This is a genomic window from Shivajiella indica, assembly GCF_042683085.1.
Classification (GTDB): domain Bacteria; phylum Bacteroidota; class Bacteroidia; order Cytophagales; family Cyclobacteriaceae; genus Shivajiella; species Shivajiella indica.
Genome location: NZ_JBHUIV010000020.1, coordinates 131580 through 246922 on the forward strand (window position 1 = coordinate 131580; position 115343 = coordinate 246922).

Annotated in this window: 95 protein-coding genes and 1 tRNA gene (1 of these 96 only partly in view); 54 read left to right on the forward strand and 42 right to left on the reverse strand. The window is 38.2% G+C overall.

Annotated features, from left to right (window positions below; translation table 11 throughout):
• Nucleotides 1-631: 631 nt before the first annotated feature.
• From ACFSKV_RS14695 to ACFSKV_RS14710, 4 genes are all read left to right on the forward strand, one after another.
• Entirely contained in the window at nucleotides 632-1585 is a 954-nt protein-coding gene (locus ACFSKV_RS14695; protein ID WP_380804306.1) for a polysaccharide deacetylase family protein, read from the forward strand.
• 117 nt (nucleotides 1586-1702) lie between these two features.
• Nucleotides 1703-2758 carry an LLM class flavin-dependent oxidoreductase gene (locus ACFSKV_RS14700; protein WP_380804309.1) on the forward strand — a complete coding sequence of 352 codons (1056 nt, stop codon included), beginning with the start codon at nucleotides 1703-1705 and terminating at the stop codon, nucleotides 2756-2758.
• Between the two features lie 78 nt (nucleotides 2759-2836).
• Entirely contained in the window at nucleotides 2837-3235 is a 399-nt protein-coding gene (locus ACFSKV_RS14705) for a transposase (RefSeq protein ID WP_380804312.1), read from the forward strand.
• Nucleotides 3232-4095: an IS3 family transposase gene (locus ACFSKV_RS14710; protein ID WP_380804315.1), complete on the forward strand. Its 864-nt coding sequence runs from the start codon at nucleotides 3232-3234 to the stop codon at nucleotides 4093-4095. Before ACFSKV_RS14705 ends, ACFSKV_RS14710 begins: the two co-directional genes overlap by 4 nt.
• Nucleotides 4096-4881: 786 nt before the next feature.
• Here ACFSKV_RS14710 and ACFSKV_RS14715 read toward each other — a convergent pair.
• Nucleotides 4882-5088, reverse strand: a complete 207-nt coding sequence (locus tag ACFSKV_RS14715; protein WP_380804318.1) for a hypothetical protein — start codon at nucleotides 5086-5088, stop codon at nucleotides 4882-4884.
• A 332-nt stretch (nucleotides 5089-5420) separates the two neighbouring features.
• Here ACFSKV_RS14715 and ACFSKV_RS14720 point away from each other — a divergent pair, with 332 nt between their 5' ends.
• Nucleotides 5421-5597, forward strand: a complete 177-nt coding sequence (locus ACFSKV_RS14720) for a hypothetical protein (RefSeq protein WP_380804320.1) — start codon at nucleotides 5421-5423, stop codon at nucleotides 5595-5597.
• A 177-nt stretch (nucleotides 5598-5774) separates the two neighbouring features.
• Here the strand turns inward: ACFSKV_RS14720 and ACFSKV_RS14725 are convergent, their stop codons facing one another.
• The 4 genes from ACFSKV_RS14725 to ACFSKV_RS14740 all read right to left on the reverse strand — a co-directional run bounded on the left by ACFSKV_RS14725 (nucleotide 5775) and on the right by ACFSKV_RS14740 (nucleotide 11731).
• Nucleotides 5775-6290 (reverse strand): hypothetical protein, encoded by a 516-nt coding sequence (locus ACFSKV_RS14725; RefSeq protein WP_380804322.1) that lies wholly within the window; start codon nucleotides 6288-6290, stop codon nucleotides 5775-5777.
• A 331-nt stretch (nucleotides 6291-6621) separates the two neighbouring features.
• A complete protein-coding gene (locus tag ACFSKV_RS14730) occupies nucleotides 6622-7269 on the reverse strand; it encodes an O-methyltransferase (protein WP_380804325.1) in 648 nt (215 codons plus the stop codon).
• A gap of 121 nt (nucleotides 7270-7390) precedes the next feature.
• Nucleotides 7391-8656, reverse strand: a complete 1266-nt coding sequence (locus ACFSKV_RS14735) for an FG-GAP repeat domain-containing protein (protein ID WP_380804327.1) — start codon at nucleotides 8654-8656, stop codon at nucleotides 7391-7393.
• Between the two features lie 6 nt (nucleotides 8657-8662).
• On the reverse strand, nucleotides 8663-11731 hold the full coding sequence (locus ACFSKV_RS14740) for a PVC-type heme-binding CxxCH protein (protein WP_380804329.1): 3069 nt from the start codon (nucleotides 11729-11731) through the stop codon (nucleotides 8663-8665).
• 204 nt (nucleotides 11732-11935) lie between these two features.
• On the opposite strand from ACFSKV_RS14740, the gene ACFSKV_RS14745 reads away from it, so the two are divergent.
• Complete coding sequence (locus ACFSKV_RS14745; protein WP_380804332.1) at nucleotides 11936-12988, forward strand: 3-keto-disaccharide hydrolase; 1053 nt, start codon at nucleotides 11936-11938, stop codon at nucleotides 12986-12988.
• Between the two features lie 133 nt (nucleotides 12989-13121).
• Nucleotides 13122-13313 (forward strand): hypothetical protein, encoded by a 192-nt coding sequence (locus ACFSKV_RS14750; protein WP_380804335.1) that lies wholly within the window; start codon nucleotides 13122-13124, stop codon nucleotides 13311-13313.
• 496 nt (nucleotides 13314-13809) lie between these two features.
• Here the strand turns inward: ACFSKV_RS14750 and ACFSKV_RS14755 are convergent, their stop codons facing one another.
• From ACFSKV_RS14755 to ACFSKV_RS14770, 4 genes are all read right to left on the reverse strand, one after another.
• Entirely contained in the window at nucleotides 13810-14070 is a 261-nt protein-coding gene (locus ACFSKV_RS14755) for a VF530 family protein (RefSeq protein WP_380804337.1), read from the reverse strand.
• A gap of 41 nt (nucleotides 14071-14111) precedes the next feature.
• A complete protein-coding gene (locus ACFSKV_RS14760) occupies nucleotides 14112-15968 on the reverse strand; it encodes a hypothetical protein (RefSeq protein ID WP_380804340.1) in 1857 nt (618 codons plus the stop codon).
• Nucleotides 15969-16087: 119 nt separating this feature from the next.
• On the reverse strand, nucleotides 16088-17071 hold the full coding sequence (locus ACFSKV_RS14765; protein ID WP_380804342.1) for an aldo/keto reductase: 984 nt from the start codon (nucleotides 17069-17071) through the stop codon (nucleotides 16088-16090).
• Nucleotides 17072-17090: 19 nt separating this feature from the next.
• Nucleotides 17091-17531, reverse strand: a complete 441-nt coding sequence (locus ACFSKV_RS14770; RefSeq protein WP_380804345.1) for a DUF6508 domain-containing protein — start codon at nucleotides 17529-17531, stop codon at nucleotides 17091-17093.
• Between the two features lie 424 nt (nucleotides 17532-17955).
• On the opposite strand from ACFSKV_RS14770, the gene ACFSKV_RS14775 reads away from it, so the two are divergent.
• Both ACFSKV_RS14775 and ACFSKV_RS14780 read left to right on the forward strand, forming a co-directional pair.
• Complete coding sequence (locus tag ACFSKV_RS14775) at nucleotides 17956-21174, forward strand: UvrD-helicase domain-containing protein (RefSeq protein ID WP_380804348.1); 3219 nt, start codon at nucleotides 17956-17958, stop codon at nucleotides 21172-21174.
• Between the two features lie 23 nt (nucleotides 21175-21197).
• Nucleotides 21198-24056 carry a PD-(D/E)XK nuclease family protein gene (locus ACFSKV_RS14780; protein WP_380804350.1) on the forward strand — a complete coding sequence of 953 codons (2859 nt, stop codon included), beginning with the start codon at nucleotides 21198-21200 and terminating at the stop codon, nucleotides 24054-24056.
• Between the two features lie 98 nt (nucleotides 24057-24154).
• On the opposite strand, the gene ACFSKV_RS14785 is transcribed toward ACFSKV_RS14780, so the two are convergent.
• From ACFSKV_RS14785 to ACFSKV_RS14795, 3 genes are all read right to left on the reverse strand, one after another.
• On the reverse strand, nucleotides 24155-24562 hold the full coding sequence (locus tag ACFSKV_RS14785; protein WP_380804353.1) for a four helix bundle protein: 408 nt from the start codon (nucleotides 24560-24562) through the stop codon (nucleotides 24155-24157).
• Between the two features lie 164 nt (nucleotides 24563-24726).
• Nucleotides 24727-25185 carry a YciI family protein gene (locus ACFSKV_RS14790; RefSeq protein WP_380804356.1) on the reverse strand — a complete coding sequence of 153 codons (459 nt, stop codon included), beginning with the start codon at nucleotides 25183-25185 and terminating at the stop codon, nucleotides 24727-24729.
• 115 nt (nucleotides 25186-25300) lie between these two features.
• Entirely contained in the window at nucleotides 25301-26875 is a 1575-nt protein-coding gene (locus tag ACFSKV_RS14795) for a WG repeat-containing protein (protein ID WP_380804358.1), read from the reverse strand.
• Between the two features lie 119 nt (nucleotides 26876-26994).
• Between ACFSKV_RS14795 and ACFSKV_RS14800 the strand changes: the two genes are divergently transcribed.
• The 6 genes from ACFSKV_RS14800 (at nucleotide 26995) to ACFSKV_RS14825 (ending at nucleotide 32393) form a co-directional block, all read left to right on the forward strand.
• Complete coding sequence (locus ACFSKV_RS14800) at nucleotides 26995-28347, forward strand: MptA/MptB family glycosyltransferase (protein WP_380804360.1); 1353 nt, start codon at nucleotides 26995-26997, stop codon at nucleotides 28345-28347.
• The gene (locus ACFSKV_RS14805; protein WP_380804362.1) at nucleotides 28344-29081 is read left to right on the forward strand and encodes a DUF6503 family protein; all 738 of its coding nucleotides are present in this window, start codon (nucleotides 28344-28346) and stop codon (nucleotides 29079-29081) included. Before ACFSKV_RS14800 ends, ACFSKV_RS14805 begins: the two co-directional genes overlap by 4 nt.
• Before the next feature lie 89 nt (nucleotides 29082-29170).
• Nucleotides 29171-29911, forward strand: coding sequence for a DUF6503 family protein (locus tag ACFSKV_RS14810; protein ID WP_380804365.1), 741 nt, complete (start codon nucleotides 29171-29173; stop codon nucleotides 29909-29911).
• Between the two features lie 135 nt (nucleotides 29912-30046).
• A complete protein-coding gene (locus tag ACFSKV_RS14815) occupies nucleotides 30047-30520 on the forward strand; it encodes a DUF2062 domain-containing protein (RefSeq protein WP_380804367.1) in 474 nt (157 codons plus the stop codon).
• 112 nt (nucleotides 30521-30632) lie between these two features.
• Nucleotides 30633-30842, forward strand: coding sequence for a YgaP family membrane protein (locus tag ACFSKV_RS14820; protein WP_380804370.1), 210 nt, complete (start codon nucleotides 30633-30635; stop codon nucleotides 30840-30842).
• A gap of 141 nt (nucleotides 30843-30983) precedes the next feature.
• Nucleotides 30984-32393: a Gfo/Idh/MocA family protein gene (locus ACFSKV_RS14825; RefSeq protein WP_380804373.1), complete on the forward strand. Its 1410-nt coding sequence runs from the start codon at nucleotides 30984-30986 to the stop codon at nucleotides 32391-32393.
• 104 nt (nucleotides 32394-32497) lie between these two features.
• Here ACFSKV_RS14825 and ACFSKV_RS14830 read toward each other — a convergent pair whose 3' ends face one another.
• Genes ACFSKV_RS14830 through ACFSKV_RS14850 form a run of 5 tightly spaced genes read right to left on the reverse strand, consistent with a single transcriptional unit; the run spans nucleotide 32498 to nucleotide 36043 of the window.
• Nucleotides 32498-32956 (reverse strand): DUF4268 domain-containing protein, encoded by a 459-nt coding sequence (locus ACFSKV_RS14830; RefSeq protein ID WP_380804375.1) that lies wholly within the window; start codon nucleotides 32954-32956, stop codon nucleotides 32498-32500.
• A 3-nt stretch (nucleotides 32957-32959) separates the two neighbouring features.
• Nucleotides 32960-33820 carry a ChaN family lipoprotein gene (locus ACFSKV_RS14835; RefSeq protein WP_380804378.1) on the reverse strand — a complete coding sequence of 287 codons (861 nt, stop codon included), beginning with the start codon at nucleotides 33818-33820 and terminating at the stop codon, nucleotides 32960-32962.
• Nucleotides 33813-34178 (reverse strand): dihydroneopterin aldolase, encoded by a 366-nt coding sequence (folB, locus tag ACFSKV_RS14840; RefSeq protein WP_380804381.1) that lies wholly within the window; start codon nucleotides 34176-34178, stop codon nucleotides 33813-33815. Before folB ends, ACFSKV_RS14835 begins: the two co-directional genes overlap by 8 nt.
• On the reverse strand, nucleotides 34178-35128 hold the full coding sequence (locus tag ACFSKV_RS14845; protein ID WP_380804385.1) for a DivIVA domain-containing protein: 951 nt from the start codon (nucleotides 35126-35128) through the stop codon (nucleotides 34178-34180). The genes folB and ACFSKV_RS14845 overlap by 1 nt, the downstream gene beginning before the upstream one ends.
• Nucleotides 35129-35134: 6 nt before the next feature.
• Nucleotides 35135-36043: a WD40 repeat domain-containing protein gene (locus ACFSKV_RS14850; RefSeq protein ID WP_380804388.1), complete on the reverse strand. Its 909-nt coding sequence runs from the start codon at nucleotides 36041-36043 to the stop codon at nucleotides 35135-35137.
• Between the two features lie 36 nt (nucleotides 36044-36079).
• Between ACFSKV_RS14850 and ACFSKV_RS14855 the strand changes: the two genes are divergently transcribed.
• Both ACFSKV_RS14855 and ACFSKV_RS14860 read left to right on the forward strand, forming a co-directional pair.
• Complete coding sequence (locus ACFSKV_RS14855) at nucleotides 36080-36709, forward strand: 4'-phosphopantetheinyl transferase family protein (protein ID WP_380804390.1); 630 nt, start codon at nucleotides 36080-36082, stop codon at nucleotides 36707-36709.
• Nucleotides 36710-36754: 45 nt separating this feature from the next.
• Nucleotides 36755-37342 carry a redoxin domain-containing protein gene (locus ACFSKV_RS14860; protein WP_380804392.1) on the forward strand — a complete coding sequence of 196 codons (588 nt, stop codon included), beginning with the start codon at nucleotides 36755-36757 and terminating at the stop codon, nucleotides 37340-37342.
• Between the two features lies 1 nt (nucleotide 37343).
• Here the strand turns inward: ACFSKV_RS14860 and ACFSKV_RS14865 are convergent, their stop codons facing one another.
• The 3 genes from ACFSKV_RS14865 to ACFSKV_RS14875 form a co-directional block, all read right to left on the reverse strand.
• Nucleotides 37344-38186, reverse strand: coding sequence for a transglutaminase-like domain-containing protein (locus tag ACFSKV_RS14865; RefSeq protein WP_380804395.1), 843 nt, complete (start codon nucleotides 38184-38186; stop codon nucleotides 37344-37346).
• Between the two features lie 633 nt (nucleotides 38187-38819).
• A complete protein-coding gene (locus ACFSKV_RS14870) occupies nucleotides 38820-40448 on the reverse strand; it encodes an acyl-CoA carboxylase subunit beta (protein ID WP_380804397.1) in 1629 nt (542 codons plus the stop codon).
• A 285-nt stretch (nucleotides 40449-40733) separates the two neighbouring features.
• On the reverse strand, nucleotides 40734-41534 hold the full coding sequence (locus tag ACFSKV_RS14875; protein ID WP_380804400.1) for an N-acetylmuramoyl-L-alanine amidase family protein: 801 nt from the start codon (nucleotides 41532-41534) through the stop codon (nucleotides 40734-40736).
• Between the two features lie 67 nt (nucleotides 41535-41601).
• On the opposite strand from ACFSKV_RS14875, the gene ACFSKV_RS14880 reads away from it, so the two are divergent.
• Nucleotides 41602-44370: a putative LPS assembly protein LptD gene (locus tag ACFSKV_RS14880; protein ID WP_380804402.1), complete on the forward strand. Its 2769-nt coding sequence runs from the start codon at nucleotides 41602-41604 to the stop codon at nucleotides 44368-44370.
• Between the two features lie 5 nt (nucleotides 44371-44375).
• Here ACFSKV_RS14880 and ACFSKV_RS14885 read toward each other — a convergent pair whose 3' ends face one another.
• Entirely contained in the window at nucleotides 44376-45524 is a 1149-nt protein-coding gene (locus tag ACFSKV_RS14885) for an acyltransferase family protein (RefSeq protein ID WP_380804405.1), read from the reverse strand.
• A 265-nt stretch (nucleotides 45525-45789) separates the two neighbouring features.
• Between ACFSKV_RS14885 and ACFSKV_RS14890 the strand changes: the two genes are divergently transcribed.
• A complete protein-coding gene (locus ACFSKV_RS14890) occupies nucleotides 45790-47196 on the forward strand; it encodes a S8 family peptidase (protein WP_380804408.1) in 1407 nt (468 codons plus the stop codon).
• Between the two features lie 6 nt (nucleotides 47197-47202).
• Here ACFSKV_RS14890 and ACFSKV_RS14895 read toward each other — a convergent pair whose 3' ends face one another.
• A complete protein-coding gene (locus ACFSKV_RS14895) occupies nucleotides 47203-49389 on the reverse strand; it encodes an adenylate/guanylate cyclase domain-containing protein (protein WP_380804411.1) in 2187 nt (728 codons plus the stop codon).
• 216 nt (nucleotides 49390-49605) lie between these two features.
• Here ACFSKV_RS14895 and ACFSKV_RS14900 point away from each other — a divergent pair, with 216 nt between their 5' ends.
• The 7 genes from ACFSKV_RS14900 to ACFSKV_RS14930 all read left to right on the forward strand — a co-directional run bounded on the left by ACFSKV_RS14900 (nucleotide 49606) and on the right by ACFSKV_RS14930 (nucleotide 59148).
• Nucleotides 49606-52164: a family 20 glycosylhydrolase gene (locus tag ACFSKV_RS14900; RefSeq protein WP_380804414.1), complete on the forward strand. Its 2559-nt coding sequence runs from the start codon at nucleotides 49606-49608 to the stop codon at nucleotides 52162-52164.
• Nucleotides 52165-52347: 183 nt separating this feature from the next.
• A complete protein-coding gene (locus tag ACFSKV_RS14905; protein WP_380804417.1) occupies nucleotides 52348-53439 on the forward strand; it encodes an efflux RND transporter periplasmic adaptor subunit in 1092 nt (363 codons plus the stop codon).
• Nucleotides 53436-54695, forward strand: a complete 1260-nt coding sequence (locus tag ACFSKV_RS14910; RefSeq protein ID WP_380804420.1) for an ABC transporter permease — start codon at nucleotides 53436-53438, stop codon at nucleotides 54693-54695. Before ACFSKV_RS14905 ends, ACFSKV_RS14910 begins: the two co-directional genes overlap by 4 nt.
• A gap of 1 nt (nucleotide 54696) precedes the next feature.
• The gene (locus ACFSKV_RS14915) at nucleotides 54697-55380 is read left to right on the forward strand and encodes an ABC transporter ATP-binding protein (protein WP_380804423.1); all 684 of its coding nucleotides are present in this window, start codon (nucleotides 54697-54699) and stop codon (nucleotides 55378-55380) included.
• A gap of 89 nt (nucleotides 55381-55469) precedes the next feature.
• Nucleotides 55470-56462 (forward strand): fasciclin domain-containing protein, encoded by a 993-nt coding sequence (locus ACFSKV_RS14920; protein WP_380804426.1) that lies wholly within the window; start codon nucleotides 55470-55472, stop codon nucleotides 56460-56462.
• A 119-nt stretch (nucleotides 56463-56581) separates the two neighbouring features.
• Nucleotides 56582-57676: a serine hydrolase domain-containing protein gene (locus tag ACFSKV_RS14925; RefSeq protein ID WP_380804429.1), complete on the forward strand. Its 1095-nt coding sequence runs from the start codon at nucleotides 56582-56584 to the stop codon at nucleotides 57674-57676.
• A 53-nt stretch (nucleotides 57677-57729) separates the two neighbouring features.
• Nucleotides 57730-59148 carry a Glu/Leu/Phe/Val family dehydrogenase gene (locus tag ACFSKV_RS14930; RefSeq protein ID WP_380804432.1) on the forward strand — a complete coding sequence of 473 codons (1419 nt, stop codon included), beginning with the start codon at nucleotides 57730-57732 and terminating at the stop codon, nucleotides 59146-59148.
• A 26-nt stretch (nucleotides 59149-59174) separates the two neighbouring features.
• On the opposite strand, the gene ACFSKV_RS14935 is transcribed toward ACFSKV_RS14930, so the two are convergent.
• Nucleotides 59175-59996: an alpha/beta fold hydrolase gene (locus ACFSKV_RS14935; RefSeq protein ID WP_380804434.1), complete on the reverse strand. Its 822-nt coding sequence runs from the start codon at nucleotides 59994-59996 to the stop codon at nucleotides 59175-59177.
• 226 nt (nucleotides 59997-60222) lie between these two features.
• Here ACFSKV_RS14935 and ACFSKV_RS14940 point away from each other — a divergent pair, with 226 nt between their 5' ends.
• The 5 genes from ACFSKV_RS14940 to ACFSKV_RS14960 all read left to right on the forward strand — a co-directional run bounded on the left by ACFSKV_RS14940 (nucleotide 60223) and on the right by ACFSKV_RS14960 (nucleotide 67412).
• Nucleotides 60223-60831 carry a TetR/AcrR family transcriptional regulator gene (locus tag ACFSKV_RS14940; protein WP_380804437.1) on the forward strand — a complete coding sequence of 203 codons (609 nt, stop codon included), beginning with the start codon at nucleotides 60223-60225 and terminating at the stop codon, nucleotides 60829-60831.
• Complete coding sequence (locus ACFSKV_RS14945) at nucleotides 60828-62186, forward strand: TolC family protein (protein ID WP_380804439.1); 1359 nt, start codon at nucleotides 60828-60830, stop codon at nucleotides 62184-62186. The genes ACFSKV_RS14940 and ACFSKV_RS14945 overlap by 4 nt, the downstream gene beginning before the upstream one ends.
• A gap of 31 nt (nucleotides 62187-62217) precedes the next feature.
• The gene (locus tag ACFSKV_RS14950; RefSeq protein ID WP_380804442.1) at nucleotides 62218-63345 is read left to right on the forward strand and encodes an efflux RND transporter periplasmic adaptor subunit; all 1128 of its coding nucleotides are present in this window, start codon (nucleotides 62218-62220) and stop codon (nucleotides 63343-63345) included.
• A gap of 7 nt (nucleotides 63346-63352) precedes the next feature.
• The gene (locus tag ACFSKV_RS14955; protein WP_380804445.1) at nucleotides 63353-66760 is read left to right on the forward strand and encodes an efflux RND transporter permease subunit; all 3408 of its coding nucleotides are present in this window, start codon (nucleotides 63353-63355) and stop codon (nucleotides 66758-66760) included.
• A gap of 151 nt (nucleotides 66761-66911) precedes the next feature.
• Nucleotides 66912-67412, forward strand: a complete 501-nt coding sequence (locus ACFSKV_RS14960) for a UpxY family transcription antiterminator (protein ID WP_380804447.1) — start codon at nucleotides 66912-66914, stop codon at nucleotides 67410-67412.
• A gap of 26 nt (nucleotides 67413-67438) precedes the next feature.
• Here ACFSKV_RS14960 and ACFSKV_RS14965 read toward each other — a convergent pair whose 3' ends face one another.
• From ACFSKV_RS14965 to ligA, 6 genes are all read right to left on the reverse strand, one after another.
• Nucleotides 67439-68155: a hypothetical protein gene (locus ACFSKV_RS14965; protein WP_380804449.1), complete on the reverse strand. Its 717-nt coding sequence runs from the start codon at nucleotides 68153-68155 to the stop codon at nucleotides 67439-67441.
• Nucleotides 68156-68322: 167 nt separating this feature from the next.
• Complete coding sequence (xseB, locus tag ACFSKV_RS14970) at nucleotides 68323-68520, reverse strand: exodeoxyribonuclease VII small subunit (RefSeq protein ID WP_380804452.1); 198 nt, start codon at nucleotides 68518-68520, stop codon at nucleotides 68323-68325.
• Nucleotides 68510-69820 carry an exodeoxyribonuclease VII large subunit gene (xseA, locus tag ACFSKV_RS14975; RefSeq protein WP_380804455.1) on the reverse strand — a complete coding sequence of 437 codons (1311 nt, stop codon included), beginning with the start codon at nucleotides 69818-69820 and terminating at the stop codon, nucleotides 68510-68512. Before xseA ends, xseB begins: the two co-directional genes overlap by 11 nt.
• A gap of 94 nt (nucleotides 69821-69914) precedes the next feature.
• A complete protein-coding gene (gene dapA / locus ACFSKV_RS14980) occupies nucleotides 69915-70772 on the reverse strand; it encodes a 4-hydroxy-tetrahydrodipicolinate synthase (protein ID WP_380804458.1) in 858 nt (285 codons plus the stop codon).
• Nucleotides 70766-71269, reverse strand: coding sequence for a DUF6913 domain-containing protein (locus ACFSKV_RS14985; RefSeq protein ID WP_380804461.1), 504 nt, complete (start codon nucleotides 71267-71269; stop codon nucleotides 70766-70768). The genes dapA and ACFSKV_RS14985 overlap by 7 nt, the downstream gene beginning before the upstream one ends.
• 3 nt (nucleotides 71270-71272) lie before the next feature.
• The gene (gene ligA, locus ACFSKV_RS14990; protein WP_380804464.1) at nucleotides 71273-73729 is read right to left on the reverse strand and encodes an NAD-dependent DNA ligase LigA; all 2457 of its coding nucleotides are present in this window, start codon (nucleotides 73727-73729) and stop codon (nucleotides 71273-71275) included.
• A gap of 144 nt (nucleotides 73730-73873) precedes the next feature.
• Between ligA and ACFSKV_RS14995 the strand changes: the two genes are divergently transcribed.
• From ACFSKV_RS14995 to ACFSKV_RS15035, 9 genes are all read left to right on the forward strand, one after another.
• Nucleotides 73874-74506, forward strand: coding sequence for a TetR/AcrR family transcriptional regulator (locus ACFSKV_RS14995; protein WP_380804467.1), 633 nt, complete (start codon nucleotides 73874-73876; stop codon nucleotides 74504-74506).
• A 199-nt stretch (nucleotides 74507-74705) separates the two neighbouring features.
• Nucleotides 74706-76766, forward strand: a complete 2061-nt coding sequence (gene metG / locus ACFSKV_RS15000; protein WP_380804470.1) for a methionine--tRNA ligase — start codon at nucleotides 74706-74708, stop codon at nucleotides 76764-76766.
• Between the two features lie 99 nt (nucleotides 76767-76865).
• Entirely contained in the window at nucleotides 76866-78293 is a 1428-nt protein-coding gene (locus ACFSKV_RS15005) for a circularly permuted type 2 ATP-grasp protein (protein ID WP_380804472.1), read from the forward strand.
• Between the two features lie 25 nt (nucleotides 78294-78318).
• Nucleotides 78319-79299: an alpha-E domain-containing protein gene (locus ACFSKV_RS15010; RefSeq protein ID WP_380804474.1), complete on the forward strand. Its 981-nt coding sequence runs from the start codon at nucleotides 78319-78321 to the stop codon at nucleotides 79297-79299.
• Nucleotides 79296-80033: a proteasome-type protease gene (locus tag ACFSKV_RS15015; protein ID WP_380804476.1), complete on the forward strand. Its 738-nt coding sequence runs from the start codon at nucleotides 79296-79298 to the stop codon at nucleotides 80031-80033. The genes ACFSKV_RS15010 and ACFSKV_RS15015 overlap by 4 nt, the downstream gene beginning before the upstream one ends.
• Nucleotides 80033-80875, forward strand: a complete 843-nt coding sequence (locus ACFSKV_RS15020) for a transglutaminase family protein (RefSeq protein ID WP_380804478.1) — start codon at nucleotides 80033-80035, stop codon at nucleotides 80873-80875. The genes ACFSKV_RS15015 and ACFSKV_RS15020 overlap by 1 nt, the downstream gene beginning before the upstream one ends.
• Before the next feature lie 79 nt (nucleotides 80876-80954).
• The gene (locus ACFSKV_RS15025; RefSeq protein ID WP_380804481.1) at nucleotides 80955-82208 is read left to right on the forward strand and encodes a metallophosphoesterase; all 1254 of its coding nucleotides are present in this window, start codon (nucleotides 80955-80957) and stop codon (nucleotides 82206-82208) included.
• A gap of 49 nt (nucleotides 82209-82257) precedes the next feature.
• Complete coding sequence (locus ACFSKV_RS15030; RefSeq protein ID WP_380804483.1) at nucleotides 82258-82668, forward strand: DUF4174 domain-containing protein; 411 nt, start codon at nucleotides 82258-82260, stop codon at nucleotides 82666-82668.
• 112 nt (nucleotides 82669-82780) lie between these two features.
• A complete protein-coding gene (locus tag ACFSKV_RS15035; RefSeq protein ID WP_380804486.1) occupies nucleotides 82781-83020 on the forward strand; it encodes a hypothetical protein in 240 nt (79 codons plus the stop codon).
• A 6-nt stretch (nucleotides 83021-83026) separates the two neighbouring features.
• On the opposite strand, the gene ACFSKV_RS15040 is transcribed toward ACFSKV_RS15035, so the two are convergent.
• Nucleotides 83027-83443, reverse strand: a complete 417-nt coding sequence (locus ACFSKV_RS15040; protein ID WP_380804489.1) for a CBS domain-containing protein — start codon at nucleotides 83441-83443, stop codon at nucleotides 83027-83029.
• A 177-nt stretch (nucleotides 83444-83620) separates the two neighbouring features.
• Between ACFSKV_RS15040 and ACFSKV_RS15045 the strand changes: the two genes are divergently transcribed.
• The 4 genes from ACFSKV_RS15045 (at nucleotide 83621) to ACFSKV_RS15060 (ending at nucleotide 86914) form a co-directional block, all read left to right on the forward strand.
• The gene (locus ACFSKV_RS15045; RefSeq protein ID WP_380804491.1) at nucleotides 83621-83779 is read left to right on the forward strand and encodes a GIY-YIG nuclease family protein; all 159 of its coding nucleotides are present in this window, start codon (nucleotides 83621-83623) and stop codon (nucleotides 83777-83779) included.
• Nucleotides 83780-84061: 282 nt separating this feature from the next.
• Nucleotides 84062-84135, forward strand: a tRNA-Pro gene (locus ACFSKV_RS15050).
• A gap of 194 nt (nucleotides 84136-84329) precedes the next feature.
• Nucleotides 84330-85847, forward strand: coding sequence for a hypothetical protein (locus ACFSKV_RS15055; protein ID WP_380804494.1), 1518 nt, complete (start codon nucleotides 84330-84332; stop codon nucleotides 85845-85847).
• A complete protein-coding gene (locus ACFSKV_RS15060) occupies nucleotides 85844-86914 on the forward strand; it encodes a serine hydrolase domain-containing protein (RefSeq protein ID WP_380804496.1) in 1071 nt (356 codons plus the stop codon). The genes ACFSKV_RS15055 and ACFSKV_RS15060 overlap by 4 nt, the downstream gene beginning before the upstream one ends.
• 123 nt (nucleotides 86915-87037) lie before the next feature.
• Here ACFSKV_RS15060 and ACFSKV_RS15065 read toward each other — a convergent pair whose 3' ends face one another.
• The 5 genes from ACFSKV_RS15065 to ACFSKV_RS15085 form a co-directional block, all read right to left on the reverse strand.
• Nucleotides 87038-87265, reverse strand: coding sequence for an acyl carrier protein (locus ACFSKV_RS15065; RefSeq protein WP_380804499.1), 228 nt, complete (start codon nucleotides 87263-87265; stop codon nucleotides 87038-87040).
• Nucleotides 87266-87433: 168 nt separating this feature from the next.
• On the reverse strand, nucleotides 87434-88042 hold the full coding sequence (locus ACFSKV_RS15070) for a TIGR04282 family arsenosugar biosynthesis glycosyltransferase (protein ID WP_380804501.1): 609 nt from the start codon (nucleotides 88040-88042) through the stop codon (nucleotides 87434-87436).
• 151 nt (nucleotides 88043-88193) lie between these two features.
• Nucleotides 88194-91343, reverse strand: coding sequence for a PVC-type heme-binding CxxCH protein (locus ACFSKV_RS15075; RefSeq protein ID WP_380804504.1), 3150 nt, complete (start codon nucleotides 91341-91343; stop codon nucleotides 88194-88196).
• Between the two features lie 44 nt (nucleotides 91344-91387).
• On the reverse strand, nucleotides 91388-92062 hold the full coding sequence (locus tag ACFSKV_RS15080) for a 3-keto-disaccharide hydrolase (protein ID WP_380804507.1): 675 nt from the start codon (nucleotides 92060-92062) through the stop codon (nucleotides 91388-91390).
• A gap of 106 nt (nucleotides 92063-92168) precedes the next feature.
• Nucleotides 92169-93083 (reverse strand): cation diffusion facilitator family transporter, encoded by a 915-nt coding sequence (locus ACFSKV_RS15085; RefSeq protein WP_380804509.1) that lies wholly within the window; start codon nucleotides 93081-93083, stop codon nucleotides 92169-92171.
• Nucleotides 93084-93226: 143 nt separating this feature from the next.
• Here ACFSKV_RS15085 and ACFSKV_RS15090 point away from each other — a divergent pair, with 143 nt between their 5' ends.
• The 9 genes from ACFSKV_RS15090 (at nucleotide 93227) to ACFSKV_RS15130 (ending at nucleotide 104154) form a co-directional block, all read left to right on the forward strand.
• A complete protein-coding gene (locus ACFSKV_RS15090) occupies nucleotides 93227-95578 on the forward strand; it encodes a patatin-like phospholipase family protein (RefSeq protein WP_380804512.1) in 2352 nt (783 codons plus the stop codon).
• A 147-nt stretch (nucleotides 95579-95725) separates the two neighbouring features.
• Nucleotides 95726-97117, forward strand: coding sequence for an MATE family efflux transporter (locus tag ACFSKV_RS15095; RefSeq protein ID WP_380804514.1), 1392 nt, complete (start codon nucleotides 95726-95728; stop codon nucleotides 97115-97117).
• A gap of 69 nt (nucleotides 97118-97186) precedes the next feature.
• The gene (locus ACFSKV_RS15100) at nucleotides 97187-97771 is read left to right on the forward strand and encodes a Crp/Fnr family transcriptional regulator (protein WP_380804517.1); all 585 of its coding nucleotides are present in this window, start codon (nucleotides 97187-97189) and stop codon (nucleotides 97769-97771) included.
• Nucleotides 97772-97879: 108 nt separating this feature from the next.
• Nucleotides 97880-98857, forward strand: a complete 978-nt coding sequence (locus tag ACFSKV_RS15105; RefSeq protein ID WP_380804519.1) for a VOC family protein — start codon at nucleotides 97880-97882, stop codon at nucleotides 98855-98857.
• A 75-nt stretch (nucleotides 98858-98932) separates the two neighbouring features.
• Nucleotides 98933-99739, forward strand: a complete 807-nt coding sequence (locus ACFSKV_RS15110; RefSeq protein ID WP_380804521.1) for a CoA transferase subunit A — start codon at nucleotides 98933-98935, stop codon at nucleotides 99737-99739.
• Between the two features lie 83 nt (nucleotides 99740-99822).
• Complete coding sequence (locus tag ACFSKV_RS15115) at nucleotides 99823-100596, forward strand: CoA-transferase subunit beta (protein ID WP_380804524.1); 774 nt, start codon at nucleotides 99823-99825, stop codon at nucleotides 100594-100596.
• Nucleotides 100593-101798 (forward strand): 3-oxoadipyl-CoA thiolase, encoded by a 1206-nt coding sequence (gene pcaF / locus ACFSKV_RS15120; protein WP_380804526.1) that lies wholly within the window; start codon nucleotides 100593-100595, stop codon nucleotides 101796-101798. Before ACFSKV_RS15115 ends, pcaF begins: the two co-directional genes overlap by 4 nt.
• A gap of 167 nt (nucleotides 101799-101965) precedes the next feature.
• Nucleotides 101966-103015 (forward strand): iron-containing alcohol dehydrogenase, encoded by a 1050-nt coding sequence (locus ACFSKV_RS15125; protein ID WP_380804529.1) that lies wholly within the window; start codon nucleotides 101966-101968, stop codon nucleotides 103013-103015.
• Between the two features lie 113 nt (nucleotides 103016-103128).
• Nucleotides 103129-104154 (forward strand): DUF21 domain-containing protein, encoded by a 1026-nt coding sequence (locus ACFSKV_RS15130; RefSeq protein ID WP_380804531.1) that lies wholly within the window; start codon nucleotides 103129-103131, stop codon nucleotides 104152-104154.
• A gap of 38 nt (nucleotides 104155-104192) precedes the next feature.
• Here ACFSKV_RS15130 and fucP read toward each other — a convergent pair whose 3' ends face one another.
• The 7 genes from fucP to ACFSKV_RS15165 all read right to left on the reverse strand — a co-directional run bounded on the left by fucP (nucleotide 104193) and on the right by ACFSKV_RS15165 (nucleotide 114495).
• A complete protein-coding gene (gene fucP, locus ACFSKV_RS15135) occupies nucleotides 104193-105494 on the reverse strand; it encodes an L-fucose:H+ symporter permease (RefSeq protein WP_380804534.1) in 1302 nt (433 codons plus the stop codon).
• 45 nt (nucleotides 105495-105539) lie between these two features.
• The gene (locus tag ACFSKV_RS15140; protein WP_380804536.1) at nucleotides 105540-106328 is read right to left on the reverse strand and encodes an L-fucose dehydrogenase; all 789 of its coding nucleotides are present in this window, start codon (nucleotides 106326-106328) and stop codon (nucleotides 105540-105542) included.
• A 25-nt stretch (nucleotides 106329-106353) separates the two neighbouring features.
• Entirely contained in the window at nucleotides 106354-107184 is an 831-nt protein-coding gene (locus tag ACFSKV_RS15145; protein ID WP_380804538.1) for an amidohydrolase family protein, read from the reverse strand.
• Between the two features lie 44 nt (nucleotides 107185-107228).
• Nucleotides 107229-108086 (reverse strand): fumarylacetoacetate hydrolase family protein, encoded by an 858-nt coding sequence (locus ACFSKV_RS15150; RefSeq protein ID WP_380804541.1) that lies wholly within the window; start codon nucleotides 108084-108086, stop codon nucleotides 107229-107231.
• A 174-nt stretch (nucleotides 108087-108260) separates the two neighbouring features.
• Nucleotides 108261-109028: an SDR family NAD(P)-dependent oxidoreductase gene (locus ACFSKV_RS15155; RefSeq protein ID WP_380804543.1), complete on the reverse strand. Its 768-nt coding sequence runs from the start codon at nucleotides 109026-109028 to the stop codon at nucleotides 108261-108263.
• Nucleotides 109029-109511: 483 nt separating this feature from the next.
• The gene (locus ACFSKV_RS15160; RefSeq protein ID WP_380804546.1) at nucleotides 109512-110552 is read right to left on the reverse strand and encodes a PorP/SprF family type IX secretion system membrane protein; all 1041 of its coding nucleotides are present in this window, start codon (nucleotides 110550-110552) and stop codon (nucleotides 109512-109514) included.
• 4 nt (nucleotides 110553-110556) lie between these two features.
• Entirely contained in the window at nucleotides 110557-114495 is a 3939-nt protein-coding gene (locus tag ACFSKV_RS15165; RefSeq protein WP_380804548.1) for a thrombospondin type 3 repeat-containing protein, read from the reverse strand.
• A gap of 491 nt (nucleotides 114496-114986) precedes the next feature.
• Between ACFSKV_RS15165 and ACFSKV_RS15170 the strand changes: the two genes are divergently transcribed.
• On the forward strand, nucleotides 114987-115343 hold the 5' end (the start) of the coding sequence (locus ACFSKV_RS15170) for a hypothetical protein (RefSeq protein ID WP_380804551.1). The gene runs 426 nt beyond the window's last position; only the first 357 of its 783 coding nucleotides appear in the window; its start codon is at nucleotides 114987-114989; the stop codon falls past the right edge of the window.

The following is a 115343-nucleotide window of genomic DNA, read 5'->3' on the forward strand; positions in this document are numbered from 1 at the left end:
TATTACAGTAGGACGACTTTCCAAGTCGTTCAATTTTCATATCTAAATAGAATCCCATTCATTTCCAGTTTGGAAGTAAGGATGCGATTTAGGAAAATCGCATTACAGTAGGACGACTTTCCAAGTCGTTCAATATCCACATCTAAATAGAATCCCATTCATTTCCAGTTTGGTAGTAAGGATGCGATTTGGGAAAATCGTATTACAGTAGGACGACTTTCCAAGTCTTTCAATTTTCATATCTAAATAGGATCCCATTCATTTCCAGTTTGGTAGTAAGGATGCGATTTGGGAAAATCGCATTACAGTAGGACGACTTTCCAAGTCGTTCAATTTTCATATCTAAATAGAATCCCATTCATTTCCAGTTTGGAAGTAAGGATGCGATTTAGGAAAATCGCATTACAGTAGGACGACTTTCCAAGTCGTTCAATATCCATATCTAAATAGAATTCAATTTATTTTCAGTTTGATAATATGAATGCGATTTGGGAAAATCGCACTACTGGCTTTGGGAAAATCGAACTACATTGAAATTGAACTTTTGTCATTTGTTATTTATATTTTTGTAACCTTGTTTAACCATGGTTCCTGACCATAGCTGCGAAATTCCGCAAATATTCAATCAAATATGCCATTTATCATCTCTCTATTCCTTTTTTTAGCAAGCTTTTGGTCGGAAGTTCTCAAAGAAAATAATTCTGTTCAAAAGGTTTCTGATCCCAATGAAAAAAAGAAAAGGGTGGCGATTTCTTTTGACGATGGGAGTACCAGAGACATGCCGGGATATTCATGGGAGGAATGGAACGGAATGATTTTGGAGCATTTGCATGAGCATGAAGTACGGGCCATTTTATTTGCAACAGGTGGGCCGCTCAATAGTTCAAAAGGACGGAGTTTGTTGGAAAGTTGGAAAGAAGCAGAACATTGGCTTGGAAACCATACGTATTCGCATCCCAGTTTCAATGATTCTACTGTGAGTTTGGGAGATTATAAGAGGGATTTTCTCAAGAATAAGCAATTCCTTTCTCAATTCTCCAATTTTGTTCCCTACTTCCGTTTTCCTTACCTAAGGGAAGGGGAGACGGTGGAGAAAAGGGATGGTTTCCGGGAATTTTTGTCTGAACAGGAATTTAATAACGGGCATGTGACCATAGATGGGGAGGACTGGTATATTTCCAATAGATTTGTAAATAAGTTGAAATTTGCTCCCAAAATGGATCTAGAACCCTATCGGGAATTCTATGTGCAGCATCATGTGGATCGGGCGAGGTTCAATGACAGCTTAGCAGTGGTGCTTACTGGAAGACAGATTGACCATGTGCTTCTGTTGCACCACAACCTTGCGGCAGGCTTATTTTTAGGAAATTTGCTGGATGCATTGGAGAAGGATGGATGGGAAATCATTGATGTGTTGGAAGCGTATAAGGATCCCATCTACAATAACGCTCCCAAAACCTTGCCTGCAGGTGGGAATTTTTTAAGAGCCTTGTCAAAGGAAGCAGGTATTTATGGGGGACTTTTTAAGTTTGATGCTGAGAATGATGGGTACCTCAAGAAAAAAATGGATGCCTTAGGCTTATGATATTGCCTCAATAAATTTTCTGATCGTAAAATATTTCCTTAAAAAAAAACCTATTTTCTTTTCAATTCTTGATTTTCACCAAATTTGAACCCGTTTCATGCATGGATTTGTTAATTTATGTATATACATTTAATGAGGTGGCTTATGGAAATTGGAATAGATAGTTTTGCAGCTGCGGCGATCGGAGAGGGGAAGGATAAAAACAGAAAAAGTGCCCGGGCGCTTGAGGAATTATTGGACCGTATTGTATGGGCTGAGGAAGTTGGTCTTGACGTCTTTGGAATAGGAGAACATCATAGAAGAGAATTTTTGGATTCTGCTCCTTCCATTATCTTGGCAGCTGCTGCTGCCAGGACCAAACGCATTAGATTGACTTCGGCAGTGACTGTTTTAAGTGCTATTGATCCGGTAAGGGCTTTTCAGAGTTTTGCCACTCTTGACCTAATTTCCAAAGGAAGGGCAGAGATGGTGGTAGGGAGGGGGTCCTTTACCGAGGCCTTTCCATTATTTGGTCTGGACTTGAGAAATTATGATGCGCTTTTTTCCGAAAACCTGGATTTGTTGCTTGAGATCCAACAAAATGAATTTGTCACTTGGTCAGGGAAATTCAGGGCTCCACTTCAAAATCAGGCCATCTACCCCAGACCTTTGCAGGAGCCAATGCCTATATGGCTTGGAGTAGGGGGTACGCCAGGATCCTTTGCCAGAGCGGGGGCTTTGGGCCTGCCATTGATGGTGGCAGTGATTGGAGGGGAAACCCATAGGTTCAGACCTTTAGTGGATTTATATCGGGAAGCAGGCCTGAGGGCTGGGCATACTCTTGATAAGTTGAAAGTGGGACTGCATTCTTTGGGCTACGTGGCCACTACCGAGAAAAAAGCAGTGGAGGACTATTATCCGGGATATGCAGAAAACTTTACCCGAATAGGGAAAGAGCGGGGTTGGCCTCCTGTCACCAAAGGTCATTTTGATGCCCAAAGAGGCGCGAGGGGAGCCTATTTGATCGGAACCCCAGAACAGGTGGCCGAAAAAATATTAAGGCATTCTGAATCTTTGGGAGGTATATCAAGACTGACTTTTCAATTGGATAACGCCAATCTTACCCATGAGCAATTGAAAGAAACCATGGAATTGATCGGGAAGGAAGTGAGGCCTTTGGTGAATGGGGGATAGTGCTGAGTGAGGAATTAAGAATTAAGAATTAATGTATGTCCCTGATATAGGTTGACCGTTTTTACTCAACTCTATATCATGAAAGCAAACTTAAAATCGATCAACAAAACCAGGAGATTCAGTGATGATTTCAAGAAATCCATAGTCTCTGAATTTGAAAAAGGTAATTTCAGTGTACTCCAGCTGAGCCGTCTTCATTCGATACATTTCCAGACTATTTATAAATGGATTTATAAATTTTCTACCTTTAATGAAAAGGGCTACAGGATCGTTGAAATGGAAGAGAGTACAAGCAAAAAACTTAAGGATCAGGAAGCAAGGATCAGGGAACTGGAACGTGCTTTAGGTCAAAAGCAGCTAAAAATTGATTATTTGGAGAAGCTTATAGAGGTAGCCGGGAAGGACCTTGGTTTGGATTTAAAAAAAAATTCCGGTACCCAACACTCGAGTGGTGCACGCAAAACAGGGGGAAAATGAAATTTTCTTTGAATAAGCTATATACTGTTGCCGAGGTGACCAAACAGGGTTTTAGGCAATATAGGGAAAGGCAGTTGTTGTTTGATGCCAACATTCAAGTCCTCCTATCAGAGGTTGACCTGCTCAGGGAAGAGCACCCTGGCTGTGGGTTGGAGAAAATGTATGATACGCTCAAGCCTGGTTTCATTGGACGTGACAGGTTTATTGAACTGTTTATGGATCTGGGATACCGGGTAAGGCGGTACAAAAACTACCACCGGACTACCTATTCGACCAACAGGTACTATCCCAATCTGATAAAAGGTTATACGGTTAATGCTCCTTCAACCATCTGGCAGTCAGACATTACTTATATCAGGCTTGGGGAAAAGTTCTACTATGCTGTGTTTATTCTTGATGTTTATACAAGGAAGATTGTAGGCCACAAGGTTTCAGGTCATATGCGTGCAACGGCCAATGTAGCGGCTTTAAAAATGGCATTCAAGGAAAATGAGCCACCTCTTATTCACCACTCGGACAGAGGCAGCCAGTATGTGTATGAAGAATACCTGAGTATGTTGACAGAACAAAAATGTCAGATAAGTATGGGGTTGACCGCTCAGGACAATGCCTATGCGGAAAGGATCAACCAGACAATAAAGGATGAATATCTCAGGCACTGGAAACCATCAACCTTTGAACAACTTACAAGTGATGTGAACAGAGCAGTCAATCATTACAATACAAAAAGAATACATAAAAATCTAAATAAAATGACCCCTTTAAAGTTTGAAGAAAAGTGGTCAACTTACAACATCGAAAACAGACCAGTTTTGAGAATATTTAATAATATAATTCAATCACAAAACGGTCAACACTAATCAGGGATGCACATAAGAATGAAAAATGTGCTTCCCTAAATAGCATTGACCGTTTGGTTCAACAAGTTTAATGCAAGTATGGAATGAGAGATGATTAGTTGCCGGAAGACAGAATAAAAAAGTGGAATAACAAAATGTAAGCAAGCCCCTAAAGGGGGCAAATTCAATTAGCCATGGGTGAAACCCATGGAATTAAGGATAAATTGAAGTAGTACCCAACCCTTAAGGGGTTGAATTCACGAAATTCAGGAAGTAGGTGACAACAAAATGCTGATGTCCTATCAACGATGACCTTTTCTGTCATGTTTGATGGAAAATGACACTTTTTAATACAGTATAATCCTTTTTGTTCAATTGATTTAAAAGATTTCCTTCACGGATTTATCTCACTTTTTCATATCAGCCTATATCGTCCGTACCTACGGCACTAAAGGTTCCATACAATTTCCCTATTCCAGGCTATAATCTGCCGGGTTATTAAATCAGTCATACCTACGGCATTCACTTTCTCAGTGGACAATTGCTTAATGGAAACCTTCATGCCTTAACTTCCAAATGGTTCTCAAATCCGAAATCCGACTTCCGATTTTGAATTTTGGACTTTTGTAATTGGTCATTGATAATTAAAAATGCCCGACAGCAGGACCATCGGGCATTCCAAACCAATTGCAAAACTTTAACCATCACGAAAAAAACTCTCTGTTCTAACCTCCTATTAAAAAATAAAACCTTTATTCTCTTCTTAATTTTAATCAATAGGGCTTAATCATCCAGGAAGAGGATTTATCAAGCCATTGCTTTCTTGCTCTCTTCGCTGGTGGATCTTAAATAAAAATAAATAAATCCCAGCTGCGGTAATAGAAATAATAATGCCTTGGTGGCGCCTGAAGAATTGGCCAAATCCAATCCGAAAAGCTTACTTCCCATAAGAATCAAGACAACCGCCAGCATTGCAAACAGATTTGCCAGAATTAATTTGTGCTTGTTTTTCATAATTTTTAAAAGGGTTGATTTAAAATAATTAACAAACTTCAAAGGGGTAAAAAGTACTCCCTTTTATTAAAAACTCTCTAAATTTTACCCTAAGATTGCATTAAAATTTTTATTTCCAAACAATTGAAAATCAACCAAAAAGCCTTAAAACGCTGTGAATTGAAGGATTTTTAGGTACATGAACTGTTAATTGTAAGTCACCAAAAAGAAACTGTATTTCACCCTAAAACAGGAAGCGAAAAAAAAATTAAAAAAAAATTAAAAATTTTTTGAAATGGATATAATCAAGCGATTTTAAGTAAAATTTATATAAGCTTTTCCCATGATGAAAATTGGAAAAGATCAATGGGAAGAAATACGGCTTGGTGAAAGCGGATTGTAAAGGCATCCCTTGTGCCCTGGAATTGATTTATTATGAATTTGGCGCCTATAGGGAATTAATCAATCCCGGACAAGCTATCTCTACCTTTCAATTGGATAAGAGTTTATCCTTTGACTCTTGTTTTTAATCTTTTTAAAAAAACAAAGTCCGGGTAAAAAGCCGGACTTTATTTGTTCATGTTTCAGTTTTTAGAAAATCCATCCTTCCATCAAGGATTAATGCAGAATGCACCGATTAATTTGGCAAATTGATTGTTCAAACTTGAGTATCCATTGCCAACGGCCTCAAACTTATCGAAAGGAAATTACCTACAATAAGGACAATTCTCTTTAGGAGTAGAAATATCGTTCATCTGCCTGTAGAGGTCGCAGTAACTTTTTACCTCTTTGGAATTGGGTGAATAGCCGTTTTTGCATAGGTAAAGCCAGGCAGCTTCACAAAAACTATCTCTTTGAGGTTCACCTTGAGGCCCTTGATAGGTGCTTGTACAATATCCCGGCGCACTGGAAGAATTATTTCCTCCTCCACCTGAATCAGCATTTGGACCGGCAGCCAATACCCCACTGGTTCTCCAGGTTTCCAATACGGCACTCATATCCTTTGAACAATCCGACCAGGATGCATAAGTGCCTAAAGAACCTCCATCACAACCACCGTATTTATTGGAACTACAATTAACCGATAAAATATTACCGGAGATTGAATAACACATGGTTGCGCTCTCATCTTCTTCTTCGCCGAATAAATCAAGTAATTCACAGGAAGAAAAAACCATAGAAACTAAAAAGATGATAAATAGATTTTTAAATAATGTAGACATAAGAATAAATAATTAGTTTAAAATAAGAAATTGACTATTGAGATTTTTTGATCAAAAATTAATGATGAAAATTACGGTAAAAGGACCATTAGAGTGAATTTGACTCCGTATCCATATTTCTTTAAAAAGCCTGATTAAATAGAAAATTTTATTGTGAATAATAGTTTGAAACAGTGTTCAAAATTAGTTCGGTGTTTTAAAAATAAAAATACCTATTTCTTGGTATTTTTTGTCGTTTGCAGAAAGGAATTTTGTTTAAGGAATTTCGCGGAATTAAAGTCTTTTTTAGCTTAAAAAGTGAAGGTAAAAGGTTAAAACCGATTCAAAACGACTATTTTTTCAAACTAATGGATATACCTGAACTACTCGACCGGGCTATACTAGTATTATATTCAGGGTGATTTTTGATGTACTCCATAAACTCCCTGATCCCACTGGAAGACATCAGGACATTGTGGGCTGTAAACCTCCCACCTCTTTTTAATTTGGGATGGATATCTTTGAAATACTGCACATACCAATCCTTATCTGCATCTGAAAAAACAAAATCAAAGGGACCCTTTACCTCCTTGACCATTTGGTGGGCATCACCCAGCCTAAATTCCACATATTCAGATAATCCCAGTTTTACAATATTGGCTTTGGCTTCTTTTTGTCTGTTATCATCAATTTCCATGGTGATCAACTTTCCTCCTGTTTTACTCAAAGCCCAGGCAATCCAAATAGTAGAATGGCCAGTAGAGGTACCTATTTCCAATGCGGACTTGTAATTATTGTTTACGATTAGGTCAAATAGGACCTGTCCATCTTCATAAGGAACATTAAGACTCCTCCATTGCCTTTTGTTCTCATCTAAAAATTTTTGAACCCTTTCATCTAATTCCTTGTCTTTGGAGGAGGTTTGGGAGAAACAGCTCGTCGAAATTCCAAATACCATGAAAAAAAGTAATAAATAGGGGAGTGGGCTTAAATTTTTCATCGTAGCTGGGATTATTTAGGTCTGGAATCAGAAATGAAATTACGAATTTTCTGAGGAGATTCCGATAGAATGATATTATATCAGATAAATTCGTCATCCTGAGATTTTAAAATTTGACATTTCAAAAGATGCCACTGTCCTTCCTTTCCTGTTCAAATACAAACACCCCCTTTTTATTGGCAACGATGATGTCGATCAAACCGTCACCGGTAACGTCTTTTGTGACCAAATGAACCCCAACTCCGGAGTTGTCATCAATCCTATGCGGTATCCAATTAGGATTTTCCCCAGGGATATATTCATACCAATAGAGATAGGGAGGATCGAATTCACCCGGATCTGAGCCCATATGGGCAAAGAATCTCTTTCCGGTAACGAAATCCGGCAAGCCGTTGGAATTGATATCCACCATAGATAGCCCATGGGTCTGTGTATAAGATTCATCAATATGGTGGGTTTTCCAGCTAACATTGCCCTTTTCATCCCTCATTTGTTGGTGCCACCAAACCCCCAATTCATGGGCGGATGAGGATAACACATCCATCAATCCATCTCCATTGAAGTCATAGACAAACATTTGTGCGGCTGCTTCGCCTAGGTCTGCTGAATGGAATTTCCAATTTCCCTGTTTGGGATCCTCAGGCGCTTCCCACCATCCTTCCCTGATTACTATATCCATTCTGCCGTCCTGATTCATATCGCCTACTCCTAATCCATGAGAAAATGGAGCTGCTCCCGGACTTTCTTTGCTACTGATGGTAAATTGCTTCCATTCTTTGCCATCATTTGGACCCGGGGCTTTCAGCCAGATAATCTCACCTGTGGACGCATTTCCACCGATAATTTCAAGAAGGCCATCCCCATCAATATCATAAAAACCTGCAGACTCATTTCCCAAGGTTGGATAGATGGCATGGGCCATCCAATGACCGCCCTGATTTTTTGGGTTTTCATACCACATCACCTCTTTTCCCGGAAAACCTATCCTCACAAAATCAATCCAACCATCATGGTTCACATCTATGGCATGGCAGACAAATGCATTGCTATATCCCTTATCATATTCATATTTCGTTGGCCGGGTCATTTCATGCCTTGTCCAATGGGGCGCTTCAAACCAATAGGCTCCGGCCATCACATCGATCAGCCCATCTTGATTGACATCTCCTACTGCTACTCCTTCCGCTAGAAATTCATTGGTCAACACATTTTTCTTAAAAGTAATCCTATTTCCATTAATTTTTTCATTAACATTCTGACTGTGAGTAATTTGTGCAATAAACATTAAAGTGGAAAATAGGATTAATTTCTTTGCCAAAAATGTATATTTCAGTTGATTTTTATAGCAACTTTTCAGGCTTTCCTGTTTCGGTTTAAATATTATCATTTCAAGTTATTTTAGGTTCAGCAAATAAATCATCAGTCCATCAAATTCTTCTTTGGATAATACCGAATGGAAATTATCAGGCATCAGGGTGAATTTTGAAGCAGTCATTTCTAAGATATCTGTCCGGGACACCTTGAATTCTTCCCCTGTCTGATTGGCCAATACAATCATTTGCCCTTCCTCCCTTCGGTACAAACCTGTAAGGGATTGGCCATTTTTTAAGCTCAGGTTATAATTTCTGAAGTTTTCGGAAATATTCCTGTTGGGATCCAGGATTTTGGTCGCCAAAGCGGTTTTACCCCAATTGCCCACACCATCCAGTTGTGGACCAATCAGTCCCCCTTTCCCATCCACCTGATGGCATATACTGCAGTTCTTTTCATAAACCTTTCCGCCAATAGTGGCTGTACTTTTACCTGGATCAAACTCAGCAAGCCGTAATTGGATAAGGTTTTCTCTTTCCTCAGATACGGGAATTAAGTTTGCTGTAAGTTCTTCAAATGCTATACGCTGATCGGGTTTGATATTGGCCATGAAGGATTCTTCCACAGTTCTTGCCTTTAATATCCTGGCCGGGGCATCACCTTTTTTTATTGATTCTATCAATTGAGACTTACCTTCAGGACTTTTTGCCAGAACAGTTGCTATACTTTCCTGTAATTCTGTAGGTGCATTTTTCAATCCCTCTACCAAAAGTTTTCTAGCTGTTCCAGAGTCCCAGATACCCAGGGCGGTTGTGAACTTTCTTCTCATGGAAGACTCTTCACTTGAATCATAAATTCTATCAGCAATCAGGGAGCCATAGTTTTGGGGATCAATTTGCATTAGAGCCCTTGCCGCTGAAGCTCTCACATCCTCATCCATATCGGTTTTTATTACTATAGAGGACAGAGGGGTAGCTAGCTTTGCCAATCTATATTTTCCGGATACTTCTGTGGCATACAATAACCTGGTCTTTTCCCCATCGCTCAGGACTGTAGATTTTGGTTGGTCATCCATAATGCCAGTAGCTAGACTAGCGTACCATTTTTTGAAATTTTCAGGAGTGCTAAGCCCTCTTTGGTTGAAGCCCTGCTCTATGGCATTTGCCCAAAGATGGGCTTCTGCAGGATTTGCTCCGGAAATTTCTTTTGTCCAGACGTCAAGTTGATCCAGTTTTGTAAGTGGGATGTTCCTGGCCACTGATTCCGAATACGCTATACTTTTTTCTTTTTGTATATGGGTGGAATTCAAATAGGCCAAAAGAAAATCTCCGACTTCCGGAGCTTGAAGGTCTGAAAGTACAAGAGCAATTAATTCTTTTTCACCTGCATTCCAGTTATCATTTAGGGCCAATTGGATGATTTCTTTTTTCTTGAGGTGATTGGAAAGGGCCATGAGAACTGTATAGGCCAGGTGGGTATCATGATCTGGAATTTTGGTGTGCAATTCCACCAATTTTCGATAGCTGTTTTGATTGGGGTGTCGGCTTAACAATTCTGTGGCAGCCCTTTGCACATGGGGATTGGAGTCTTCCAGGTCATGAATGACCACAGCATACTGATCATCTGTCAATTGGGGGTAATTGGAGAGAAGTTTGTAGGAATGAACCCGTACCCTGGTGTCGGATTGCTTCAGTCCTTTTTTTAGATTATCCCATGGAAGGGCATTCATTCGGAATAATGCCCATTGGACTTGGATCAATTGTTCTGGACTTGTATTTGCATTTTGTAAGACATTCAGCAGTTCAGGAATTGCTTTTTCCCCAAAACGATCTACGATTTCGTCGGTTGCTGTCATCCTGATATGTAGTACCCCATCGCCCATTCCCTGAATTAGTTCCTTTTCGCTGGCTTTTGACCAATCTGTAATCGGCCTCTGCTGGCCTTTATAGGTAATTTTCCAGATTCTTCCGCTTATCCTATCCCTGCCGGGGTGATCTAAGGGTACCTCGTAATGGCCGATGATACGGTTATAGAAATCAGCGACATACATCGCTCCATCTGGACCGATTTTGATATCAACCGGTCTGAACCATGGGTCTTTGCTTACCAAAAAGTCTTCCTGCCTTTTTGCTTTTGGTGTGCTGCCATGGAATTCCATGGTATTTCTACTGATCCTGCAGGTCACCACATCTCCTGAATAAAAACTGTTTTGATATTCTTCTGGATATTGATTGTCCGTATAATAGACCAAACCTGATAGCGCAGTTGAATTCAGCCCATAATCCATCATGGTCGGCGCAAAGCCCATATTGGGTTCTTTCTTTCCCCATTGGGAATAATTTCCTCCCCAAATTAGCTGGTAGATCGGTAAAGTGTGGCAATCGGCGGAGTAGTGATATCCCATGTCATCATAATCAGATCCAAAGGGATTGATTCTTCCGTCAGTTGTTTTTTCAGCCCTGCTGCCATCCATTCTAAACCGGAATGTATTTCCTGATACCATGGTGATGGAATCTTTATCTGAGCCAGATACTTTGGAGATATTTGAAAAACCATGGGAAGCATGAATCCATCCATCAAATCCTCTGAAAAGATTATTCACCATTCCATGGGTATCTTTGTGTTCAAAAGGCCCAAATAGTATTTCTCTGTAGTCAGCCACATCATCCCCATCCTTATCCAAAAATTTATAAACGTGGGGGATGGAGTAGGCGATAGCACCGCCTTTGATTGGGATTATGCCAATAGGAATGTTGAGGTCATTGGCAAAATCCTGGATTTTGTCTGCTTTTCCATCACCATTGGTATCTTCCAGTATGGTGATCCTGTCTTTTCCTTCCCCTTGACCGGCAGCTATTGGATATTCTGAGGATTGCGTCACCCAAAGCCGTCCTTTTTCATCGAAAGCCATGTTGATGGGTTTGGTGATATCCGGCTCAGAAGCAAACAGGGTAACTTCAAAGCCGGGAGGTAGGATAAAACCGAGCCTTTCCTCTTCCGGGGACTTCCATGTAGAAGTTCTTACATGTTCTGCATAAATATCCGCCAAGGCTTCCCCTTCATTGGAAATCTCCTTTGACGGTTTTTGGCAACTTAGGTTAATCAATAATAATAAAAGGGGATAGAGAAGGGCTTTATAATTGATCTTCATAGGTAAGGTGGCCGGGAAATTTGTTAGAAAGCAAAGCTTATTAAACTTAATTTTATTTTATCAAAGAAACAATATATAGGATCCATTATTCCAACAACTTCATGCATAGGAATTATAACTTTGATTGGTCATTTAAGTAATTCAGGTTGCCTTTTGGCGTAAAATTCTTAATTTATCGTTCCAAATAACCAAAGCTTAACAGTTATGAAAATATCGCTTATAAAATCTCCCAAAGGCAGGGTAATCTGGTTTTTATTGTTTGTATTTATCGGATTTGGAAATGTACATGCCCAAATGGAACCAAGTATTTTTTCAGATTCAAGCAGTGAAAATGGACTCTATTCCCATCCTTCCGAATTGAACTTTGCGAATGAAAGTAATTTATTACCTGAACCCAATGATATCATCGGGAGATGGGACCTTACATTGACTATGAACGGGAAAGAAGCATCTTCCTGGTTGGAGGTAAAACTTTCAGGGATCAGCACCTTGGTTGGATATTTTGTGGGCGACGATGGAAGTGCCAGGCCTGTTTCAAGAGTGAACTATTCAAACGGTAAGTATACCTTCAGTATTCCCCCACAATGGCAGAACAGCGATAAAGACCTGATTTTTGAAGGCAGTTTGGAAGCAGGAAGACTTATGGGTACAATCCAACACCCTTCTGGAAACAGTTATGCATTTGTCGGGGAAAGAGCCCCTTCATTGGTTAGGGAAAAGCAACCTTCTTGGGGTCCTACCGTCCAACTTTTTAACGGCAAGGATTTAAGCGGATGGCATGCGGATAAATCCGTAAACCAATGGAAGGTCAAAGATGGAATCCTGATCAGTGAAAAGTCAGGTGCAAATCTGATTACGGATGACAAATTTGAGGATTTCAAATTAAGGGTGATATTCCGCTACCCTGAAGGGAGCAATAGCGGTATTTATTTGAGGGGAAGGTATGAGGTACAAATCCAGGATGATTTTGGAAAAGAACCTTCCAATGTGTTATTCGGCGGGATTTATGGATTTTTAACTCCCAATGAAATGGCTGCTGGAAAAGCAGGGGAATGGCAGGATTACGAAATCACCCTCATTGGCAGGAGATTGACTATAGTGGCCAACGGCAAAACTATTATTTGTGATCAGATCATTCCGGGCATAACAGGTGGTGCTTTGGATAGCAAAGAGGGTTTGCCAGGTCCCCTAATGCTTCAAGGTGACCATGGACCGGTGGAGTTCAAATTGATTGAATTGATACCGGCAGTTTATTGATTTCAACGTTCAAACATGTACGATGAAATGTACGGTAGCGTACATTTTAGTCAACTGAAATGCCCTTATATTCTATAAAGGGCATTTTTTTTCTGGCATTTGAATTGAGAATCTTCTTAAAAAAAATAATCGAATGGTAAGTTTTCTTCTTTGGTTGATCCTGATGGTTTTGTGCTGGCCTCTGGCATTATTGGCACTGATCCTATATCCAATAGTTTGGTTGATTCTTTTACCCTTTAGGTTATTGGGTTTTGCCGTTGATCTATCATTTTCTTTAGTCAGGAATCTTGTGATGTTGCCCTTCAATTTGGTGAAAAAAGTTTAGGAAGGGTGGTGGACCGATGTCGGAAGTTGGATGGCGGAAGTTTGAAGTCGGATGTCGGATGTCGGATGTCGGATGTCGGAAGTGTGAAGTCGGATGTCGGAGATGAGAAGTAGGATGTAAGTATGTCGGAAGTCGGATGTCGAATGTCGACCCTTCGTCATGTTGAGAATTTAACATTTTAGGTAAAAGTACAGAAAGGGTAATGACAATATTGCTCGTCTTGCTGAACGAAGTGAAGCATCTCTTCTATTTTGAGAGACTCTTCCTTCGTCAGAGTGACGGTTTCTCCAATCTGTCATTGGTAGCATAGCGAAACATCTCTTGGTTTAAAAAAAAAACCATTAAAAAGTTAAGGAATTAAGGTTTTCATTATGGGCATTAGATCTGAGCCCGAAGTCGCAAGTAGGATGGCCTAAGTCGGAAGTCGGATGTCTGAAGTCGGAAGTTTGGAATTTGAAGCTTGGATTCTTGGAATTTGGTAATTTGTAATTGCTAATTAATTATTTCTCCTCCGACCTTGCTGTATAGACCTGATATAAAATTCTTCCACTTTGGTTCTTGCCCATTCGGTCTTTCTCAAAAATTTTAGGCTTGAATTAATGGAAGGATCATGGGTAAAACAGCGGATGGTGATTTTTTCACCAAGTTTTTTCCACCCGTATTTTTCTACCAAATAATCCAGGATATCCACTAGACGCACGCCATGTAAAGGGTTGTTGGGTTGGGATTCCTGTTCAGGTTTTTTAGGTTTTTCCATTGACCTCAATGTTTAATAACAAACTTTTCAGTACTGGATTTTCAAATGGACACCTTAGACTTGTATTTTCCAAAGCTCAATACCAGAATTTGTTTGGTACCTTTGAAATCTGTTGCCTCTAGGTTGACATTTTTTTCTTCGTCTACTGTTCCTAAATAAACCATCTCATGGGCTGCAAGTAGCTTCCTTACCGATTTTACATCCGTTAAAAGCCCAGAAGGAATATGTTTGTCGACTTCCAATAGATTAAACTCAGAACCTTCTGTAAAAGCAAGTTCCTGAAATAATCTATCAAGGTTCTTTTGAAAGGATAATTGGGCGATATACCGTGCCGAAAGTTTATGGGAAAGTACCGTATTGCTTTTCAAAACATTGTTACTCAATAATCTCTCTGTCACTGGATCTCCAAGGATTGTCATGATTTTGGAAAGAAATATCGGGTTGTCTTTATTGGCCGATATTAGCAACATGGTCAGCCTGAAACCGAGCTCATCCTCCAGGTTGATGATAATATTGTCAAAATTCCCCTCATGTAAATATTGTAAGAAACTGTTGGAGAAATATTCAGCAGGATTACTGAAAACCTTTTGTGATTCGTGAAGAGAAATCAAGCTATTCAGATCAATAAAATCATCAATGTTTTCAAGAGTCCAGGCAGAACCGATTACACAAATCTTTTTACTTGCCTCTTCATTTGGAGAAATTATGGAAGAATTGGTTGAAATTTCCTGAGGGTTGTAATCCTGAGGTACATATTTGATTTCCCGGACATTGGGAGTAAGGAAGAGAAACCAATCATTTGAGGAGAATTCTACCTTAAATGGGCAAAGATTAATTTGAAAATAGCCTTCATTGTTGGACCGGGAAAATCCCATCAGCGTTCCTCCTGAAAAACTGAACAACAGTTGTTCAAAGGACATTCCAACGAAATTTTGCTTTGAACCGAACTGTTTTGGATCCACAAAATGAATGGTGGAACCATCAAAAGCCAAAACCTCAAAAAATACTTTATAATAAACAATGTCCACCTTTGAGCGGGCCAGAATACTTCCAATCACATCTCCCGGTGTAATGACAGTAAAGAGGGAACCTGATTTATTTGAGGTCAATTCAAGCGCAATCTTTCTGGCATCGGAATGATTTGACAGTTCTATGGAACATTTAATGGGTTTTCTGGATGCCTGTTTTTCGTTTAAATGATTGAAAAAAGCTTGGTTATTTGTTAGGGTAGTAAGGATTTTCAAGTTGAAATTGTCCGCAATAAATTCATTTTCCTTGTTATCCGGTAATAAAATTACCAATGCTTTTGCATGGAAAATGGAAAGCCTTTCAAAAGAATGAAAAGACATGACTTCTCCCTGTCTGATAAATATCTCGAGGTTTTCCCAACGGTCTTTGTTGTATTTGGATCGGAAAAAACCAACAGTTTTTGCTTCGGCAAAAAGTAAGACTACATCTTCTATTATGCCTTTGTCTTTTGCCCGGATATTAAACTGGTCCAGGATCAATGGGAGTTTGATATTGTAATTTACAAAAAGTATATGTCCTCTTTTTCGGTATGGGAGTGACCCACTTTTAATGTTTTCTATCAGATTTACCAGTGCAGCCGAGAGCACTGAAATGATAAAAGAAAATAGAATCATTCCCACCATTACCTGGATTAAACCCACAGTCAATTCTATTGGGCCCTTGGCATCTGCATAATAAGCAGGGTCAGCAAATATTTTGTAACTGTTGGCCAAGCTCCCAAGAAACGGTGAAAGTCCGATAATGAGTGTTGCGCTGACGATGAATATTGCGATCAACTGTACCCAAATCGGTGCCAAAGCAAACCTTTCCTGGGTCAGGACGCGACGGATATTCTGCCAAAAAAAATTGAATTTATCTATGCTTGACAAGGAGTTTGGTATTTTTGATTTTAAATTTTTCTTTTGGCTAAAGTGATTTTTTTTGAAGATAAGGAATTACTCTTTAATTCAGATTTGTTTTCCCTATTTGGGAAAGAATTTAATACAAATCATTTCATTTTCATGAGTATTTCCCTGAATTTGGGCTGGTACAATGCTTTGATCAGTAGCATATCCTCTTCTTTCAATTGGACTATCCCTTTTGCATTCAGCTCCGCCTGTTCAGGAGTTTTGATTCCCGGAATGACTGTAGATATACCCTCAAAACTCAGGATAAAACTCATGGCCAATTGGCTTTTACTAATACCGTATTTTTTTGTCAAAAGCCATACCTGTTCAAGAATAGGGGTTATCTCTGCCAGGATATCCGGCGGCAGTCTAAAATTTCTATGGTCGTCTTTGGGGAAGGTGGTGTCCTTGGTGAATTTACCGGTAAGCAATCCAAACTGCAAAGGCATTCTTGCAATCACTCCATAACCTTCATGATGGGCTTTTTCTACTATACCTAAAGCTTCTTGGTTAATGATGTTCATAACAAGTTGGAATCCATCTCCAATATGCTGCTCCATCATAAAATCTGCCTCAGGCTTTGGATAAAAGGTGTTCAATGAAATGCCCCAATATCTGATTTTTCCTTCTTTTTTGAGCTGCTCCATTGCCTCAACACATTCCTGATTTTCCAAATCTGCTATTCTAGCCGTATGCAGTTGATAATAATCAATACTATCCCTTTTGAGTCTTTTCAGGCTACCTTCACAGGAACGGATGATGTGGGTTTTTGAATAATCTGTAAATATGCTGCCGTCTTTATTTAACCTATGGCCTACTTTGGTAGCTATAATCACTTTTGTGTTATTGCCCAAAACCTCACCTATCAATTCTTCTGAATGTCCCAAACCATAAAAATCAGCAGTATCAAAAAAATTGATACCAAGTTCTAGGGAATGGTGAAGCGCTTTTTTTGAAGTTTGGTCATCTACATCACCCCAGCCAATAGGGATTTCTCCTGCCATAGCAGGGCCTCCAATTGCCCATGCCCCAAATCCCACTTCGCTGACCAACAGTTCTGTTTTTCCAAACTTTCTGTAATTCATGAATTCATTGGTTTAATTTTTATGTCTCTGTATTTTCGGAAAGATTTTTCAGTAACTTCAAAATAGTCCCTTTCCTTAACTGATATCCAAAGTATTCAAAATCAAATGTGTCTCTTTTAACTATAAGCGTCAACATTTTACAGATTTTGAGATTGCTGGTTTTAGATAAAGGTCTGATTCCTTCCAATATTTCTTTTCCTTCCAACCAATTTTCCCAATCGAAATCAACCAGCAGACCAGATTCCAGGATATATTTTTTTAAATCGGAATTAATGTTTTCAAGATCTATATACTTCTGTTTGGCCTCATCGGTCAGTTCAAAAGGTAAAGCTTTTTTCACCCTTTCAAACTCCTTTTCCATATCAGGGATAAAGTGGGCCAGGCCTTTTATTGCTTTTTTGCCCATCTCATCTTTAAGCAATGAATCTATTTTTTCTAAAGGAGTGAATATTGGTTTCATTCAAAATAAATAATAAGCCAAATCAAACAAATCTACTATTTTTTTGCATTGAAAGTTGATTTTTCTGTTCATTTTCAAAGCATTTAAAAAATCAAAATCCAGGCTCAAAACCCAAGCTCCAAAGCTCCAAGTTCCAAACTCTAAGCTCCAAGTTCTAAACTCTAAGCTTCAAGCTCCAAAGTCCAAAGTCCAAACTCCAAAACCGACCTCCAAAATCCAACATCCAAGATCCTACATCTGACCTCCAACCTCCTACATGTGACCTCCAACATCCTACATCCCACCTCCCCCTTCCGACTTCTCCCTTCCCACCTCATGATTTTACTTGGCATTTTTCCCATTCAAGAAAAACTCCGACATCCTGCGTCAATTGTTTTTTATTCCCGTCAAAAAATGATTGATTTGTTTAAATTCTTTTTTGCCCATGGAGCATAAACCTTTTATTATCTATAAATCCTCTGCCGGTTCCGGGAAAACCTACACGCTGACCATGGAGTACCTCAAGTTGGCATTAAAGCATCCAGGTGCATTTCGAAGTATTTTGGCTGTGACTTTTACCAATAAGGCCACCCAGGAAATGAAGGAAAGGATTCTCAGGGAACTGAACCGATTGAGGACTACTGTCAGTCATGATGAAAAAATGGACAGTGAAATCATGAAGGCTTTGGGAATAGAAGAGGAAGAATTGAAACTCAGAGCAGCCCGATCACTTACTGCTATCCTTCATGATTATAGTCGTTTTTCGGTCAGTACCATAGATAGTTTTTTTCAGAAAGTAGTCAGGGCCTTTGCCCGTGAGATTGATCTGAATGCCAAATTCGATGTGGAGCTGGACCAGGATGGCGTGTTGGACCGGGTTGTGGACCGGGTTGTAGCTAAGGTGATAGATGATGAATTTTTGCATAAATGGTTGGTGGATTATGCCATAGAACAGATTCAAAATGGTAAATCCTGGGATATCAGAAGAAATATCAAAGAATTGGGAAGGCAGATTTTTCAGGAGGACTTTAAAAAATATGCCAAGGAGATCAAAGAATTTTTAAAGGAAGAGGAGCATATCAAAGAGCTGCAGAATTTTTCCAGAGAGCGGAAAGCAGAAATCATCCGAATTACCAGGCAAATGAAAGAAGAAGCCAATAGGATCCGGATTGTAAATGGCCTGGAGTGGACGGATTTTTCAGGGAGTGGTAATTCATTTGCTAAGAAATTCGACAAACTGGGAGAAAGGTTGTCTCCTGTTCCCGAATTAACAGAAAAGCAGGGATTGTTACCGGAATCAGAGGAAGGATGGTTTGCAAAAACCAGTAAAAACAAAGACGCTATCATAGCATCTTATCATCAGGGCTTGGGGCAGATTCTTTCACAATTTGAACCCCTGATGATCAAATGGAACACCTTGGAAGCCATTGCTAAAAATATCTTTGTCTTTGGTATTTTTAGGAATTTATTGGAGGAACTCACCCACCTAAAGGATGAAGAAAATATCCTATTGATTTCAGATGCGAATGAATTTTTAAAAGAAATTACCAAAGAAAATGACGCGCCTTTTATCTATGAAAAGGTAGGCAACCAATATCAGCATTACCTCATTGATGAATTCCAGGATACCTCTGGTTTTCAGTGGGTCAGTTTTAAACCGCTCTTGGAGAATTCATTGGCGCAGGGTAAGAACAATCTCCTAGTGGGGGATGTCAAACAATCCATCTACCGTTGGCGCGGAGGGGAAATGCGGTTATTGTTGGAAGAAGTGGAGGAACAAATTGGAAGCCGGTCTATACGGATAGAAAAGTTGGAAACCAATTATAGAAGTTTATCCAATATTATTGCTTTCAACAATGCACTATTTAAAAAATTGCCAGCTTCATTTGAGGAGGTGGTGACCAGGGATTATTTGGCAGAGGATGCGGGAATTATTTCAAAAGCATATGAGGATGTAAGCCAACATGTCTCCATGAGAAAGGCCACCTCTCCATTCCAAGGAAAAGTAAAAATTGACTTTTTGGAAGAATTAAAGGATGAAGACGAGGGCAAGATTGACGAACAGGTTTTGGCCAGGATTCCCCAAATGGCGATGTTGCTTCAGGATAAAGGCTATGATCTGAAAGATATTGCATTTTTGGTCAGGACAAAAAAAGAGGGTGAATCAATTGCAGACACCCTGATGGCTTTTAGTTCCGAAAACCCTGACTTGCCCTATCGATTTGATGTCCTCTCAGATGAATCCATGTACCTGCATAAATCAGCTACTGTAAAGGCCTTGTTGGCAGGATTGAAATACCTGCACAGTCCAGAAGATAAAGTTCAATTCAAAACCATGTGGTATTATAGATCTTTATTAAAAAAAGATCCCATCAACCATAATCTTTTTGCTGTTGACCAAATCCCTGAGCATTTAAAGGAAATTACCAAAACTTTTCAAGATAGGGAGAGTTTATTGCTCCAATTGCCCCTGATGGAGATGTTGGAAGAGTTGATTGCTGAATTGGGATTTGAAGAAGTGGGGCTTGAAAAAGCCTATATTTCAGGTTTCAAAGAAGCGGTTTACGATTTCACCACCAACAACCGGGCTGATCTGGCTGGATTTTTAGATTGGTGGGAGGAACACCAAAACAAGAGGACTGTGAAAATTCCGGAAGGCCATAATGCCATGCGTATTTTGACTATCCATAAATCTAAAGGACTACAATTCAAGGTAGTTTTAATGCCCTTTTTGAAATGGACCATTTTCGATACTACCAAAGGCAATGTCGTATGGTCTCCTTTTGAAGACAGGGAAAAGGGGCTTTCTGCAATTATCCCTTTGAGTTTAAACGGTAAACTGGCAAAATCTGAATTTAACAGAACTTATGCTGAAGAAGCCATAATGGCTTATTTGGATTCATTGAACATGATTTATGTTGCTCTGACGAGAGCAGAGGAGGTTTTTTGGGGACTGGTTCCCTACCGGAAAGAGATCAAAAGTATGAATAGCCTTCAAGTTCATTTACAGTTGCTTCTCAGCAGTAGCACAGATTCAATGGATGAACTTAGCCTTTCAGATTTTTTTGATAGTGAAAACAGGATATTTGAATTGGGAGAATGGCCTGATTATCCACAAATCCATGCAAAGGAAAGAAAAGCCCCTCATCTACGATGGGCCTATCAAAATTGGACAAATCTGTTACAGGTTAAAAAATATGCTGTTGATTTTTCCTCAGAAGGTCTGGCACAACGAAAAAAAAGGAACTTTGGCTTGATGGTCCATGAAATCCTGGAAAAATCAGCTAGCCTTGAGGAAGCAAAACTGCAATTGAAAAACATGTATTTTGAAGGAAGGCTTTCTGCTGAGGAAAGGATTTTAGTTGACAAACAGATGGAAGACCTCTTTAAAGATACTCTTTTTGCTTCATGGTTTGATGCAAAAGACATTTTGTTGGCTGAGCAGGGAATTTTATTACCTGGAGGTAAACAGAAGAGACCGGATAAAATTATCCTTAAGGAAAATGAGGCTATCGTTGTAGATTTCAAAACAGGGGAGGAGTACCCCACATATGAAAATCAGGTAAAGGAATACATGGCTTTGGTCCATGGTCTTAGCGGTAAATCCACCAAGGGTTTTTTATGTTATCTTGAAAGTGGGAAGATCATTGAAATTTTAAATTGACCCATTCTTAATTTTCAATTCGCATGCATAGTTTTTTAAGAAATACAGCCGCACAGATTCTCAGGGAATTTCCGGATTTGCAAAAATTAACTATTGTTTTGCCCAACCGTCGGGCAGGTCTTTTTTTTACCAAGCATTTGGGGGAGTTGATAGAAAACCCCACCTGGATGCCAGAAGTAATGTCTATTGAGGATGTATTTTACAAACATGCCGGGCAGCGTCCTGCTGATGATTTGAGTTTAATTTTTGAATTGTACAATGTGTACCGGTTGCTACAGCCTGAACCAGAGAATTTTGACAGATTTTATTTTTGGGGTGAAATGATCCTCAAAGATTTCAATGATGTGGATCAATTTATGGCAGATGCCTCCAAGCTATATCATCACCTTTCTGAAATCAAAGATTTGGAGTCAGATCTGGGTTATTTGAGTGAAAGCCAAATTGCCCTGATCCGTGAATTTTGGAGATCTTTTCAGAATCAGGATAGGGGGCACCAAGAAAAATTCCTGAAATTCTGGCAATTGCTCCAGCCTTTGTATGTAGGTTTCAAGTCCGCTTTACAAGTGTCTGATATGGCATATTCGGGGATGTTGTACCGACAGGTAGCGGAGTCTTTGGATCAGATCAGGCAACCTGAAAAGCAATTTATATTTATAGGATTCAACGCTTTTACAGCTACTGAAGAAAAACTCATCAAACATTACATCACCAAGTTTGGGGCCCGTATTTTTTGGGATATTGACGCTTATTATCTGGAAGATAAAAACCAGGAAGCAGGCCTGTTTTTCAGAGAATATAGCCAGGATAAGGTTTTCGGTCCTACTTTTCCGGATGAATTACCACAACAGATTCAGGGCAAAGAATCCAAAATTCAGGTGTATGCCACCCCTTTGAAAAGCAATCAGGCTAATCTGGTGGGAGCTATACTGGAAAATGTAAATCAAGGGGAGAATTGGGAAGAAACAGTCCTGATTCTTCCGGATGAGCAGATGCTCTTTCCCATACTCCATGCTTTGCCTCCTCAAATTGACAAAGTCAATGTCACTATGGGTTATCCTGTAAAAAACGCACCGGTTTATTCCTTTTTGGAAGCAGTGCTCGAAATGCAGCGTTATGTGAAAATGGAAGAAGGAAAGGTGGTTATTTATCATCTGCCAGTAAAAAATTTGCTCGCTTCAATTTATCTTAAATCTGTCGATAAGGTATTTGTTCAAAAGCTGCTTGCAGAAATTCAAGAACATAATATGATTTATATCCCTCAGGATAAATTGCATGCTGGGGGAAAGTTTTTTGAATTGGTATTCCAACAACTTACTTCCGACCGGCTGTTTCCATATTTGTCTGCCTTGATAGAAGAATTGGCAGAGAGATTGGATGAAGAACCTTTACAGCGATCCTATCTATTTCAATGCTTCAAACAGCTCAACAGGTTAAGGGAAGTTTTTGAAAAACAGAATCAAATTGCCGTTGACAGAGAGTTTTTTATCCGGTTATTTAGGCAGGTCTTCAGAGAAGTCAAGTTACCTTTTGAAGGAGAGCCGCTTGAGGGCTTACAGATCATGGGGGTTTTGGAATCCCGAAATCTCGATTTTAGAAGGGTGGTGATCTGTAACATGAATGAGGACAGTTTCCCTCCAGGGGGAGGGTTAAACTCCATGATTCCATTCAATATCAGGAGAGCCTTTGGATTACCTGTACAGGAACAAAATGATGCCATATATGCCTATACTTTTTACCGTTTATTGCATAGTGCAGAAGAGGTACACATGATTTATACCACTTCTTCAGATCAGGGAAAATCAGGTGAAAAAAGCCGTTATATCCAACAGATGATGGTGGAAATGGGGATCAGCAAGAAGGAAGAGGTGGTATTTGTTCCCATAGATTTAAAAAGTCATGGGGAAATAACCGTTGAAAAAGAACCAGAGGTGATGAAGTTGCTGGACCGGTATGTGATACAGCCTGACGGCAGTTCCCAAACTGCTTTTTCCCCTTCTGCCTTAAGTATGTTTCTGGATTGCAGGTTGAAATTTTATCTTCGTTATTTAGCAGGAATTGAGGAAAAAGAAGAAGTCAAAGAAGAAATCGATGCTTCTGTATTCGGGAATATTGCCCATTACAGTATGGAGTTTTTGTATCAGGGTTTTCAGGCAAGGAAAAATAGAGATTGGCTGGACAAACATGATTTTGAGGATTTGAGGAAAAATTGGGTTTCCCCAGCCATCGAAAAGGGGGTGAGGAAGTTTTATCATTTGGAGGAGGATGCCGATACCAAGATCAGTGGACAAATGGCTATCGTAAGGGATGTCCTGAAAAAGTATATTGTCCGGCTATTGGAGATTGATGAAGAGGCGGCTCCCTTCAGAATTCTTTCCATGGAGCAAGCCCATAAGGCCAAATTTCAGATACTTACTTCTCAAGGAGAGGTCAGGGTTGGACTCAGAGGTTATATTGATCGGGTAGACGAACAAAACGGTACCATCCGATTGATAGATTACAAGTCAGGCGGCGATAAAAAGACTTTTCCCCATTTAGAGAGTTTATTTGACCGCGAGAATAAGCAAAGGAATAAAGCAGTCATGCAGACCATGTATTATGGTTTGTTGTATCAATCAATGCATCCTGAAAACACCCTTCCACTGAAACCTGCCCTTTTCAATTTCAAAGAGATTTTTCAGGAAGATTTCAATCCCTATTTGTTGGAAAAATCAGGAAAATCCCTTGCGATTGAGGTCAATGATTACCGAGACTATCAGGATGGGTATGAAAAGGGATTAAAAAGTATGCTGGAAGAAATGTTTGATCCCGATGTTCCTTTTGACCAGACTTCAGATCTGGAAAAGTGTAAGTACTGTGCGTATAAGGAGATTTGTGGCAGGTAGAAATTACCAATTACCAATTACCAATTACCAATTACCAATTATCAATTATCAATTACCAATTATCAAATAACAAAAAAACAATACGAAAAAGGGCTAGTTTAATTTTTTGGATTATTTCCCCTATTATTTCTTGTTTTAACAATAATTGAAGCAAAAATTCGGGTTAGTTCGATTGATTCTTGAAGTAACTCTAATCTTAAATTTTCATCCCCATATTTAACCTCATGTAGAACCTTAAGACAATTTTTAGATTCCCTTAATTCCTTTAAACAAATCCCCATTTTATGGATAAAATCATTTTTTGATTCTGCTCCTTGGGCCTCACCATAATTCAATGCAGGGCTAGTTCCTGATTTAATAAGTTGACCTTTAAGATGTAATCCTGCAAAATTATTTGGGATTGAGTTGCAAAAAGTGATGATTTTTCCAGCAAATTTTATTGTCCTTGGATCCAAGTCGTAATTTCTGTCCATAATATTGAAGTTAATGATTAAAATTAAATTCAATAAAAATGAGATTCAATCACTGGACTAATGTTATCCGTTTATTTATCCGAATAAATTTTGGTCATTTTTTATAAAAATGTATTCCTAAGCAAGAAATTAAAAGTATCCTTCCAATTGATGGTAGATACTTGGTAATTTGTGATTTATTATTGGTAATTGGAAATTTAAAAATTTTTTTTCTGCACTTTTCCATGCAGCTCCGGAATCATCATCAAAGCAGCAGAACCATACCATTCTACCAGTTCCATTTTGAGTACGCCGGCCTGAACGGCAGGGTCTGTATTGGTGAGTTCCTCTGCTTCCGCTTTTGTAGACACATCAAAAATAAAAATGCCTCTTTTTTCACCTCCATTGATAAAGGGGCCGGCTAGGATCAGTTTGCCCATTTCGGCCAACCTATTGATATTAGCCATATGGCCTTTTTGTATTTCTGCCCTCTCTTCCTGTGTGTATTCGCTTGCCCGGTCGCCTGTCAATAAAAAAGCCATGACATATGTTTTCATGCCATAATCATCGGCTCCTAATTTTTGGGCAAGCTCCGCATCATAATCAGCAGCGCTCTGAGCAAAAACAAAATTGATGGATATTACCATCCATAATATTATTGAAAATCCCTGTTTCATTGTTTTGGATTTAAAACCGTAGAGAAAGAAATAGTAAATTATCAATTACCAATGATCAATAACCAATTACAAATTTTCAATTGGTAATTGGTCATTGGAAATTTATAATAGCCTGCTATTTACCTTGTTTTTTCTTTTTCCCCCCTGATTTTGCTTCTTCCGGTTCAATAGTAAACTGGTAAATATCTTCAGCAAGGATCTGCTTTGTTCCTTGGTCAAATACAATGTTTTTGTAATAAAGAGGCAGAAGATAATCTCCTTTTTCGTCTATGATTCCAAATTTGTCGCCAATTCGGACCAAAATCCTGTTAAGATCTTCTCTTCTCAGTTCTTCAAACTTGGGTTCAATAATCTCTTTTCCATCAGGTGCAATTAGGCCAAGGAGATTGTTATTTTCAGAAATAAAATAATTATCTGCCCCAAGTGAGATTCTGTCATAGCCTTGACTCAATAGAAGATTGCCATTTCTATCAATAAGATTTTGTTTACCCCCTTGTTTGATTGTTGCAATTCCTCTTCTGAAATCTGAAACTTGATCGAATTGAGCCGGTGTGATTTTATTGCCTGACCTATCCACATATCCCCATAGCCCATTCATTTTGTAAGCTGCCAAACCATCATTGAATTTTTTAACCTCATCAAATTGAGGTGAAATAAGCCATTCCCCTGAATTATTGATAAATCCAAAACTTCCATTCTTCATGGCCCCAAAATAGCCCTCATTGCCAGGTAAAATTTTCTCCACATCGGCAACAGGTTGGATCTCCCATCCCTTTGGGCCCAATAAACCTAAAGTTTTATCGAGCATGTAGATGTTGTAGTGTTTTTCTCCCACCATCACCACTTTTTCCATTCCTGTTTGATCTAATAATATCCCGTCATAATCCATGACCCTCCTTAATTTGCCATGGATATATTCCAGCATCATTCCGTCCTCTAAGGTGATTTTGTGGTAAGAAGAATAACTTATAAAAGCTTTTCCTTCACGTCCTTTGATCAACATATACTGATTTCCATCAAAGGCATAAAAATAATCTCCTTCCAAATGGACCAGATTATCAATGACCGGCTGCAGTACATAATTGCCTTCCCTATTGATCAGACCGTACCCGGTAGCTTCTTTGCATCCCAGGTAATTTTCATTTACCTGCCAAATATCATCGTAACGTTTATCAGGATTCTCCGATAAAGGTAAAAAATAACCTTGTGCAGTTTTACCGATTACCTGTCCGTTGGTTGCCAGGATAGCTTCATCAAATGTTCCTACGTATTGGGTTTCTCTACTTGAATGATCATATACCCAATATTGATTTCCTTTTTGGGCCAAAAGCCTGGTGAAAAATGTCTGTATGTCCTCATATTCCGGGGCAAAAATTTCTTCTCCATACTCATGGAATGCCCCAAGACCATCAGGGCCACTTACAATTAGCCAGGGCTGATCATAGCTGACAACTTTTTCAGCATTTAAATAAATATAAGGCCTATACTCTTTACTCAATAATTTAAGCTCATTATTGGCAGTACTGATCCTGACGGATTCACTTAAAATGCTGATCCTATCGTATTCTAATCTTGATTTGAGATTAAGGCTCTGATCATATACCTCGTAAGTCTGTGCCTGGCTGTTTTTGAAAAGAAATACTGTGGATAATAGTAATAGATATGTCCCCCTGAGTAACTGTTCCTTCATATGAATCCGTAATTATGAAGGTAAAATAAATGGATTGTGGCTGGATTTCAAGAATGGATGGCTATTTTATTTTATTATTGTTGTGATATTAAAAATCATAGGAAACCCAAAATCAAAAAATGATAGGACAGGTTGCACAGAAGAAAATTTATCTTTTTGTTACCCTTTTGCTTTATGCGGTCTCGATTATTGTCATGGGTTATTTTTTACCCAGGACTGAATCCTTATTACAATTGGTTTTTTATGCATTAGCTTTTACCTCTTATTTAATTATTTGCCATTTTTCAAAATCCGGATTGCTTTCTATAAAGTCAGGAATAGCATGGAGTATGATTTTGAGAATGCTCTTGCTATTTGCTGTTCCAGTCCTTTCTGATGATTTTTATCGCTTTATTTTTGATGGGCATTTGATAAAAATGGGACTCAGTCCTTATATGCTCTTACCTGATGAAGCCGTGCAAGAGGCGAATTTAATAAAGGAAGGATATTGGGAAACCTTAATACAAGGAATGAATTCCAGAAATTATTACTCTATTTATCCTCCTCTCCATCAGGTGTTTTTCTGGATGGCTGCCTGGGGAGGTTCAAATTTATTCGCCAATATTCTGATTTTGAGATTGGTCATTTTGATTTTTGAAGTACTTAACTTTTTTTTTCTTTATAAGATCATCAAAGCATGGGGGCTTTCAGCTTACAGATTATGGCTGTACACCTTCAACCCTTTGGTAATTTTGGAACTTACGGGTAATCTTCATTTTGAAGGCCTGGTATTGACCGGTTTATTGTCAGTTTTATATTTTTTTGGGCAAAAGAGGTTAATACATTCAGCAATGGGTTGGATTTGGGGGGTAGGGGTGAAGTTGACCCCATTGATGTTGGGACCCTTAATGGTATTTTCCTGGGGTAAAGAAGATCGACAGAAGTTTCTTTGGGTGGCAGTCATTTTGATTTTTATCGCTTTTTGGCCCCTTTTGCTACAAGAAAATTTATTACATTTTTGGCAAAGTTTCAGGCTTTACCAATCAAAATTTGAATTCAACGCCTCTATTTATTACCTCATCAGGTGGTTGTCAGGTTTTTTTGTGGATTATAACCCGATTGCATACGTTGGACCGATTTTGAATGGATTGGCTTTTGCAATCATTTTGTCCATAGGTCTTTTCCGAAAACCTGAAAACGGCAAGGAAATGGCTGATGCCATGGGGTGGATCTACCTTTGCTTTCTTTTACTGCAGACTGTTGTCCATCCCTGGTATATCATTCCTGCTTTTGGCGTATCCGTGTTGACCCAAAACAGGATTTTTTTATGGTGGACTGGACTGGTGTTTTTATCTTATAGTGCCTATTCGGATGAATTTAGGGTGAATGAAAACCAAATCGTAATATTGCTGGAATATGGAGCCTTGGCCGGTTTCTTTTTTTGGAATTATTTAAAGAGATTTAAATCCCGAAATTTAGAATTCAAAATATGATAAAAAATTCCTTCTTCATTTTCACCTCTTTTTGTCTTCTTCTATTTTCCTGCTCCACCCGTGACAAGCAGGCTGTTTCGATCATTGAAAAGTCCATCGAAGCACATGGGGGGATGAAGGCATGGGAACAAATTCAATCTATCTCAATGGTCCGGGATTTTTGGATGTTCGATGAAAATGGTCAGACGGAATCCCATACCCTTCAGGAGAATGAATTTCGGCTTAAGCCCTATTTCGAAGCCCAAATGAGCTGGGAGAAGGATAGTATCCGTCATAGGGTGGTCTTTGATGGTCTGAAAACCCAATATTGGATGGGAACCAACGAAATCCAAAATGAAGGTTTTTTGGCAGCAAAGAAAAAAGATATTGATGCGGCTTTCTATGTCCTGACCAAGCCTTTTGATCTATTGGACGAAAGCAAGCACCTGACCTATGAAGGTATAAAAGAGCTTCCTGGAGGGGTAATGATGGAAACTGTCAGGGTAATCGATGGGGACCCAAAAGATCCAAATGTTGACGTATGGTGGTATTACTTTGAGCCGAAGACATTTGAAATATTTGCTTACAAAGTGAAAACCAGTGATCATTTTAGCCTTGTCTACAATCAGGGATGGGATAGAAGTACAGGTATTCTGCTTCCGGCCAAGCGGGAAAGTTACAGGGTGGACTCATTAGGGAACCATTTGTACAGAAGAGCACTTTATGGATATGGAATGTATGTAATTAACAATTGAAAATTACCAATGATCAATTACCAATTGTAAATTTTATTACCTAGACCAATAGTGAAAATCAATTGCAAAGCTTAATTAATCTAAAAGATATGCGTAGCACCATATACCTCTTACTAGCATTTTTCTTGTTATTCTCCTGTAAATCCACCGACAAGGAAGCCCAAAGAATTGTGGACAGGTCTATTCAGGCGCATGGAGGAAAGCTTTTTGAGAAAGCTAAAATAAGTTTTGATTTCAGGGAGAGGTATTATGAGATTTTCAAATCTCCAAAGCGTTATGAATATATCAGAGAATTTACGGATTCTACCGGTATGGTCCGGGATGTATTGAATAATGATGGTTTTCAAAGGACTATCAATGGAAAACTGGCAGCGTTAACAGATGAAAGGACAGGGGCTTTCACAAGGTCGGTGAATTCAGTTGCCTATTTTGCATATTTGCCTTATGGATTGAATGACCCCGCCGTCTTTAAAACTTACCTGGGTGAGGATGAAATTGATGGAAAGAAATATTTTTTGGTACAGGTGACTTTTTCTGAAGAAGGGGGAGGAGAGGATTTTGATGATGTTTTTTTATACTGGTTCAACCAGGATAATTATTTAATTGATTATCTGGCTTATTCATATCATACTGATGGTGGGGGAGTGCGTTTTAGAAAAGCAATTCAACAACATGAGGTAGGCGGTTTGATATTGCAGGATTATGAAAATTATAAGCCTGAAGATAAAAATACACCGGTTTTTGAAATGGGGAAATTGTATAAATCAGATAAATTGGAATTGCTTTCTGAAATTCTTTTGGAGAATATCAGGGTGGATTTTGTTGAGTAAATCCCACTTCTTCTGATGGGGCTAGTGGGTTGATTAATGTTGATTAATTGTTGAATTATCCATTTAAACTGTGGTAATTTAAGGGGCTCTCTATCATGAAATCCTCTTTTATTTTATTTTTTTGCTGAAATTGTGATGGTAAGGAATATACTTCAAAAAGTTAAGGTTTTTTTTAAGCAAGGACTAAATCCCAAAGAACTGGCAATGAGCATTACCTTTGCCATCATGATAGGGATTTTTCCAATTTATGGAATTACTACAGCAATTCTGACAATCCTGGCCCTTAGGTTGAAATTGAATCTGCCTTTAATGTTGGCAGTAAGTTATATTCTCACTCCGGTACAAATTTTCGGTATTGTTGTTTTTCTTAGAACGGGGGAGTTTTTTTTGGGACTTGAACCTTTGGGCCTCGACTTACAAAGCATCAAAGAAATTTTATCTGCCGGTTTCATTCGAACTTTGCAAGTGCTGTCTGGTTCTTTCATGACTGCAATTTTCGGATGGGTTCTGATTGCTCTTCCTTTTTCATTATTTCTTTATATTTTTTTATTCCAGATTTTTAAAAAATTCAAAATTTGGAGGCTTAGAAAAGAAAGTGAGCAGAATTGATTATATTTAAAATGATATGAAAACTGTAATGAAATTGGCTTTGGTATGCATCATTTGCTTAGCCATAATTATAGTTTTGGTTTATGTATTCACCCTTTAATCCCTCAACATTATGAAAAAGAACATGGGTACTGCGGACAGAATTATCCGTACCATAATTGCAGTTATTGCGGCTTATTTGTATTTCACAGGAACTGTTGCAGGAACCTGGGGAATCGTGCTTTTGGTAGTAGCTATAATTTTTCTTTTGACCAGTTTGGTCAGTTTTTGCCCACTTTATACCCTTGTTGGTCTGAATACCTGTTCCAGCAATAAGCAATGAGCAATCTTGACCTTCCAAAAGCAAGGCAAACTATCTGTAGTTTGCCTTATTTATTTATAAGAGGTTTGTGTTGGGAAAATAATAAATATTAAATTCAAGCAATTCAATTATTTATTATCTCATATTCAAATCAATAAACCCATGAGCAATAATCGCAGAGATTTTCTCAAATTGGCAGGCTTGGGCCTAGTGGGCACAACGCTGCCCAATTTCGCTCAAGCAGAGAGCCATAATCAGGTATTCCAACTCAGCCAAAAGTCACATATCCAACAATTCAATATGAGTGGCTATGCTGCCCCAAAATTGGGAACAGTAAGAATTGGTATTATTGGTTTAGGGCAAAGAGGCCCTGGAGCTGTGGACCGATTGAGTAAAATTGAAGGAGTGGAGATCAAAGCGCTCTGTGATCTTATTCCAGAAAGGGTGGATAAAATGAAGGCTAAATTGGAAAATACCAGGCACAAACCCGAAGGTTATTCAGGAAATGTATATGCATGGAAGAAGTTAGTGGACAGAAATGATTTGGACCTCATTTATATTACCACACCCTGGGATTGGCATACTCCAATGGCTGTATACGCCATGGAAGCGGGAAAGCATGCAGCTGTTGAAGTACCTGCTGCCAAAACATTGGAGGAATGTTGGCAATTGGTAGAAACTTCCGAAAGGACTAAGAAACATTGCATGATGCTGGAAAACTGCTGTTATGATTTTTTTGAATTGATGACCTTGAGCATGAAGAGGGATGGATTCTTTGGGGAAATTGTCCATACAGAGGGGGCTTATATTCATGATCTCCTCTGGTTGAATTTTAAAAAAGATACAGAAGGTGGATATCAGGATATGTGGAGGCTTAAGGAGAATTTCAGGAATGGCAACCTTTACGCTACCCATGGGCTTGGACCGATTTGCCAAATAATGGACATCAATAGGGGGGATCAGATGGATTACTTAACCTCACTTTCTTCCAATGATTTCCATATGGCAAGAACAGCACGTGAATTGGCTGAAACGGATAATTTCTTTGCCCCTTTTGCAGAGAAAAAATATGGTGGAAATATGAATACCACCATTGTAAAGACTAAAAAAGGCCGCTCTATCATGATTCAACATGATGTGACCTCACCAAGGCCTTATTCCAGGCTACATGTTATCAGTGGAACAGAAGGATTTGCACAGAAATATCCTGATCCAAAAGTATCAAAAGGCCATAGCTGGATGAAAGATGAAGAAATGAAAGCCTTGGAAGAAAAATATACCCCGGAAATAGTAAAAAAAGTTGGGGAACTTGCAAAACAGATTGGCGGTCATGGGGGGATGGATTTCATGATGGACTGGAGGTTGATTGATTGTTTGAGAAACGGTCTGCCATTGGATCAGGATGTGTATGATGCTGCGCTTTGGTCAGCTATTTCACCATTGAGCGAGTGGTCTGTAGCCAATAGATCCAATTCCATAGATGTACCTGATTTTACCGGGGGGTCCTGGAAATCCAACAAGCCTGTGGAAATCACCCTGAAGGGTGGGGGAACCACGAAGGTGATTGTATGATATCCCAAACCCTTGAGGTTTTCCCAACCTCAAGGGTTTAAGTATAAACCCTCAAACTGCCTGTATAAGAGCCAAATCTTCGAGGTCTCTAAGACCTCAAAGGTTTACAATTCTTCAAAAGCAGGCTTCATATTATTCCAAAAAGTATCTAATGCAATGATTCTTGGCTTTAAAAATGAAATGATAGCAGGCCAATCATTTTGATCCATTACATTAAGTCCATGGGCCACTTTTTGCACTCTTGAAATTATTCTGTTATGGTCATCATGGACATGCATTTCCCATTTCCAAATTTCATTTGTTTCGCTTTCAAGAATTTTCTTGAATTCCAATAATTGTTCGTAGTAAAGCTGCTGCAATTCAGCATCATTGTGGGTGATTTCTATGCCTATGGAAGCAAAGTTCCGTTCAGCCCTCATTCTAAAATAAATATCTTTGACTCCTGTTTTATAATTCTGCCACTGGGTTTTTCTGCCCTCTGCATTGGGAACAGGCTTCATATACAAGCCAAAAGCAGTCCAGAAATCTTTTCGGATTTTTGAAGTTTCAGCTTTACTGTACATGTTCTAATAGCTTTTTGGACCATCATTGGGAATGACAATGATAAAATCGGCTGTATTTTTTGATTTTTCTTCAAGGACTTGAATATCCTCTTGTTCAACGGTATTGATTGTCATGATCGAGGTCTCCGGATAATCCTTTTGGATATACCAAACTATTCCTTCATAATTATTTGAGTGATAAGAGCCGTTGATGTGCAAAACAGTATTGCCCTTGAGGTGACCATGGAGGGAATAGGCCATGGTAGCATCTTTTACAGCCTGTGCTTCCACCATATAATCCACATTCATTCCTGAACCATGCATCATATCTTTCATACCTACATAACCCGGTAAGCTTTTATCCACTTCAATCGGTAATGGAGGAAAGTAATTTTTGGCATCAGGACCTAAGGATTCTAAAGATCCTAACCCCTCGCGACTGACCAAGGAGGCATATTTTCTTGGAATGTTTGTAGCAAAAAACGGGATACTGTTGTTTTTGGCATAAAGCATTAAGGGCTTATAATCCGTTAAATAATTATTCCAGAGTTTGGACTCGGATTCAAAAGTTTTATCGGTCATTTTTCCCGAAAACCATTCTACTATATTTATTTGGTCATCCCTCTCAAAAAATTCACCTGCCAGGATTACCGGTCTGTTTTGACGGTGAAGTTCTTTCAGCAGCCTCAGTTGAAGCCAGTGGACGATACTGTTGTTGTGTAGTTCCCCAAAAAAGACCAATTCATGTTGGCCTGCACTTTCTGCCATCATTTCAAAACTGACTTCATTGCCTTCTTTATCGAAAATTTTGAAAGCCTGGGTCTGTGAATAGGAATAAAAAATGGATGAACAGCATATGAGAACTGCCAGTAAATATTTAATCATAATCTTCGGGGTAATTTACAGTGACTACAGAATAGTTGACAACACCTCCTAGAGATGGATTGTGTTTTTTGATGGTGATACTCACCGCCTTCAAAAAGGGAAATGCGATTAAAATATCTTTAATGATCAAATGTGCCAAATGCTCCAGTAATTTGACTGGCTCCTGCATGTGGGACTGGGCAATTTTGTACAAACCCACATAGTCAACCGTATGGTCAAGATTATCTTCCAGCATGGCTCTCCGAAAATCTGTATCTACGTGGATATCAACGGTAAAACGGTTGCCTAATTTATTCTCTTCAGAAAACACACCATGATAGGCATGGAATTCTATACCTTCCAATGAAACTTTTCCCATTATCCAATTTGGTCAAAAAAGGAACCCTCTTTATTCGGGTTTTCTAATTTTTCTTTCTGTTCCGTTGATTCTTTGGCTTTTGCCTCTTCTTTTACTTCCTCTTTTGCTCTATTTTCTATGGCTTTTGGAAGTTCTTTTTCTTGGCTTGGGGAAGGGGTTTCAGCTTTTGGCTCTACTGCCTCTACTTTTACTTCCTGTGATTCCGTTGCCTCTTTTTTGATTTCGGCTTTGACTTGCTCGGGTTCATTTCCCTTTTCGGGAAGTGTTGCGGCTTTGGGTTCAACCTTTGCAGTTTCTTTTGTTTTTTTGGGTAAATCCAAAGTTTTGTCAATTTCTTTTACCTCCCTGATTTCGGTGACTTTTTCGAAGACAAAACTTCTTCCTTTACCTGTTTCCTCAGCGATTTCCTGATATGATTTCAGTTTTGATTTTTCTGCACTTTTGATAGCTGAAGAGACACTCTCTTCTATGTCAGCCGAAATCTTTTTGAGGTTTTTGAGGATCAGATCTCTTTGAAGCATTAAAGATTCATACTCTTTAAGAGTTCCGTCAACTTTATGCTGTAACTCTTCGAGAATACTTTTCGCATGGGCTTCAGCAGTTTCCTTGAGGTTTTCAGATTGGTCCTTTGCAGTTCTGACCATTTCATCTGAATTTTTATGGGCCTCTGATAAGATTTCTTCTGCCGTCCGGTTAGCTTCTTCGATTATGGAAGCCCCAGTATCTTCTGCTGTTTTTAAAGTTCTAAATAGGGATTCCTCTACATCTTTCAGTTTTTTGGCTTCTTTTTCACTGATTTCCAGTTTTTTTTCCAATTCGGTTTTTTGCTGAATGATTTTGTCCCATTCATCGGCCAGTTTTTTCAAGAATGAATCTACTTCATCTTTGTCATATCCCCTGAAATTTTTTTCAAAAGACTTTTCTCTAAGTTTTGCTGCTGTGATATCCATGGTCTATTAAATTTCAACATGCCAAATTGATACATTTCTATCGTCACTTACCGATATGATTTGCTGGTTATAACTGCTCCAAAGTACTTTGTTGATGGACGTGGCATGACCTGCATGTCTTGCTTTATCTATTACTTTGAGGAGCTTGAAATTATTGCTGTCCCACACTTTCAGTGATTTGTCCATACTGCAAGTAACAAAATAGTTCCCATCCTCCCTAAAAGATAGGTAATTGATGGCAAACATGTGAGCTACGATGGATTCCTGCAGTGAATAATTTTTTGTTTCCCAAATATTCAGATGTGCATCTCTGCCCCCACTGATCAAAACCGATTTTGTAGGAGAATACCCCAATGCAAAAACAGAATTATTATGGGCTTCAAGGTTGTGAATCGGGGTATGGTCTGCCAAATTAAATATCTTGATAGAATGATCGCTCAAACCTGCAGCAAGCTGCCTTTTCGTAGGATCCACAGCAAACACACGGACACTTTTCTTACTGATTTTAATATGTTTTTTTACTGCCCTTTGTTCAATGTCTATTATGGTAATGATTCCGTCACCTGTACCTACATAAAGTTCATTTCCCACCACCTTAATATCGAAAATAGACTGATCGGTCATTTTAAGAGACCATACTTCTTCTGATTTTTCCAGATCAATTACATGGATTCCTTCAAAATTATGGCCAATGAACAAAAGATTCCTTTCTTTGTCCACCTCTAAGGCATATACAGAATGTGGCACTTTAGCGATTAATTTACCGTCTTTTGGCTTATCAAGATCCCATTCTATCACCATACCATCACCTGATGCAGTATAAAAAAATCTTGGGTCCGGACCTTCTACAATACCATAGATGCAATCATTATGGCCTGTTAGCGTATGTAATTTATTAACTTGGATTTTTAACATAAATTGCATTGATTACCAATCTATCCCAACCGGGCTATGCAAACAAAAATAGAAAAAATAAGTCCTTTATCTGCCTTGGCAGTAAATAATATTGAAGAAGTTTCACAAAACGGTATTGAATTTTTGAGTTTTAGGGAAAAATTATCCTTTGCGAATATTTCAAAAAGCGATAAAAGAAGGGAATGGAAAGGGGCACGGGTGGCCATAAAGTCTGCTATGGACTGCATTTCACTTCCATATCCTGGATTTTTCAAGGATGAACATGGAAAATCCCATCCAATGGACGGATATGGATTTGTTTCCCTTACCCATACGAAAGGAATAGCTGCAGCTATTTTCCATAAAGACATGCCAGTAGGGATTGACCTGGATTTTGTCAGGGAAAAAGTAGTGCGGCTTGGGCCTAAGTTTCTTGATCCCAGTGAGATGGAATTCTTGAATGGAAATCCTGTCCTGTATACAATCGCCTGGTCTGCAAAGGAGTCAATTTTTAAATGTCAGGGGAAAAGAGGTATTAGCCTTAAAAGGAATATTCTATTGGAACCATTTGAAATCCATGATTCTGTTATTAATGGAAAAGTTTACCAGTCTGAATTTTCGGACCATTTTTATAAAGTGAAGGTTGAAATGGATAAAGATATTGTATTGACCTACACCATTTGGTAAAATCTTTGTGGTTATATTTGTTAGATGTTTTAAAAAAGCTGGAAAATGAAAAATTTGATTGCAGTTTTGATTTTGTCTGCCCTTTATTTTTCCACTGCTTTCGGACAGAAGGTGGAGGATTTTAAATTAGTGGATGCGCTATCTGGAAAGGATTTTTTCTTAAGTGACCATAATCAATCAAAAGGGATTGTGCTCATTTTCACGAGTCTTAACTGCCCATTTTCTAAATTATATGAGGAAAGGATTGTCCAATTGCATGATAGCTTTTCAGGCCAAGGATTTGTTTTTGCAATGATCAATCCCCATGTAGCAGTAGAAGAGGAGGAACAGGCTGCACATATAAAAGAAAGAGCAGCTGAAAGAAATATTGCCTTTGCTTTTTTAATGGATGATAAGCAAGTGGTAGCTAAACAGCTTGGGATAACTAAATTACCGGAGGTTGTCTTAATTACCCCGAGTCCAACCGGTCATTCCATAGCCTATCGGGGCGCTATAGATAACAATCCCCAGGTAGCGGCCAATGCAAACATCAAATATTTGGAAAATGCCCTCAATGCTGTTCAGAACAGGAGGAATCCAAGTCCCTCCTCGAGCAGGCCTGTTGGATGCAATTTACGCTCCATAGACCTATAATTTATTTATCAGCGATAGCTAGGAGTTCTTTGATTTCTTCTACTTTATCGACTTCACCAAGTTTTTCAAAGGAAACAATGAGGTTTCTCAAGGTGCGTATGATGATGTCCAGATTGGAACAGGGTTCAAAAAAATCTTCTCTCGGTTCAATTTTCAAGTGCTCCAGATAATTGATGACATCCTGCTTACTGAAAACCAATCCCTTATTGAAGGCATTAATGTAGAATGTAATATCCTTGGTTTTATAAATAAGCACAAATAAATTGGGAAGATTTACCCCATAAATGGGTAAACCCAATTTTTTGGCAACAAGTAAATAAATGGCACAAAGGCTTATCGGATTTCCCTTTTTGGTTTCCAGGACGTTGCTCAACATACTGTTTCCCGGTGAATGAAAATTTTTGGTGTTGGCAGAAAATCGGAGAATGTTGAAAATTACCCCATTAATGATTTTAATTTGTTCGTAAGGAAGTAAATCATTATTAAAAGCCGTCCATACATCAAAATAAATCTGGTGCATGTCTGCATTGAGCTTGTCGAATTCAAGGTCAGGATATTGGTAGGTGTTAATAATCCATAAACCCGTAAGAAGATCCTGATCGGGTGACTTTTTCCATGATTTCAGTCTATCCTTCAATTGGTTGAACTGAAGCCCATGGACCAATTCCTCTATTTCTTTTTGAATTTCCGGATTAAAACTGTTCTCCCATTTTTTTTCCAAAAAAGGAATGATATCGCTGCCCAATGAAATGATTTTGTCACGGACATGGGTTTTTACTTCCATATCGGTGTCATCCAATAAAGAAATCAGTGCTTGTAACTCCTTTTCTGTCAGTTTATCCATTATAACTTTCTAAACCTTAATATACTAAAAATGTGTTTTCAGACATGAAGGTTTGATGTAATTTTCAATTAACTGATTACTAATTGCCAATTTTAAAATTGCCAATAATCCAGTAACAAAATCCTAAACCCAATTCATGGATTTCAAAAGACCGCTTATTTCGAAAAGTTAAACTTTTCTCAAATGTCTTTTCTGATGCATTGGGGTTTGTAAAAAAACTTAATGAAAACCTTAATTCCTTACCTTATTCATTTTTTTCCAATACCAAGAGATGTTTCGCTATGCTCAACATGACGAATGGTCGACATCCAACACCCGACATCCAACATCCACATCCTCCTTCGGACTCAGGTCTAAAGCCCTTAATGAAAACCTTAATTCCTTATCTTATTCATTTTTTTTTTTTCAATACCAAGAGATGTTTCGCTATGCTCAACATGACGAATGGTCGACATCCAACACCCGACATCCAACATCCGACATCCTCCTTCGGACTCAGGTCTAAAGCCCTTAATGAAAACCTTAATTCCTTATCTTATTCATTTTTTTTTTTTTTTTCAATACCAAGAGATGTTTCGCTATGCTCAACATGACGAATGGTCGACATCCAACACCCGACATCCAACATCCCCCTTAAGTCTGAATTACCCCTACATTGAATTTTTCTGTGATGGGGGCATGATTGGCAGCTTCAATTCCCATACTGATGACTTTTCTTGTTTCCAAAGGATCAATAACTCCATCCACCCATAGTCTTGCAGCCGCATAATAAGGACTCAATTCCTCATTGTATTTATCCATGATTTCCTGAAGCAATTGGTTTTCTTCTTCGGAACTGATTTCCTTACCGGATTTTTTAAGGGCAGCCATTTTTATCTGAAGTAGGGTTTTTGCTGCTGAAGCCCCGCTCATCACCGCCATTTGGGAAGTAGGCCAGCTGTATATCCCACGAGGGTCATAGGCTTTGCCACACATGGCATAATTTCCTGCCCCATATGAATTTCCTAAGATAATGGTGAATTTGGGTACAACCGAATTGGCCATGGCATTGACCATTTTTGCACCGTCCTTTATGATGCCCCCGTGTTCAGCTTTGCTCCCAACCATAAAACCTGAAACGTCCTGCAAAAAGACCAAAGGGATTTTTCGCTGATTACAGTTCATGATAAACCGGGCAGCTTTATCCGCAGAATCGGAATAAATTACCCCGCCCATCTGCATTTCTCCCTTTTTTGTTTTTACAATCTTCCTTTGGTTAGCGATAATGCCAACAGCCCATCCATCAATCCGGGCGGTAGCGCAGATCAGGGTTTTCCCATAGTCCTTTTTATATTCATCAATGACTGAGTCATCAACCAACCGATAAATGACCTCATGCATGTCATAAGGCTTTGCCCTGTCCACCGGAAAGATTCCATAGAGCTCAGTTTCCTTTTTTAATGGTTTTTTGGGTTCAGACCTGTTAAATCCGGCATGTTCAGGATCCCCGATTTTTTCGAATATCTTTCTGATGGCATCAAGGCAATCTTTGTCATTGGGAAATTTGTTGTCTGTCACTCCGGAAATTTCACAATGGGTGGTGGCACCTCCTAAGGTTTCATTATCGATGGATTCTCCTATGGCTGCTTTCACCAGATAGGACCCGGCTAAAAAAATTGTACCGGTTTTGTCCACGATCATGGCTTCATCAGACATGATGGGCAGGTAAGCCCCGCCTGCCACACAACTTCCCATTATGGCGGCAACTTGGACTATCCCCATGGAGGACATCTTGGCATTATTTCTGAATTGCCTCCCAAAATGCTCTTTATCAGGAAAAATCTTGTTCTGCATGGGAAGGTATACCCCCGCACTGTCTACCAAATAAATGATGGGAAGTCTGTTTTCCATCGCCACTTCCTGGGCCCTTAAATTTTTTTTAGCAGTCATGGGAAACCAGGCTCCTGCTTTTACGGTGGCATCATTGGCCACAATGACACACATCCTCCCCGACACATAACCAATGCCTGTAATTACTCCTGCAGATGGGCATCCACCTTCTTCCGAATACATGCCATCAGCAGCAAAAGCTCCAATTTCAAGGAATTCCGAATTCCCATCAATGAGATAAGCTATTCTTTCCCTAGCAGTAAGCTTGCCTTTTTCATGTTCTTTGGCTATTCGGGATTTTCCCCCTCCCAGTTTTATGGTCTCCAGTTTTTTTTGAAGGTGAAAAAGTAAATGTTTGATTTGGTCTTCGTTTTTGTTGAACTCTATGTCCATAAAGTTATTTGGGTTTAGTTTTCTCTCATGCTAAAATAAGGTATTCTCCCAAACGTAAAAAATAAATAAACTCTATCATGGAATAATTAGGGTGACATAATCCCTTCAATTACCAAAATAACCTTAAGAGAAGGACTTTATTTCTTTTGGCAATTTTGATCCAGTGTGGATATGATATGCAATTTGGAAAATTGTATTACAATTGAGGAAGTGTTCGATTTGGAAAATCGAATTACATCTTGGCATTCAACCCTATTTGAGCTTGATTATTGACAATTAGTAATTTTAAATCTCCTCAATTTCCTCTTTGTAGGCTTTGATGGAGCGGTAAATGGCTGATGCCAGGTAAGCCTGGCCATCTTTGCTGTTCAAAAATTTTTCCTCGTTGGTATTGGAAATAAATCCCAATTCCACCAGAACAGAAGGCATACTGGTAGTCCATAAAACATAGAATGGTGCCTGCTTTACTCCTCTACTAGAGCGATTGACCCTGCTGGTGAAGTCATTTTCGATTTTTGATGCCAAGGAAATACTATTTGATAAAAAGGCTTTCTGCATCAGATTGAACATCATATAAGATTCAGGGGAAGATGGGTCAAAACCCTCATAATTTTCTTCATAATTATCTTCTAGGAGGATTACCGCATTTTCTCTTTTTACCACATCAAAATTGGATTCAAAGTTTTTGGTACCCATAACAAAAGTTTCAGTTCCATAAACACCTCTATTTCCTGCTGCATTGCAATGAATGGAAATGAACAAATCTGCCCGGTTTCTGTTAGCGATATTAGGTCTTTCCTTTAAATCCAAAAAAACATCTGTTTTTCGCGTGTAGATGACTTCTACCCCAGGAAGATTCTGTTCCACATACTTTCCCACTTGCAAAGCCACAGATAAGGTTATGTCCTTTTCTTTGGAGTAGGAACCAAGAGCGCCGGGATCTTTGCCGCCGTGCCCTGCATCGATAACAACCCGTTTTAGTCTGAATTCCGGGGCTTTAGGTGCGTTTGCAGAAAATCCTGTAAAAAGGAAAAAGGAGGTCAGGAGTGAAATTATGAGAATATTTTTAACTTTAAAGCGTTTCATGCGTGTGAATACTATTAACTTTGCCCGCGTAAAATTTATAAATTTTTAAACAAATAGAAATTATTAAGTGCGTAATACTTGTATCTGTTTGCTTTTATTATCCCTCAATCTTTTGGCTTTGCCAGAAGTTTGTTTTTCCCAACAGAGAAACCAAAGTATTCCTGAGCGAAGAGTTACGGCACCTGATACCATCCTCAACCCCAATGCCCTGACATTTCCCCAATTGGATTCTCTTCAAATTATCAAACAGGATACAGTACCCAAATCAGACACCACAAATGTAGTACCTAAATCTGAAATACAGACTACAATCAATTATTATGCTGAAGATAGTATCATTACGGATTTTACCCAAAACAGGGTTTATTTGTACAGGGAGGCTTGGTTTGAATATGGGAATATCCGATTGGATGCCGACCTGATTGTCATTGATTGGGAAAAAAGTGAACTGTTTGCATCAGGAATTACGGATAGTTTAGGGAATATAACCGGAAACCCCATTTTTAAAGAAGGTTCTACTTCCTATGAAATCCGGAAAGAAATGCGGTATAATTTTAAAACCCAAAAAGCGATCATCAAAGATGTGGTAACCGAACAACAGGATGGTCTATTGAGGGGTCAGACCATCAAGAAGGACAGAGATGGCAGTATTTACCTGGATCATGGGTTTTACACCACTTGTAATCTTGCAGAACCGCATTGGCATATCAACGCGGCGAAAATCAAATCTATTCGTGGGAATCAGGTCGTGACAGGCCCATTTAATTTGTATTTCAATGATATTCCCACACCCTTGGGACTTCCTTTTGGAATCATTCCTGATACCCCTGAAGAAAAAGCATCGGGAATTGTTTTTCCTTCTTATGGTCAGGAAAGGGTAAGGGGATTTTTCCTCAGGAACTTTGGGTATTATTTTGCTTTCAATGATTATGTACATACCAGGCTGACCGGAGATGTCTATTCGCAAGGAGGTTATGGTGCCAAAGCAGCTACCATTTACAAGAAAAGGTATAGGTTTGGCGGCTCATTAAACCTAGATTATCAAAGATTTAAAAGTCCGGAAACAGAGTTGAATCCAGTGGATTACAACACAATTTGGGTGACATGGACACATACACCTGAAACCCGCGGAAATTCCAGATTTTCTGCCTCCGTAAACGCAGGTACCACCAATTATAACAACGTGGTGATCAATCCTACCAGTTTTGTCAATAACGTCAGGTCAGAATTCGCCTCCAATATTTCTTACAGTAAAACTTTCCAAGGTACACCTTTCAGTATGTCTGCCAATCTGAGGCATTCCCAAAATATCCAGACGGATGAGGTAAACCTGATATTGCCGGATATTGCCATCAACATGAACAGGAGGAATCCCTTTCAGAATGTAAAATTTGAACCGCTGAAAACTTTCAATATTGCATGGAACTTCAATCTCCAAAACTCCATCAACAACAGGGTTACCACACCTTTTGGGGTGACCAATCAAGTATTGCAACAAACCCAAGGAGAGACAACCATTCCACAGCCCAATGTCATTCCCTTTAATTTAACCAACCTGCCTTTATTGCTGTCCCAGGCAGATAATGGTGCTAGAAACACCATACCCATCACCTCCAATTTTACTTTATTCAAATATTTTACCGGTACTGCATCTATGAACCTGACGGAATTGTGGTATTTGGAAAAAATCAATTATTTCTATAATCCAGTAGAGGAAAGGGTGGATGGGATCCTTCAAAGTGGTTTTAACCGGGTTAATTTCTATACCACCTCGTTTGCTGTCAATACCAATGTGTATGGATTTTATAATTTTAAGGGAAGTAAGAAAATTGAGGCAATCAGGCATCATATGCAGCCTTCATTTGGTTTAAATTTCACCCCTAATTTTTCCAATCCAAGTTTTGGCTATTACCAGGAAGTTCAGGTGGATAATACCGGCAGAACCCAATTATATTCCAGGCATCAAGGATTTATTTTTGGCGGAGCTCCATTGGGAGAATCCAGGTCCTTAAGTATGAATTTACGTAATGTCGTGGAAGCAAAAATAAAAACCAATAAGGAAGGAGAAGATGCCAGCACCAAGAAAATACCGCTGCTTCAATCCTTGAACCTTTCTACCAATTATAATTTTGCAGCGGATTCATTCAATCTTGCCCCATTAAATTTCAATACCCGTACCTCTTTTTTTGAAGACAAACTTTCTTTGAACATTTCGGGAAATATTGATCCTTATGCCACTTTGACTACTACAAATCCCGAAACAGGTAAAAGTACCACCAGAAGGGTCAATAACTTTGCATGGAAGGCCGGACAGGGTATCGGTACTCTGAGATCTGTTCAAATGAATATCAATGGAAACATCAACCCGAGTAAATCGGGAAGGTCTCCCGGTGAGGTTAGGGAGGACCTGACAAATAACTTCCTTGAGCAAGGGGGAATCATGAATGAATTCGTGGAGAATGAAATCACCCGTGTTGTCAATGACCCATCCCAATATATTGATTGGAATATTCCCTGGAATCTGGGCTTCGGGTATAATATTGCCTACAGCAAATCCCAGTCAGGACAGACCAACATTACCTCCGCCATTAATGTCAATGGGGATGTGAGTATTTCCGAAAAATGGAAAATAAATTTCAGCGGAGGTTTTGATTTTAGGACTGCCCAGATCACCCAAACCATGATCGGTATTGCAAGAGATCTGCATTGCTGGCAGATGAATGTCAATTGGATACCATTTGGACGTTTTACCTCCTATAACTTGGATATCAGGGTCAAGTCCTCTCTGTTGCAGGATTTGAAACTTTCCAGAAGAAGGTCATTCTTTGACCTTTAGTTACCTTACACTTTGATGTAAATTTTCTTTTTGTCCATCCATAGTCCAATAAGCCAGATCAATAGCATATAAGCTATTGAAAAAAGTAGAGAAGCGTCCTTTGGACCCAACCAACTTGTGAAAGCATTTTCATAAATAAAGCCTTTCAATGACTGATTGCCGATATTGATCGAATAGAAAATGGTAATTACTACGCCGGAAAGGACATATAAGATCAAGGGGTTTCTTCCAAAAACCTCAAAAGGATATGTCCAACTTTTCATGTTCCATACCTCAATCAACATAATCAATACAGCCAAAAGAACCAGGTCAAGTCCAACTGTGAGCAATACATAGGAACTGGTCCAAAGTTTCTTGTTGATGGGAAAAGCCATATCCCATACCAAACAAACTATGATCAGCCCAACAGCCCAAAGGATCAGATTTTTTACGGTCTTTGAATTGTTCCCCAATTGTTGGATAAATTTTCCCGCAAAGAATCCGGCAATCACGTTGACAACAGAAGGGAAGGTGCTTAGAATTCCTTCTGGTTCAAAAGGCATACCTTCGCCCATGTATAGGTTTTTAGCTCCAATTAACCATAAATCCAATTTTAAAACTGCATTTCCTTCCAAAGAATAAGGGGCAGAAGCGTCTCCAAAGAAATACATGACACCCCAAAAACCAAGAAGAGCTACTATGCTGTATACGATAGCCCCCCTTTTTCCAAAATAATACAAAATCAAAGATGCTAACATATAGCATAATGCAATTCTTTGTAATACCCCCAAAAGCCTGACATCGGCCCAGTTGATCATGGCATATCCTGTTTCAGGACTGTAATCATAAAAAGGGAATGCATTCAGGCCCCATCCAATCAGGAAAATTAAAGCAGTACGCTTAAATACTTTTTTTAGAAATACCCCCTGACTCATTTTCTCCATTTTTTTCATGCTGAAACTCATGGCATTTCCTACTACAAATAAAAAAGTTGGGAATACCAAATCGGTAATGGTAAACCCATGCCAGGGAGCATGCATAAAGGGGCCATACATGCTGGACCAACTTCCAGGGGTATTGACTACGATCATCAATGCAATGGTAAGACCCCGTAATACATCAAGGGCTAAATATCTTTCCTGAATCGGAACTCCTAAGGTGGATGAGGATGTCATGGGTTGTTTGGGTTGGATTAAATATTCTGTTAAAGAAAGAAACTTTTTTGAAAAATTAAATAATGTTTTGATTAAAAGTTAAGAATTTATCCTAAAGGTTGATTAGAAGTTGAAATTTTATCAGGCCATTTCCTGCATTTTCAGGTTTTTTGATTAAAATACTGTTAATCAATTAATTGTGCGCAGTTTACTTTTAAATGTTTAAAAAATACCTTACATTCATTCTAGTGAATTTTTAATTTCATTTTGATAAAACCTAGTTTTTATGAAAAATAAAAAGGAAAAGGAAACCAAATCTTCAAAAAAAAGGAGTGATCCGAAAAAGCCTGAAAAAGAAATGGGGCAAAAAGCAAAGTTGAAGAAAATCAAGTCACTTTTTGAGTTTAAAAAGAATACACATATTGTTTTTATGGATGATTCTTTTGGAAGGCCAATTGTAGAAGAATTTAATCTCAATAGTAAAGAAGCGATAGCAGGGGATAAGGGTTGGCTGATACAAAGGATAAGGTCAAGAAATGAACTGAACAAAAAGCTGAAGGATTTTACCAAAAAGCAAAGGATCAATAAAAATGTCTTGGATTACTTTGTTGACCTTTCAATTGGATTTGTGGCTGAACTCAATAAATCTGAAATTAAAAAACTTGAAAAAACAGGCTTGATTGCCAAAGATGGCATAGTAGAGAATACTTTGGTCGAGATCAATGGTAGGCCCATCCAACAGGGACGGCCCATCCAACAGGGCAGACCTATACAACAGGGCGATCAGATTATCACTTCTGCTCCCGAATTTCCTTCCTGGTTTTTTGACGAAAATGGAAGAAGCACATGTGGAATCAATCATGTGAGTTCGGGAAACCTTACTGCAAAAACTGGTAGAAAAGCATGGATTTTGGATTCAGGGGTAAATGCACAACATCCCGACCTTCAGACTTGCATTGATTTGAATTTAAGCCGAAGCTTTATCAATGGAAATGACGAAGAAGATAATCCTTTAGTAGACCTGAATGGGCATGGATCACACTTGACCGGATTAGTGGCAGGAAAGGCCTTAAGTGAACAAAGTGTAATGGGTGTAAACGGGGTGGTGCCCGGGGCCCCAGTAGTTTCCCTCAAAGTGATAGATAATGCCGGAAGTAGCAATTGGGGTTTTATAACCATTGCATTGAATTATGTAGTACAGCATGGTAGTTCGGGAGATGTCCTTTTGATGTCTTTCGGGGATTATAACCCTAAAAGAAAATGTGTAAATTTCAATCAAAATATCAGGAACCTATTCTCCACTTTGAGCCAAAACAATTTGAAAGTTGTCATGTCTGCAGGAAATTGTGAATTGGATAACGGTATTTGCAAAACAGGAAGAGAAGCATCCTATAATTTCCCCGGATGCCAAGTAAACGGTAACCTTTTTACGATTGGGGCATTGGATTTTGATTGCCAAACTGTTCAAGGTATCGCAAAGTACTCTTTTAAAGGGGCTCCTGTTAAATACATGGTCCCAGGATCAAATATTTTATCCACTTCAACAGAATCCTTGGAATACGAAATTTATTCAGGTACATCTATGTCAGCAGCGATTTTTGCAGGATTATTGATGGCTGTAGATAGTCCGGCTGATTTTCGTTTGGAGAGCATTATTGAAGGTAATGACGAATATTTTAAACCATTTTTCTGATTTCCCTTATTCTTTGACATTCAGCCGCATGATTTCAACCTCCTTAATGATTTTTTCAGTCAGCATTTTGAATTCAGGGTTATTGTTCATTGGTTGAAAGATCGGGTTATGGGTAGCCATCACCAAATCAAGCCAATGCTTTTCTTTGCTGATTTTCAAATATTTCATGCTGTTATGATAATCCCCTCTAATGGCATAAATTGAGGCCAGATTGAAAGCATGCTCTTCATCCTGCGTACCTGAAATTTCTTCATTGAGATGTTTGGTATAAGCGCCTTCAAGCCAAACTTCGGCTTCAAGGAAGTTTCCTTCCTTGTAAAGTATATATCCAAGATAAATGGGGCTGTTTGCAAAAATATCTGTACCAATATCAGGGTTTATATCCACTGATTTTTTCAAATAATATTTTGCATCTTTTTCTTTTCCACAAAAGAGGGAGATGATTCCTGCGATTTCATAAATTTTTTCATCCTCACCCAGTTCTAAAAGAGGTGAAATCAAAGAAAGTGCTTCTTCGCATTCACCCATGCTGATGTAAGAATAAGCCATTTGTTCATAAGTATCCTTAAAAGTCCTAATTTCAAGGGATCTTTTCAACCATTTTAGTGCCTGGTCATTTTCTCCTAATAGTCTGTAATTCCAACCTACTATCTGGTATGGAATAAAACTTTTGGGATTAAGGCCGGCAGCCTTTTTTTCCCAAATCAATGCTTGGTCTAATCTGCCCATTACCATCAAAACAGAGCCAAGGTTACCCATGGCCTGTGCATTGTTGGGGTTGATGGAAAGGGCTATTCTATTGTATTCCTGGGATTTTTCATAATCCCCGATATAATTATAAGCAACTGCCAATGCTTTGTAAGCTTCAGAAAGATTACTGTCCAGATCCAGCGCTTTTTTACTTGCCATCAAACTGGAATCTATCCAGAACCTTTCCATCCCGAATCGCCCATAATTTTGGCTGTAGGCATCTCCCAATCCTGCCCAAGCCAAGGCAAATTCAGGGTCAATTTCCAGAGATTTTTTGAATTCAATAATGGCTCTTTTATTGAAATCGGCCTCATATTTTTGATAAAAATCCCTTCCCTTGAGGTAAATATCATAAGCGGAAAAGTTTTCAGTAGGTTTTTTATCCAGCTGTAAAATTTCATCCTCTGTCAGGACAATACTCATTTTTTCTGCAATAACCTGGGCAATTTCGCTTTGAACCTGAAAAATATCCATTAAATATTTATCATAAGATTCAGCCCATAAGTTCTTGTTCCTTTCCACATCAATAAGCTGGGTCCTAATTTTAATCCGGTTTTCTATTTTTTGAATACTACCTATGAGGATAAATTGGACTCCCAGGCTTTTTGCAATAGATTTTATAGGCTCTGAACTTTTCTTGTATTCATTGGTGGAGGTTTTGGAAATAACTTTCAATTCGGAAATTTTGGATAATTGGGTAATGATATCCTCGGTTAATCCTTCAATAAAATAATCCTCATTTTCATACTGATTGAGATTTTTAAAAGGAAGTACGGCAATTGATTTTTCATTCCCTCCCAACAATTGATTGACGTAGGTGTCGTAATATGCCCATAATCCCCCCAGAAAAATGCTTAAAAAGATCAAACCCGCAATCATGAGTTTTTTTAGCCTACTTTCCAGAAGTTTCAGGATTTCCCCTCTTTTTGGGACATTTAATCCCCTATTGCAGAGGGCAAAAACCTCCATGGGTTCTTTGATGTTTTTTAGCTTAAACTTGCCTAATGACACCTTATGTAAATTAACTTCCGGATGAATACGGGAGGCAACAGTACCAGAAAACAAGATAGAACCCGGATTGCCAAGTGCCTGTATCCTTGAAGCAATATTTACGGCATCACCAAAAACATCATGTTCTTCCACAATAACTTCTCCACAATGGATGCCTATCCTTAGACTTAACTCCTTAGATTCTAGATAATATTCTTGTAAATCCAAAGCTGCCAAAACCGCATCCCGGCTGTTTTCAAATGAACAAAGTACACCGTCTCCCAGCTCTTTGACAATTATGCCATGGTATTTTTCAATAATTTTTTCATGAAGCTTGGTGTTTTTCTTTACCAATTGAAACGCAATATCCTCATTGGAACCCATTAGGGAGCTGTACCCAACAATATCAGAAAACATGATGGCTGAAAAATTCCGCTTTACCCCATTTTCCATTACCTTAAAATTTGCCCTAACCGGATGCCTTAAACAAATAGGAAAATTATTATTGCTTAAAACCTAAATTATTAATTTTCAATCTCTTAAATCAAGATTGCCAAAATGCTTAACAGTGGGATTTCCCCATTAATTTACAAAAAATCTGGGGATTATTGATTTGTTTTTGTAGTTTATTCGATGATCTCTGCTTTCAAAAATTAATGCAAAAAGGAAATGGTTAAATACGCATGCTATCTGATCTTACTATCACTGGTTTGGGGCTGCTCTTCTCCTATAAAATCGGTTGATATTGATGAAATTTACTTGAATTGGGAGCTTATTACCAATGAGGTAATTCCTGGTCAAAATCATGAGGCAAGATTTACTTTAACCAATAAGAGTAATGCTGAGTTGACACCTGATTGGGAGATTTATTTTAATACCATTTTCCTATCCTTGACTCCCAAAATTACTTCAGGCGATATTTTAATTGAACATTTATCGGGGGATTTTTTTAGAATTAAACCCGGCCCGGAATTCCCTGGTATTGGACCTGGTGAAAGCTTTTCTTTTTCCTATGCTTCTGATAATTTTTTGGTTAAAAACAGTCATGCTCCGCAAGGTTTATATATCGTAAGAAAGGAAAAAAATGAACCTGAAATTATCCGAAATTACCAAGCTAAGACTTTTGCATTACCTGATCTAAAAACATGGGCTGATGATACTTCATTGCCTATACCCACCATTGACTTTTTGTTTGAGGAGAATAAAAACCTGAAATTGTTGTCACAAAATGAATATAGTCCCATTATTCCTACCCCAAAATCTTTGCAGTGGGGCAATAGCCATCAAATTTATTCAGGTGATATAACCATTAACCAATCAGTTTTTGAAAAATCCGGATCTTTTTTAAAAGATCGCTTGCAGGAGCATTACAATGGGAAAGTATCCATAGAAACAAAAAGCGAAGCTACAATTCACATTGAAAAGGCACCTAATGTGCTGGCAAAAGAAGGATATGAATTGGAAATAGGTAATCGAATCATAATTAAGGCAAGCGATGAAAAAGGCGCTTTTTATGGGGTACAATCCTTGCTTGCCCTGATGCCATTGGAATTTTATGCAAGTAAGGTGTCAGAATTTTTATTACCTGAGATCTATATTCAGGATGAACCAAGGTTTGGGTATAGGGGATTGTTTTTGGATGTGGCCAGGAATTTCCAATCCAAGCAGTCCGTGTTGAAACTTTTAGACCTGATGGCTTTTTATAAGCTCAATGTTTTTCATTTCAACCTGGCCAATGATGAAGGTTGGAGAATTGAAATTCCCGGATTACCTGAATTAACCGAAATAGGAAGTAAAAGAGGACATTCCAAAGATGAGGTTGATTTTTTATGGCCATATTACAGTTCAGGTCCTGATAAAGATAATTCTCCAAATGGCTCGGGATTTTATTCTTCAGAAGATTTCATGGAAATTCTACAATATGCCCATGAAAGAAATATCGAAGTGATTCCAGAAATAGGAGTACCTGCACATTCCAGGGCCGCCATTATTTCCATGCGAAAGAGGTTTCACAATAAAATGAAATCCGGGGATGAACAGGGTGCTATGGAATACCTATTGGAGGATTTTGAAGATAAGTCAGAATATTTGTCTGCACAGAATTTTAGAGGGAATGCAATTTGTATTTGCCAGGAATCCGCCTTTAATTTTTATGAAAAAGTAATTGATGAAATTTTGTTGATGTACAAAAAAGCAAATGTTCCTATTAAAACTTTTCATACCGGAGGAGATGAGGTCCCCAAAGGTTCTTGGACGAAATCGCCGGTCTGTGAAAAGTTTATTGCTGAAACAGATGGATTGAATTCCGTACATGATCTTACTGATTATTTTTATTCCAGAATATTTAATATGTTCAATGAAAAAGGACTCCAGACAGCAGGTTGGGAAGAAATTGGCCAAATGGAGGGAAGTGAAAATGGAAAAATGGTTGCCAGGCCTAATCCTGAATTTGCAAACAAAGGTTTTAGAGTTTATGCCTGGAATTCTGTGGCGGGTTGGGGAGGAGAAGATATGGCCTACCAATTGGCCAATGCAGGGTATGAAGTTGTGGTCTGCAACTCTTCAAATATATATTTTGATCTGGCATACAATATGGATCCCGATGAACCTGGCCATCAGTGGTCAGGATATGTAGATTTGAAGACTGCATGGAGGACGGTTCCCATGAACCATTTTGTTTCCAATGAAAGGGACATGTATGGAAGAAAAATTGATATTGATGCTTTATCCATTGGAAAGGAAAAATTAACAGAAAATGGAAAGAAAAATATAAAAGGAATCCAGGGACAATTGTGGACCGAAACCGTAAAAGGACAGGATATGATGGAATATTATCTATTGCCTAAAATGCTTGGATTGGTTGAAAGGGCCTGGGCGGTAGATCCAAATTGGACCTCGATCAGCAATTATGAGGAGAGAATCAAGGCAAGGGAATCAGATTGGAATGCTTTTGCCAATGCGGTGGGACAAAGGGAATTACCAAGGCTTGATTATCTTTTTGGAGGCTTCAATACAAGAATTCCCAAACCAGGTGTAAAAGTGGAGGATGGATTACTCTATGCCAATGTGGAAACTCCGGGACTTTTGATCAGATATACCAAAAATGGGGAAGACCCAGATGAAAAATCCCCAATAATCACCGCTGGATTAGCGATTGAAGGTAAAATAAACCTAAAAGTTTTTACCCCTTCAGGAAGAAGTGGAAACCTAATTGTGGTTAATAAATGAGGTAATTAAATACCATGAAAAAAGGTTTTTGCTTTTACCTGGGAAAAAAGTACGGCATTCATTTTTCTTTTAAATAGGTTTCTAAAGAATGTCTGAATAGGAGGATTCTTTCAATGATTTTTCAACTTATTTTTAAATAAATAAAGAATATCCCATAAATTGAATGCATAAATCATAGCAACTATGAATTCAAGGATATCACTTTTATTTATCCTCATTTTAATTGTCCTTCAATTTTCCTGTAAAAAAACTGAAGAAGGAATCCTGCCGACAAGAGAAGATATTTCAGAGTCAGTTTATGCTTCAGGAATTATCAAGGCTAGATTCCAATATCAGGCCTATACCAATGCAACAGGGACAGTAGAACAGATTTTTTTGGAGGAGGGGGATAGTGTAGATATAGGAACTCCGATTTTGTCCATTCACAATGAAGCAACCCGGCTTAATCGGGAAAGTGCTGAGCTTTCAAGGGCATTTGCTGATAGACAGCTCAATCAGACAAAACTTAAAGATCTGGAACTTAACATTGCCTATGCCAAAACAAAATATGAAAATGATTCCCTGCTTTGGGAGAGGCAAAAAAGATTGAAGAACCAGGGAATTGGAACAAACGTGGAATACGAACAACGGCAACTGGCCTTTGAAAATTCCAAGACTGCTTATCAAGCGGCCAAATTGAGATATCAGGATCTCAAACGGGAAATTGACTTTAATGAGAGGAATGCAGGAAAAAACCTGGCCATTTCAAAGGCCCTGGAAAGTGATCTGGTATTGAAAAGTGAGGTTAAAGGCCGGGTTTATGCTTTGTTGAAAGAAAAAGGAGAAATGGTCAATGCCCAAACAGCATTAGCTGTTTTGGGAAGTTCGGATGATTTTATTTTGGAAATGCAGGTAGATGAATATGACATTGTCAAAGTAAGAAGAGGCCAGAGGATTTTAGTGACCATGGACAGCTATCGGGGAGAAGTATTTGAAGCAGCGGTAAGTAAGGTCAATCCCCTAATGGATGAAAAAAGTAAAAGTTTCACAGTAGAAGGGGTTTTTGTAAAAGAACCTCCAATGCTTTATCCCAACTTAACCTTGGAAGCCAATATCATCATACAATCCAAAGAAAATACACTTACCCTTCCCCGGATTTATATTTTAGATGAAAATAAGGTAATCAATAAAAAAGGGGACACCCTTCCGGTTAAAATAGGTATAAAGGATTTTCAAAAGGTCGAAATATTGGAAGGATTGGATGAAAATATGGAGGTAATTAACCCTGTGAAATGAAATTCAAGCTGATTTTTGAAATAGCCATGGCTCTGATGACAGCCAGGTTAAAACAAACGGTGGTGGCAGCAACCGGGGTTGTATTCAGTATAACCATGTTTGTTGCTTTATTGGGTTTCATGAACGGATTAAATCAATTATTGGACGGTTTGATTCTGAACCGAACCCCCCATGTACGTTTTTACAATGAAGTAAAACCGAACCCGGACCAACCTGTCCAAATTTCAAAGGAATTTCAAAATTTTTACAACATCATCAGGTCGGTGAAACCTGCGGCAAGTAGAACCAGCATATATAATAATGAGGCCGTCTTCAGGACCTTGAAAAATGATCCCAGGGTTTTGGGAGTTGCACCCAAAATATCCACTCAGGTATTCTATAATGTAGGAAATACGGATATTTCAGGGGTGATTGATGGTATTGATGTGGAGGAAGAAAACAGGCTTTTTGCGTTTAGTGATTATGTAATTGAAGGAAACTTCATGGATTTGAAAAATACTTCCAATAGTATAATCCTTGGTAAAGGCGCTGCAGATAGGATGATGGCCTCCATTGGGGATGTAATCCAGGCTACCACCTCCCAGGGAAACAGGGTTCAACTTAAAGTCGTAGGCTACTATCAGTCCGGATTGGGAGATTTGGATAATGTACAAAGTTATGCCTCTATCAATACGACTCAAAAAATGCTGGGGGAGTCCTCCTCCTATGTGACGGATATCAATGTCAAACTTAAAGATTTCAATCAGGCCCCAACCTTGGCCGGGGAATTTCGAGAGATTTTCAAAATTGATGCCGATGACATACAAACTGTCAATGCACAGTTTGAAACCGGTACCCAGGTAAGGAACTTAATCAGTTATGTGGTGGGGGTTACTTTATTGATTGTCTCCGGATTTGGGATATATAATATCCTAAATATGATGATTTATGAAAAGATGGACACCATAGCCATTTTGAAGGCGATAGGTTTTTCAGGAACTGATGTAAAAAATATTTTCATCACCATTGCCATCACCATCGGTGTTGTGGGAGGAGGGATTGGTTTGATTTTTGGATTTTTTGCAGGTCTGGGTATTGAAAAAATTCCATTTGAAACAGAGGCACTGCCTACGATAAAAACATACCCAGTAGATTTTAATCCAAAGTATTACATCATTGGAGGGGCGTTCAGTCTGATTACCACCTATTTCGCAGGTTTTTTACCGGCCAGGAAAGCAAGTGGCGTTGACCCTGTTGATATTATTAGAGGAAAATAGCATGAAAGAGAAGGTCGTCATAGAAGCCAAAGGGATCAATAAATATTTTTATAGTCCTGTGAAAACGCAGGTGCTAAATGAAGTGACCTTTCAGATCAAAAGAGGTGAATTTGTTTCTGTTATGGGAAAATCAGGTTGTGGTAAATCCACACTTTTATACATATTATCCACCATGGATACCGATTATGATGGGCAATTGTTTCTGGATGAGGAATTGGTAACAGGGAAAAATCAAAATTTCCTTTCTCAAATCAGGAATAGGAAGATTGGCTTTGTTTTTCAGTTTCATTATCTCCTAAATGAATTTTCAGTTCTTGAAAATGTGATGATACCTGGTTTAAAGCTCAATCAAAGATCAAGGGATGAACTAGAACACATTGCCATGGAAAAATTAAAAATTTTTGATATGCAAAATCATGCCATGAAAAAACCCAACCAATTATCAGGAGGCCAAAAGCAGCGCGTTTCTATTGCCCGATCTTTAATGAATGACCCGCTTATTATCATGGGAGATGAACCCACTGGGAACCTGGATAAGAAAAACTCTGATATTGTTTTTAATATTTTTAAGGAGCTGGCCGAGGAATTCCATCAGACAATGTTGATTGTAACCCATGATGCTGAATTTGCAAAGGGAACTGACAGAATAATTGAAATGGAGGATGGGAGAGTATTGAATAATTAAAAAAAATATAAAATTTTTTAAACCATTCTTAATTTTTTGGGTTTCAATTCTATTCAATAAAAAAACCCTAGTAAATAACCCAAATCATCATGCAAAAATTTAAAAATCTCAGCTGGTCAGGACTACTATCAGTAGGACTGCTATTTGTGTGGAGTTGTTCCAATTTGGAAGACAGTGCTCCTAATGTAAATATGGTAAATAACTTAGATGCTATTCCCGAAGTATTAAAAAGTATTGAAAATGGTCTTGAAGAAGATGGGGATATCAATGCGAGAAAAAGTGCCGGTGCAACCTATGCGACATTTAATGCTGCTTTGGGTAGTTCAGGTCTGGCTTCTGTGTTTGCCAGGAATGAATTAACTGTTTTTGCTCCAACTGATGCTGCCTTTGCCAAGTTAGGTCTGAATCCGGGCAACATCAGAAGATTGGACAACTTAACCAATATCCTGCTTTACCATGTTGTAGCCGGGACAGTATTATCAACGGACTTAAGTGAAGGCTTTGTGCCTACTGTCAATGGAGCTGCGGTTGAAATCAGTCTTTCAGGAGGGGCAAAGGTAAATGATGCCAATATAGTGATGGTAGATAAAAGGGCTAGAAATGGTGTAATTCATGGTATTGATGAGGTATTGCTTCCACCTACTAAGAATATTGTTGAAATCGCAGATGGAAATCCTGACTTTTCAATTCTGGTAGAGGCTGTAACTGCAGCGGGATTGGGAGATTTATTGGCTACAACAAATAACATCACTGTTTTTGCACCTAACAATCAGGCCTTCTTGGATTTATTAGAAGAGCAGGAGGTTGATAGTCTGGAAGAGTTGGTAACAAAAATCGGAGGTATTCCTGCCTTACAAAGGGTATTAGCCTACCATGTTTTTGGAGGAGGAAGAGTTTATTCAAGTGATTTGACGAATACAAGTATTAGAATGTTATCAGAAGATGACGTGACCATCAATGTTGCAGGTCCTAATTTAATTGATGAAAATGGCAGAACCTCCGGTATTATTGGCACAGATATTCAGGCAACAAATGGGGTGATTCATGTGATAAATAAAGTGATTTTACCAGTTGTTCCTTAAAGAAATTTCTGAAAATTGCTAAGTAAGGCTATCTAAACAGATAGCCTTTTTTCGTTTATCTTTTTAGGTATAGAATTTGTTAATAAAGACCTTATCCTAAACCTCCTTTTATTTTAAATATGAGACTCCTTTTCTTTTTATTGACTTCATTTTTATTATTATCATGTAAAGAGGAAGAAAATCCTGATAATAAACCAGTTGAGCTTTATTTTCCACCTATTTCCGGAACGAATTGGGAAACACTGGATCCAGTTGATTTGAACTGGAATATGGATGAGCTTGAAAAGCTTAAACGCTTACTGGAAGAGAATGGGACTAGAGGCTTTATCCTTTTAAAAGGAGGTAGGATTGTGGTGGAGGAATATTATGGCAAACGATTGACCGGAAATTTAGATTTTGACCAAAATTCCCTTTGGTATTGGGCTTCGGCGGGAAAAACATTGACTGCCACTCTGATAGGTATGGCACAAAATGAAGGTTATTTGGATTTATCCGAACCCTCTTCGGATTATTTGGGGCAAGGCTGGACTTCAATGTCAGGGGAACAAGAGAAAAATATAAGCATTTGGCATCATCTCACGATGACTTCAGGCCTAGATGATGGGGTAGGAGATAAAGACGACTTTAGTCCCTCCAATCTTCAATATTTGGCAGAACCAGGTAACAGGTGGGCTTACCATAATGCGCCATATACGTTATTGGACAGGGTAATTGAAACTTCTACCGGTAGGGATTTTTCAGATTATTTTGACCAAAAATTAGCTACCAAAATCGGTATGACAGGTTCTTGGCAAAGGTTGGGATATAACCATGTTTTTTTTAGCAATGCCAGGTCTATGGCAAGGTTTGGATTGCTGATCTTGGCCAATGGAGACTGGGCGGGCGAACCTGTAATCAAGGACAAAACCTTTTTGAACCACATGATCAATACTTCCCAAAATCTGAATGAAAGCTATGGGTATCTTTGGTGGTTAAATGGGAAAAGTTCATTTATGGTCCCTTCCCTACAAATAAGGTTTCCAGGTTCCTTTGCCCCAAACGCCCCAATGGATATGGTTTGTGGATTGGGAAAAGATGGACAGTATGTATGCGTAGTTCCTTCCATGGATTTGGTATTGGTAAGAATGGGTTTAAGTCCTGACCAGTCTTTGGTGCCCTTTATGTTTTTGGATGATATCTGGAAGATTTTGAAAAATATCATTCCCTCTCCCTGAGCTTATTTTAAAATGATTTGTAACTTAGGAGATATACCAAAATATCCATTTTTATGAACAAAAAGAAAGAGTACAGCCTTTTTGATGACGTGTGTAGTTTTGTGGATGAAGCAGCGAAATACTTGAATATTCATCCTGGATTGCTTGATCAAATCAAGGCCTGCAACAGTATCTATAAGTTTAATTTTCCACTCCGCAATGAGGACGGTACTTATGAAGTGATCACAGGATACAGGATTCAACATTCCCAGCATAAGTTGCCCGCAAAAGGAGGTATCCGTTACAGCAGTTTTGTGGATGAAGAGGAGGTCAAGGGTCTAGCCGCCTTGATGACTTACAAATGTGCATTGGTCAATGTTCCATTTGGCGGAGCAAAAGGTGGGGTAAGTATTGATCCTTTAAAATACAATGTCAATCAACTGGAAAAAATTACCAGGAGATATACCGCCGAATTGATCAAAAAGAAATTTATCGGACCAGCTATTGATGTGCCGGCACCTGATTATGGTACCGGAGCAAGGGAAATGGCCTGGATTGTGGATACTTTTGAGGCGTTTAATCCGGAAGTGATCAATGCTAAAGGCTGTGTGACAGGTAAGCCATTGTCACAGCACGGTATAGATGGAAGGACGGAGGCTACAGGTCAGGGTGTGTTTTTCGGAATAAGGGAAGCCGTGGGCGTCGAAGAGGATATGGATGCTTTAGGATTGAAACCAGGTTTAAAAGGTAAAACAGTAATTGTACAGGGATTGGGTAATGTGGGTTATTATTCTGCCAAATATATCAGTGAGGCAGGGGCAAAAGTAATCGGTGTAGCAGAATGGAATGGTGGAATTTGGGATGAAAAAGGAATCGATATTGAGGCATTGAAGAAATACCAAAATGAGAACAAGGGATTTAAAGGTTATCCAAAGGGTGAATTTGTGAAAAATAGCATGGAATTACTTACCTATCCTTGTGACATTTTAATTCCTGCTGCTTTAGAAAACCAGATTACCCTAGATAATGCGGACAAAATACAGGCAAAAATAATAGGAGAAGCTGCTAATGGTCCTGTAACCCAAGAGGCAGAAAAAGTCCTTCTGGAAAAGGGAGTTATGATCATTCCTGATATGTACCTGAATGCAGGGGGTGTCACGGTATCCTATTTTGAATGGCTAAAGAATCTATCCAGGGTTTCATTCGGAAAGTTGGAAAAGAGGTATGATATGGAGAAATACAGAAAACTGTTGGGAACCATAGAAAATGCCACCGGTGAAGAGTTTACCGATATGGAAAAAGATGAATTGATCAAAGGTGCATCAGAAAGGGACCTTGTATTATCCGGACTGGAAGAAACTATGGTTACTGCCTATCATGACATGAACCGGGTAAGAAAAGAAAAAAATATCTTTAGCCTTAGGACTGCTGGATTTATTTTGGCCTTGGATAGAATAGCGATCAGTTATATGGACCTGGGTGTCTTTCCTTAATTGATATTTCTTTTAGAATTATGATTTCAAGAGGTGGCTATGTTCACCTCTTTTTTGTTTTTCTGAAGATAAAGGGAGGTTTCCTTAATCAAATTATTGTGACCACATGGTAATTCTATGGATTGAATATGAGGTATTTTGGAACTGAATCTAAAAAGGTTTTTTGTAGTGATCATCATGTCATAGGTGCCTGTGAAAAGGAAAACAGGTACTTGATTCAAGCGAAGCATGGTGATGATTAAGCCCAGTTCCGGTTTTAATGGTTTGAAAACATTCCAGGTAAAATAAACCTGTGCTCTCATGGTTCTGCTTTGCATCTGGGATTTGACAAATTTGATGAAACTGCTTTGGAGGAGACCTAAATGGTGTAAAAAGTCCATCGTCCTAAAAAACCTTTTGGGATGAAATATCACATGTTTGAACAATTTATTCAATATCCCGGGAAAAGTAGCCATATTGTACCAAAAACCGGTCTTGATTCCGTCTGGAGCCATTAAGATCATGGATTTTACATAGCAGGGGAACAATTCAAAAGTTACCAGAGAGAATTTACCTCCCATACTATAGCCAATCAGGTGAAAATTTTCGAATCCTTCTTTTTTCTTCAGTTCCAAAATAATTTCTCTCCAGATCTCTTTGGTAAGTTTTTGGTTTACCGATTTCCAGCTACTTTGACCATGATAAAAAATGTCAAAGACGAGAAAAGTGTCATTTTCTGTTAGAAGAGGTAAAAAATCCTTATATGCTTTCATGTTTTGTCCAAATCCGTGAAAAAGGAGGTGAACATTTTTACCGTCCCCATATTTTTGGTAGGCAAGATGGCCAAAACTTGATTCTAAAAACTCCATTTTTTTAATTTAAAATAATCATAAAACAAAGTTAGTTTTTATATTTTTTATATTTCATCAAAAACACGAATGTAAAATAAAATTTTTAATTACGTGTTAAATTCAAAATTTAATTTATTTTTAATTTCCTAATTTACTTTAAGTTAAAATTAAATTTTATAAAAAACTAAAGAAACTTTGAACTTTCGTATAGTTTCCTGAGTTTTGTATCCAAATTAAAAAGTATTTGGAAACAAGAGAAAAAATTATCGAAGTCGCAAAAGAGCAGTTTATGCGGTTTGGTGTCAGGTCAGTGACAATGGATGATATTGCCCGTCAAGCTGGTATTTCGAAAAAGACAATCTATCAGGAATTTGCAGACAAGAACCAGTTGGTATATGACACCTTTTCCTCTGCCTTGGAGCAGGACATTGCCAGAATGGAAGATTTACCCAAAATCAAAGATGGCATCATTGAACACCTTGTGGGACTGACTTATTTCATCCGTAAGAGGTTTTCGGAAATGAACCCCTTGGTCATGAATGAAATTCAAAGGTATTTCCCACAATGCTGGAGATTATTTGAAGAATTCAAGCATGGGCATATCTTAAAAGAGATCACAGAGCTTTTAGAAAAGGGAAAAGAAGAAGGTTTTTTTAGGCCTGAAATCAATACCGAAATTCTTGCATTGATTCGCTTGGAACAGATGATGATTATTTTTGACCCCATCAAGTTTCCTCCTTCCAAATACAGTCAAGTAGAATTACAATTACAAATTTTCGAGCACTTCCTGTACGGGATTTTTACGGAGAAAGGAAGAGAAGCTTATTTAAACCAAAAAGAAAAAGCAGTATGAAAACCACAATTAAAAGCCTTTTTGGAATAGGGATATTCCTGTCAGTGCTCTTGGCAAACTCTCCGGCACTTTCTCAAGAAGTCCTAAGGCTCACTTTGGAAGAAAGTTTGGAATACGCATTGACAAACAATGTGGACGCCAAAAATGCCCAGCTGGAGATACTACGGGCAAAAGCAAGCATCACCGAAAGGACCTCGGCCGGATTACCCCAGATCAATGGTACATTTGATGTTACTCATAATGCTGCCATCCCTGTTGTGTTCCTGCCCAATGAAGGTCCTTTGGCAAATCCAGATGTTGACTCTGATGTATTGCCTGTCAGATTTGGAGTAAACTATACCTCAGGATTAGTATTCCAGTTGAACCAAATGATCTTCGACGGTTCCTATTTTGTAGGGCTTAAAGCTGCCAAAACTTACAAGCTACTTTCTGAGTTTGACAATCAAAAGACCCAGGTCGATGTCAAGGAAAGTGTGAAGAAAGCCTATTTCTCTGTTTTGGTCAACGATGTCCGGCAAAATCTGGTCAGCGCCAACTTGGGTAGGTTAGACACGTTATTGAAAGAAACACAGGCATTGTATGAGGCAGGTTTCGCAGAGAAAATAGATGTTTCCAGGATCAAGGTGCAAAGGAACAACCTACAGACTGAGATTGAAAAGATCAAAGCCGCTCATGATATCAGTATGGAACTTCTCAAACTTCAGATGGGGCTTCCTATGGATTACCAAATAGAGTTGAGTGAAAAGATTCAGGATCTGGTTTCCTTAGAAGAATTAAATGCTTTGCTAATGACTGAGGGCGGGAGGAGAATTGAGGTAGATCAGTTGGAAACAAACCTTCAATTGGTTGATTTGGATATTAAATACACCACATCACTTTACATTCCCAATTTGGACCTTTTTGGTACATACCAGAGAAACGCTGCGGCACAATCTACTGGGTTGATGTTTCAAAACGACAGGTGGTTTACAGGTGCTTTCGTAGGACTAAGGTTGCAGATACCGGTTTTTGACGGTTTGCAAAAAAGTGCCCAAATCAGGCAAAAGCGGCATCAGTTGGAGCAGCTCCAAAACCAAAAGGTTTTTCTGGAGGACAACATCAAGATGGAAAGGTTTCAGGCAAAAACCACCTTGGCGAACAATATACGTGCATTTAAAGTCCAGGATGAAAACAGAGAACTTGCCTTAGAAGTATTCCGAATGGCACAGATCAAATACCAGGAGGGTGTAGGGTCCAATCTGGAAGTGGTGGAAGCAGATTCGGCATTGAAGGATGCTGAAAATAATTATTTCTCTGCACTCTATGATGCTTTGATTGCGAAAGTGGATCTCGAGAAAGCACTTGGAATACTGTAATAATTTATCATTGAAAATATACACTAAAAATATGAAAAAGAATTTTCCATTTTTAATCATTTTCCTTACCGTACTGCTGGCATCATGTGGTCAAAAGGATGAATTGACAGCAAAAAAAGATGAGTTGGCAAAACTTAAAAAAGAAGCTGCCGACCTGAGAAATGCCATCGAATCCCTGGAAAAGGAAATTGGGGTATTGGATCCGGAATTTGGGATTACCAATAGAAAATCAGTGCTGATATCCACCATCAAACCAGAAAAAATACATTTTGAACACTTTGTGGAAGCTACAGGATCAGTACTTTCAAAGAAAGATGTGAACATTTCAGGTGAAGTCTCAGGAAGGGTACAGGAAGTACTTGCTGTAGAAGGTATGCGGGTAAATAAAGGTCAGGTTCTTGCCAGAATAGATGCTGAAGCGATACAAAGGAATATTGAAGAGGTAGAAAAGCAGTTAGAGTTGGCCATTATAGTTTATGAAAAACAAGAACGTCTTTGGAACCAGCAAATAGGAACAGAAATCCAGTATCTGGAAACAAAAAACAGAAAAGAAACCTTGGAGAAGAGTTTGGCTGGATTAAAAACCCAAGCGTCAAAAACGATAGTAACAGCTCCTTTCTCTGGAAATGTTGAATCTGTTCTGGTCCGAACAGGTGAATTGGTTCAGCCTGGAACACCTTTATTTCATTTCGTTGGAGAAAGTGATCTTTTTATAGAAGCCGATGTTTCAGAAAGGTATCTTGGAATTCTGAACAAGGGGGATTCGGTTGATATTTATTTTCCTTCTGTAAAAGAAAATTTCAGAACAAAAGTTTCCGCAGTCGGAGGGGTCATCAATCTGAATAACAGGACATTTAAGGTAGAGGTATTTTTACCTTACCTTCAGTTTGCCAAACCCAATCTGATTTCAGTTTTGAGGATCAAGGATTATGAAAATCCCAATGCAGTTACCGTTCCGAATTATCTTATCCTTCAAGACAGCAAAGGTGATTATGTGTTTACCGTTGAAAACAATGTCACCAAAAAACGATACATCAAAAGAGGGATGACCTATAAGGAAATTACAGAAGTTTTGGAAGGTTTGTCAGGTGATGAAGTGCTTGTCGACAAAGGTTTTAGAGAAGTGGGTGACAATTTTAGTGTAAACATCGCTCAATAATTTACCTATGGAGCAATTAGAAGAAAAGAAAAAAGGAGTTATCAGGGAATTTGGACTTAGCTCCCTTTCCGTTGATAACCAGACTTCAGTAGTTATTTTGGTACTGATTATTACAGTCCTAGGGTTATTGGCTTATAGAACCATGCCTAAAGAGAGTTTTCCTGAAATCGTCATTCCAACAGTATATGTTGGAACTGCCTATCCTGGTAACTCTCCTGTGGACATGGAAAATTTGATAACCAGACCGATTGAAAAGGAGTTGAAGTCCATCAATAATGTCAAAAACATCAAATCTACCTCTGTACAGGATTTTTCATCCATAGTGATTGAATTTAATCCCGGTGTAGAAATTTCCAAAGCTATTCAGGATGTAAAGGATGCTGTAGATAAGTCTAAAAGTGAGCTTCCCTCTGATTTGGATCAGGATCCGGATGTCATTGAAATCAACACCTCGGATTTTCCTATCATGAATATCAACTTGGCAGGGAATTATACAGAAGAAGAGTTGAAAAAATATGGGGAATTTCTTGAAGATGAAATAGAGAAGTTACCGGAAATTTCCAAAGCAGAACTGAGGGGAACCATCGAAAGGGAAATCAGAATAGATGCGGATATCTATAAAATGGAAGCTTTGGGAGTCTCTTTTGGAGATATATCAGATGCGGTTTCCCAGGAAAACTTAACCATTTCCGGAGGAAATGTCCTTGCAGGTGAATTCAGAAGGGCCCTTAGGATAACCGGTGAATTCAAAGACCCTAAAGAATTGAATGATATCATCATTAAGACAGAAAATAATAAAATTGTTTACCTGTCCGATGTAGCAGAAATTCAAGATACTTACAAAGAAAGGGAGAGTTATGCCAGGAGCAGTAAATTACCTGTGGTAACTGTCAACGTGGTAAAAAGGAGCGGGGAGAATCTTTTGGATGCTTCAGATAAAATTAAGGAAATCATCCAAAAGTCAAAGGCAGAAAGATTTCCAGCTGATTTGGTAATTTCTATCACCAATGATCAATCAACTACCACTCGATCTCAGGTAAGTGATCTTGAGAACAGCATCATCTTTGGGGTGATTCTGGTGGTGTTGATTTTGATGTTCTTTTTAGGGTTTAGAAATGCCCTATTTGTTGGTATAGCGATTCCTTTATCCATGTTTATTTCCTTCTTGATTTTAAACTCATTGGGAATTACCCTTAACCTAATGGTTTTATTTGCATTGATATTAGCCTTAGGGATGCTGGTAGATAATGGGATTGTAGTTGTGGAAAATATCTACCGATTGATGCAGGAAGGTAAATCACCCATTAGGGCAGCCAAAGAAGGAGTAGGGGAGGTGGCCTGGCCGATCATTACCTCGACAGCTACTACCCTGGCAGCTTTTCTCCCTTTGGCATTTTGGGATGATATTATCGGGGAATTTATGAAATATCTCCCGATTACTTTGATTATCGTACTGTCATCTTCCCTATTTGTAGCATTGGTAGTCAATCCTGTATTAACATCAATGTATATGAAAATTCAGGATTTTGATGTGAAAAAGCCAAAAAGGAAGTCAATTATTGTTGCATTAGTTTTAGCGGTATTAGCAGTTATAAGTTATTTAGTGGGCTCTTTGGCTTTTGGCAACCTTTTGATGATTGCTGCATTATTGACTGTATTTAATGTATTTGTCTTAAGGACAGCAATCAGATGGTTCCAGAATGTCTTCTTGGTTTTTTTAGAGGATTTATATGAAAAAACACTTCATTTTGCACTAAAGGGGAGAAATCCATATTTGTTCCTGGGAGGGACTTTCATGCTTTTAATTCTCTCCTTGGTTTTATTGGGTATAAGGGCTCCAAAAGTCCTTTTCTTTCCCGATAATCAACCGGCTTTGGTTAATATATTTATTGAGAATCCGATTGGAACGGACACTGAAGCGACCAATAATTTCATGATTGGAATGGAGGATGAACTGTTGGGATTACTTGAACCGTATCAAAATATTGTTGAGTCTGTCATTACCCAAGTAGGACAAGGTACGGGCGACCAATCCGAAGGGCCAAGTATAGCCAATACCCCCCATAAAGCGAAAATTACGATCAGCTTTGTGGAGTACCAATTCAGGCAAGGAATCAATACCAATAAAATAATGGAGGAAATCCGTGACCTTGTTGAGAAATACCCCGGTGTATTGATTACTGTAAATAAACAGCAAAACGGTCCGCCTGTTGGTAAAGCGGTAAACATAGAGGTAAGTGGAGAAGATTATTTAAAATTGATCGATTATGTAGGTGATTTTAATGAATATCTTGCCTCTGCGAATATTCCCGGAATTGAAGAATTGAAAACTGATCTTGAATTGGGAAGCCCTGAAGTCTTACTCAAGATAGACAGGGAAAAGGCGCGAAGATTTGGTTTGTCCACATCCTCAATTGCCAATGAACTTAGAACCGCATTGTTTGGATTTGAAGTTTCAAAATTCAAAGATGGAGAAGAGGATTATCCAATCCAATTGAGATTAAAGGACGAGTATCGGTATGATCTTACCTCCCTGATCAACAAAAAGATCAATTTCAGGGATAAATTCGGCAATAAAAAGGAAGTTCCCATATCTGCAGTGGCTGAATTGGAATACGGCTCCACCTATGGTTCAGTTAAAAGGAAGGATCTGAATAAAGTGATTTCAATTTTCTCTAATGTCACTGATGGATACAATCCTACAGAGATTAACAATCAATTGAAAGACCTCGTTGCACAATATGATATTCCTGAAGGCATAACCGTTAAGTTTACCGGTGAACAGGAAGAACAGGCAAAATCACAGGCATTCCTATTGAGGGCTTTGTTTATTGCAGTTTCTGTCATATTCCTGATAATTGTTGCCCAATTCAACTCAGTGACAACACCTTTTATTATTATGGCCTCTGTGGTATTAAGTACAATAGGGGTATTCTTGGGTCTGGTGATTTTCAATATGGATTTCGTGGTCATCATGACTGGTATAGGAATTATTTCTCTTGCTGGTGTGGTAGTTAACAATGCTATCGTGTTGATTGATTATACCAACTTGGTGAGAGCAAGAAGGAGGGAAGAATTGAATACACCTGAAGGTGAATACTTGCCCTTTCCAGAATTGCTTCAAAGTATTATTATAGGTGGGAAAACTAGGTTAAGGCCTGTGTTGTTAACAGCAATAACTACTGTCCTGGGCTTAATTCCACTCGCGATTGGTATGAATATAAATTTCGGATCTTTGTTGAGTTCTTTTGATCCACAATTCTTTGTGGGAGGAGACAATGCGGATTTCTGGGGGCCAATGGCCTGGACTGTAATATTTGGTCTAACCTTTGCGACCTTTTTAACGTTAGTAATCGTACCTGTCATGTATTTATTGGCAGATAAATTAACCATGTTGATTCGTAGATTGAAATAGCATGATTAAATAAAGGTTGGTGGTTTTTAAATGTATTAAACCCTTGGGATATTATCTCAAGGGTTTTTCTTTTTTAAGATTGATCTGAAATTATTTTAAAAGAATTGTTGTTGGATTCTTAGTATTTTTGCCTGACCTAAAAAAATCATATATGACCGAGATGCATTGGTATGTGCTTTATACCACTTCAAGAGCTGAGAAGAAAGTTGCTACAAGATTGAGGGAAAAAGGATTGGAAGTTTATTTGCCAATGGTTGAAGAACTCCGGCAGTGGTCTGACCGGAAAAAGAAAATACAAAAAGCACTTTTTAATGGGTATTTATTTGTAAAAACAACAAAGGATAAACTTTGGTCAGCTTTACAGGTACCTGGGGCAGTTAAATTCGTTAATTTTGCCGGAGAACATGCTACCGTAAGACAACAGGAAATAGACGCAATCCAAAGAGTTTTGGAAACAGGAGTGGCAGTGGAAACGGATAATTCTGAAATAGAAGAAGGGGAATGGGTTAAAATTTTAGGAGGTCCATTACAAGGAATGGAAGGAGAATGTGTCAGTAAAGGAAATAAGGATTATTTTATTATCCGAATTCCAAGCATCAATCAAAATGTGATGGTCAATATTCCAAGAAAATTCCTTGAAGTGGTCAATTGAAATCAAGAAAAAAAATGATCCAAAAGCTAAAATTTAGGGGATTTAGTAGCAAGGTACTTTTTTAATACTACTTGAATCTGTAATAAATGGTCATTGAAGGCATTCCAGTTTTGATTACCATCAATGTCATCTGAAAAAGTCAAAAGCATACCTCCTTCTAGGCTTAAATCGTAATAATCACCAATCCTGTAACTCATCCCTGCTCTCACCGGAATATAAGCGGTTGGAAAATTGGCAATGTATTCCCGGCTGTTTTCTTCCAAGGTATAGTACCTTTTGGTATTTATCTGCATCACACCAATCCCTAATCCCCCATAGAAATTAAGATAATTCCTTTGCATATGATGGGAAAATGGAATAATGTTCATTACTGGCATCACATCTAAATAATATGCACGACCAGAAAAACTCAAAGCGCTTTCGGAAGCGATCCATTGATTATAGGCTTCTTCAGGAGGATTGCCTCCACTTCCTATCCATTGCAGACCAGCGGTTGCTTGTAAGTTGATTAAAGGATTGATTTTTTTCGCATAGGAAAAGGAAAGTGCAGGTTTAAAGTCAAAGTCTAATTTATTGTATTGTCCCCCTGTTTCGGCATAAATAATAGAAGGGCCTACCCCAAATGAAAGGAAGGTATTCCTGGGATTCCTTTCTTTATAAAAGTTTTGGGCTTGATTGACCTGGATTATGAGCAGGGCAATAACGATGGTGGAAAGGAATTTTTTAACATTAATGTAAAGCATTTTTTAAGATGTAAACGACAAAAATCGGTAATTTTTTGAAAAAAACCAAGATACGATTTTTATGTCAACACCTCTATTTTTTAGCTTTTATTTCCAAAAGAAGGAATTAAATGTCAAGCAATTCCATAGTATTGGGGGAAGAAAAAAGGATAATCTTCCAAATGAATTTATTCTTCCCCATTCAGGCTTTTGCTGATTTCTTCTTCTGTCATTCTCAATTTACCTTTACACTGTCTGACCAAGTCCGATGCCTCCTTTACAAGTTCAGAAAGCTCATCTATTCCTTTATCCCCTTTTTCAAGTATTGAAACAATTTCTTCAATTCTTTTTAGGGCTTTGTCATAACTCAATTCATTATTTTCCATAATCTGAAACTTCTTTGATGGTACTTAGGATTTTTAGATTCTTGGCATAAGTTGTTAGTAAGCTGCCTTCTTCAATTTTAGCTTGAAAAACTGGAATTCCATTGATTTCTGATCTTGTATACCCTCTCTCTAAGAAAGTATTTGGGTTTAATCTATGGAGGTCTCTTTCCAAACGTTCAAGATTCTCATTATTTATGGATACCTGTTGTAAAGCATAACGCCTAAGATTTTGATTAAGGTTTTCCAGTTGTAAGTTGCTGACTTTAACCTTCTGCATAGCCGTGTTTTTTACTTGGATTAAAAGATGCCTTAGTACATCTTCTGACCTTTGGATTTGAAAATTGGATTGTTGCTGAATCCTGTTTTCGTAATCCAATAATTTTCTATCTTCTAAAGCCAATATTTTACTCATGTTTCTTTCCATTGTTTTTAGGAGATTGAAGATTGTTTCCTCAAATTCCATAAAACCGGAAAGGATGAATTCAGCTGCAGCAGTAGGAGTTTTCATCCTCGTATGCGCAACTAAATCCGCAATTGTTTCATCCCTTTCATGGCCTATGCCTGTGATCACAGGGAGAGGGCAAGTGGCTATTTCTACGGCGAGATCATAATCATCAAAACAATCAAGGTCGAGTTGGGCCCCACCACCCCGAATGATTACCACTGCATCAAATCCTATTTTTGATTTTTTAATATTCTGAATTGCCTGAATTAAAGTAAAAGGGGCTTCTTTTCCCTGTAGGCTTGCTTGAAATAGCTGGTAATGAATGCAGTATCCATAGCGATTATGGTCAATCTGGTTGATGAAATCCCCATATCCTGCTGCTGTTGATGAACTGATAATGGCTATTTTCTGGGGAACAACAGGGAGTATAAGTCTTTTATTCAGTTCCAACATTCCCTCTTGCTGCAGTTTAAGGATGATTTCCTGCCTCATCCTGGCTCTTTCTCCTAAAGTAAAATCAGGATCAATATCCCTTACATTAAGACTCAAACCATAGATTTCATGATAAGTGACAGAGACCAGCGCAAGTACTCTCATTCCTGTTTTAAGGTCTTGCCCAGTAATTGATTTGAATCTTGAGGAAATTCCTCTAAAAGTATAGGACCAGATATTGGCCCTTATTTTAGCCGTAATTTGGTTGCCTTGTTTTTCTACCAGGTCCAAATAGGCGTGACCTTGTCTGGCATGACTTAGTTCAGCAATTTCTGCAATTACCCAATATTCAGGCTCCAGATTGAATTCTAAGGTTTCTTTGATGATTTGATTTAGCTCTAAAAGTGAGACGTAATCCTGCATAATTAAAATTAATCACGAAAATCTTAAAATAAAAAAGAAAAGCCCTTCCTTTTTAATCTGATAAAAAATGGAAGGGCAAATATTTGGATAGGAATTATTTGACCATGTTTTTCCTGATTCTTTCTTTTAAAGAATCAGAGGCTTTAAGTAGCGGCAATCTTACGGCATCTCCACAGATTCCCAGTTCGCTCATCAGAAACTTTAATCCTACCGGGTTACTTTCTTCATACATCATGGGATTTATATCCAAAAGTTTGAATGCAGCAATTTTGGATGCTTCCAGATCTCCATGGCATATGATTTTGAAAATTTCGGGATAGGCATTGGCCAGTACGGAGATTACCCCTTGCCCACCTAATACCCTCATAGAAGGTGTGAGTATATCGTCGCCAGAAATAAGGAGGAAACCTTCAGGCATTTTTGCAGCAATCCTCATGCATTGGGACATGTCACTGCTGGCTTCTTTCATTCCGATAATATTTGGATGCTTGGCCAATTCCAATGTGGTTTGATAGGTGACATTTGACATAGTCCTTCCTGGGACATTGTAGAGAATAACAGGAACCGGACTGCTATCTGCAATGGTCCTATAATGGGCAATAATTCCTGCCTGAGTTGGTTTGTTATAATAGGGACTTACAGATAATATCGCGTCAATACCCGTGAAATCTGTATTCTTTATTTCATCCCAAACAGCTTGAGTACTATTTCCACCCAGTCCATAAACTATGGGTACCCTTCCTGCATTATATTCCAAACTTGCTTTTAAGACCTGTTTCTTTTCATCTTTGGTAAGTGTAGCAGATTCACCTGTCGTTCCCTGAACTACCAAATAATCTACACCCCCATTGATCACATGGTCAATGACATTCTTCAACCCTACAAAGTCAATGGTCAAATCATCGTGAAAAGGGGTGATCAATGCTACACCTGTACCATGAAATTTTAACATGCTGCTTTAATTTTGTTTAGATAATTAATTAGGTTCTCAATATTATATTCTAAATTTTTCTCCTCAATTTCCAACATCAAGTCCAAGAAAGGACGGTTTTCTTTTGAATAAAAGCCAATATTGAATCCACTGTTATTGGCAAGGAGCAAATAACGCAAATAAGGGTTAAGCTTTAAAGAGGGAACTAAAATAAAATCCATTTTTTCAGAACAAAACTCATTGAAATAATGGCTGGGCTGACCAATAATATTGAAATGTTTATGTGAAAAGGCCTCGATGGAATCAGGTTCTTTATCGTCAAAATAAAGGCCAGTAATTCTAATTTTATAGCCCCATTTATTTCTGATAAATTCCTTGGTAATCCGGAAATCTTCAGCAGAATTGGCTAAAATCCCTATGTGCCTAAATTCATCCGGGATATGAAGTTGTTTTAAGTTTTGATGTAATAATCTATTGTTCAGTCTTTTTTGGACAGCAATCTCTTTTAGCCACTTCATCAATTACACCTTTTTATCCAACATTTCCAGGAATTCATTCTCAGAGATCAGTTTAATCCCTAATTTTTCAGCTTTTTCTTTTTTACTTGGACCCATATCCTCACCTTCAATAATAAAGTCCAAGGCTTTGGATACAGATTTTAAATATTGGCCCCCATTTGCTTCAATGAAATCAATTATTTCATCTCTTTTAAAATGATTCAGTTTGCCCGAAGCGAGGATTTTTAGTCCGGTAAGTTTGTTGCTTGCTAATGTCCTTTCTTCCTCCATCAACACAAAGTTGAGGCCCTGCGTTCTCAAACGGTCAATTAATTTTAAGTTTTCCTTGTCATTGAAATATTCATGTATGCTATGAACCAGAATATCACCTACTCCATTGATGTTCAGTAACTCCTCACTTGTTGCATTTTTTAGGGCTTCTATATTTTTAAAATACCTTGCAAGGATTTGAGCAGTATTCTCACCGATATTTCTAATTCCAAGGGCAAAAAGAACTTTTTCAAATGGCTGGGATTTGGAAGCTTCTATTCCTTCCAGCATATTGGAAATTACTCCTTCCTGAAAAGTATTTGCCTTTAGCCTTTTGATCCTATCTTCCTGCTCCCTACTAAGAGGAAGGTTCAACTTGATCATAATGGCATGAACCGTATTTTCATGGAGTGATACTTCAACGAGTTTTTCTAATGAAACCCAATTACCGATAAGAACATGAAGAACCACCGGGACAGGTAAATGATCTTCCATCTGGGGAAGATGGCTTTTGTCCAGTATTTCCTGAAGCTTCAGGAGTGTTCCAATATTCTGGGCTACTTTTTTGTTGGAGGTCCTGATAAACAATTCAAAGGCTTTGATAACAGCTTTTAGTGGCTGGTCAAGGTGCCTTTCTGTAAATTTTTGAATTGCTGTTAGTGAAATACCATCCGTAAGTGAGAAGAAGGCTTTGGTCAATGAGATAAAAAGATAACCATCATCAGACTTTTGATATTGATCCTGACTCATTTCCAAGCCTAAGAGTTGATCTGATTTGCTTTCCAACTCATATAAATCTGCAAAATTCCTGATATACCCCTGGTCGATTAAGGTTTTAATCCTTTCAGTTCCCAATGAGTCAATGTCCATTGCCCTTTTGTGCACAAAATGTTCTATTCTTCCCAAGATCTGTGGAGGACAATTTTTGGTATTGGGACAAAAATGCTTGGCCTCTCCTTCTTTTCTTTCTAAAGGCGTTTCACATTCCGGACAATGTTCGATATAATGAACTGGGCCTGCACCGGGCTTTCGCTTTTCCATGACCACACCAGTAATTTTTGGGATGATTTCCCCTCCCTTTTCAACCATTACAGTGTCCCCCTCATACAATCCAAGTCGCTCTATTTCATTGGCATTATGTAAAGATGCCCTTTTTACAGTTGTTCCTGCGAGATGAACGGGAGACAAGTTTGCCACAGGGGTGATTGCACCGGTTCTCCCCACTTGATAGGTAATGGATAATAATTCACTTTGGGCACTTTCGGCCTTATATTTATATGCTATTGCCCAACGGGGAATTTTGGCGGTAAAGCCTAATTCTTCCCTTTGGTCATAGTCATTGATCTTCAAAACCACACCATCGGTATCTAAAGGAAGCTCAAAACGTTTTTCTTTCCAGTTCTCTATATACTTCAAAACTTCCTTTATGCTCTTACACTTTGTATAGGTTGGTGAGACATTGAACCCCCACTTTTCTAGAAGGTGTATGGCTTCATCATGGTGATTGACCCCAATATCTTCGCCTAACAATTGATAGAAATAACAGTTGAGTCTTCTTTTGGCTACAATACTGCTGTCCTGCATTTTGACCGTTCCGGAAGCTGCATTTCTTGGATTGGCCAACGCAGGTTCTCCGATTAATTCCCGCTCTGCATTGATCTTTTCAAATTCTTTGATGGGTAGGAAAATTTCTCCCCTGATTTCAAATTTTTGCGGAATGTTTTTTCCTTTGATATGTATAGGTATGTTTCTGATGGTTTTGACATTTTCAGTCACGACATCTCCTCTTGTACCATCTCCACGGGTAACAGCACGGATCAATTTACCATTTTCATACACCAGGCTTATGGCCACACCATCAAATTTCAACTCACAGAAATATTCAAAGTTCCTGTGGCCAAGCCCCTTGACTACTCTTTCATCAAAAGCTAGGAGTTCCTCTTCTGAATAGGTATTGCCCAAAGAAAGCATCCTATATTCATGCAAGGCTGTTTCGAATTCTTTTGTGATTGTTCCTCCGACTCTTTGGCTTGGGCTGTCTTCCTCCAAAAATTCCGGAAACTCCTTTTCCAATCGGATCAGTTCCTCTAAGAGCTGGTCAAATTCAAAATCCGAAATTTCTGTCCTATCCTCCTGGTAATAAAGGTGGTTGTGGTAGTTTATTGTTTGACGTAAGCGGTCAATCTTTTCTTTGGCCTGTTGTGGGGTCATAGGTAATTACAGGATAGGTTTTGGAGGTAAAGTCCCAAAAATAAGCTTTGTAAAAGGAATGGCAAAAGAATAAGCTTTAGACATTGCTTTTTATTTGTTAGAAGATTTAATCACAGGTATTATATTTGTTCTGATAACCCCATTATGAGTAAAAAAACAGAAATAGAATCTAAAATCCTTGATGTAGCCTACAAGCTATTTTTAGTTCAAGGATATAAAAACACCTCCATGGATGATATCGCCAAAGGTTTGGCCATGAGTAAAAAAACCTTATACAAATATTTTCCAGGAAAATTAGAATTACTGGCAGCATCATTCGATATGTTAAAAAGCCGGCTTTCCCTAAAAGTAGAGACTTTGGTGGATAATAAATATATTCCTTATACTACCAAATTGAAGTCCATGCTGTCTATGGTAGCTTCAGACCTGGCACCACTCAATCCAGAATTATTGGAAGAGCTTCGGGAATATGCTCCGGAAATATGGAAAGAATTACAGAATTACATCAGGGAATCAGCTTATCTGAGGTTCCAGAAATTGATAATGGAGGGTATTCATAAAGGTTACGTGGCTCCTAATGTTAATGTAAGCTTGGTAGTTTTTATTTACACCTGCGCCATCCAAAACCTTATTGATCCCAAATTTTTATCTCAATTTCCTGCCGAAATGAAAAATAATTTAGGGTTGACAACTGCTGAAATATTTGACCAAACAATACAGATTATTTATCAGGGTATTTTGACAAATGAGGCTAAGCTTGAATTTCAAAAAAGCTGATTTATTATTTGAGATATTGATTTCAGAGGTACGGTTTTGTGGCATCTCGACTTATTGAAATGGGCAATAAAACAGGTTGTATTTTTTAATTTTTATGGAGCTTCTACGAAAAGAATCTTTTTAAATTAAACTGAACAGGAAGAATTAAGTACCTTTTTTAAAGTTTCCAATACCATTCAATTTTCTATCTTTGCATCCAATGAAAAAGAAAGATTTCAATAGGTATACCGTTACCTCTGCCTTGCCCTATGCCAATGGACCTCTTCATATAGGTCACCTGGCAGGTTGTTATATTCCTTCAGATATATATGTCCGTTATCTAAGGTCAAATAAAAAGGATGTTGTCTATGTGTGCGGTTCGGATGAACATGGTGTAGCCATTACCATCAAAGCAAAAAAGGAGGGAATAAGTCCTCAAGAAGTAGTGGACCGCTACCATGAAATGATGAAAAAGAGCTTTTTGGAATTCGGTATAAGCTTTGACCATTATTCCAGGACTTCAGCAAAGATCCACCATGAGACAGCCGCCGGATTTTTCAAAGATTTATATGACAAAGGTGAGTTTTTGGAGCAAAATACCGAACAATATTATGATGAGGAAGCAGGCCAGTTTTTAGCTGACAGGTATATTGAAGGAACCTGCCCTAAGTGTGGTAATGAAGGGGCTTATGGAGATCAATGTGAAAAATGTGGAAGTTCATTAAGTCCTACTGACCTGATCAACCCCAAGTCCAAACTCAGTGGAAGTGTGCCGGTTTTAAAAGAAACCAAACACTGGTTTTTAGACTTGGCGAGGTATACAGATTTCCTTAAAAACTGGATTTTGGTTGAGCATGAGCATGATTGGAAAAATAATGTATTAGGTCAATGCCGTTCCTGGCTTGAGGCAGGTGAAGGGCTTCAGGCAAGGTCAATGACGCGCGATATGGACTGGGGAATTCCAGTGCCGGTTGAAGGAGCAGAGGGTAAAGTTCTGTATGTATGGTTTGATGCACCCATAGGGTATATATCGAGTACAAAAGAATGGGCAGCTGAAAAAGGAATTGATTGGGAGCCTTATTGGAAAGATGAGGATACCAAACTTGTTCACTTTATCGGTAAAGATAATATTGTTTTCCACTGCATCATTTTTCCGGCAATTTTAAAAACCCATGGGGGTTTTGTATTGCCTGATAATGTTCCAGCCAATGAATTCCTGAATTTAGAGGGAGATAAAATCTCAACATCAAGAAATTGGGCAGTTTGGCTCCATGAGTATTTGGAGGAATTTCCAGGGAAACAGGACGTGCTTCGTTATGTCCTGACAGCAAATGCTCCTGAAACCAAGGATAATGACTTTACTTGGAAGGATTTTCAATCAAGAAATAATTCTGAATTAGTGGCCATTTATGGCAATTTCGTCAATAGAGCAGTTGTACTGACCCATAAGTTTTTTGGGGGAAAAGTACCTGATCTTTCCCAGCTTGAGGATATCGATAAAGAAACCCTCCAATTATTGAAGGAGTTTCCGGAAAAAATCGCCACTTCTATTGAAAGATTCAGATTCAGGGAGGCATTATCTTTTGTAATGGATTTTGCCAGAACCGGAAACAAATACCTGGCAGATACCGAACCTTGGAAGACCATTAAGGAAGATCAGGATAGGACAGGGACTATTTTGAATATTGCTTTGAACTTAGCATCCAATTTAGCCATTGTGGCCGAACCATTTCTGCCTTTTACTTCGGCAAAAATATTCGAAATGTTTAACCTGAATGGCTTGAATTGGGGTAATGTTGGTAGGGCAGACCTGCTCAAACCTGGAGATTTACTCAATCCTGCCGCTTTATTGTTTGAAAAAATAGAAGATCATGTGGTTGAATCACAAGTCAATAAATTGCTGGAATCAAAAAAACGTAATGAATTGGCCAATAAAGAGGTCTCACCAATGAAAGACATCATTTCTTATGATGATTTTGCCAAATTGGATATGAGGGTGGTTAAAGTATTGACCGCAGAACCCTTGCCTAAATCAAAGAAATTGCTCCGATTAACAGTAGATACCGGATTAGGCGTAAAGACCGTTCTTAGCGGAGTCGCGGAGCATTTTAAACCCGAAGAATTGGTAGGTAAGCAAGTGACCATGCTGATTAATTTAGCTCCGAGAAAAATGATGGGAATAGATTCCGAGGGAATGATCCTAATGGCTGAAGACAAAGATGGCAGTCTCAGGTTGCTCCAACCTGATAAGCCAACTGCAGATGGATCAATGATTTCCTAATTTAATATAAAACCACCTGAAATGGTGGTTTTTTTTTGTTAGTTTTTTAAAATCAAGTATATTCAGTCAAAATCAATGGTTTTGTTAAATTCTTGTGTTATGGATACAAATCAATACCAAGTTGGGGGAAATTTTGATGAAATGTTCGTTAAAGAGGGTGAATGTAGAGCCCATTATCATGATTTTTTCAAACTTTTGTCGAAAACCAGTCCAAAAAAAATGTCTCACCTTCAGCATTCTGCCAATAAAACACAGGTTGCTATGGGGATGACATTTAATGTGTACCATGACAATCAGGGAGTAGAAAAAATCCTCCATTTGGATATTATCCCAAGGATTATAGCCCAACAGGAGTGGAAACACTTGGAGGCTGGATTAAAACAAAGGATTTATGTTCTCAACCAATTCATCCATGATATTTATAATGATCAAAAGGTATTGAAGGATAAGATAATACCAGAGGATTTGGTTTTGGGCAGTAAAGATTATCTTAAACCCTGTATAGGCCTTACACCACCAAAGGGAATATGGTGCCATATTACAGGGACTGATCTTGTCAGAAACAATGATGGGAAATATTATATTTTGGAGGATAACCTTCGCTGTCCTTCTGGGGTCTCTTACATGCTTGAAAGTAGGGAAATCATCAAAAGGGCATATCCAGATCTTTTTAATAAACTTGGAGTAATGCCTGTTTCGGATTACCCGGTTAAGCTGTTGAAAATGTTACAGTTTATCTCGAATAAAAAGAAACCGGTAGTTGGAGTTTTGACTCCCGGTATTTACAATTCGGCTTATTTTGAACACTCTTACCTCGCCTTACAAATGGGTGTTGAATTGGTTTCAGGGATTGATCTGGTTACCAAAGGCAAAAAAGTGTACATGCAGACTACCAAAGGTTTGGAGCAGATAGATGTGCTTTACAGAAGAATAGATGATACTTTTTTGGATCCTATGACCTTTAACCCAAAGTCTATGTTAGGCGTTCCTGGTATTTTTGAGGCTTACAAAGCAGGGAACATTGCTATCGCCAATGCGCCAGGTACAGGAGTAGCGGACGATAAAGCCGTTTATGCCTATGTGCCCAGGCTGATCAATTATTACCTTGGAGAAGACCCTATCCTGGAAAATGTGCCAACTTATTTATGTCGGGAAGAGGAAGACAGGAAATATGTTTTGGATCACATTGAAGAACTGGTTGTGAAAGAGACTAATGCTGCAGGAGGATATGGAATGTTGATCGGACCCAAGTCGACCAAAGAAGAACATGGGAAATTCAGAGAATTAATCAAGAACAATCCTACCAATTACATTGCACAGCCCACATTATCTTTATCTACTGTTCCTACCTGGACTGAAGAAGGATTGCAGGGAAGGCACGTGGATTTGAGGCCATACATCTTATATGGTGAGGACATAGAAGTGATTCCAGGAGCTTTGACAAGGGTGGCTCTAAAAAAAGGATCATTGGTTGTCAACAGTTCCCAAGGCGGAGGAAGTAAGGATACCTGGGTTTTGTATAACTGATTTACTCATTTTCAAATAAATTAAGATGCTAAGTAGAGTAGCGAATTCCATATATTGGCTGGGAAGGTACCTGGAAAGGGCTGAGAACTATGCCAGGTTTATTGATGTAAATTTTAACCTGATGCTTGATCTTCCTCCGGATATGAAAGCACAATGGGAACCATTGGTGATTACTACTGGGGATGAGGATTTATACAAAAAAAAGTATGATTCTTTTGAAAGTAAAAAAGTTATCCATTTTCTGACATTTGATACCGAAAATCCAAACTCCATCATTTCCTCCATCAATTTTGCCAGGGAAAACGCGAGGGTAATCCGGGAGAATCTGACAAAAGAAACTTGGGAGAAGTTAAATGAACTCTACCATTTTGTCCATAAAAGAGCAGATAAAAAAGATAATGGAAAAGATGATCCAAGGTCTTTTTTTGAGAGTGTTAAAAGTCAGATTTTACTCCTTTATGGCTTAGCGGACAGTACAGTGGCCAGGACTGAAGGCTGGTATTTCAGACAATTGGGAATGTTTCTGGAAAGGGCTGATAAAACAAGTAGGATAGTGGATGTCAAGTACCATATCCTTTTACCATCTCCAAACTGGGTGGGAACACCCTTGGATTTTTTGCATTGGACAGCTCTTTTAAAATCGGTTACTGCGTTCAATACTTACAGAAGGTTATATGGAAATATAGAACCCTCCAAAGTGGTCGAATTTTTAATATTGAATAAGTATTTTCCACGCTCTGTGTTTTTTTGTATTAAAGAAGCTGAACTTTGTTTGCACAGGATTTCTGGTACTTCTGTAGGTGGGTTTAAAAATCCGGCAGAAAAAACCATTGGTGAATTAAGATCTAAACTTGAGTTTACTGAGGTAGAAGATATCATTCAGGTAGGATTGCATGAATATTTGGACCAACTTCAGTTAAAAATAAATCAGATTTCAGATAAAATAAATGCCAACTTCTTCCAAATAAAAGATAACTTTATCATTCAAAATTCGAATCAAGAATGACCTTTTGTCTAGGAATAAAAACCAAATACGGTATAGTTGGCCTTTCAGATACCAGAATAACCTCAGGAACAGAGACAACTACTTCAAAAAAAGTTTTCACCGTAAACCGTGAAAAACATTCATTTTTCATTATGACCTCAGGCTTAAGATCAGTACGGGATAAAGCCATTACCTATTTTACAGAAGTCATTGAAGAACAGGATCAGGATTTTACGAAATTATACAAAGCGGTGAATGAGTTTGGGAATCAGGTTAAGAGGGTAGCTTCCGAGGATAAACAGTACTTGGAGGAAGCAGGACTTTCTTTTAATCTCTTTTCAATTATCGGTGGTCAACTGGAAGATGACAAAAGCCCTAAGTTGTACTTGCTATATCCACAGGGAAACTGGATCGAGATCAGGAGGGGGACCCCATTTGTTACCATTGGCAATACAGGAGCAGGTAATCCTGTTTTAAGGCGTTCCCTACATTATGATGATCCTTTGGATTACGCATTGAAATGTGCTTTTTTGGCTTTTGATGCTACCAGAATTTCGGCTAATGATGTAGATTATCCTTTGGATACGGTTGTGTTGGAAAATGACCACTACCATATTGTCGAGAAAAGATTTGAGCAAAAGGAACTTGAACATATATCCAGTTTCTGGAATGATAGAATTAAGGAAGCCATTAGGGAACTTCCTGCTGAGATCCTCCAGAAAGCGTTTAGTGATGAAGCCCCAGTTTCACCTTGATGGTCAGGTTAGAAATCCAACATTTTACCAAGTACACTTATAGTGAACCTGTTTCTCTTGGTCCTCAAAATCTTTTTTTAATTCCTCAACAAAGGTCGTATTTTAATATTGAGCGATCCAGATTACTAATTAATCCCCAATTCGAGGGATTGAATGAAAGATTGGATTTAGAGGGAAATTCCTATTATCAGACTTGGTTTATCCGGCATACTGAATTTCTGGAAATTGAAACCGATTTTATCATTCAATCGGAAAAATACAATCCATATGGATTCATCCTTTCTGAGGGGAATAGTTTTCCTTTCCGGTTTTATGAGTATTCCGAAGATCAGAAATTATATCTTCGACCTTTTCTTAAAACCGAAGATTACCCGGAATTAAAAGAATTTGCATTTTCTGTTCTTTTCCAATCAAAGGATTTGATCGGTTTCCTGGTTAGACTGATCAGTCAGATCCACTCAGAATGGAGGCACACAATTAGAGAGGATCATGGAATATGGCCTTCTTCTCAAACCTTTGTAAGCAAGCAGGGTTCTTGTAGGGACCTTTCATGGATGCTGATGGAAATTCTTAGAAGTATTGGTTTGGCTACCCGTTTCGTCAGTGGTTATGCCTTTAATCCCGAATTGGAAGAAGGTCATGAATTACATGCATGGGTGGAAATTTATTTGCCAGGTGGAGGGTGGATAGGAGTAGATCCAAGTTTAGGGTTGTTTACAGACCATCATTATATTCCCCTGGCAAGTAGTTTTGACCCAAAAAATACTTTTCCAGTTCAGGGTACTTATGGTGGTGCTGGAAATTCCACTCTACATGCAGAGGTTTGGATCAAAGAAATTTGAACTATTGAAATTATTATAGGCCCTTACCTGAACATTTTTTTGGTAATTTCTGTATTAGTCTATAATAAAACTAAACCAAATGAACTCAATAGGAGCTGCCATCTTCCTTTTGGCAATATTACTGTTTTCCACTTTTTTGAATTGGTATGTATTTCAGGCTGTTAAGACCGTCGGGCAGTCTTTGGAATCTCAAAAAGCCCAAAATTTAATTCAATTGGCCTATTGGTTGGTTTTTGGGGGAATCTCAGTTTGGTATATCTGGACTTTTGTAAAAATATCAATTACAGGAGAATTTTCATTTTCTACGCAAACCATGTTCAATGTTTTTTTGACCGTTGTAGTCACTCAACTGGTATGTATTGTATTTTTATTTGCCGAAGATCTTGTGAGGAACATGCAGGCATTAATTGCATATTTCTGGAATAACTCAAGTGGTTTTTTGCTACCGCCGCGAAAAATCTGGGTCAGTGTTCTTGCCTTTGTGATTTCAGCCATACCCTTTTTTGGTTTTGTTTATGGGATGGCTTTTGGAAAACATAATTTTAAAGTACATAAAGAAACCATCTATTTTGAGGATTTACCGGAAGCCTTTGATGGTTTTACAATTACCCAAATTTCGGATATTCATGTAGGTAGTTTTAAAGAGCCTGACCATGTGCAAAAAGGTATCGATTTGGCCATAGCCCAAAAATCAGATCTTTTCGTATTTACAGGTGATCTGGTAAACCACAAGGCAGATGAAATAGAACCTTTTATTGATCAGTTTGCTATGATTAAGGCCCCTTATGGACAGTTTTCAATCATCGGAAACCATGATTATGGAGATTATATTGCCTGGCCAAGCAAGGAAGCGAAGGAGGAAAATTTCAGAAAATTCAAGAAACAGCATGAGAAACTAGGTTATAGACTTCTCTTGGACGAGAATATTCGGATTGAAAAAGACGGTCAATTTATACAATTATTAGGAGTAGAAAATTGGGGGGTAGGTTTTGGAGCCAGGGGTAACCTGGATAAAGCTTTGAAAGAAACTTCTACTAATGATTTCAAAATCCTTTTATCCCATGATCCCTCCCATTGGGATGCGGAAGTTAAAAACAATCCCAATCCAATCCATTTGACACTTTCCGGTCATACCCATGGAATGCAATTTGGTATTGAAACACCAATAATCCGTTGGAGCCCTGTCCAATACCGTTACCCTAACTGGGCAGGTTTGGCTATGGAGAATAATAGGTTTTTATATGTGAACAGGGGTTTTGGTTTTCATGCCTTTTCCGGTAGAGTTGGCATTTGGCCTGAAATTACAGTGATAGAACTAAGGAAAAAGAGATAATTTTTTCGGTGGTTTAAAAACCATTTTCCCAACATCTGGTTCAATAAACATGAATTCAGTTTTTATATTCATTACCATGTTTTTGATTTCTCTGCAGGGAAAACCAAATCAACTGGAAGATTTTAGGTGGAAAAATAGAATTTTATTGGTTTTTCAGAACGAAATCGCATCAATTGATGCCTTTTCAGATAGTTTGGAAATTGAAATGAGAGAAAGAAGACTTCTGTATTTTTTTGTGAGTGAAGAATTTAAAAGTAATGTTGAGGTAGATTTTTCAAAACCATATCTTGAGTCTTTAAAAAGAGAATTTGGAATGGGAGGAAATACTGGGTCATGGGTTCTCATAGGACTTGACGGTGGGGTTAAAATGAAAAGGGAATGGAAATTGGATTGGAATTTAATTTTTAAAACCATTGATTCCATGCCCATGAGGAAATCTGAAATCAAGCGCATTAATTAGGACTAATCCCTGAATAATAGGATTTTTTTGTTTGTTACAGTGAAAAAATACCCAATATAGGGTATTTTTATAAAATAAATATCAGGTTATATTTGGGATAAATAGTTTGCCTATGAAATTCTTCTACCTATCTACCAATAATAACGATCAAGGATTTTTTGAAATACATCACAGAGAGTGCCCAAGCTTACCTTCCATCCATCATAGGGATTATATAGGTCCCTTCAACAATCCGAAGGAAGCTTTGAAAAAAGCCATTAACTTTAATCCAAATGCAGCCCTATGTCCTATATGTTCTCAAAAGCCGGTGAAAATTGGAGGTTCTTCAAATAGCCGGATTGTTGAAAAATGAGTGGATTTAATATTGGTCCAACATATATTTAATAACATCTGTAGTGGTGACAATTCCCCTGAGTTCCTCACCATCCACAACAGGTAAGGCATGGAATTCTTCAGTGGCAAAAATTACTGCTACATCACGGATGGAATCAGTACTGCTCACCACTTTTGGCTTTGCAGTCATGACCTGTTTGATGCTTAAAATCTCAAGAACTGCCTCATCTGCTCCTTCCTGATTTTCGAATAATGCACCAAAAGTCAATCTGTTGATATCTGTCCTGCTTAGAATTCCGGTTATTTTTTTTCCTGCCAGTACTGGTATATGTCTTATTTTATGTTTTCGGAACAAAGATACCACATTCTGCAAGGGTTCATTTTCCTGAACTGCATATACAGGGCTTGTCATAATGCTACTTATAGGCTCTCTCTTTTTCATTTTCGTTTTGGGTTTGGTTTTCAGTATCGAAACTACATCGAATTTCATTTAAAAATCCTGATGAAAGTCATGAAGTCTTTTGATTTTTAATGGGACAAATCCATTGATTTTTTACTAGCTTCTGAAATAGCCCTCAAACAAAACTGTATATCCATCATTAGCTTTAGAAAATTTTAAATGCATAACAGCAGTCGAAACCCATCCACCAAAAATGGGATTCCATGGGTTCTTGTTTATTTTTGTAAGTGTGAAAGCAGGCCAGAAGCTATGAAATTGGAAAAGCAAATCAAGAACTTGGGAACCAGCCGTTTTTTTGAAAAATTGAAATCAGGGTAATATAATTTCCCTTATTTCTTGGAATTAAACTGTCAAGGTTCTTATTTTCGTGAATCAATTCGGGGTGTGGCGCTCCCGATTAATATCGGGACGGGAGCGTATCCTGACTGTGGTCAGGATGGTCGCAGGTTCAAACGTTGAATCTTAAAAAGATTGAATTGAATAAATATATATAAAACGGGGTGTGGCGCAGTCCGGTAGCGTATCCTGACTGTGGTCAGGATGGTCGCAGGTTCAAACGTTGAATCTTAAAAAGATTGAATTGAATAAATATATATAAAACGGGGTGTGGCGCAGTCCGGTAGCGTACACGTCTGGGGGGCGTGTGGTCGCAGGTTCAAATCCTGTCACCCCGACAAATGAATGGCAGTTCTTAAGGACTGCTTTTTTTATTTAAGGGGTAAAGAAGGTGTACCTCATTTTTTCAATTGTTCCTAAATAACATTCCTTATTTTTTCTGTCCATGCAACGTCAAGACCTATAATACAATCTCTTTCTAAGAATGTATGAAAATATATTCGCATACGCCCCTTTTAAAATTCAATTAAATATGATAATCCGCATTTTAATTTCATTTTTCTGTTTAGCCTTATTTTCATGTCAGAAGGATCCTGAACCTGCTTTCATTGGGTTTGAATTGGAAATTAAGGATGAGGAACCTTTTGGGAATATAATGTGGTTTGAAATCCATTCTCATAATCGAATACCCGATTCCGATCTTCAGTTTTTCATAGAAGAACAAGAAGTCATCCCTCAAAAGCTGGCAACAGGTGAATGGGAGGTGAATATTGTTGATTTTGATCCCGGTGTACTAAGTTTGAAAGTATGTCTGAGATCAAACAAAAAAAATATCAGGCAAACCAATTTTAAAAAGGCGGAATATCTACTTGATTTGATGGTAGATGAAAGCTTCCTATCAAATGAAACAAAACATTTTGTAATACTATGGGATCAAAACGGGAATCAATTTTATAACAATGAAATCAAAGCATCAGGAAGTCATAAAGTACCACTTGGAAATACTTTACTTAGGAAAATTAGTATCGGAATATTTACCAAAGTAGAAGATTTTGGGCAGGGTTTGGGCCAGATTTTTACCCAAGTACCTATAGGAAAAACTTGGCCCTTGAAAGTTCAAGAGGCACTTAGGAACGAATTTGGAACAGCCAATTTGCTCCTGCGCAATATTCCCCAACATGATGAATATTGGATAAGTAGTAAGGGGAGTTTTTCCCATGGGCAGATGTTAAAAAACAACCATCCTGTATTTCTGGATTTTATTCCTTCCAGATTTTTTGTCAAGCTCCACCAAGATTCAAAAATTTTTGGAAAATTTTTCCCTCAAGAATCTAAGTTTGCCGGACAAACTTTGGAAATTGATCTAGGGGAACTTCAGGAATTAGAACCACTTCAGCTTAATTTCAACAAATCAGTAATAGGTTCATATTCAATTTACGGTTTTGAAAATCCTCAAAATTTATGTACTCAATACCCACTTGCAATTGGAGGATTACAGGATCAAATTAAAATTGGCATTTCAGACTATTCAGCATTCTTCCCTTTTGTTGAATTCCAATTGAATTATCAACAAGAAGATGCTCTGGTTTTTTCCAGATTCAGGGGAGAAGATTTTCCTTCATTTTTTACTGTGTATGAGTCAGGAATTTCTTTGGAGGAAGTTGGTGAAGGTAAATTCAACCTTGATATCAGGGGAGAAATAGACCTTCTTTTTTCCACTTGGAAAGGACATGATGAATTCGGAGTCAATTGGTTTGTTTTTGTCGTTCAAAGTCCTGAAGAAAATTTATTGGCAGCCCCATTATTGGCCAATAATACCCTGTCAATCAAAAATTTGGAGCTCAATAGCCTTATTATTGAAAATAGTGATTTCCTTGAGGATTACACTGAATTTTTGGAGTTTTTTTCCCTAGGAATAAGCAAAGATTATGATCGAAAGGCTCGAATCTTTCATTCTAAAATGATGCCCTTTTCCAATTTTGGATTGAACATTGAATTTAATAAGGAAGAAATCAATAGATATCTTTTATTTAATAATTATCATTTATGAAAAATTTTCTTTCATTGCTTTTATCACTTTTAGTGATATTTTCTGCCAAATCTCAAGATCAAACTGATCTGTTTATGGATAGTGTCATGCAGGTTCAGAAAATACCAGGAGCGGCAGTTGTTGTCGTCAAAAATGGTGAAATCATAAAAAAGGCCACCTATGGTCTTGCTAATTTGGAGTGGCAAATCCCTCTAAAAGAAAGCAGTCCTTTTCAGCTTGCCTCGGTAACAAAAATCTATACGGGATTACTATTAGGTAAAATGCATCAGGATGGGCTACTTTCAGTCAATGATCCAATTGGCTTATACCTGGATTCAATTCCTGAAAATTGGAAAAATATTACCATTAGACAATTGGCCTCCCATCAATCAGGAATTCGTATGATTCCATTGGAAAATTTTCATGAGTTAGAAGCTGCATTAAAAGCCGCAATTGAAGGCGATTTGGAATATGAACCCGGAACAAAAGAATATTATGTCAGTACTGATTATGCTTTTTTAAATAAGATCCTTCAAAAGGTTACAGGAAAATCATTTCCTGATGTAATGAACGACATTCTTCTTGAACCTCTGGGTTTATTTCAGACTGGTTTTGATCAATTAAAGGACGGGGGATTATTCCGAACATCCCAATTGGTAAAAGGACGGGTATCTGTATATGGATGGGACAGTGGTGATTATTATAATTCAGATATGCGATTTCCTGATTGGTTTTATCCTGCCGGTGGAATTTATTCATCAATAATTGATCTAGGTAAAGTAATGCAAATACTTGATAATGAAGAATTTATTACTAAAGAAATTCAGGACATGATTTTTGGCCCAAATCCCTTAAAAGGTAATGTAACCTCAAATTTTGGACTAGGTTGGATAACAGAAGATTATCAGGGACACAAAATGACTTGGCATAGTGGCGGCCCTGCTTTAGCAGACCTCATCCGTTTTCCTGACCTCAAAATCAGTATCATTGTTTTAACGAATCGCAGGGGTGGATTTTATCCATTTCTTGCAAGAGGAGTGGCTAGGTATTTTGTAGATGGATTGGTAATGCCTGAAATTCCTAAATAAGGCTAAATGCTTTTCATAGAAATTGTAAAGTTTCAGATCATCAAAAATATTTTAAATTAAAGAACATCCATTTAATCAAACCTCTTTAATAATTACTTGGAATTAAATCATCTAAATAATTATTTAGATTAAGACAGCCAATAGTTCGGAAGGGGATTGAACTTTTGAAATCTGGTCAGCTGCAAGTTCTTTATTAAGTTGATATTCAAGTTCAAATATGAGACCGTCCACATAAATACTGTCCATTTTCAATTCATTATAAAAATTTGCATTTTTTCTTTTGCCGGTCAATGGAATTCCATAAGAATTAAATACTCCTATGGCTTTTTTCTTTTTTTCATAATTTCCCATCTTCTTAAAGTCTATTTGTAATATGAATAGAAAGATTTTTTGCTTAATTGGCTCAAATATTTTGCGAAACCAGAATTATTGAATTCTTTTAGAATAATCTTCTTTTTTGTTGATTAATGTTTGTACGGAAAAGTTGCTTTTTATGTTAAAAAAATATGTTAAAAGTTGTCATTTTTTTTCAAAAGTATCTAAATAGTTATCCCAATCTTCTTTAGTATCAATATCTGAAAGCCAATTCAGTAGTGAATAAGTTGATTTTTTGGATTCTATGGTGTTTATGGAAATTTTCAATACTTTTTCTGTACTCCATGGAATATTTTTAAATATTTCTGGATAAACCTGGTTTGAGCCCAATAAATAATAACCGCCATCATAAGCCGGTCCAAAAACGACATCTTTTTCTTTAAGGCAATTAAAAGCATCCATCAATATCTCTGTTTTCAGGTAAGGGCAATCTGTTCCAATTATTACGACGGATTTATAGCCCTTGCTAAAAACTTCAATAAATGCATTTAACATCCTTTCTCCAAGGTCATTTCCTTTTTGTTGGCAAGCAATAAATTTTAGAAATTTGTTGTTCGGTAAGTCTTCTAAATAGTCTGAAAAAAAAATAAATATATCTATTTCAGTCAAAGGTTGTAATTGCCTGTAGGTGGTATCAACCAAATACTTGTAAATGTTCAGGGCCTTTTGGGCTCCTAAAGCATCAGCCAGCCTGGTTTTCACTTTTCCCAAAACAAGGTTTTTTTGGAAAACAATGATGGCTTTTTGGTTCATTGAATCAATAATTTAATCAAAAACTCTTTTTTAAAGTTAGCAATGATTTTTCAGCTCCCATTCTTTCCAGAAGAAATTCATCAACTTCCTTATCTGAAATAATTTCATTGAATTTGAATACACCAAAATAGCTGACAAAATCAATTCGTCCTTAATTTATCGTTCTTATATATGAAAATAAATCAGCAATTTCTTGATCTGAAAGGTTGTCTATCAAACCTTTATTCATAAAGGAACGGCCTCCGAGGTAACCCTGACTTTTTATTTCTTCCGTTTTTATAAAAATTTTAGTACCCCCCATAAACCCAATGGTAGTTCCTGAGTCCTCCTTTTTCACCAGGTAGCCTTCTATATTTTGTAAATCTTTCTTGGTAACCCGATATATTGAATAATTTGATTCTACAGCTGCATCCGGATCGAGAATTGCAGTGAGGAGGGCATCTAAGTCACGGTTAGCTGAGCCATCCAATGCAGGTGCAAAATCATGTCCCTTATTTCCAACTTTATGGCACATGAGGCAAGTTTCGAATAGGACTTTACCTTTTGATACACTTCCTTCATTATTGTTTATTATACTCTTATAGCTTATAATTTTTTCATTCAATAGTTTCTTATCGCTTTCTTCAATTTCATAAATCGTATTTAATATTTTGTTGCTGATTGGGTCTGATGGATTGTAACTTTTAATTTGTTCAGCTGATGATTTATCAAATGCTGAAATTTCCAATATGTTGGATGCAAATAATTTTTTTAATATTTCCGAACCTTGATTCGAGCCGGAGAATAAATTAGCTATTTCCCTTTTTTCAAATTGATCCAGAATTGGAATCCATCTTTTTAATTCTTTTTCTCCTTCCGAAGGATTTGACTTGGAATAATTATTTAATGCTAAGGCTCGATTATTGAAACTAAATTCTTCAACCTGAAAAATTTGATAAAAGTATTCTTGATTGGCGTTTAAATCAATTTCAAGGGCCTTGATTAATAGATTTAGTGTTTTTTCCGAGACATTTTTGTTAATCAATGAACTTAATGATTGACTGGAATATTTTATTTTTAATCGACTGATTGCCTCTAAGCCCAAGTTTTTGTCAATTTCAGAATCATTATTTAAAAGGAATTCTATTTGGGTAATTAATAAATTAGAAAGTAAATCAGATTGGATTAAGCTTTGGTTTTGGATAGCATATCTGACATAATTGGATGAATTATTAAGGTCTGCGAAATAAGGCTTTGCTATCTTATAGATTTCTTGATTTCCCAACATTTGGGAAATAATAATAAAGTTGGTCTCATCCAATTCGGAAATATTAGCTTTTGGCCAAAGGTCTAGGAATAATTGTTCTTTCTTTTCATTATCTAAAGCCTGAATAGCCCAAATTTTATTGGAAGTAGGGATATTTGAAGCAGCTGGGGAATTTAAAAATGAATATAACTCAGAAGGGTAACTTTCTAATGCCTTTCTTGCTAAGTATCTCTCGAATCTTCTTTCATAGGAACCTCCCATTTGGTTTCCTTCTAACTCAGGTTTACATGCTAAAAGTAGAATTTCAATGGTTTGAGGGACAGCACTGCCAATTTCTGATAACGTACGGATAACCTGAGACCTGATCAAAGAATTTGAATCCTCAATCAATAAATTCAATTTACTGGCCGTCTCCGAAGGACTTAAATTAAAAGTAATAAGAGATCTAATGGCTTCCCTCCTTAAATTTTCCATTGGATCTTGAATAAGGCCATTCATCAATTTTTCATCATAATGATTGATTCCTTCAAGACTCCATAGCGCATGGATTCGCGTTATTTCATCCATTGAGGAATCACTGGCAAGATGGATTAAGCTTGGTGATAGTTTTTTTGTTTCAGAAATCGTCCTATCGGATATTTGTTGCCATGCGGACCTTTTTGCCCAAAGAGAAGGTGACTTTAAATACTTAACCAATTCTTCCGTTTTCATTTTTTTGAAGTCGGGGATTTCTCTTTTTTCTTGGCTGACATGACGAATTCTCCATATCCTTCCATGGGATTTATCTCTTTCTGGATGAGTGGTGGGAACCTCATTATGGGAAACAATCTTGTTATACCAATCTGCAATATATAGCGCACCATCTGGCCCAAACTCCATATTTACAGGACGAAACCAAGGATCCTCAGACACCAATAAATCCTCAAGATGTTTTGAACTGTAACTGCCGTCAGAATTTCTTATAATTTTTACAGAATTTATTGTCCCTGTAATTGGATTAGCTAAAAAAGCAACATCTCTCCATTCTTCAGGAAAAGATCCTGATTCATCATCTGCAAATGCTAATCCAGACAGACCTGTTCCCCCAACTCTAAATTCGTGAAAGGGAGGCAAAAAGGGTTGATATGGGCGGATTTTTTCATTGCCAATTCCCGGAAAACTTGTTCCGGATTCCATTGGAATCACAGAATAGCCCAAATCATTTGCCTCAGTCCCATACCACTGTCCATTGTGACGTAATTGATAACCCCAAATGTTGTTTAATCCTGAATTAACAATTTCCATTTGTGTTCCGGAAGTTGAAAATCTTGCTATTTTACTGTAATCCATTCTTAATTTTAAATCACTTTCATAAGCTGAAACTTCTCCCTTATTTAATGCCCCATGACTAAAATGAATCCAATTTCCAGGAGCCCTGATAAGAGTATGTGCCATGGTATGGGTATCAGTAAAGCCAAAACCTGAAAAATATGGGATTCTTTTATCCGCCTTCCCATCATTATTTGTGTCCTGTAGCAGGAAAAGTTCTGATCCTTGTGCCACAAATGCCCCGTTTTTAAATGGAAGAATGCTTTGAGGGATTGTTAAGCCATCAGCCCAAACATTTATTTTTATAGGGGAATCATCAAAAAGATTGGATAGGATTAATATTTTATCATCTCCTTTAGTTTCACCTTTATAAAGTTTTGATATTCTTTTAAACTCAGGATGGTTTTTTTGGGCATCAGAGTCATTCATAAGATTCAATAAGTCGTACCATTTAATATCTGAAATGGGATCTAAAGGATACATAGTTGCTGTCTGGGTCCATAATCTTCCAGATTCATCAAAAGTCAAATCAATAGGGTTAATTACTCCATCCCTTTCACTTGCCACCAGTTCAATTATAAATCCTTCAGGTAACTTAAATTTTTCCAGCTGTTGTTCAGGAGTCAACGCACCATTTCTCTGAGAATCTTTAATTGTTTGGTCTTGTATAGGTGAGTTACAATAAAAAAATAAAGAAAGTGTTATTAAAAAAATGGATCCTAGAAGGATATTTCTTTTTATTTTCATTTCAATTATTATCAAGTAATGTTAATTATTTTGAACAGAAATATTCAATGCTCACTTAAAGTGGTAATAGTCAAATCCCGAAACTCGATTTTTGCATTTCCTCCACTGTGTAATTGAATAGCAATCAATCCTTTTTTTGGTATATCAGGATATTTTTCTTCATACTCACCTGTCTTTACTCCATTGATAAATATTTCATGAAAATCTCCTTTACACCTGATAGTGTAACTGTTCCATCCATTCTCTGAAAGAACATGTTTTAAAGTTTCTAAATCACCACCCACTAACTTTCCGCGTCTGTGTTCATCATAGATATCTCCCCAATATCCAGTCCCGATGTCAGCTTGGTAGCCAACCATATTATTGTTAATTATATTGGATCGGTATTGTATTCCACTGTTAATTAAACCTGTGCTAGCATCTCCGGTCAGTCTGAAAAGACACCTAAATTCAAAATCTCCATAGATTTCCTCAGTATATAAATAATTGTTCTCCTCTATTTTCTGTACACCATCTCCACCTACAATAATACCATTTTCGACTTTCCAAAGATCTTGATGTTCTGATGGATGAACTTTCCAACCTTCTAAGGAATTTTTATTGAAAATGGAAACAGTATTTTTAAAGTGTTGCCCGAAAACAGGAAAAAAGTTGAATGTGAATCCTATAAAAAAGATTAATGAAATTCTATTTTGAAGCTTTATTAATGACTTTATCATTTTTTGTTTTGAGTTTTTAAGGTAGAGGAAAATTACCAGATGTACTTTTTCAGAATTTGCTGAATTTCATCAATTCCTAATATGCATAATTTTTTATTAAATAATTTCAAACTGCCCACTTTCTATCATTGGTAAATGCCACATTTAGCCATTTTTTAAGTGAAATGGGTTGCATCTTTGTGACAATTTCTTCACGAATTTGGTCCTGTTCACTAAGAGTAGGCTGCCAGGCATCTGGGGAAACCACAAAATCTATTTCAATAAATAATTTTTGGCCGGATTTGGAAACCCGTAGAAAGGATTCGTGAAAATGGTATTTATCTTCAATATCATCCACTATTTCCTGGCATAATTCGAAATATTTGTTTTCTGCCTTCATGTCCAAAACTTCCCGGATTTGTCTCCCCATATTGGTTATAGGTACTTTGAGAAAGTATCCTGACACTATTACAACCATTAAAGGATCTGTATAGGGTTGTAAAAATTCAAATTTTGTATACCCCAATGCAAATGAAAAAAGGAATCCTGCCAAAACGGCCAAACTCAGATAAGTATCCATCAACCATTGTTGGGATTCTGCTTCCACCAAACCTGAATGATTGTTATTATGTTTTCTTTTGAGAAAGTAATAGACCACAAAACATCCGACAGTTGCTATCAGGGAATAAAGTACCCCCGAGGTTGCGTTAACGTCCTGACCACCTGAAAGAATGGTAGAAAACCCTGAAAAAAAAGAAAAAAGGCAAAGTATCGTAATCACTAAAAACTTACCAAGAATTATGATGGGCTCAATCATTTCTTTTCCGTAAGGGAAGCGTTCAAAATCCTGCTCTTTCATAAATGAAGCGGTGATTAATGAAATGATAGATAGGCCGACACTGATCAAAGAATAAATTCCATCAAAAAGTATGATTTTAGAATTTTCAAAAACTCCCCAAATGATGGCCATTAAGGCAAAAAACAAGGCCCCATAAACTGATATTTTTAATAGCCTCCTTTCATGATAGTTGTTTTGGTTCATTTTCTTAGGGCAATTATGATGTCTTAAATCAATTTTTTCATTGAATTCCCCTAAAATAATCAAATTTAATCTTCAGTTAATTCTGCTATTGCTTTATTTGGAAATTAGATAAAGATTTGTGTTTTATTTAAATCTTAAACTCAATGAAATTTGAAAAGAACAGATTATTATTCATTTTTTTTATTTTGTCTTTTTGGATGCTGTCGCCTGTTTTTGGGCAAAATATATCAAATAAAGATAAACCAAAGATTGGATTGGTTTTGAGTGGAGGGGGCGCTAAGGGAATGGCGCATGTGGGCATTTTAAGGTATATGGAGAAGGCCGGTATCAGGCCAGACTATATTGTTGGAACAAGTATGGGATCGGTTATCGGGGGGTTATATGCTATTGGGTACAGTGCAGATGAACTTGAAGCCATAGTCAGAAGTTCAGATTGGGAATTGATAGTTTCCAACCGTGTTGGCTTTAATGATGTCTCATTTGAGGAGAAAGAATATTATAACCGGTATTTAATTGAGCTGCCAGTTATTGACAAAAAAATCACTTTCCCTTCAGGGTTAATTGAAGGCCAGAAGCTTTCTGAAACTTTACATTATTATACCTGGCCCGCAAATGAAATTCATGATTTTGATAAGCTCCCAATTCCCTTTAGGTGTATCACAACAGATGTGAGAAATGGGGAAGGAATCGTCATTAAAAGTGGCTACCTTCATGATGCCCTTCGTTCTAGTATTGCAATTCCCACATTTTTTACTCCCTTTGATATGGACAGTACTTTGGTGGTTGATGGTGGGGTAGTAAATAATTTTCCGGTTGATGTAGTCCGGGAAATGGGAGCGGATATTGTCATTGGGGTGAATGTGAGTGATGAAGATTTTGTGGACCCTAAAGAACTGGGCTCATTTTCAGCAATTTTGATGCAGATTGCCATGTCCAAATCTTACAGCAAATTGAAGGAAAATATAGCTAATACCGACATCTATATCAAACCTGATCTAAAGGGCAATTCTACAGGTAGTTTCAGTAATTATGCTGAGATTCTTTATTTGGGTGATTTGGCGGGACAACAGCACTATGAGGAGTTTAAAGCATTGGCTGAGAGAATTGGGATGAATAGGCAGACGGAAGGAATTGGGCTTGATGTGGAACCCATTTTGGTTAAAGAGATAGAAATAACAGGGAACGTACTCTTTACTGATAGATTGATCCAATCCAAACTAGATATCCAATCCGGAGATGTGGTTTCAAGAAATCAGGTTAGGGACGGAATTTCAAGGGTTTTTGGTATCAATGGATTCCATAAAGTCGATTATTCAATTTCACCTATTGAGGGACAAGCCTTTAAGCTTCAGATTAGAGTTAAAGAAAAGCCAAAAAGCCTGTTGTTTGCTTCAGTGCATTATGATAATCGTTTTTCTGCCGGCATTTTGCTGAATTTGACCATGAGGGATGTGATTGGTAAATCTTCCAGAACAGTGTTGGTGGGGGATATATCCCAAAACCCGAAGTTTAGGTTCGATTATTATAAATATATAGGTGGGCAAAAAAGATATGCGTTAAATTTTAGAGGGGATTATATCAATCAGGAAATCCCCGTTTATGACAAGGGTGAACAAATAGATCTGCAAAGGACTGTAGAGCGCAGGGTTGCTGCGAATATTTTGTCAACCCAATCTTTAAAGGAGACTTATATTTTAGGCACATTTTATGAATTCAATAAAGTCAATTCCAGGTTTAATATTGAATTTCCTGAAGGGATTGAGAATGCTTTCACAAATTTCTTTGGATTGAGGACAGCTTATTCACGAAATACCTTAAATGACAGGAATTATCCTACCAAAGGAACCGAATCTATTGTGGATTTTAGGTACATATTCGGTAATAATTATGACCTGAAATTAAAGGATGGAATAGACACCTTGTTTTTGGAGGGGGGTGATGAACCTTTTGGAATACCTAAGGAGGATCTTCCAGGGCTTATTGATATCCTTACGCCTAATGCTTACTTTTCAGCATTTTTTAAAATAAAGAAGTTTTTTCCTCTCAGCAATAAATTTCAGGTAATGCCAAATTTTGCAGGAGGTTTGACATTATCTAATGAGGTTGAAGGACCGATTTTCGATAATTTTGTTCTGGGTGGTATCCAAAGGGTCAGGATAAATGATACCAAAGTTTGGGGGCTAAATTACAGGGAGTATTTCAAGCCAAATTTTGCAAAATTTGGGGTAGATTTTCAATTCATACCGCTACAAAATATCTATATAAGAACTGGAATCAACGCATTGGGGGTAAGTGATCATATTCCATTGAAAAATATGGGTAATGAACTTCTGGATGAGTTTTTCAGTGATAACGGTATTGTTGGATATGGGATTGATATAACTTATAAATCAATTTTAGGACCAATTATATTGGGAGTAGGACGAAACAGCGCTGATAAAAACATGAGGGTCCATTTTGGAATAGGATTCTCATTTAATTATTCGGATAGATAAACCACATATTTATGTGTTGCAATTTGTTTGAATTAGGCTGATCTTTGTGTCATTATGAAGGTTTAATTTTTATTTGTTCAGGTTTCTGTATTCCATTTGGAATCAGTTATTTTACAATTCTCCATTTTGTGGAGCAATCCTTCTCATATGACATTCAATTCATTCATACAACATTTTAAAAAAGCCTTAAAAGGTCTGGAGGAAGATTTTACTCAGATCAGTATAAAAAGGGCGATATTTTACCTTTCAGTACCTATGATTCTGGAAATGGTCATGGAATCACTTTTTGCGGTGGTAGATATTTTTTTCGTAGGGAAACTGGGAGTCTTTGCAGTGGCTACTGTAGGTCTGACTGAATCTGTTTTGACAATCATATATTCCATTGCCATTGGTTTAAGTATGGCTGCAACGGCTATAGTGGCCAGAAGGATAGGGGAAAAGAAACCTAAGGAAGCATCAGCAGCTGCATTTCAGGCTATTGTAGTCTGTACCTTCTTTGCATTAGCAATGGCTATTTTGGGATATTATTTTGCTAAAGAAATGCTTGCTATAATGGGAGGTGAGCAGGAATTGATAGCATCAGGATACCGGTATACTCAAGTCATTTTTGGTGGAAATGTTTTTGTTATGCTGCTCTTCCTCATTAATGGAATTTTCAGAGGGGCAGGCAATGCAGCAGTCGCCATGCGGGCTTTATGGATAGCTAATGGTTTCAATATAGTCCTTGATCCTTTGCTGATTTTTGGTTTGGGTCCTGTTCCTGCTATGGGATTGGAAGGTGCAGCCTGGGCCACCACCACCGGAAGAAGTATAGGAGTGATCTATCAGTTTTACATTTTGTTCAATGGAAAGTCCATCATCAAGTTTTATTGGGAAAGTTTAAAAATGAAATGGCAGACCATTTGGACAATCCTCAAAGTTGCTTCTGGGGGGATGGGCCAGTTTTTGATTGAATCCGCTTCATGGATTTTTCTGATGCGGATAATTTCAGATTCAGGATCCGTTGCTTTGGCTGGGTATACAGTGGCAGTCAGATTGATTATATTTGCTCTGTTGCCGGCATTTGGACTATCCAATGCAGCGGCTACATTGGTGGGTCAAAATTTGGGAGCCTTACAACCTGGCAGAGCAGAAAAATCTGCTTGGCTTGCTGCTCACCTCACTGCTATTTTCCTTGGATTTTGTTCCCTTGTTTTTATTGCAGGAGCAGAATTTTTTATCGGGATATTTAATCAGGATCAGGGAGTTATAGAGGTGGGAAGATTGGGGTTGACCATTATTTGCCTGGGATATGTATTTTTTGCTTATGGTATGGTAATGAGTCAATCGCTCAATGGAGCAGGAGACACCAAGACTCCTACATTAATTAATCTTGCTGTACTTTGGTTATTCCAGATTCCATTGGCCTATTTTCTGGCCAAAAACCTTGGCTGGGGAGCAACAGGGGTATTTGCTGCCATTGCTATCAGTCACTCTCTTCATGCTATGGTAAGTACATGGGTGTTTAGAAGAGGGAAGTGGAAATTTGTTGAAGTATAGGGACTAATACATGTTTTTAACCAAGGTTTATTTTTGGAAAATTCTTTTATTTTCTTTTAAATTGTCCCTATGACTCATCCTGATATTGTTGAAAACCTGAGAAAATATGTTCCTTTTTCCAAAGAGGAAATCCAGGCTTTTTATGATGTCGCCAAACATGCCAATTTCAAAAAAAATGAGGTGTTGGTGGAAACAGGTCAGATGCTTTCTCCTTTTATTTTTATACGGAAAGGATGTTTGATGACGTATTTTACAGATGAAAAGAATTTTAACCATGTGATCCAATTTGGTTTGGATAAATGGTGGACGGGTGATCTCAATGGATTTATGCATGGAGAACCCTCCATTTATACTATTAAAGCCATGACACATACAGAAGTATGGATGTTGGACAAAGAGGATTTTGAGAATCTGTGTAAAAACCAACCTGCTTTTGAAAAGTATTTTAGAGTTATTTTCCAAAATTCTTTGGTTAGCCATCAGAAACGTATCATTCGTAATATTTCATTCAGTGCCGAAGATAAATACCTGACATTTGTTAAAAATTACCCCAAACTTGAATTGTTAATTCCCCAAAAATACATAGCCTCTTATCTGGGTATCACACCTGAATTTTTAAGTATGATCAGGAGAAAATTAGCCGGCAAACCTTAAAGTAATTTAATAAAACATTCATTAGGGTTTAATTTGATTGTAATTATTAAACATCGGTAAGTTGGTTCAGTTAATTTTTCATTGAAACTTAACTAAACCCATAAACCCATGAATAATCCAGCTGAATACATTAATGGTATTCACCACCTCACGGTGAGTGTTGGCTCAGCCCAAGAAGATATTGATTTTGTTACTCAAGTCCTTGGTATGAGAATGATCAAGCAAACTGTTCTATTTGATGGATCTGCCAGCATCTATCACCTTTATTATGCCAATGCAGATGCCGAGGTAGGTTCTGTTTGGACTACTTTTCCATTTAAAAAAGCAGGTGTCTACGGAAGAAAAGGTTCAGGTCAGATAGAGACTTCCTCTTTCTCAGTCAATTCAGATTCCCTTAATTTTTGGGTGAATCACTTGAAAAAGCACGGTGTCGAAAATTCGGGAATCATTGAAAGATTTGGTCAAAAAATGATCACTTTTGAAGATAGAAGCGGTATTGGCATGGCAGTGGTAGGAGAGGATCAGGATCAAAGAAATGCCTGGCAAACTGATGAAATTTCAAAGGAAAATGGGATCAGGGGAATTTTTGGAGCCACCATTAGAACGAGAGATATCATTGAAATGGATGCCTACATGACCAAAATGCTTAATTTTAAGAAAGTGGGGCAAGATGGTGATTTCCATAGATACCATATTAAAGAAGGTGGGGCCATGAAAACTATTGAACTCCATCATGTACCCGATATGGAACAGGGTTCTTGGACTTTTGGAGTGGGTATTCCCCACCATATTGCCTTTGCCACAGCCAAAGATGAACATAACTTGGAATTAAAGGCTTACATTGAGGGATTTGGGTATACAGATGTAACAGAGCTAAAAGACAGAAATTATTTCCATTCTATTTATAATAGAACTCCTTCCGGGGTATTATTCGAATATGCAACTTCTGATATTGGTTTTGCAATCGATGAACCAGCCGACCTACTCGGTCATCAATTGTTACTGCCTCCAATGTTTGAACATAGGAGGAGTGAAATTGTAAAACCCCTTGAGGAGATTAAATTACCTAAATACTTAAATAAGTAATTTATTTTGATTTTAAAACGGAAAAGCCAACCCTTACTTTAGGAAGTTGGCATTTTTCATTTGGATGAGCATCATATGAAAGAAAAAATTGTTTCCCTTCAATCTTTAATCCAGCATTATGTTCAAGATGGGGACACCATAGCCATGGAAGGTTTTACCCATTTGATTCCTTTCAGTGCTGGACATGAAATTATCCGCCAAAACAAAAAAGAACTTACCCTGATACGAATGACACCCGATCTGATTTATGATCAGATTATCGGAATGGGTCTAGTGAAAAAGTTGATATTTTCTTGGGGAGGAAATCCGGGTGTGGGTTCACTTTATAGACTGAGGGAGGCAGTAGAAAAAGGATTTCCAAATCCATTGCAAATCGAAGAGCATAGCCATGCGGCTATGGCATGTGCTTACCAAGCCGGAGCTTCAGGATTGCCTTTTGGTATTCTTAGGGGGTACACCGGAACTGATTTGGCCAAAGAAAACCCGGATTACATCAAGTGGATAAACTGCCCTTTTACAGGAGAAAGATTGGCTGCAATCAAAGCCATCAATCCCGATGTAGGAATTATACATGCCCAACAGGCGGATAAAAAGGGCAACATCAAAATTTGGGGGATTACAGGAGTTCAAAAAGAGGTGGTGTATGCTTCAAAAAAGGTATTGGTCACTGTGGAGGAAATTGTAGAAGAACTGGATGATAAGCAACAAGGAATTGTCATCCCCCATTGGCTGGTTACAGGGATTTCGGCGGTTCAAAAAGGTGCCCATCCTTCTTATGCCATGGGTTATTACAAAAGAGATAACGGATTCTACAAATCCTGGGAGGATATTTCCAAAGATTTTGATAGGTTTTCTCTATGGATGAAAGATAATGTTTTATAAATTCAATTAAATCAAAGTTTTCATCGTAAAGCCCCCAACATTCATCAGGAATACAGATAAGTTAATTTGCCGATAAGTCAAATATGGAATATACCAAAGAGGAAATGATGATCATCACTGCATCAAAAATGCTGCAAAATGGTGAAGTTTGTTTTGTAGGAATAGGTCTTCCCAGTACGGCCTGCAATCTGGCAAGGTTGACCCATGCCCCTGAAATTGTCCTGATATATGAATCGGGAACTATTGATACCAAACCGCATATTTTACCCCTTTCAATAGGTGATGATATTTTAGCAGAAACTGCCAGCACCGTTGTTTCAGTTCCTGAAATATTCAACTATTGGTTGCAGGGAGGAAAGGTAGATGTAGGTTTCTTGGGCGGTGCGCAAATTGACAAATTTGGAAATATTAACTCTACGGTAATTGGTCCTTATAGAAATCCAAAAGTTAGGCTTCCCGGGGCAGGCGGTGCACCGGAAATTGCCTCAAATGCGAAAAGAACTTTTGTGATTATGAAGCAAAGTAAAAGGTCATTTGTGGATAAGGTTGATTTTATCACATCTGCCGGTTTTCTGGGCGGAGGAAATGAAAGAAAAGATTTAGGTATTACAGGTGAAGGGCCAACATGTATTATTACAGATTTGGGTATCTTGGAACCTGATCCAGAAACAAAAGAGTTCCTGTTGACGCATATACACCCCGGTATTAGCCTGGAAGAAGTAAAAAACAATACGGGATGGGAACTTAGAATTTCAGAGAATCTGAAAACCACTCATGAACCTTCTAAAAATTATCTGGAGGTTTTAAGAGACCTTCAAGAAAGAACATCAAATTCCCACAGTCAATCCACCCTATGAAAACAGCATACATCATTGATGGCGTTAGAACCCCAATTGGAAAGTTTAAAGGGGGGTTATCCGATATTCGTGCAGATGATTTGGCAGCTTTCGTAATTCGTTCCTTGATGGAAAAATTTCCAGACCTTCCAATGGATTCTATTGATGATGTTATATTAGGTTGTCATAACCAGGCAGGGGAGGATAATAGGAATGTGGCAAGGATGGCCTCCTTATTGGCCGGAATGCCAGTTAGTGTTCCGGGAGAAACTGTAAACCGTCTCTGTGCATCGGGGCTTTCTGCTATTGTGAATGCCAAAAGAGCGATTTTATCCGGTGATGGAGACCTTTTCATCGCAGGGGGAGTAGAACACATGACCAGGGGCCCCTATGTACTTTCCAAAGCAAGTACAGCATACGGAAATGATGCCCAACTTTTTGACTCAAGTTTTGGATGGAGATTTATCAATCCTAAAATGGAGTCTGAATTCGGTGTTGATCCTATGGGGTTGACAGCAGAAAATTTAGTTGAGATGTACGGTATTTCCCGTGAGGATCAAGATTTATTTGCCTTCCGTAGTCAAATGAAAGCAGCTGAAGCCAGATCCAATGGAAGATTTGCCAAAGAGATAGTACCGGTCAGCATTCCGACCAAAAGAGGGGATGCCCTGATTTTCTCAGAGGATGAATTTATCCGAGAGGATACCAGCCTTGAAAAGTTAGCCCAACTGAAACCTGCTTTTAAAAAAGGGGGTACTGTAACTGCTGGAAATTCTTCTGGATTAAATGATGGGGCAGCAGCGCTCTTACTTGCTTCCGAAGAAGCAGTTAAATATTTCGGATTTAAGCCAAAAGCAAAGATTTTAAGTTCTCAGGTAGTAGGAGTCGAACCTAAAATCATGGGGATTGGCCCTGTTGAAGCAGCAAATAAGGCCTTGAAAAAAGCAAAGTTACTTTGGGCAGATATGGATGTAATTGAATTAAATGAGGCTTTTGCTGCCCAGAGTTTGGCCTGTATCCGGTCTTGGGGTTTAGATGATGATGATCCAAGGATCAATCCAAATGGAGGAGCCATTGCTTTAGGTCACCCACTTGGCATGTCGGGAGCAAGGATTATACAGACAGCAGTAGAGGAACTTCAGGTGAAAGACAAGCAATTTGCCATTGCAACTCTTTGTGTAGGTGTAGGTCAGGGTTATGCTGTGGTGATCGAAAAATGCTGATTTGTCCTGCCAGTTAAACATATTAAAATTGCCAATACTTTTCCAAACTCTGAATGGTTTTCTTGACCCTAATTCGTCAAAAAGTTATAAATTCTTTTTGGAAATCTATTTTATTATTTTGTTTACAATTTAATTTTACAAAATGTTATTAAAATTCTTTTGAAATTATGGAGCAATTCACCTACAGAACTCATGCGGTAAAAGTAATTTTTGGAAAAAGAATTTTAGAGGCTATTCAAGAAGAACTGCCTGAAAAAGTGGTCAATATTGCGGTTTTGGCTAGTTCTAGAAATAATTTTTTAGTTGAATCAATAACTGACTTATCTGGGGTGGGAGAGGTGTTCCATTTTAATAGAATCACGCAACACGTTCCCCAGTCATTAATTGATGAAGCCTTTGAGTTTCTCAAAGGGAAATCTGTTGATATTTTATTGTGCATTGGTGGAGGATCTTCCATTGGTTTGGGTAAGGGATTGGCTTTGACTTCAGATGCTGAATTATGGGCAGTGCCGACAACTTATTCCGGTTCTGAGATGACGAATATTTATGGAATTTCAAAAGATGGTGTGAAAGAAGTTAGGCGGGATGATAGGGTTCACCCCAAAAAGGTATTTTACGATCCCTTCCTTTCTTTATCCATGCCTTTGGATCTTTCCATACCCTCTGCCTTCAATGCCATGGCACATTTGGTGGAAGCTCTCTATGCTCAGGAATCCAATCCGATTGTCCATCAGCTATCTGTCATGGGAATACAAACCTTGACCGATGGTTTGACAAAACTATCAGAGACTGGAAAAATGGATGTTACTATCAACGAAAAGCTATTGTTTGGGGCATATTTGGGGGGAAAGGTTTTATGCGAAGTCAGTATGGGATTGCATCATAAAGCGGCTCATGTATTGGGAGGAAATTTCAATTTAGACCATGCGCGGGTTCATACCTTACTTTTGCCTTACGTCTTGGCCTACCAATGGGATTTTTTAAAAGATGAATTGAAAAATGAATATTCTAGCATTTTCAATTCGGAATTACCATTTAAAATGTTAAGGGAACTCCAGGAAAACCTCCATGTAGGATTTAATCTTAAGGAATTGGGAATGGAAAGGAAGGATTTATCCAAAGCAGTTGATTATTTGATGGGGATGAAATACCCAAATCCAGCCCCAATGGACAGAAGGAAGTTACTTGAGATGCTGGATTCGGCATATGGCGTTTAAGGTCTCCTTATTCTCAAAGTGTTTTTGCTTTACAGGATATTTGTTTTAACTTTTTATTTGGCAAATGAAGGGTAGTATTACCCCTTTAATCTTCAATATTAGTTATAATTCCTATGGATACCTTCTGGACTTGGATAGCAATTGTAATCTGTATTTCGCAAGCAGGCTTATTATCTGGCTTAAATATATCATTGTATAGCCTGAGCAGGCTAAGGCTTGAAGTGGCAGCTGATTCAGGAGATAAACTTGCCTCCCGGATTTTGGAATTGAGAAGGGATTCAAATTTTACCTTGGCTACCATACTTTGGGCGAATGTAAGTGTCAATGTGTTACTGACCTTACTTTCAGAATCAATCATGTTCGGATTGGCATCATTTCTTTTCTCTACAATTGTCCTTACCTTGTTCGGAGAGATTTTTCCCCAAGCTATTTTTACGAGAAATGCATTAAAATTTGGTTCTTTTTTGGCCCCCATGTTGAACCTTTATAAGGTCATTTTTTGGCCTGTTGCAAAACCAGTCGGGATTATTTTGGATAAGATGGTTGGCAATGAAGTCGTTCCATGGATTACAGAACAAGAAATGATTAACCTTTTAAAGTATCAGGCTAGAACGGCCAAAACTGAATTGGATAGAATTGAAGCTGTCGGGGCTGTCAATTTTCTCAAAATGGATGATATTCCTGTCGAAGAGGAGGGTGAAGAAATAGATAACGAAAGTATCATTGAGTTACCTTTTAAGGATAGGAATCCAGTCTTTCCGATGATTCAAAAAAGTTCAAAAGATCCATTTTTAAAAGAATTGGCTAAGTCGGGTAAAAAATGGATCATTGTTTTGGATGAATCCACAAAATCCCCAAAATTAGTGATTGATGCACTTGATTTTATCTGTGAACATCTTTTTACTAAAGTGAAAGTAGATCCACTAAAGTTCTGCCACCATCCTTTGATTGTTACTGACCCAAATTTTCCATTGGGAAAAGTTTTGGAAAAATGGAAAGTCAAACCCGGAGGCCCGGAAGACGATGTGATTGATGAAGATATGGTTTTGCTTTGGACGGTGCATCATAAAAAAATCATCAGTGGTTCAGATATTTTAGGAAGATTACTTAGGGATATCGCCGTAGAAACGACAAAATAATTTTTATACTATGACATTTTTTTAGTTAATTTTTCAATTTAGTTTTTGAATCTTCTCCATGAAAATACACCGACCACTAAAAAACAAAACAAAGGAAGTACAAAAGAAAAATTAACTTCAGGAACTCCTAGGATCAAAGTGTCATCATAACCTGGTCCACCAATATCCAACAATATTCCCTGAAGAGTGGGCATGATAGCCCCACCCACAATAGCCATTACCAAAAATGCAGCTCCGTACTTTGCGTCTTCTCCCAGTCCCTCCAATGCTATACCATAAATCGTCGGAAACATGAGTGACATGGCAAATGAAATACCAACCAGGCTGTAAAGCCCAAATATACCTGGAATAAAAATCGCTCCCAAAGTGAATAAGCAGGCCAAAAGAGAAAAGAAAAAAAGTAATTTGGATGATTCAAAATATCGTAGAAAATAAGTGCAAATCCATCGTCCGACTAAAAACAGTATAAGGGCTGTATAGGCATAATTCACAGCAGAAGCATTGTCTATTCCCAAAACTTCAGCATACTGATAAATATAAGTCCAAACCATGATTTGTGCACCCACATAAAACATCTGGGCAATTACACCTTCTACAAAGTCCAGGTTTTTACCCAATCTTTGGAGTGAAGGCCAAAAATCCAGTGTTTTGATACCGGATTTATTTTCCGGCATTTTGGCAATACTGATGATCACTGCCAAAGCAATTACCACTAAACCCAACATTACATATGGATTTCGGATAACCATCAGGTCATTGGTCCTGATGACAGCTTTGGCCGATTCATTCAAAGTATTGAAAATGATATTTCCTTCGCTATCAGTTTCATTGGATTGTAGGGAGTTTAATATAAATTCTTTGGCAACAAAAAGTCCTGCCAATGCTCCCATAGGATTGAAAGCCTGAGCAAAATTTAACCTTCTGGTAGCAGTCTCAACAGGCCCCATGGAAAGAATGTATGGGTTGGCGGTGGTTTCAAGGAAAGCAAGTCCAAAAGTAAGGATATACAATGCAACCAAAAAGAAAAAGTAACTTTCCCAAGCAGCTGCCGGGTAAAAAAGTATTGCGCCAAAAGCATAAAGCCCTAGACCAATCAATACGCCTACTTTATAACTGTATTTTTTTATAAAAATTGCGGCAGGAAGTGCCATGGTGAAGTAACCTCCATAAAAAGCCATTTGAACCAAAGAAGCCTGGACATTATTCAATTCCAATACCCGTTTAAATGCAGCTACCATTGGGTTGGTAATATCATTTGCAAATCCCCAAAGGGCAAAAAGGGAAGTGATCAATACAAAGGGAATGAATAGTTTTTTGGGTATCAGTGCCTTTTTTTCCATGGAATGAATATTCAAATATTGAATTTTTGTTTGATTAGAAATACCCTACTCTCTACCAATTGCTCTGTCAAGATGCGTGTATCCTCCATCCACAAAAAGGTGTTGCCCTGTGGTATGGGATGATCGGTCGGAAAGCAGGAAAACGACCATATTGGCAATTTCCTGAGATGTGGTCATTCTTCTGTCCAAGGGTATTCTGCTTTGGATCAGGTTTAATTTTGCTTCAGGATCAGCAAAAGTATCCAGCCACCTTTGATAAAGTGGGGTCATTACTTCAGCAGGAATGACCGCGTTGACTCTAATTCCATAGGGTAATAATTCGACTGCCCATTCCCTCGTTAATGACAATTGGGCACCTTTGGCAGCTGTATACCCGCTGGTATTTCCCTGTCCTGTGATAGCTGTTTTACTACTGATATTTACAATACTTCCTTTGGATTTTTTGAGATGGGGCAGGGCATAGTGAACCAGATCATAATAATGTCCAAGATTCTGTTCCACAGATTTTCGAAATGACATGGGGGAACCGTGCTCCAATCCGATGCCATCATTAGCACCGGCATTATTGACCACGCCATCAATTCTACCAAATTCCCGGATAGTAATATCCACAGCCTCTTGTGCCTGCTGTGGTTCAATCAATCTAAGTGGGATGTGAAAAGCATGTAAGTTTTTGGAGGTTAATTCCTGAATTAATCTATTTCCAGCTTCTTGAGATGGGTCAATGATCACTGCTATGCCATTTTCCTCAGCAATAGTCCTGCTGATGGCCTCACCAATTCCTTTGGCACCTCCCGATATCAGAAATACTTTGTTATCTATATTTAAATGCATCTTTTCAGAATTTTAGAATGAGTGTTTATTGTTGGAGCCCGTAAAATTTTTGAGCGTTTTTTCCAAAAATCCTTTCTTTTTCATGCAATGAAAAGGATTGGTAATGTTCAAAAGCAAGATCAAATACCTGGGAATAGGTTCCGGCAAGCAAACAAACAGGCCAATCGCTTCCATACATCAACCGTTCTGTTCCAAAACAATGGTCAGCATGTTCAAGGTAGGGAGTGAAATCATGGGATTTCCAATTATTCCAGTCTGCTTCTGTAACCATCCCGGAGACCTTACACCAAACATTGGGTAAATCGGATAATTTTTGGATTCCTTTGGACCAAAATTCATATTCCCCAGATTTAATATCCGGTTTGGCCAAATGATCCACCACGAATTTTTGGTCAGGGAATTTCTTCGCAAAAAGAAATGCGGCTTCTAAATGTTTTGGATAAATCAGAATGTCATAGGTAAATCCATATTTGGATAACAATCCAATACCATTGAGAAATGCACTATCTTCCATCGCAGTTGGAGGCAAACTTTGTAGGATTTTCCTGAATCCGACCAATTTCTTTTCCTGTTTCAGTTTCTCCAATTGATGTTCCAAATACGGGGAATGCAAGTCTACCCACCCAACAACTCCCTTAATCCATGGGTTTTCATTTGCTAAACTTAAAAGGAATTGGGTTTCATTGATGGATTCATCAGCCTGAACCGCAATACATCCTGAAATACCCTTTTTTTCTAATTCGGGTTTTAGATCAATTGGTAAAAAATTTCTTTGAATAGACTTCATCGTGTGGTCTATCCAGGAATCTCTTACCGGATCAAAATTCCAAAAGTGTTGGTGGGAATCTAAGGTCATTCAGGTTTTATTTTGGGTGCCTTACTTTGAGGATTTTCGTGGAATTAACTTTTATTAAAATCGATTGCAATTTGTTTGGCTTCTCCTAGCCCTTCTATCCCCAATTCCACCTCATCTCCATGAACTAAGTATCGGGGAGGTTTTAGACCAAGTCCAACGCCTGAAGGAGTCCCTGTAGATATGATATCTCCCGGGAGTAAGGTCATATATTGACTGATATAAGAAACCAAAGTAGGGATATCAAAAACGAGGTCAGATGTATTGCTGTCCTGCATCATTTGACCATTGACTTTTAGCCAAAGCCTCAAATTATGGGGATCTTTGATTTCCTCTTTTGTTACCAGATAGGGGCCAAGAGGGGCGAAATGGTCCGCACTTTTACCTTTTACCCATTGCCCTCCATGATGCAACTGGAAATCTCTTTCACTGACGTCATTATGAAGACAATATCCGGCTACATAATCCATGGCATTTTCTTTTTCGATGTAGAGAGCTTTTTTTCCTATGACCACCGCCAGTTCCACTTCCCAGTCGGTTTTGGTAGAATTTTTTGGGATGAGAATGGGATCATTTGGACCGCAAAGGGAAGTAGTTGCCTTCATAAATAAGATGGGGGTTTCTGGTAAAGGCATACCGCTTTCTTTGGCATGGAGTGAATAGTTCAAACCAACACAGATAATTTTTGAAGGTCTCTTGATTGGAGCGGCAAGTCGGGTATTTTTACTGATTTCCTGTAGTTTTGATGAATTGGATTTAAGCCATGTTTTTAGCCTCTCAAGTCCATTGTTTTCCAAGAACTCTTCTGACCAATCCTCTCCAAAAGTTGAACAGTCCAACCATTTTCCGTCTGATTCTATTCCGGGCTTTTCATTTCCTTTTTCTCCAAATCTAAGTAGCTTCATGATTATCGTTTTTATGATTTAAATCTCTGATATTTTTTTATCCTTTGAATTCTGTAAAATATTAACACCAACATTTTATTCGGAAAAACCAAACTCCATTTCTTATTTCAGGATTATTGGAAATTGGTAATTTTTAATTAGTAATTAGTAATTCATAATCCTAATAGTTTATTCCTAGGCCTTAAGCCCTAAAAATCCTCCGTCAATCGGAAAATTACTTCCAGTAATAAATGTAGCTTCATCGGAGGCCAGATAGTAAACCAATCCGGCAATTTCTTCCGGTTTTCCCATCCTTCCAATGGGTTGGGTTGCAGCGAGTTTTTCAAACATTTCCTTTTCTTTTCCAGGATAATTTTTGGCTAGAAATCCATCTACAAAAGGGGTATGGACCCTGCCCGGAGAAATACAGTTGCAACGGATTTGGTCTGCCACATAATCCCTGGCAATAGAAACGGTCATGGAAAGAACTGCACCTTTGGTCATGGAATAGGCAAAACGGTCAGGTAAGCCTATAATTGCTGCCACCGAACACATATTTATAATACATCCACCACCGTTGGACTTTAGCTTGGATATGGCTTCTTGGGAGCAGGTAAAGATCCCTTTTACATTCACTTGGAAAAGACGGTCAAAGTCTTCCTCAGTAGTATTCTCCAAGTTTCCGATATGGGATATCCCTGCATTATTTACCAATACATCAATTGTATCCGGGATTTGATTAAAGGCCTCTTTTACGCTTGAAAAACTGGAAACATCAGCTTGGATAAAACGCACATTTTGTCCATTTCTCTTGAGTTCAGAAGAAACCTGCTGTCCAGCCTCAAGGTTGAAATCAAGAAAAAAGACCTCATGCCCCTTCTCTGCAAACAATTTGGTAATAGCCAGTCCAATACCACTTGCCCCGCCTGTTATTACCACTCTTTTCTTTCTGTTTTGTTCCATTATGTTCTTCTATATTTTGAAATAAGTGGGTCTAAGAAATATGAATTCACTAAGGAATGTTGTTTCCTTTGGTGAATATATTTGAAATAAACTTAAAATAGAAGAAGCCTGCTAACTAAATGAGGAATGTGGATATTAACTGATTTAGCGGTTTCATATATAGAGTCCAAGTCATTTTTTTTAGAAATTTCCCCGGTTTTTTTATTTGTAATCGGGGGGAGTAAGATTTAAATCTTGAGGGAAAGAAAGTAAGAGTAGGCTTCTTCAAAGATTAAACAAATAAGTGCTGCAATCCTAAAAATAATAGCTACATGAAGAAAACCTACTCTAAAAAAATGACTTTGTAATCCAGTTAAAATAATAAACTCATACTCAAGGTTAAAAAAGAGCAGGTATCTTCAATACATCAACAATTAGTGCTGCAATCATAAAAAATGTTAGCTACATCTGAAGATGACCTGCTCTGAAAAATGATTTAAAAGATTACCAGATTAAAGTGCCGGCCTCACTGTTAACCCCTCCTTTTCTGAATAAATAGAAGGAGACCATAAATTCATGGGTTGGATTTGGAATCAGATATGATTTACTTACCGGCATTTCGTAAGCATAACCAAATCTGATGTTGGACATTAAGAATCCCACTTGATAGGAATTTGCATAACTCACTCTATGTCCAGCCCCCACCCAGAATTTATCCATCATTAATAACCTGATATTCGCTTCAAAATTTGAAGGAAGATCACTTTGCATTCTGTATATGAAGTTTGTTAATACGGTAAATTGTGAAGAAACAGCTTGCCTGAATCCCGTTTGAAAGATATTGACAAAGGGTTTTTTATCAATAAAGACATCTCCCCGGTTTACTCTTCCACTCGCCACGTTCTGAATCCCATATGCGAAGTAATAATTTTGATGCGTCAGTGCTAAACCGAAATTGAAATCCAAAATCTGCATATTGGCATATTGATTCACAAAGGCATTTACAGTAGGATCATTGGCCTGTTCGGTAGTCAGATTGTTTCCATCCAATCTTACACTGGAATAATTCGCGGCAACGCCCATTCTAAGATTCGTGGTTCTTGAAATCCTTACCCTGGCACCATAACTTAGCAACATTTCAGTCTGCCTGAATGGTCCAAAATTATCGTGGATTAGGTTCAATCCTGCTGCGGTATTGCCCAAAAGGGCGGCATCTTTTTCTCCCTGCATTTCCATTGGGTCCAATTCAGCAGACAAAAAGTAAGTCTGCGGAGCTCCTTCGAAGCCTGTCCATTGATTTCTCACCAAGCCTCTGACTATGGAACCTTCATATCCGGTTAGGGCAGGATTGAAGTAACTTTGGAGTTGATTGAACTGACTAAAGTATTTTCTGGTTTGAGCGCTGGAATCCAGGGTGTTGGCAATATTCAGGATCAAGGCCAGTAAAAATGCAACCTTAAATTTTTCAAAGTTAAATTGCTTAGTTTTTAGAGGTTTCATGGACTCAAAAACAGACGGATAAGTGAAAGATAATGAAAGTCTCATGGTATTAATTTTTTCTTAACAAGTTCAAAATTCCTTTTCTGGATTCTTTACTATCATCCACTTCGATGAGGTAATAGTAAGTATCAACTGGCAAGGTTTTACCCAAATAGGTTCCATCCCATCTTTGATTAGGATCATTGGTGAAAAATACACGGAGCCCACTTCTTTCATATATGTGTATTCTAATAGAATTGTAAAGTTCCAGGATGGGAAGTCCCCATGTGTCATTTATTCCATCTTGATCAGGAGTAAAGGTGTTTGGTATTTCCACGTCACTTAAAAGATCGGTTATCCTTCTGGTGATCAGGAATTCTTTTTGAAAGATATTTCCTGCTCTGTCTATAACTGTTACCAGTATGGTGAATTCATTTCTTCCGGGACTTAGATTGCTGTTGTTCCAGTATAGCTGCCCATCGATGATAGTAAACAAATCATTATCAGCTATTCCCCCTTCCATTTCCAGGATATGGACATCATCCGTTGGATCAATTACCGTGAAATCCCCTATCAATATTGGTGTATTGATATTATTTTGATTGAAGAAATCATTGCTCAATAAAAGGTCCAATGGTGGATCTTTAGGTAATACCAGGATAATTATCGTAGGTATTCTATCAAAACCTTCTACCCATTCCCAACTATTGGGAAGTTGAATGGTTCCTGTAATTTGATAAGGTCCGCTTTGATAAGGATCATAACCATCCTCACTCCAAATAATCGGAAACTGGAATTCTTCTCCATTCTCAGTGATTACAGTAATCAAGGTTGGTAAACCAGTAGCATTGAATGGAGTACCCCAAGGAACTTCAATCATATCCTGATCTATGAAATCCACTACAATGGTAGGTTCTATTTCATTGACAGAGCAACCATATTCATCTACTTCTTCACCCTCTGGTGTATTGGGACAAAGGTCTTTGTCATCGGTCACACCATCATTGTCTGTATCTTTTTGAGATAAAGCACAGCCGTTTTCATCCACTTCCTCACCTCCAGGAGTTTCAGGACAGAGATCCTGGTCATCGGTTATCCCATCTTCATCGGTATCTTTTTGTGAAGGAGCACACCCGTTTTCATCTACTTCTTCACTGTCAGGTGTATCTGGGCATTGATCTGCAACATCCGGCACACCGTCTTCATCGGTATCAATTTGATTTACTGAACACCCGTTTTCATCCACTTCTTCTCCTGCAGGGGTATCAGGGCATTGATCCATATCATCAGTTATCCCATCTTCATCTGTATCTTTCTGTGAAGGAGCACAGCCGTTTTCATCGACCTCAACCCCTGTTGGAGTATCTGGGCACTCATCCAGGTAATCGGGAACGCTATCCTCATCTGTATCAATCTGATCAAGAGAACACCCGTTTTCATCCACTTCTGCACCTACCGGTGTTTCAGGGCACTGGTCCAAATAATCCGGAACACCATCTTCGTCAGTATCTACTTTTTGCTCCTCCGTACACCCGTTTTCGTCCACTTCTGCACCTGTTGGAGTATCAGGGCATTGGTCTAAATAGTCGGGTACGCCGTCCTCATCAGTATCAATTTTTTGTTCTTCGGTACAACCGTTTTCGTCCACATCTGCACCTGCTGGTGAATCAGGACACTGATCCAGAAAATCAGGTACACCATCTTCATCTGTATCAATCTGCTCAACTGAACATCCATTTTCGTTCACTTCTGCACCGGAAGGCGTATCTGGGCACTGGTCCAAATAGTCAGGTACTCCGTCTTCATCAGAATCTATTTTTTGCTCTTCAGAACATCCGTTTTCGTCTACCTCTGAACCTGCTGGTGTATCAGGACATTGGTCCAAATAATCAGGTACCTCATCTCCGTCTGTGTCAGTTTTCTGTTCTTCTGAACATCCATTTTCGTCCACCTCAGCTCCCTCAGGGGTATCTGAACATTCGTCCAAGTAATCAGGGACTCCGTCTTCATCAGTATCAATTTGGTCTAGCGCACAACCGTTTTCATCAACTTCAGCCCCATCTGGTGTATCAGGACACTGGTCTAGGTAATCAGGAACCCCATCCTCATCCGTATCAATTGTCTGTTCCTCAGAGCAACCGTTTTCATTCACATCGGTTCCTTCGGGAGTATCAGGACATTGGTCTTTATCATCTGTAACTCCATCTCCATCAGAATCTTTTTGTGAAGGTGCACAACCATTTGCATCAGTTTCTTCACCTGCTGGAGTTTCAGGGCATTGATCCAAATAGTCAGGCACACTATCTCCATCAGAATCAATTTGATCTAATGAACAACCGTTTTCATCCACTTCTTCACCTGCAGGGGTATCTGGGCATTGATCTTTGTCATCAGTTACCCCGTCTCCATCAGTGTCTTTTTGGGAAGTTGCACAACCATTTTCATCCACTTCTTCCCCGGAGATTGTATCAGGGCATTGGTCTGCAACATCCGGAACTCCGTCCTCATCAGTGTCTATTTGATTTAGCGAACAGCCATTTTCATCTACTTCTTCGCCTTCCGGAGTGTCAGGACATTGGTCTTTGTCATCAGTAACTCCGTCTCCATCAGTATCTTTTTGGGAAGCTGAACAACCATTTTGATCCACTTCTTCTCCGGCAGGTGTATCAGGACATTGATCTGCAACATCCGGTACACCGTCCTCATCGGTATCTATTTGATTTACCGAACAGCCATTTTCATCCACTTCTTCCCCGGCGGGTGTATCAGGGCATTGGTCCGCAACATCCGGCACACCGTCTTCATCGGTATCTATCTGATTTACTGAACAGCCATTTTCATCTACTTCTTCACCTTCAGGAGTTTCAGGGCACTGATCATTGTTATCAGTTACTCCGTCTCCATCGCTGTCTTTTTGTGAAGGGGCACAACCATTTTCATCTACTTCTTCCCCTTCCGGAGTGTTGGGGCACTGATCAAATTGATCAGTTACCCCATCTCCATCGGTATCTATCTGATTTACTGAACAGCCATTTTCATCTACTTCTTCGCCTTCCGGAGTGTCAGGACATTGGTCAATGTCATCTGTTACTCCGTCTCCATCGCTGTCTTTTTGCGAAGGGGCACAACCATTTTCATCTACTTCTTCCCCAGCAGGTGTATCAGGGCAAAGGTCTTTATCATCAGTTACCCCATCACTGTCACTGTCCTTTTGGGAAGGAGAGCAACCAAATTCATCCACTGGTTGACCTGCAGGAGTGTTAGGGCATTGGTCTTTGTCATCGCTCAAACCATCTCCATCATTGTCTTTTTGGGATTGTGAACAACCAAATTGATCTACTTCTTCCCCAGCAGGTGTATCAGGACACTGGTCTTCACTGTCAGGAACCCCATCACCATCTGTATCAGGACATCCATTTTCATCTACTGTTACCCCAGGAGGCGTACCGGGACAAAAATCCAAATAGTTAGGTACCCCATCCCCGTCATTGTCCTGTGTAGCCGCACGGCAGACATCTTCATCATAAAATGGGCTATTCACATCACAGACGGGAATGGGGGTATCCCTTCTAAAAGTTGCCAACTCCTCATTAGTTGGAGCATTTCTAAAAATGGATAAAAAATAAGTGTTACTGTTACCTTCCTGGGACCTTACTTCAACCAAAATTTGATTTGGTCCTGGATTTAAAAAAATGCTTTTACTCTGTTCCCCATTTTTAACCTCTTCACCATGGATAAAAACCTTTGAACCGGTTGAGGAGGTAAATGGAGTCAGTTTTACTGATAATGAATAGAAGCTGAGTTCCACCTGATACCTATCGATATCAGGGTGGAATCTCGGCTCTAATCTACCTTCACTTATTTGAAGGTTACTCAGCTTCAATGGGTCGTTCCACGATAAAAAAGTATTTTCCTCCAAGTTAAAAGAGTAACCCTTCAGGCTGAATAGTAATAGAATGAATAGAAAGAACAAAGGGTTCTTCACATTCATGTGTGAATATGTCTTCATTTTTTAAGGCTCTAATGTTAAACCGTTTTACTGATTGCAGTTTGTAGCTGCGGTAAAAATCATAAAAAAAATTGTAATACAAAAAATTATTTTTTGTGTAAATACTATAAAACCAAATAAAGTTCTATATTCGTATTTTTTTTAGATATGAAATACAAAATTTTTTGTGTACAAATTTTTGCCAAAAAGTGATTTTTTCTCAAGTAAAATGAGAAAATGGGCTTTTTTGGAAGGGATGAGCATTTCGTTTTATTCTTTAGGCATCTGGATTTTCACCCATTTTCAGAATTATTAGGAAGTGATATATCTGCTGAAAAGAAAAATGCCTTGATCATACTATCGCTTATTTAAAGAATTTTATTTGTTTGTAGCGAAAGATATCCATCAAAGATTCCAATGAAATGATTTTTGATTTACGGAAATATTGTAAAATAATTTTTGGCACACTAATTGGTAGAAAGCTCTCCGCTACATCAAAATACTTTAAATTTATGTTTAAAAAGAGATTTGCTATTTATAGCCTTCTTATTTTTATTTTATTGGGAAGCTGTATTTCTGACACTGATGAGGATTCTATCAATCAGGGGTCGGAAAATGATAAGGTTGTTTTTTTGGTAATTGACGAAGATAGTATTGACAATGTGAATGAACCCAATAATTTTTCTGAGACGGATGTGAACGATCAATTGGCCACAATTGGTTTGAGAGAACAATTGAAATACTTTAGAGAAAATGTTGGAAAGACCATAGAATTATACACCGGTCAAGTGGGAGATGAGGCTTGGTTTGCAATTAAAACCATTCCAAATACTTGGCGAAACGCTGGTCCTACCAATAATGGAGCTCAA

Coding starts and splice junctions, on each gene's coding strand:
- ACFSKV_RS14725 (WP_380804322.1), bottom strand. CDS start 6,290: ATGTCTACATTATTTAAAAATCTATTTATCATCTTTTTAGTTTCTATG.
- ACFSKV_RS14950 (WP_380804442.1), top strand. CDS start 62,218: ATGAAAAAGAATTTTCCATTTTTAATCATTTTCCTTACCGTACTGCTG.
- ACFSKV_RS14930 (WP_380804432.1), top strand. CDS start 57,730: ATGAACAAAAAGAAAGAGTACAGCCTTTTTGATGACGTGTGTAGTTTT.
- folB (WP_380804381.1), bottom strand. CDS start 34,178: ATGGGAAAAGTTTCATTGGAAGGTATAGAATTCCATGCCTATCATGGT.
- ACFSKV_RS14925 (WP_380804429.1), top strand. CDS start 56,582: ATGAGACTCCTTTTCTTTTTATTGACTTCATTTTTATTATTATCATGT.
- ACFSKV_RS14800 (WP_380804360.1), top strand. CDS start 26,995: ATGATAGGACAGGTTGCACAGAAGAAAATTTATCTTTTTGTTACCCTT.
- ACFSKV_RS14795 (WP_380804358.1), bottom strand. CDS start 26,875: ATGAAGGAACAGTTACTCAGGGGGACATATCTATTACTATTATCCACA.
- ACFSKV_RS15015 (WP_380804476.1), top strand. CDS start 79,296: ATGACCTTTTGTCTAGGAATAAAAACCAAATACGGTATAGTTGGCCTT.
- ACFSKV_RS14715 (WP_380804318.1), bottom strand. CDS start 5,088: ATGAAAAACAAGCACAAATTAATTCTGGCAAATCTGTTTGCAATGCTG.
- ACFSKV_RS15065 (WP_380804499.1), bottom strand. CDS start 87,265: ATGGGAAATTATGAAAAAAAGAAAAAAGCCATAGGAGTATTTAATTCT.
- ACFSKV_RS14705 (WP_380804312.1), top strand. CDS start 2,837: ATGAAAGCAAACTTAAAATCGATCAACAAAACCAGGAGATTCAGTGAT.
- ACFSKV_RS14935 (WP_380804434.1), bottom strand. CDS start 59,996: ATGGAGTTTTTAGAATCAAGTTTTGGCCATCTTGCCTACCAAAAATAT.
- ligA (WP_380804464.1), bottom strand. CDS start 73,729: ATGACCCCACAACAGGCCAAAGAAAAGATTGACCGCTTACGTCAAACA.
- ACFSKV_RS15080 (WP_380804507.1), bottom strand. CDS start 92,062: ATGATAAAGTCATTAATAAAGCTTCAAAATAGAATTTCATTAATCTTT.
- ACFSKV_RS14865 (WP_380804395.1), bottom strand. CDS start 38,186: ATGGATAAACTGACAGAAAAGGAGTTACAAGCACTGATTTCTTTATTG.
- ACFSKV_RS15105 (WP_380804519.1), top strand. CDS start 97,880: ATGAATAATCCAGCTGAATACATTAATGGTATTCACCACCTCACGGTG.
- ACFSKV_RS14985 (WP_380804461.1), bottom strand. CDS start 71,269: ATGAAGTGGCTAAAAGAGATTGCTGTCCAAAAAAGACTGAACAATAGA.
- ACFSKV_RS14895 (WP_380804411.1), bottom strand. CDS start 49,389: ATGGAAAATGGGGTAAAGCGGAATTTTTCAGCCATCATGTTTTCTGAT.
- ACFSKV_RS14835 (WP_380804378.1), bottom strand. CDS start 33,820: ATGATTAAATATTTACTGGCAGTTCTCATATGCTGTTCATCCATTTTT.
- ACFSKV_RS14870 (WP_380804397.1), bottom strand. CDS start 40,448: ATGGACATAGAGTTCAACAAAAACGAAGACCAAATCAAACATTTACTT.
- ACFSKV_RS14885 (WP_380804405.1), bottom strand. CDS start 45,524: ATGACATCCTCATCCACCTTAGGAGTTCCGATTCAGGAAAGATATTTA.
- ACFSKV_RS14755 (WP_380804337.1), bottom strand. CDS start 14,070: ATGGAAAAACCTAAAAAACCTGAACAGGAATCCCAACCCAACAACCCT.
- ACFSKV_RS14905 (WP_380804417.1), top strand. CDS start 52,348: ATGAATTCAAGGATATCACTTTTATTTATCCTCATTTTAATTGTCCTT.
- ACFSKV_RS15150 (WP_380804541.1), bottom strand. CDS start 108,086: ATGAAGCTACTTAGATTTGGAGAAAAAGGAAATGAAAAGCCCGGAATA.
- ACFSKV_RS15005 (WP_380804472.1), top strand. CDS start 76,866: ATGGATACAAATCAATACCAAGTTGGGGGAAATTTTGATGAAATGTTC.
- dapA (WP_380804458.1), bottom strand. CDS start 70,772: ATGTTAAAATTTCATGGTACAGGTGTAGCATTGATCACCCCTTTTCAC.
- ACFSKV_RS15010 (WP_380804474.1), top strand. CDS start 78,319: ATGCTAAGTAGAGTAGCGAATTCCATATATTGGCTGGGAAGGTACCTG.
- ACFSKV_RS14770 (WP_380804345.1), bottom strand. CDS start 17,531: ATGAAACCAATATTCACTCCTTTAGAAAAAATAGATTCATTGCTTAAA.
- ACFSKV_RS14820 (WP_380804370.1), top strand. CDS start 30,633: ATGAAAAAGAACATGGGTACTGCGGACAGAATTATCCGTACCATAATT.
- ACFSKV_RS14955 (WP_380804445.1), top strand. CDS start 63,353: ATGGAGCAATTAGAAGAAAAGAAAAAAGGAGTTATCAGGGAATTTGGA.
- ACFSKV_RS14790 (WP_380804356.1), bottom strand. CDS start 25,185: ATGAAACAGGGATTTTCAATAATATTATGGATGGTAATATCCATCAAT.
- ACFSKV_RS14845 (WP_380804385.1), bottom strand. CDS start 35,128: ATGGATATCACAGCAGCAAAACTTAGAGAAAAGTCTTTTGAAAAAAAT.
- metG (WP_380804470.1), top strand. CDS start 74,706: ATGAAAAAGAAAGATTTCAATAGGTATACCGTTACCTCTGCCTTGCCC.
- ACFSKV_RS15145 (WP_380804538.1), bottom strand. CDS start 107,184: ATGACCTTAGATTCCCACCAACACTTTTGGAATTTTGATCCGGTAAGA.
- ACFSKV_RS14890 (WP_380804408.1), top strand. CDS start 45,790: ATGAAAAATAAAAAGGAAAAGGAAACCAAATCTTCAAAAAAAAGGAGT.
- ACFSKV_RS15030 (WP_380804483.1), top strand. CDS start 82,258: ATGAATTCAGTTTTTATATTCATTACCATGTTTTTGATTTCTCTGCAG.
- ACFSKV_RS14965 (WP_380804449.1), bottom strand. CDS start 68,155: ATGCTTTACATTAATGTTAAAAAATTCCTTTCCACCATCGTTATTGCC.
- ACFSKV_RS15045 (WP_380804491.1), top strand. CDS start 83,621: ATGCATAACAGCAGTCGAAACCCATCCACCAAAAATGGGATTCCATGG.
- ACFSKV_RS14920 (WP_380804426.1), top strand. CDS start 55,470: ATGCAAAAATTTAAAAATCTCAGCTGGTCAGGACTACTATCAGTAGGA.
- ACFSKV_RS14815 (WP_380804367.1), top strand. CDS start 30,047: ATGGTAAGGAATATACTTCAAAAAGTTAAGGTTTTTTTTAAGCAAGGA.
- ACFSKV_RS15060 (WP_380804496.1), top strand. CDS start 85,844: ATGAAAAATTTTCTTTCATTGCTTTTATCACTTTTAGTGATATTTTCT.
- ACFSKV_RS15115 (WP_380804524.1), top strand. CDS start 99,823: ATGGAATATACCAAAGAGGAAATGATGATCATCACTGCATCAAAAATG.
- xseA (WP_380804455.1), bottom strand. CDS start 69,820: ATGCAGGATTACGTCTCACTTTTAGAGCTAAATCAAATCATCAAAGAA.
- ACFSKV_RS15075 (WP_380804504.1), bottom strand. CDS start 91,343: ATGAAAATAAAAAGAAATATCCTTCTAGGATCCATTTTTTTAATAACA.
- ACFSKV_RS15125 (WP_380804529.1), top strand. CDS start 101,966: ATGGAGCAATTCACCTACAGAACTCATGCGGTAAAAGTAATTTTTGGA.
- ACFSKV_RS15085 (WP_380804509.1), bottom strand. CDS start 93,083: ATGAACCAAAACAACTATCATGAAAGGAGGCTATTAAAAATATCAGTT.
- ACFSKV_RS14735 (WP_380804327.1), bottom strand. CDS start 8,656: ATGATAATATTTAAACCGAAACAGGAAAGCCTGAAAAGTTGCTATAAA.
- ACFSKV_RS14910 (WP_380804420.1), top strand. CDS start 53,436: ATGAAATTCAAGCTGATTTTTGAAATAGCCATGGCTCTGATGACAGCC.
- pcaF (WP_380804526.1), top strand. CDS start 100,593: ATGAAAACAGCATACATCATTGATGGCGTTAGAACCCCAATTGGAAAG.
- ACFSKV_RS14765 (WP_380804342.1), bottom strand. CDS start 17,071: ATGAATTACAGAAAGTTTGGAAAAACAGAACTGTTGGTCAGCGAAGTG.
- ACFSKV_RS14730 (WP_380804325.1), bottom strand. CDS start 7,269: ATGAAAAATTTAAGCCCACTCCCCTATTTATTACTTTTTTTCATGGTA.
- ACFSKV_RS14960 (WP_380804447.1), top strand. CDS start 66,912: ATGACCGAGATGCATTGGTATGTGCTTTATACCACTTCAAGAGCTGAG.
- ACFSKV_RS15020 (WP_380804478.1), top strand. CDS start 80,033: ATGGTCAGGTTAGAAATCCAACATTTTACCAAGTACACTTATAGTGAA.
- ACFSKV_RS14825 (WP_380804373.1), top strand. CDS start 30,984: ATGAGCAATAATCGCAGAGATTTTCTCAAATTGGCAGGCTTGGGCCTA.
- ACFSKV_RS14780 (WP_380804350.1), top strand. CDS start 21,198: ATGCATAGTTTTTTAAGAAATACAGCCGCACAGATTCTCAGGGAATTT.
- ACFSKV_RS14855 (WP_380804390.1), top strand. CDS start 36,080: ATGCAAACAAAAATAGAAAAAATAAGTCCTTTATCTGCCTTGGCAGTA.
- xseB (WP_380804452.1), bottom strand. CDS start 68,520: ATGGAAAATAATGAATTGAGTTATGACAAAGCCCTAAAAAGAATTGAA.
- ACFSKV_RS15100 (WP_380804517.1), top strand. CDS start 97,187: ATGACTCATCCTGATATTGTTGAAAACCTGAGAAAATATGTTCCTTTT.
- fucP (WP_380804534.1), bottom strand. CDS start 105,494: ATGGAAAAAAAGGCACTGATACCCAAAAAACTATTCATTCCCTTTGTA.
- ACFSKV_RS14710 (WP_380804315.1), top strand. CDS start 3,232: ATGAAATTTTCTTTGAATAAGCTATATACTGTTGCCGAGGTGACCAAA.
- ACFSKV_RS14695 (WP_380804306.1), top strand. CDS start 632: ATGCCATTTATCATCTCTCTATTCCTTTTTTTAGCAAGCTTTTGGTCG.
- ACFSKV_RS14805 (WP_380804362.1), top strand. CDS start 28,344: ATGATAAAAAATTCCTTCTTCATTTTCACCTCTTTTTGTCTTCTTCTA.
- ACFSKV_RS15070 (WP_380804501.1), bottom strand. CDS start 88,042: ATGAACCAAAAAGCCATCATTGTTTTCCAAAAAAACCTTGTTTTGGGA.
- ACFSKV_RS14750 (WP_380804335.1), top strand. CDS start 13,122: ATGGTAAGTTTTCTTCTTTGGTTGATCCTGATGGTTTTGTGCTGGCCT.
- ACFSKV_RS14915 (WP_380804423.1), top strand. CDS start 54,697: ATGAAAGAGAAGGTCGTCATAGAAGCCAAAGGGATCAATAAATATTTT.
- ACFSKV_RS14830 (WP_380804375.1), bottom strand. CDS start 32,956: ATGTACAGTAAAGCTGAAACTTCAAAAATCCGAAAAGATTTCTGGACT.
- ACFSKV_RS14775 (WP_380804348.1), top strand. CDS start 17,956: ATGGAGCATAAACCTTTTATTATCTATAAATCCTCTGCCGGTTCCGGG.
- ACFSKV_RS14700 (WP_380804309.1), top strand. CDS start 1,703: ATGTATATACATTTAATGAGGTGGCTTATGGAAATTGGAATAGATAGT.
- ACFSKV_RS15040 (WP_380804489.1), bottom strand. CDS start 83,443: ATGAAAAAGAGAGAGCCTATAAGTAGCATTATGACAAGCCCTGTATAT.
- ACFSKV_RS15130 (WP_380804531.1), top strand. CDS start 103,129: ATGGATACCTTCTGGACTTGGATAGCAATTGTAATCTGTATTTCGCAA.
- ACFSKV_RS15160 (WP_380804546.1), bottom strand. CDS start 110,552: ATGAGACTTTCATTATCTTTCACTTATCCGTCTGTTTTTGAGTCCATG.
- ACFSKV_RS14850 (WP_380804388.1), bottom strand. CDS start 36,043: ATGTTAAAAATCCAAGTTAATAAATTACATACGCTAACAGGCCATAAT.
- ACFSKV_RS15155 (WP_380804543.1), bottom strand. CDS start 109,028: ATGGAACAAAACAGAAAGAAAAGAGTGGTAATAACAGGCGGGGCAAGT.
- ACFSKV_RS15165 (WP_380804548.1), bottom strand. CDS start 114,495: ATGAAGACATATTCACACATGAATGTGAAGAACCCTTTGTTCTTTCTA.
- ACFSKV_RS14860 (WP_380804392.1), top strand. CDS start 36,755: ATGAAAAATTTGATTGCAGTTTTGATTTTGTCTGCCCTTTATTTTTCC.
- ACFSKV_RS15090 (WP_380804512.1), top strand. CDS start 93,227: ATGAAATTTGAAAAGAACAGATTATTATTCATTTTTTTTATTTTGTCT.
- ACFSKV_RS15110 (WP_380804521.1), top strand. CDS start 98,933: ATGAAAGAAAAAATTGTTTCCCTTCAATCTTTAATCCAGCATTATGTT.
- ACFSKV_RS14745 (WP_380804332.1), top strand. CDS start 11,936: ATGAAAATATCGCTTATAAAATCTCCCAAAGGCAGGGTAATCTGGTTT.
- ACFSKV_RS15025 (WP_380804481.1), top strand. CDS start 80,955: ATGAACTCAATAGGAGCTGCCATCTTCCTTTTGGCAATATTACTGTTT.
- ACFSKV_RS14810 (WP_380804365.1), top strand. CDS start 29,171: ATGCGTAGCACCATATACCTCTTACTAGCATTTTTCTTGTTATTCTCC.
- ACFSKV_RS15035 (WP_380804486.1), top strand. CDS start 82,781: ATGAAATTCTTCTACCTATCTACCAATAATAACGATCAAGGATTTTTT.
- ACFSKV_RS14900 (WP_380804414.1), top strand. CDS start 49,606: ATGGTTAAATACGCATGCTATCTGATCTTACTATCACTGGTTTGGGGC.
- ACFSKV_RS14945 (WP_380804439.1), top strand. CDS start 60,828: ATGAAAACCACAATTAAAAGCCTTTTTGGAATAGGGATATTCCTGTCA.
- ACFSKV_RS15140 (WP_380804536.1), bottom strand. CDS start 106,328: ATGCATTTAAATATAGATAACAAAGTATTTCTGATATCGGGAGGTGCC.
- ACFSKV_RS14740 (WP_380804329.1), bottom strand. CDS start 11,731: ATGAAGATCAATTATAAAGCCCTTCTCTATCCCCTTTTATTATTATTG.
- ACFSKV_RS14995 (WP_380804467.1), top strand. CDS start 73,874: ATGAGTAAAAAAACAGAAATAGAATCTAAAATCCTTGATGTAGCCTAC.
- ACFSKV_RS15055 (WP_380804494.1), top strand. CDS start 84,330: ATGATAATCCGCATTTTAATTTCATTTTTCTGTTTAGCCTTATTTTCA.
- ACFSKV_RS14875 (WP_380804400.1), bottom strand. CDS start 41,534: ATGAAACGCTTTAAAGTTAAAAATATTCTCATAATTTCACTCCTGACC.
- ACFSKV_RS15095 (WP_380804514.1), top strand. CDS start 95,726: ATGACATTCAATTCATTCATACAACATTTTAAAAAAGCCTTAAAAGGT.